This window comes from Mesorhizobium sp. NFR06 (assembly GCF_900115245.1).
Lineage (GTDB): Bacteria > Pseudomonadota > Alphaproteobacteria > Rhizobiales > Rhizobiaceae > Mesorhizobium.
In genome coordinates this window covers 54131-165000 of record NZ_FOVT01000015.1, presented here as the reverse complement: position 1 = coordinate 165000, position 110870 = coordinate 54131, and the positions used below count along the sequence as shown (strand labels likewise).

102 protein-coding genes, 1 tRNA gene, 2 rRNA genes and 2 pseudogenes (1 of these 107 cut by a window edge) are annotated in these 110870 nt (G+C 63.8%); 59 read left to right on the top strand and 48 right to left on the bottom strand.

The features are described 5' to 3' along the window. From F3H96_RS23885 to F3H96_RS23870, 4 genes are all read left to right on the top strand, one after another. Window positions 1-2298, top strand: a 23S ribosomal RNA gene (locus F3H96_RS23885) (it extends 561 nt beyond the left edge of the window). Window positions 2299-2533: 235 nt separating this feature from the next. After that, window positions 2534-2648 (top strand): 5S ribosomal RNA (gene rrf, locus F3H96_RS23880). Between the two features lie 165 nt (window positions 2649-2813). Continuing rightward, window positions 2814-2890, top strand: a tRNA-Met gene (locus F3H96_RS23875). Window positions 2891-3141: 251 nt separating this feature from the next. Beyond that, entirely contained in the window at window positions 3142-3783 is a 642-nt protein-coding gene (locus F3H96_RS23870) for a ThuA domain-containing protein (protein ID WP_149804142.1), read from the top strand. Window positions 3784-3895: 112 nt separating this feature from the next. Here the strand turns inward: F3H96_RS23870 and F3H96_RS31290 are convergent, their stop codons facing one another. The 4 genes from F3H96_RS31290 to F3H96_RS23850 form a co-directional block, all read right to left on the bottom strand. Next, the gene (locus tag F3H96_RS31290) at window positions 3896-4354 is read right to left on the bottom strand and encodes a mannonate dehydratase (protein ID WP_244620130.1); all 459 of its coding nucleotides are present in this window, start codon (window positions 4352-4354) and stop codon (window positions 3896-3898) included. Next, window positions 4300-4731, bottom strand: coding sequence for a hypothetical protein (locus F3H96_RS31285; protein WP_244620129.1), 432 nt, complete (start codon window positions 4729-4731; stop codon window positions 4300-4302). Before F3H96_RS31285 ends, F3H96_RS31290 begins: the two co-directional genes overlap by 55 nt. Window positions 4732-5008: 277 nt before the next feature. Continuing rightward, window positions 5009-5794, bottom strand: a complete 786-nt coding sequence (locus F3H96_RS23855) for an SDR family oxidoreductase (protein ID WP_149804140.1) — start codon at window positions 5792-5794, stop codon at window positions 5009-5011. Beyond that, on the bottom strand, window positions 5787-6560 hold the full coding sequence (locus tag F3H96_RS23850; RefSeq protein ID WP_149804139.1) for a FadR/GntR family transcriptional regulator: 774 nt from the start codon (window positions 6558-6560) through the stop codon (window positions 5787-5789). Before F3H96_RS23850 ends, F3H96_RS23855 begins: the two co-directional genes overlap by 8 nt. A 167-nt stretch (window positions 6561-6727) precedes the next feature. On the opposite strand from F3H96_RS23850, the gene uxuA reads away from it, so the two are divergent. Continuing rightward, window positions 6728-7912: a mannonate dehydratase gene (gene uxuA / locus F3H96_RS23845; protein WP_149804138.1), complete on the top strand. Its 1185-nt coding sequence runs from the start codon at window positions 6728-6730 to the stop codon at window positions 7910-7912. 47 nt (window positions 7913-7959) lie between these two features. On the opposite strand, the gene F3H96_RS23840 is transcribed toward uxuA, so the two are convergent. From F3H96_RS23840 to F3H96_RS23830, 3 genes are all read right to left on the bottom strand, one after another. Further along, window positions 7960-9315 (bottom strand): glutamine synthetase family protein, encoded by a 1356-nt coding sequence (locus F3H96_RS23840; protein WP_149804151.1) that lies wholly within the window; start codon window positions 9313-9315, stop codon window positions 7960-7962. 359 nt (window positions 9316-9674) lie between these two features. Beyond that, entirely contained in the window at window positions 9675-10373 is a 699-nt protein-coding gene (locus F3H96_RS23835) for a GntR family transcriptional regulator (protein WP_149804137.1), read from the bottom strand. 177 nt (window positions 10374-10550) lie between these two features. Then, the gene (locus F3H96_RS23830; protein ID WP_244620127.1) at window positions 10551-11363 is read right to left on the bottom strand and encodes a LuxR C-terminal-related transcriptional regulator; all 813 of its coding nucleotides are present in this window, start codon (window positions 11361-11363) and stop codon (window positions 10551-10553) included. A gap of 118 nt (window positions 11364-11481) precedes the next feature. On the opposite strand from F3H96_RS23830, the gene F3H96_RS23825 reads away from it, so the two are divergent. From F3H96_RS23825 to F3H96_RS23790, 8 genes are all read left to right on the top strand, one after another. Further along, window positions 11482-12618, top strand: a complete 1137-nt coding sequence (locus tag F3H96_RS23825) for an ABC transporter ATP-binding protein (protein ID WP_149804135.1) — start codon at window positions 11482-11484, stop codon at window positions 12616-12618. Further along, window positions 12599-13762, top strand: coding sequence for a spermidine/putrescine ABC transporter substrate-binding protein (locus F3H96_RS23820; RefSeq protein ID WP_149804134.1), 1164 nt, complete (start codon window positions 12599-12601; stop codon window positions 13760-13762). The genes F3H96_RS23825 and F3H96_RS23820 overlap by 20 nt, the downstream gene beginning before the upstream one ends. A gap of 77 nt (window positions 13763-13839) precedes the next feature. Further along, window positions 13840-14703 carry an ABC transporter permease gene (locus F3H96_RS23815; RefSeq protein ID WP_149804133.1) on the top strand — a complete coding sequence of 288 codons (864 nt, stop codon included), beginning with the start codon at window positions 13840-13842 and terminating at the stop codon, window positions 14701-14703. Beyond that, window positions 14703-15515, top strand: a complete 813-nt coding sequence (locus F3H96_RS23810; protein ID WP_149804132.1) for an ABC transporter permease — start codon at window positions 14703-14705, stop codon at window positions 15513-15515. The genes F3H96_RS23815 and F3H96_RS23810 overlap by 1 nt, the downstream gene beginning before the upstream one ends. Window positions 15516-15526: 11 nt before the next feature. Further along, the gene (locus F3H96_RS23805; RefSeq protein WP_149804131.1) at window positions 15527-16288 is read left to right on the top strand and encodes a glucose 1-dehydrogenase; all 762 of its coding nucleotides are present in this window, start codon (window positions 15527-15529) and stop codon (window positions 16286-16288) included. Between the two features lie 387 nt (window positions 16289-16675). Then, entirely contained in the window at window positions 16676-18046 is a 1371-nt protein-coding gene (locus tag F3H96_RS23800; protein WP_149804130.1) for a glutamine synthetase family protein, read from the top strand. 2 nt (window positions 18047-18048) lie between these two features. After that, window positions 18049-19344, top strand: a complete 1296-nt coding sequence (locus F3H96_RS23795) for an FAD-binding oxidoreductase (protein ID WP_149804129.1) — start codon at window positions 18049-18051, stop codon at window positions 19342-19344. 109 nt (window positions 19345-19453) lie between these two features. Continuing rightward, window positions 19454-20242: a DeoR/GlpR family DNA-binding transcription regulator gene (locus F3H96_RS23790; protein WP_244620126.1), complete on the top strand. Its 789-nt coding sequence runs from the start codon at window positions 19454-19456 to the stop codon at window positions 20240-20242. 12 nt (window positions 20243-20254) lie between these two features. Here the strand turns inward: F3H96_RS23790 and F3H96_RS23785 are convergent, their stop codons facing one another. The 6 genes from F3H96_RS23785 to F3H96_RS23760 form a co-directional block, all read right to left on the bottom strand. Further along, window positions 20255-20791 carry an L-2-amino-thiazoline-4-carboxylic acid hydrolase gene (locus F3H96_RS23785; RefSeq protein WP_244620125.1) on the bottom strand — a complete coding sequence of 179 codons (537 nt, stop codon included), beginning with the start codon at window positions 20789-20791 and terminating at the stop codon, window positions 20255-20257. 35 nt (window positions 20792-20826) lie between these two features. Continuing rightward, window positions 20827-21603 (bottom strand): ATP-binding cassette domain-containing protein, encoded by a 777-nt coding sequence (locus F3H96_RS23780; protein ID WP_149804128.1) that lies wholly within the window; start codon window positions 21601-21603, stop codon window positions 20827-20829. Continuing rightward, window positions 21600-22442 (bottom strand): ABC transporter ATP-binding protein, encoded by an 843-nt coding sequence (locus F3H96_RS23775; protein ID WP_149804127.1) that lies wholly within the window; start codon window positions 22440-22442, stop codon window positions 21600-21602. The genes F3H96_RS23780 and F3H96_RS23775 overlap by 4 nt, the downstream gene beginning before the upstream one ends. Further along, the gene (locus F3H96_RS23770) at window positions 22439-23269 is read right to left on the bottom strand and encodes an ABC transporter permease (RefSeq protein ID WP_149804126.1); all 831 of its coding nucleotides are present in this window, start codon (window positions 23267-23269) and stop codon (window positions 22439-22441) included. Before F3H96_RS23770 ends, F3H96_RS23775 begins: the two co-directional genes overlap by 4 nt. Beyond that, window positions 23266-24252, bottom strand: coding sequence for an ABC transporter permease (locus tag F3H96_RS23765; protein WP_149804125.1), 987 nt, complete (start codon window positions 24250-24252; stop codon window positions 23266-23268). The genes F3H96_RS23770 and F3H96_RS23765 overlap by 4 nt, the downstream gene beginning before the upstream one ends. Before the next feature lie 261 nt (window positions 24253-24513). Continuing rightward, window positions 24514-26124: an ABC transporter substrate-binding protein gene (locus tag F3H96_RS23760; RefSeq protein ID WP_149804124.1), complete on the bottom strand. Its 1611-nt coding sequence runs from the start codon at window positions 26122-26124 to the stop codon at window positions 24514-24516. Between the two features lie 323 nt (window positions 26125-26447). Between F3H96_RS23760 and F3H96_RS23755 the strand changes: the two genes are divergently transcribed. Further along, window positions 26448-27632 carry a Xaa-Pro peptidase family protein gene (locus tag F3H96_RS23755; protein WP_149804123.1) on the top strand — a complete coding sequence of 395 codons (1185 nt, stop codon included), beginning with the start codon at window positions 26448-26450 and terminating at the stop codon, window positions 27630-27632. Between the two features lie 51 nt (window positions 27633-27683). Here the strand turns inward: F3H96_RS23755 and F3H96_RS23750 are convergent, their stop codons facing one another. Genes F3H96_RS23750 through F3H96_RS23740 form a run of 3 tightly spaced genes read right to left on the bottom strand, consistent with a single transcriptional unit; the run spans window position 27684 to window position 30159 of the window. Then, window positions 27684-28100, bottom strand: a complete 417-nt coding sequence (locus F3H96_RS23750) for a cupin domain-containing protein (protein WP_149804122.1) — start codon at window positions 28098-28100, stop codon at window positions 27684-27686. 4 nt (window positions 28101-28104) lie between these two features. Beyond that, a complete protein-coding gene (locus F3H96_RS23745) occupies window positions 28105-28950 on the bottom strand; it encodes a phosphoenolpyruvate hydrolase family protein (protein ID WP_149804121.1) in 846 nt (281 codons plus the stop codon). A gap of 12 nt (window positions 28951-28962) precedes the next feature. Further along, entirely contained in the window at window positions 28963-30159 is a 1197-nt protein-coding gene (locus F3H96_RS23740; protein ID WP_149804120.1) for a Tm-1-like ATP-binding domain-containing protein, read from the bottom strand. A gap of 100 nt (window positions 30160-30259) precedes the next feature. Between F3H96_RS23740 and F3H96_RS23735 the strand changes: the two genes are divergently transcribed. The 7 genes from F3H96_RS23735 (at window position 30260) to F3H96_RS23705 (ending at window position 36961) form a co-directional block, all read left to right on the top strand. Further along, entirely contained in the window at window positions 30260-30907 is a 648-nt protein-coding gene (locus F3H96_RS23735) for a TetR/AcrR family transcriptional regulator (RefSeq protein WP_149804119.1), read from the top strand. A gap of 399 nt (window positions 30908-31306) precedes the next feature. After that, a complete protein-coding gene (locus F3H96_RS23730; protein ID WP_149804118.1) occupies window positions 31307-32623 on the top strand; it encodes an extracellular solute-binding protein in 1317 nt (438 codons plus the stop codon). Window positions 32624-32689: 66 nt separating this feature from the next. Then, on the top strand, window positions 32690-33595 hold the full coding sequence (locus F3H96_RS23725; protein ID WP_149804117.1) for a sugar ABC transporter permease: 906 nt from the start codon (window positions 32690-32692) through the stop codon (window positions 33593-33595). Window positions 33596-33598: 3 nt separating this feature from the next. Beyond that, window positions 33599-34555, top strand: coding sequence for a carbohydrate ABC transporter permease (locus F3H96_RS23720; RefSeq protein ID WP_149804116.1), 957 nt, complete (start codon window positions 33599-33601; stop codon window positions 34553-34555). Further along, a complete protein-coding gene (locus F3H96_RS23715) occupies window positions 34552-34773 on the top strand; it encodes a hypothetical protein (protein ID WP_149804115.1) in 222 nt (73 codons plus the stop codon). The genes F3H96_RS23720 and F3H96_RS23715 overlap by 4 nt, the downstream gene beginning before the upstream one ends. After that, complete coding sequence (locus F3H96_RS23710) at window positions 34770-35876, top strand: ABC transporter ATP-binding protein (RefSeq protein WP_149804114.1); 1107 nt, start codon at window positions 34770-34772, stop codon at window positions 35874-35876. The genes F3H96_RS23715 and F3H96_RS23710 overlap by 4 nt, the downstream gene beginning before the upstream one ends. Further along, window positions 35876-36961, top strand: coding sequence for an ABC transporter ATP-binding protein (locus F3H96_RS23705; RefSeq protein WP_149804113.1), 1086 nt, complete (start codon window positions 35876-35878; stop codon window positions 36959-36961). Before F3H96_RS23710 ends, F3H96_RS23705 begins: the two co-directional genes overlap by 1 nt. A gap of 39 nt (window positions 36962-37000) precedes the next feature. On the opposite strand, the gene F3H96_RS23700 is transcribed toward F3H96_RS23705, so the two are convergent. After that, the gene (locus F3H96_RS23700; protein ID WP_149804112.1) at window positions 37001-37432 is read right to left on the bottom strand and encodes a DUF4437 domain-containing protein; all 432 of its coding nucleotides are present in this window, start codon (window positions 37430-37432) and stop codon (window positions 37001-37003) included. A 100-nt stretch (window positions 37433-37532) separates the two neighbouring features. After that, window positions 37533-38513, bottom strand: coding sequence for an AraC family transcriptional regulator (locus F3H96_RS23695; RefSeq protein ID WP_149804111.1), 981 nt, complete (start codon window positions 38511-38513; stop codon window positions 37533-37535). 157 nt (window positions 38514-38670) lie between these two features. Here F3H96_RS23695 and F3H96_RS23690 point away from each other — a divergent pair. Continuing rightward, window positions 38671-39887: pseudogene (locus F3H96_RS23690) on the top strand (MFS transporter). 91 nt (window positions 39888-39978) lie between these two features. Here F3H96_RS23690 and F3H96_RS23685 read toward each other — a convergent pair. Then, window positions 39979-40326 carry a GFA family protein gene (locus tag F3H96_RS23685; RefSeq protein ID WP_149804110.1) on the bottom strand — a complete coding sequence of 116 codons (348 nt, stop codon included), beginning with the start codon at window positions 40324-40326 and terminating at the stop codon, window positions 39979-39981. Between the two features lie 116 nt (window positions 40327-40442). Between F3H96_RS23685 and F3H96_RS23680 the strand changes: the two genes are divergently transcribed. Continuing rightward, on the top strand, window positions 40443-41738 hold the full coding sequence (locus F3H96_RS23680; RefSeq protein WP_149804109.1) for an amidase: 1296 nt from the start codon (window positions 40443-40445) through the stop codon (window positions 41736-41738). A 270-nt stretch (window positions 41739-42008) separates the two neighbouring features. Here the strand turns inward: F3H96_RS23680 and F3H96_RS23670 are convergent, their stop codons facing one another. From F3H96_RS23670 to F3H96_RS23655, 4 genes are all read right to left on the bottom strand, one after another. Then, window positions 42009-42989, bottom strand: coding sequence for a hydroxyacid dehydrogenase (locus F3H96_RS23670; protein ID WP_149804108.1), 981 nt, complete (start codon window positions 42987-42989; stop codon window positions 42009-42011). Between the two features lie 181 nt (window positions 42990-43170). Continuing rightward, on the bottom strand, window positions 43171-43887 hold the full coding sequence (locus F3H96_RS23665) for a FadR/GntR family transcriptional regulator (RefSeq protein WP_149804107.1): 717 nt from the start codon (window positions 43885-43887) through the stop codon (window positions 43171-43173). Window positions 43888-43889: 2 nt separating this feature from the next. Further along, window positions 43890-45059, bottom strand: coding sequence for a mandelate racemase/muconate lactonizing enzyme family protein (locus tag F3H96_RS23660; RefSeq protein ID WP_149804106.1), 1170 nt, complete (start codon window positions 45057-45059; stop codon window positions 43890-43892). 57 nt (window positions 45060-45116) lie between these two features. After that, entirely contained in the window at window positions 45117-46004 is an 888-nt protein-coding gene (locus tag F3H96_RS23655) for a sugar phosphate isomerase/epimerase (protein ID WP_149804105.1), read from the bottom strand. A 402-nt stretch (window positions 46005-46406) separates the two neighbouring features. On the opposite strand from F3H96_RS23655, the gene F3H96_RS23650 reads away from it, so the two are divergent. The 3 genes from F3H96_RS23650 to F3H96_RS23640 all read left to right on the top strand — a co-directional run bounded on the left by F3H96_RS23650 (window position 46407) and on the right by F3H96_RS23640 (window position 49860). Continuing rightward, window positions 46407-47462, top strand: coding sequence for a sugar phosphate isomerase/epimerase (locus tag F3H96_RS23650; protein ID WP_149804104.1), 1056 nt, complete (start codon window positions 46407-46409; stop codon window positions 47460-47462). A 153-nt stretch (window positions 47463-47615) separates the two neighbouring features. Further along, window positions 47616-48803 carry a Gfo/Idh/MocA family oxidoreductase gene (locus F3H96_RS23645; protein WP_149804103.1) on the top strand — a complete coding sequence of 396 codons (1188 nt, stop codon included), beginning with the start codon at window positions 47616-47618 and terminating at the stop codon, window positions 48801-48803. A 205-nt stretch (window positions 48804-49008) separates the two neighbouring features. After that, the gene (locus F3H96_RS23640) at window positions 49009-49860 is read left to right on the top strand and encodes a sugar phosphate isomerase/epimerase (RefSeq protein WP_149804102.1); all 852 of its coding nucleotides are present in this window, start codon (window positions 49009-49011) and stop codon (window positions 49858-49860) included. 228 nt (window positions 49861-50088) lie between these two features. Here F3H96_RS23640 and phnE (F3H96_RS23630) read toward each other — a convergent pair whose 3' ends face one another. From phnE (F3H96_RS23630) to F3H96_RS23585, 10 genes are all read right to left on the bottom strand, one after another. Next, window positions 50089-51453, bottom strand: a complete 1365-nt coding sequence (gene phnE / locus F3H96_RS23630; protein ID WP_149804101.1) for a phosphonate ABC transporter, permease protein PhnE — start codon at window positions 51451-51453, stop codon at window positions 50089-50091. A 1-nt stretch (window position 51454) separates the two neighbouring features. After that, complete coding sequence (gene phnE, locus F3H96_RS23625) at window positions 51455-52408, bottom strand: phosphonate ABC transporter, permease protein PhnE (protein WP_149804100.1); 954 nt, start codon at window positions 52406-52408, stop codon at window positions 51455-51457. Window positions 52409-52464: 56 nt separating this feature from the next. Then, a complete protein-coding gene (gene phnD / locus F3H96_RS23620; protein ID WP_149804099.1) occupies window positions 52465-53373 on the bottom strand; it encodes a phosphonate ABC transporter substrate-binding protein in 909 nt (302 codons plus the stop codon). Between the two features lie 143 nt (window positions 53374-53516). Beyond that, window positions 53517-54374: a phosphonate ABC transporter ATP-binding protein gene (gene phnC / locus F3H96_RS23615; protein WP_149804098.1), complete on the bottom strand. Its 858-nt coding sequence runs from the start codon at window positions 54372-54374 to the stop codon at window positions 53517-53519. 144 nt (window positions 54375-54518) lie between these two features. Then, window positions 54519-55229, bottom strand: a complete 711-nt coding sequence (locus tag F3H96_RS23610) for a DUF1868 domain-containing protein (protein ID WP_149804097.1) — start codon at window positions 55227-55229, stop codon at window positions 54519-54521. Between the two features lie 68 nt (window positions 55230-55297). Then, the gene (locus F3H96_RS23605; RefSeq protein ID WP_210248167.1) at window positions 55298-55789 is read right to left on the bottom strand and encodes an N-acetyltransferase; all 492 of its coding nucleotides are present in this window, start codon (window positions 55787-55789) and stop codon (window positions 55298-55300) included. A gap of 209 nt (window positions 55790-55998) precedes the next feature. Beyond that, the gene (locus tag F3H96_RS23600) at window positions 55999-56613 is read right to left on the bottom strand and encodes a DapH/DapD/GlmU-related protein (protein WP_149804096.1); all 615 of its coding nucleotides are present in this window, start codon (window positions 56611-56613) and stop codon (window positions 55999-56001) included. After that, window positions 56610-57317 (bottom strand): phosphonate C-P lyase system protein PhnL, encoded by a 708-nt coding sequence (gene phnL, locus F3H96_RS23595; RefSeq protein ID WP_149804095.1) that lies wholly within the window; start codon window positions 57315-57317, stop codon window positions 56610-56612. The genes F3H96_RS23600 and phnL overlap by 4 nt, the downstream gene beginning before the upstream one ends. Before the next feature lie 2 nt (window positions 57318-57319). Further along, window positions 57320-58096, bottom strand: coding sequence for a phosphonate C-P lyase system protein PhnK (gene phnK / locus F3H96_RS23590; RefSeq protein WP_149804094.1), 777 nt, complete (start codon window positions 58094-58096; stop codon window positions 57320-57322). Then, window positions 58093-59061 (bottom strand): alpha-D-ribose 1-methylphosphonate 5-phosphate C-P-lyase PhnJ, encoded by a 969-nt coding sequence (locus tag F3H96_RS23585; protein ID WP_244620124.1) that lies wholly within the window; start codon window positions 59059-59061, stop codon window positions 58093-58095. The genes phnK and F3H96_RS23585 overlap by 4 nt, the downstream gene beginning before the upstream one ends. Before the next feature lie 59 nt (window positions 59062-59120). Between F3H96_RS23585 and F3H96_RS30660 the strand changes: the two genes are divergently transcribed. Next, window positions 59121-59294, top strand: a complete 174-nt coding sequence (locus F3H96_RS30660) for a hypothetical protein (protein WP_188131508.1) — start codon at window positions 59121-59123, stop codon at window positions 59292-59294. Between the two features lie 2 nt (window positions 59295-59296). On the opposite strand, the gene F3H96_RS23580 is transcribed toward F3H96_RS30660, so the two are convergent. Genes F3H96_RS23580 through phnG form a run of 3 tightly spaced genes read right to left on the bottom strand, consistent with a single transcriptional unit; the run spans window position 59297 to window position 61486 of the window. Beyond that, window positions 59297-60412, bottom strand: coding sequence for a carbon-phosphorus lyase complex subunit PhnI (locus tag F3H96_RS23580; RefSeq protein WP_149804093.1), 1116 nt, complete (start codon window positions 60410-60412; stop codon window positions 59297-59299). A gap of 1 nt (window position 60413) precedes the next feature. Continuing rightward, window positions 60414-61025, bottom strand: a complete 612-nt coding sequence (gene phnH / locus F3H96_RS23575; protein WP_149804092.1) for a phosphonate C-P lyase system protein PhnH — start codon at window positions 61023-61025, stop codon at window positions 60414-60416. Further along, window positions 61025-61486, bottom strand: coding sequence for a phosphonate C-P lyase system protein PhnG (gene phnG, locus F3H96_RS23570; RefSeq protein ID WP_149804091.1), 462 nt, complete (start codon window positions 61484-61486; stop codon window positions 61025-61027). The genes phnH and phnG overlap by 1 nt, the downstream gene beginning before the upstream one ends. A 125-nt stretch (window positions 61487-61611) precedes the next feature. Between phnG and phnF the strand changes: the two genes are divergently transcribed. Then, entirely contained in the window at window positions 61612-62358 is a 747-nt protein-coding gene (gene phnF, locus F3H96_RS23565) for a phosphonate metabolism transcriptional regulator PhnF (RefSeq protein WP_149804090.1), read from the top strand. A gap of 285 nt (window positions 62359-62643) precedes the next feature. Here the strand turns inward: phnF and F3H96_RS23560 are convergent, their stop codons facing one another. From F3H96_RS23560 to F3H96_RS23540, 5 genes are all read right to left on the bottom strand, one after another. Then, a complete protein-coding gene (locus F3H96_RS23560) occupies window positions 62644-63660 on the bottom strand; it encodes a zinc-binding alcohol dehydrogenase family protein (protein ID WP_149804089.1) in 1017 nt (338 codons plus the stop codon). A gap of 64 nt (window positions 63661-63724) precedes the next feature. Then, window positions 63725-64690, bottom strand: coding sequence for an ABC transporter permease (locus F3H96_RS23555; RefSeq protein ID WP_149804088.1), 966 nt, complete (start codon window positions 64688-64690; stop codon window positions 63725-63727). Then, window positions 64687-66240 (bottom strand): sugar ABC transporter ATP-binding protein, encoded by a 1554-nt coding sequence (locus tag F3H96_RS23550; RefSeq protein ID WP_149804087.1) that lies wholly within the window; start codon window positions 66238-66240, stop codon window positions 64687-64689. Before F3H96_RS23550 ends, F3H96_RS23555 begins: the two co-directional genes overlap by 4 nt. 157 nt (window positions 66241-66397) lie before the next feature. Continuing rightward, window positions 66398-67393, bottom strand: a complete 996-nt coding sequence (locus F3H96_RS23545; protein WP_149804086.1) for an ABC transporter substrate-binding protein — start codon at window positions 67391-67393, stop codon at window positions 66398-66400. Between the two features lie 345 nt (window positions 67394-67738). Further along, entirely contained in the window at window positions 67739-69244 is a 1506-nt protein-coding gene (locus F3H96_RS23540; RefSeq protein ID WP_149804085.1) for an altronate dehydratase family protein, read from the bottom strand. Window positions 69245-69498: 254 nt separating this feature from the next. On the opposite strand from F3H96_RS23540, the gene F3H96_RS23535 reads away from it, so the two are divergent. The 6 genes from F3H96_RS23535 (at window position 69499) to gndA (ending at window position 75335) form a co-directional block, all read left to right on the top strand. After that, the gene (locus F3H96_RS23535; RefSeq protein ID WP_149804084.1) at window positions 69499-70401 is read left to right on the top strand and encodes a GntR family transcriptional regulator; all 903 of its coding nucleotides are present in this window, start codon (window positions 69499-69501) and stop codon (window positions 70399-70401) included. 176 nt (window positions 70402-70577) lie between these two features. After that, window positions 70578-70925, top strand: coding sequence for a hypothetical protein (locus tag F3H96_RS23530; protein ID WP_149804083.1), 348 nt, complete (start codon window positions 70578-70580; stop codon window positions 70923-70925). 90 nt (window positions 70926-71015) lie between these two features. Beyond that, window positions 71016-71561 carry a copper chaperone PCu(A)C gene (locus F3H96_RS23525; RefSeq protein ID WP_149804082.1) on the top strand — a complete coding sequence of 182 codons (546 nt, stop codon included), beginning with the start codon at window positions 71016-71018 and terminating at the stop codon, window positions 71559-71561. 30 nt (window positions 71562-71591) lie between these two features. Beyond that, on the top strand, window positions 71592-72110 hold the full coding sequence (locus tag F3H96_RS23520; protein ID WP_149804081.1) for a YcnI family protein: 519 nt from the start codon (window positions 71592-71594) through the stop codon (window positions 72108-72110). A 137-nt stretch (window positions 72111-72247) separates the two neighbouring features. Then, entirely contained in the window at window positions 72248-73804 is a 1557-nt protein-coding gene (locus tag F3H96_RS23515; RefSeq protein ID WP_244620131.1) for a copper resistance CopC/CopD family protein, read from the top strand. 7 nt (window positions 73805-73811) lie between these two features. Further along, on the top strand, window positions 73812-75335 hold the full coding sequence (gene gndA, locus F3H96_RS23510) for an NADP-dependent phosphogluconate dehydrogenase (protein WP_280177789.1): 1524 nt from the start codon (window positions 73812-73814) through the stop codon (window positions 75333-75335). Window positions 75336-75491: 156 nt separating this feature from the next. Here gndA and F3H96_RS23505 read toward each other — a convergent pair whose 3' ends face one another. Next, window positions 75492-76535, bottom strand: a complete 1044-nt coding sequence (locus tag F3H96_RS23505) for a LacI family transcriptional regulator (RefSeq protein WP_149804078.1) — start codon at window positions 76533-76535, stop codon at window positions 75492-75494. Between the two features lie 382 nt (window positions 76536-76917). Here F3H96_RS23505 and F3H96_RS23500 point away from each other — a divergent pair, with 382 nt between their 5' ends. From F3H96_RS23500 to F3H96_RS23465, 8 genes are all read left to right on the top strand, one after another. After that, the gene (locus F3H96_RS23500) at window positions 76918-78156 is read left to right on the top strand and encodes an ABC transporter substrate-binding protein (protein WP_149804077.1); all 1239 of its coding nucleotides are present in this window, start codon (window positions 76918-76920) and stop codon (window positions 78154-78156) included. 80 nt (window positions 78157-78236) lie between these two features. Beyond that, on the top strand, window positions 78237-79130 hold the full coding sequence (locus tag F3H96_RS23495; protein WP_149804076.1) for a sugar ABC transporter permease: 894 nt from the start codon (window positions 78237-78239) through the stop codon (window positions 79128-79130). Beyond that, complete coding sequence (locus F3H96_RS23490) at window positions 79123-80055, top strand: carbohydrate ABC transporter permease (RefSeq protein ID WP_149804075.1); 933 nt, start codon at window positions 79123-79125, stop codon at window positions 80053-80055. Before F3H96_RS23495 ends, F3H96_RS23490 begins: the two co-directional genes overlap by 8 nt. 2 nt (window positions 80056-80057) lie before the next feature. Further along, on the top strand, window positions 80058-81164 hold the full coding sequence (gene ugpC, locus F3H96_RS23485; protein WP_149804074.1) for a sn-glycerol-3-phosphate ABC transporter ATP-binding protein UgpC: 1107 nt from the start codon (window positions 80058-80060) through the stop codon (window positions 81162-81164). A 30-nt stretch (window positions 81165-81194) separates the two neighbouring features. Next, entirely contained in the window at window positions 81195-81947 is a 753-nt protein-coding gene (locus F3H96_RS23480; RefSeq protein ID WP_149804073.1) for a sugar phosphate isomerase/epimerase, read from the top strand. 6 nt (window positions 81948-81953) lie between these two features. Further along, window positions 81954-83096 (top strand): Gfo/Idh/MocA family oxidoreductase, encoded by a 1143-nt coding sequence (locus F3H96_RS23475; RefSeq protein ID WP_149804072.1) that lies wholly within the window; start codon window positions 81954-81956, stop codon window positions 83094-83096. 170 nt (window positions 83097-83266) lie between these two features. Then, complete coding sequence (gene mgrA / locus F3H96_RS23470; RefSeq protein ID WP_149804071.1) at window positions 83267-84313, top strand: L-glyceraldehyde 3-phosphate reductase; 1047 nt, start codon at window positions 83267-83269, stop codon at window positions 84311-84313. Between the two features lie 147 nt (window positions 84314-84460). Beyond that, on the top strand, window positions 84461-84865 hold the full coding sequence (locus F3H96_RS23465; protein ID WP_149804070.1) for a Fur family transcriptional regulator: 405 nt from the start codon (window positions 84461-84463) through the stop codon (window positions 84863-84865). 81 nt (window positions 84866-84946) lie between these two features. Here the strand turns inward: F3H96_RS23465 and polA are convergent, their stop codons facing one another. Beyond that, window positions 84947-87910, bottom strand: coding sequence for a DNA polymerase I (gene polA, locus F3H96_RS23460; protein WP_188131507.1), 2964 nt, complete (start codon window positions 87908-87910; stop codon window positions 84947-84949). A gap of 483 nt (window positions 87911-88393) precedes the next feature. Between polA and F3H96_RS23455 the strand changes: the two genes are divergently transcribed. The 7 genes from F3H96_RS23455 to F3H96_RS23425 all read left to right on the top strand — a co-directional run bounded on the left by F3H96_RS23455 (window position 88394) and on the right by F3H96_RS23425 (window position 96704). Then, window positions 88394-89779, top strand: a complete 1386-nt coding sequence (locus F3H96_RS23455) for a M20/M25/M40 family metallo-hydrolase (RefSeq protein WP_149804068.1) — start codon at window positions 88394-88396, stop codon at window positions 89777-89779. A 133-nt stretch (window positions 89780-89912) separates the two neighbouring features. Then, window positions 89913-90533 (top strand): ribonuclease D, encoded by a 621-nt coding sequence (locus F3H96_RS23450; protein ID WP_149804067.1) that lies wholly within the window; start codon window positions 89913-89915, stop codon window positions 90531-90533. A gap of 83 nt (window positions 90534-90616) precedes the next feature. Beyond that, window positions 90617-90820: a hypothetical protein gene (locus F3H96_RS23445; RefSeq protein WP_149804066.1), complete on the top strand. Its 204-nt coding sequence runs from the start codon at window positions 90617-90619 to the stop codon at window positions 90818-90820. Window positions 90821-90848: 28 nt separating this feature from the next. Beyond that, window positions 90849-90995, top strand: coding sequence for a hypothetical protein (locus tag F3H96_RS23440; protein WP_149804065.1), 147 nt, complete (start codon window positions 90849-90851; stop codon window positions 90993-90995). A gap of 329 nt (window positions 90996-91324) precedes the next feature. Further along, the gene (locus F3H96_RS23435) at window positions 91325-93385 is read left to right on the top strand and encodes a bifunctional diguanylate cyclase/phosphodiesterase (protein WP_149804064.1); all 2061 of its coding nucleotides are present in this window, start codon (window positions 91325-91327) and stop codon (window positions 93383-93385) included. A 142-nt stretch (window positions 93386-93527) separates the two neighbouring features. Further along, the gene (locus F3H96_RS23430; protein WP_149804063.1) at window positions 93528-95795 is read left to right on the top strand and encodes a transglycosylase domain-containing protein; all 2268 of its coding nucleotides are present in this window, start codon (window positions 93528-93530) and stop codon (window positions 95793-95795) included. 159 nt (window positions 95796-95954) lie between these two features. Continuing rightward, entirely contained in the window at window positions 95955-96704 is a 750-nt protein-coding gene (locus F3H96_RS23425; protein WP_067004093.1) for an SDR family oxidoreductase, read from the top strand. A gap of 114 nt (window positions 96705-96818) precedes the next feature. Here the strand turns inward: F3H96_RS23425 and F3H96_RS23420 are convergent, their stop codons facing one another. Next, window positions 96819-97736 carry a zinc-binding dehydrogenase gene (locus F3H96_RS23420; RefSeq protein ID WP_149804062.1) on the bottom strand — a complete coding sequence of 306 codons (918 nt, stop codon included), beginning with the start codon at window positions 97734-97736 and terminating at the stop codon, window positions 96819-96821. A gap of 137 nt (window positions 97737-97873) precedes the next feature. Here F3H96_RS23420 and F3H96_RS23415 point away from each other — a divergent pair, with 137 nt between their 5' ends. Continuing rightward, the gene (locus tag F3H96_RS23415) at window positions 97874-98680 is read left to right on the top strand and encodes a helix-turn-helix transcriptional regulator (protein WP_149804147.1); all 807 of its coding nucleotides are present in this window, start codon (window positions 97874-97876) and stop codon (window positions 98678-98680) included. Window positions 98681-98686: 6 nt separating this feature from the next. Here the strand turns inward: F3H96_RS23415 and ybaL are convergent, their stop codons facing one another. Further along, window positions 98687-100486 carry a YbaL family putative K(+) efflux transporter gene (ybaL, locus tag F3H96_RS23410; RefSeq protein ID WP_149804061.1) on the bottom strand — a complete coding sequence of 600 codons (1800 nt, stop codon included), beginning with the start codon at window positions 100484-100486 and terminating at the stop codon, window positions 98687-98689. Window positions 100487-100700: 214 nt separating this feature from the next. After that, window positions 100701-101147: a host attachment family protein gene (locus F3H96_RS23405; RefSeq protein ID WP_149804060.1), complete on the bottom strand. Its 447-nt coding sequence runs from the start codon at window positions 101145-101147 to the stop codon at window positions 100701-100703. Window positions 101148-101560: 413 nt separating this feature from the next. On the opposite strand from F3H96_RS23405, the gene cysG reads away from it, so the two are divergent. The 7 genes and pseudogenes from cysG (at window position 101561) to F3H96_RS23370 (ending at window position 107877) form a co-directional block, all read left to right on the top strand. Further along, complete coding sequence (gene cysG / locus F3H96_RS23400; RefSeq protein WP_149804059.1) at window positions 101561-103009, top strand: siroheme synthase CysG; 1449 nt, start codon at window positions 101561-101563, stop codon at window positions 103007-103009. Continuing rightward, window positions 103006-103311 (top strand): DUF2849 domain-containing protein, encoded by a 306-nt coding sequence (locus F3H96_RS23395; RefSeq protein WP_149804058.1) that lies wholly within the window; start codon window positions 103006-103008, stop codon window positions 103309-103311. The genes cysG and F3H96_RS23395 overlap by 4 nt, the downstream gene beginning before the upstream one ends. Window positions 103312-103412: 101 nt before the next feature. Continuing rightward, complete coding sequence (locus F3H96_RS23390) at window positions 103413-105083, top strand: nitrite/sulfite reductase (RefSeq protein ID WP_149804057.1); 1671 nt, start codon at window positions 103413-103415, stop codon at window positions 105081-105083. Continuing rightward, on the top strand, window positions 105058-105819 hold the full coding sequence (locus F3H96_RS23385; protein ID WP_149804056.1) for a phosphoadenylyl-sulfate reductase: 762 nt from the start codon (window positions 105058-105060) through the stop codon (window positions 105817-105819). The genes F3H96_RS23390 and F3H96_RS23385 overlap by 26 nt, the downstream gene beginning before the upstream one ends. A 233-nt stretch (window positions 105820-106052) precedes the next feature. After that, a complete protein-coding gene (locus F3H96_RS23380; protein WP_149804055.1) occupies window positions 106053-106586 on the top strand; it encodes a DUF934 domain-containing protein in 534 nt (177 codons plus the stop codon). 34 nt (window positions 106587-106620) lie between these two features. Next, window positions 106621-107064, top strand: a pseudogene (locus F3H96_RS23375) (GMC oxidoreductase); the annotation flags it as partial. A 192-nt stretch (window positions 107065-107256) separates the two neighbouring features. Beyond that, window positions 107257-107877, top strand: coding sequence for a DJ-1/PfpI family protein (locus F3H96_RS23370; protein ID WP_149804054.1), 621 nt, complete (start codon window positions 107257-107259; stop codon window positions 107875-107877). A 108-nt stretch (window positions 107878-107985) separates the two neighbouring features. Here the strand turns inward: F3H96_RS23370 and F3H96_RS23365 are convergent, their stop codons facing one another. After that, the gene (locus F3H96_RS23365; RefSeq protein WP_149804053.1) at window positions 107986-108225 is read right to left on the bottom strand and encodes a hypothetical protein; all 240 of its coding nucleotides are present in this window, start codon (window positions 108223-108225) and stop codon (window positions 107986-107988) included. Window positions 108226-108443: 218 nt separating this feature from the next. Between F3H96_RS23365 and grpE the strand changes: the two genes are divergently transcribed. Continuing rightward, the gene (gene grpE, locus F3H96_RS23360; RefSeq protein ID WP_149804052.1) at window positions 108444-109076 is read left to right on the top strand and encodes a nucleotide exchange factor GrpE; all 633 of its coding nucleotides are present in this window, start codon (window positions 108444-108446) and stop codon (window positions 109074-109076) included. A gap of 110 nt (window positions 109077-109186) precedes the next feature. Further along, window positions 109187-109819 carry a trimeric intracellular cation channel family protein gene (locus F3H96_RS23355; RefSeq protein ID WP_149804051.1) on the top strand — a complete coding sequence of 211 codons (633 nt, stop codon included), beginning with the start codon at window positions 109187-109189 and terminating at the stop codon, window positions 109817-109819. 90 nt (window positions 109820-109909) lie between these two features. On the opposite strand, the gene F3H96_RS23350 is transcribed toward F3H96_RS23355, so the two are convergent. Further along, window positions 109910-110797 (bottom strand): GNAT family N-acetyltransferase, encoded by an 888-nt coding sequence (locus tag F3H96_RS23350; RefSeq protein ID WP_149804050.1) that lies wholly within the window; start codon window positions 110795-110797, stop codon window positions 109910-109912. Between the last annotated feature and the right edge of the window lie 73 nt (window positions 110798-110870).

The window sequence follows — 110870 nt, the reverse complement described above, 5'->3', positions numbered from 1 at the left end:
ACCGTGAGGGAAAGGTGAAAAGCACCCCGACAAGGGGAGTGAAAGAGTACCTGAAACCGATTGCCTACAAACAGTGGGAGCCCGCAAGGGTGACCACGTACCTTTTGTATAATGGGTCAGCGACTTAGTGTGACGAGCAAGCTTAAACCGATAGGTGTAGGCGCAGCGAAAGCGAGTCTGAACAGGGCGTTCAGTTCGTCGCATTAGACCCGAAACCGAGTGATCTAGCCATGAGCAGGTTGAAGGTAAGGTAACACTTACTGGAGGACCGAACCCATAACTGTTGCAATAGTTCGGGATGACTTGTGGCTAGGGGTGAAAGGCCAATCAAACTCGGAAATAGCTGGTTCTCCGCGAAATCTATTTAGGTAGAGCGTCGACCGAATACCCCAGGGGGTAGAGCACTGGATGGGCTAGGGGTCCTCACCGGATTACCAAACCTAACCAAACTCCGAATACCTGGGAGTACTAGTCGGCAGACACACGGCGGGTGCTAACGTCCGTCGTGAAAAGGGAAACAACCCTGACCTACAGCTAAGGTCCCCAAGTTATGGCTAAGTGGGAAAGGATGTGAGGATCCCAAAACAACCAGGATGTTGGCTTAGAAGCAGCCATCATTTAAAGAAAGCGTAACAGCTCACTGGTCTAAATAAGGGTCTTTGCGCCGAAAATGTAACGGGGCTAAAGCCATACACCGAAGCTTAGGGTTCGTGAGCAATCACGAGCGGTAGCGGAGCGTTCTGTAAGCTGATGAAGCCGTACCCGTGAGGGGCGGTGGAGGTATCAGAAGTGCGAATGCTGACATGAGTAACGTAAGGGGAGTGAGAGACTCCCCCGCCGAAAGACCAAGGGTTCCTGCTTAAAGTTAATCTGAGCAGGGTTAGCCGGCCCCTAAGACGAGGCGGAAACGCGTAGTCGATGGGAACCACGTTAATATTCGTGGGCCTGGAGGTAGTGACGGATCACACAAGTTGTCCAATCTTATCGGATTGAAAGGGCAGCGGAGTGGTTCCAGGAAATAGCTCCTCCTTATAGACCGTACCCGAAACCGACACTGGTGGTCAGGTAGAGTATACCAAGGCGCTTGAGAGAACTATGCTGAAGGAACTCGGCAAATTGCACGCGTAACTTCGGAAGAAGCGTGACCCTTTTCTGCGCAAGCAGAGGAGGGTGGCACAGACCAGGGGGTAGCGACTGTTTATCAAAAACACAGGGCTCTGCGAAGCCGCAAGGCGACGTATAGGGTCTGACGCCTGCCCGGTGCTGGAAGGTTAAGAGGAGGGGTGCAAGCTCTGAATCGAAGCCCCAGTAAACGGCGGCCGTAACTATAACGGTCCTAAGGTAGCGAAATTCCTTGTCGGGTAAGTTCCGACCTGCACGAATGGCGTAACGACTTCCCCGCTGTCTCCAGCATAGACTCAGTGAAATTGAATTCCCCGTGAAGATGCGGGGTTCCTGCGGTTAGACGGAAAGACCCCGTGCACCTTTACTATAGCTTTACATTGGCATTCGTAGTGGCATGTGTAGGATAGGTGGTAGGCTTTGAAACCTGGGCGCCAGCTCAGGTGGAGCCACCCTTGAAATACCACCCTTATTACTATGGATGTCTAACCGCGGCCCGTTATCCGGGTCCGGGACAATGTATGGTGGGTAGTTTGACTGGGGCGGTCGCCTCCTAAAGAGTAACGGAGGCGCGCGATGGTGGGCTCAGAACGGTCGGAAATCGTTCGCTGAGTGCAATGGCATAAGCCTGCCTGACTGCGAGACTGACAAGTCGAGCAGAGACGAAAGTCGGTCATAGTGATCCGGTGGTCCCGCGTGGAAGGGCCATCGCTCAACGGATAAAAGGTACGCCGGGGATAACAGGCTGATGACCCCCAAGAGTCCATATCGACGGGGTTGTTTGGCACCTCGATGTCGACTCATCGCATCCTGGGGCTGGAGCAGGTCCCAAGGGTATGGCTGTTCGCCATTTAAAGCGGTACGTGAGTTGGGTTCAGAACGTCGTGAGACAGTTCGGTCCCTATCTGCCGTGGGTGTAGGAATATTGAAAGGATCTGTCCCTAGTACGAGAGGACCGGGATGGACGGATCTCTGGTGGACCTGTTGTGGCGCCAGCCGCATTGCAGGGTAGCTATATCCGGACGGGATAACCGCTGAAGGCATCTAAGCGGGAAACCCACCTTGAAACGAGTATTCCCTGAGAACCGTGGAAGACGACCACGTTGATAGGCCGGGTGTGGAAGAGCGGCAACGCTTGAAGCTTACCGGTACTAATAGTTCGATCGGCTTGATCGTTCTCATTCCTAATATCCATCTTGTTCTCGCTCACGCTTGTTCCGCCCCGCGGGCGGCGCTACGTGGGTGCGGCGCATCAGCGCCGACGGTCGGTCGACCTTGCGAAGCTTCGCTTCGAAGGGCGCCAGGCTGAAAGAACGTCAAAGGCACAAAGGCGACGATCCTTGGATCGCGCTGCGACGATCCTTTGGATCGCGCTTGAACAGCTTCTCGATTTGAACGTGCGTTTTGCCGACCTGGTGGTTATGGCGGAGCGGCTGCACCCGATCCCATTCCGAACTCGGCCGTGAAACGCTCCAGCGCTGATGGTACTTCGTCTCAAGACGCGGGAGAGTAGGTCGCTGCCAGGTCTGCCAAGCGCATGTTCATCTCACATCCGGATCAAAGGGGCCGGATGGAGACAAATCTTCTCCTTACGATAAAGGCCCGCCAAACGGGATCCTGGGCCGCGCAAGCGGCCCTTTCGTTTGCCGGACACTTGATTTTGGTAAGCTGGAGCTTACCTCTATCGTTGACGCGGGGTGGAGCAGCCCGGTAGCTCGTCAGGCTCATAACCTGAAGGTCACAGGTTCAAATCCTGTCCCCGCAACCAAAAAAACGGCCCGCCTCCCGCGGGCCGTTTTGTTTTGAGCCCTAGGTTTCTTTCAAACTCGACTCGGCGGGGCTTTGCAGCGATGGTCGCTCTGCGCTCTGCCGCCACGTTCGGCCGGGGCGCTGGTCTGGAGCGTCTCACCGTTTCACGGAAACGGCGACACGCTCTATCTCTTTGTTTTGACGCAATTCCTGACGGAAAACCGTGTCACACTTTTCCGGGAATTGCTCTAACGGCATGAGGAGCAGAAGATGCGGCAGGCGCTGATCGTGTGGGGCGGTTGGGAAGGGCACGAACCCGAAGCAGGAGCGCATGCCGTCAAGGCCATGCTCGAGGAAGAAGGCTTTACCGTGCGTGTCGAAAACACGACCGAAGCTTTCGCGGATCCGGCGATCGCCGAACTCAGCCTGATCGTGCCGATCTACACAATGTCCAAACTGAGCAAGTCGGAAGAAGCCAACCTGACCAGGGCGGTCGAGAACGGCGTCGGCCTCGGCGGCTATCATGGCGGCATGGGCGACGCATTTCGCGAATCGACGGGCTACCAGTTCATGTGCGGCGGCCAGTGGGTCGCGCATCCCGGCGACATCATCGATTACCGGGTGAACATCGTGCGGCGCGACGATCCGATCATGGATGGGATCGAGGACTTCCCTTACCGTTCAGAGCAGTATTACATGCATGTCGATCCCTCGAACGAAGTGCTGGCGACGACCACCTTCTCGGGCGAGCACGCGCCATGGATCGACGGCGTGGTCATGCCGGTGGTGTGGAAGCGCCGGCACGGCGGGGGACGGGTGTTTTATTCGTCGCTCGGCCATGTCGCCAAGGAATTCGAGGTGCCTGAAATGCGCACCATTCTGCGCCGCGGGCTTGTGTGGGCGGCACGCTGAACGACGTCCAGCCAGAGCGAGTCCATCACGTCGCCGACGTCAGCGACGAAGAGCTCCTTCTCGAACAGCCGATACATTTCGGCGTCGTCGGCGTAGAGGCGCGTTGATTTCGTCATAAGACTTGCATCCGAATGCGGGCTGGTTGGGTGGTGCGAGCCGGCCCCAGCGCCGCCGCGTTCTGCACCAGGGCGCGCATATAACCCAACGCAAAGTCCTTGCAGACGTGCCAGGGCGCGTCGCAGGACATTTCAGGCGTATGGTCGGGGATCATTACGCCGTCATAGTTCTCGTCGCGCAGGATGCGCACGATCTCGGCCATGTCGATGTCGCCGTCGTCGACGAAGGTCTCGTGATAGGTCGGAACCTTGCCGCGCACGTTGCGGAAGTGGATGTAGCCGATGCGGCGGCGTTGGGCGAAGCGCCTGACATGTCCGTAGATGCCGTCGCTGTCCGGCATCTCCTGGAGGGAACCGAGGCACAGCTCCAGCCCGTTGACCGGCGAGTCGACGATGTCTATCAGCCGGTCGTATTTTTCCGGCCGGTTGACGAGCCGCGCGGCACCACGCGGCACCTCGGCGGGCGGATCGTCGGGATGCGTCGCCAGCAGACGCCGGCCTCTTCGGCCACCGGCACGGTCTCGCGCAGGAATATTTCGAAACGCTGCCAAAGTTCCTCACTGCTGACCTGAACCGGTTCGGCGTCCGGCCGTCCGGCGCGGTAGCGCATGTTCCAGACAACGCCGTCGGGAAGAGGCAGATCGGGGTTAATGGCGGAGAGATCGAGCCCCACCGATATGGCCTCGCCGCGCGCGAAGGGCCCGCGCGACCAGCCCCAGACGCCGGCGATGGAGAAATTGTAGCCGATGCAGGGAATACCGGCGCGTTCGGCATCGCGGACCAGCCGCTTCGTCGATCTGCTTCGCCCTTTCGAGGCCGTCGAGCAAAACATCGGACCAGAAGCGGGGTGAGAAATTCTCGATAGCGGCGATCTCCAGACTTGTCGCGCACGGTCTTCACCAGGCCGGCGAAATCCTCATAGCCCCAGAGCTCGTCGCCGGAGCGGTCGCCCCAGCCCTCGGTCTCGCCGCCGGCCGACAGCGAAGGGTCGCGGCCGCGAAAATAGCTGGTGAGGTGGGCAACGATGTGGGTGGCGCCTGCCTGCCGGGCGAAGCGGAAATTGTCTTGAGTCAGCGATTACCGGTAAAGGCCAAGACCGATCTTCATGGTCATTTCACGCCGATGCCGGCGGTCAGGCCGCCATCTATTCTGTAGTCCGCGCCGGTGCAGAAACCGGCCTTGGACGAGCACAGGAAGGCGATGAGTTCCGCCACCTCCTCCGGCTCGCCGATGCGGCCAAGCGGATGGGCCGCGCCAAAGCGCCTGTAGGCCTCCTCGACATCGGCATCGCTGCCATTGTCGCCACGCGCGGCCTTCTCGAGAATAGGAGTGCGGATCGAGCCCGGGCTGACCGAATTCACCCGGATGCCGGCCGCCGCATAGTCGAGCGCCAGCGAGCGCGTCAGCGTGTGAATGGCGCCCTTGGTCGTGGCGTAGGCGGCCACATTCTGCTGGCAGGCGAAGCCCTGCACCGAAGCGACGTTGACGATGGCGCCGCCGCCGCGCTTGATCATTTCCGGTATGCCGAAATGAGCCGTCAGGTAGATCGAGCCGACATTGACCGTCATCGCCTTGTTCCAGGTTTCCCAGTCGGTCGTCGTCGCCGTTCCATAGGGATGGATCGCTGCGGAATTGACGATGATGTCGATACCGCCGAAACGTTTGACACCGGCTGCCACTACGTCGCGAACCTCATCGGCGACGGAGACGTCAACCGTTTGCACGAGCGCATTCGCCCTGGCCTTGACGAAGCTTTCCTGCATCGCGGCGTTTGCCGCCCGGTCGATGCCGCAGGCGACGATCGCGGCACCCCCTTGCGCCAGCCGTCTCGCGGTGGCGAGCGCGATGCCGGTCGTGCCAGTGATCAGCGCAACCTTGTTCTCAAATTCAGACATGATGCAAATCCTTGGAAGATGTCGGGTCCGGCTCTGCCTGCATTGCCGGCGAGGTGCGTGCGTTTTCGAGGTCGTCGGGAACGAAGCGCAGGCCGAAATCGAGATGCCGGCTCATCAGGTAGCTGTAGGCGATACGGTCGCGTGCGCGCAAAGCGGCGATGATCTCGCCATGGGCGCAGCGTGTTTCGCTCAGCACCGGCCGGATGGATTTGCCGACGGTCATGATGTGCAGAATAACCGGCGACAGGAACTGGTAAGTCTGCACGAGCATGCGGTTGCCGGCGAGCTTCATCAGCGCCAGGTGGAAATCGAAATCGCGCTGCGCTGCTTCCTGGACGTCCTTGCTGGCTTCGATCAGGCCGTTGACTTTGTCCAGGGCGTCGAGTTCGGCGGCGCCGGCATTGAGGATGATGTGCTCGCCGATGCTTACCTCGATGATGCGGCGAAACCCCTGTATGTCGTGAAAGGAGGTCCTCGAAATATCCATCTGGGCGGCAAAGAAATTCTGGATCGCGACATTCTGGCGGTCGGCCAGCACCGCCCCGACCCGCGGCTTGGGATCGATCAGGCCATAGGTGCGGATGGTGCGCAGCGCCTCGCGTATCGTGTTGCGGCTGGCGCCGAACAGTTCGCCAAGTTCCCGTTCGGTGGGCAGGACGTCGCCCACGGACATGGCGCGATTGCGAATGAGGTCGAGGATCTGCCGCACCGTATGGTCGACGGCGGAACTGCTGATCCCGGCGTCTTCCGCCGCTTCTTGATCCAAGACGTTGCCTCCTCTATTTGTTGGACCAAACCTAGAGCCAATCGAATAGGAAATCAATCATCAGCGGACAAAAGCGGGTCATCGCAACTGATGCGAAGAGCGTTCTCGCTTATTGACAGGCTTGTGGTCCAACAATATTGTCGCCTACCTGACATCGAGGAGGCTTCATGGAACAGTGCTGGCGCTGGTATGGTCCGGATGATCCGGTGACGCTTGAGCATGTCAAACAGGCCGGCGCCACAGGCGTGGTTTCGGCGCTTCACCACATCTACGACGGCAGGGCATGGCCCGAAGCCGACGTGCTCGAGCGCAAGCGGATCATCGAGGCCGCCGGCCTGACATGGTCGGTCGTCGAGAGCATCCCGGTCCACAATTCCTTCAAGATCGGCGCCCCGGAACGCGAGCGCTATGCCGGTTATTACCGCGACAGCATCCGCACGCTCGCCAGGGCCGGCATCAAGACGATCTGCTACAATTTCATGCCGGTGGTCGACTGGACGCGCACCGACCTCATGTATCGCCTGCCGACGACCGGCTATGCGCTGCGCTTCGATGCCATCGACTTTGCCGCCTATGATCTTTTCGTGCTGCAACGCAAGAATGGCGCCGCCAGCTATACGCCGGCGCGCATTGCCGAAGCCGGGACGCGACTGAAGTCGCTGACGTCGGATCAGATAGAGCGGATCGAGCGCAACCTGATCGCCGGCCTGCCGGCAACCGAGCGCAGCTACGACAGGGACAGTTTTCGCGAGGCGCTGGCCGAATACGACGCGATCGGACCGAAAGAACTGCGCGACAACCTCGCCTGGTTCCTGCGCGAGATCGTTCCGGTGGCCGAAGAGGAAGGTGCGCGCATGTGCATCCATCCGGACGATCCGCCCTTCTCGCTCTACGGCCTGCCGCGCATCGTTTCGACCGCCGACGACGCGCGTTTCATCCTCAATGCCGTCGACAGCCCGGCCAATGGGTTGACCTTCTGCACCGGCTCCTACGGCACGCGCGCCGACAACGACATTGTCGCGATGGTCAGGGAATTCGCCGACCGCATCCACTTCGTCCATCTGCGCAACATCACCATCGAAGAGGACGGCTCGTTCCATGAAGCCGAGCATCTCGAGGGCGGCACCGACATGGCGCATGTCATCCTCGCTTTGATGCAGGAGGAGGCGCGCCGTCGCAAGGAAGGTCGCGCCGACTGGCGCATTCCGATGCGGCCGGACCACGGCCATCTCCTCGCCGACGACATCGGCAAGAAAAAGATCAATCCCGGCTACTCGCTGATCGGCCGGCTGAAGGGCCTCGCCGAGCTGCGCGGCATCATGCGCGCCGTGGAGCGGTTCGGGCTGGCTTGACGCCATCAGGACGCGAACAGAGCGGCAGCCTGCAACGGCGGCCGTTCTCAAACACTCTCGAGATAGGTCTCGATCTCGAAGTCGCTGACGTTGAGCGCGAACGTGTTCAACTCCTGGCGCTTGCAGGCGATGAAGGCGTCACGCAACACGGTCGGGAAGATTTCCGCAACACGCGGCCCGGCCTCGAAAGCGGCGATCGCCGAAGCCCAATCCGGCGGCAGCTTGGCGAGCGGCAGTCCCTGGCCCTCACCGCCGGTCGGCTCGCCGGGCGAGAGCTGGCGCTCGATGCCGATCAACGCCGCGCCCAGGATCGCCGCCAGCACCAGATAGGGATTGGCATCGGCGCCGGAGACGCGGTGCTCGATGCGGCGCGCGGCCGACGGGCCGCCCGGAATGCGAATCGCCACCATACGGTTTTCGTAGCCCCAGGCGACCGCGGTCGGGGCATAGGATCGTGGCCGCAGCCGGCGGTAGGAATTGAAATGCGGCGCGAACACCAGCGTGCTTTGCGCCATCGCGGCGAGCAAGCCGCCAACCGCGTGGCGCATGGTGTCGGAGCCCTGATCGGAGCCGTCGTCGAAGACGTTGCGGCCATCCTTGTCGAGGACGCTGAAATGAACGTGGAAGCCGTTGCCGGCGCGCTCGCCATAGGGCTTGGCCATGAAGCAGGCGGCGAAACCGTGCTTGCGCGCGATCCCCTTGACAGTGCGCTTGAACAGCACCGCGTCGTCCGCCGCGCGCAACGCGTCCGGCACATGGTTGAGGTTGATCTCAAACTGGCCGACGCCGTTCTCGGCGATCGCGGTGTCGACCGGAATGTCCTGCATGCGGCAGGCTTCGTAGATGTCGTGGATGAAAGCCTCGAAATCGTCGACCTCATCGATCGAAAGCGCGGCGTCGGAATCCAGGCGCCGCCCGGTGACCGGCGAGACGGGGCCGACCGGACGTTGCGATGTCGGATCGACGAGGTAGAATTCGAGCTCGGTCGCGGTGACGGGCGTCAGGCCAAGCGCGGCATAGCGGTCGAGGATGCGGGCCAGCGCCCGGCGCGGGTCGCCGAGATAGGGCGCGCCGCTGTCGTCCGCCAGCCAGACCGGCAACAGCGCCGTGGGATGCGCCGTCCAGTTGACGGGCAGTATGCCGCGTCCCGTCCAGTGGCAAAGCCCGTCGGCGTCGCCGGTCGAGAACACCTGGGCGTTGCCTTCGATGTCCTCGCCCCAGATGTCGAGGCCGATGGCCGAGTAGGGCATGCGCAGCTTGCCCTCGAGCGCCTTGCGCGCCTGCTCGACCGGAATGCGCTTGCCGCGCATGATGCCGTTCAGGTCGCATACCGCTGCCCGCAGGCTCTGGATGTCCTTCCTACTTTCAAGCCAGTTCAAAACGTCAGCAATTGCGTCGCTCAATTTCCAGCCCTTTTCGAAGGTGCTGTAGCCCCTGTCGGCTACGATATCCATTTTTCAGCTTGTGAGTTCATGAAGACCTATCCGGCTGGAGCCGAATGATTTTTCTTCATTTTTTCAAGTCACTAGCTGGGATATCGGGCGGCATTTCGGGTCCAATCTCTGCGATCTGCGATCGCAACATAGCTGGCGGGTGAGGGAAAGCCAAGGGCATTTGATCGGTTGATTTGAAGCCCGCCGATGGGTCGCATTCCTTAGGGATTGGCCGATTCCGCGCAACTTCTTCATCCTTCGGTCTCAGCCGCGTCGCTTCGCTCTTTGCTCCGCCGAGATGAATAGACGAGCGCTCCGCCCTCAAGTCCCTACTGGCGCAGCTCCGGGAACTTGACCTGGCTAAGTATGTGGGTGGCGCCTTCGTCAATGTCGCGCACGATCGCCGCACGCGCCCTTTCGCCGTCACCGGCCTCGATCGCCGCGACGACTTCCTCGTGGTAGTCGATGCCCAGAATGCCGGCGAGATCGTCCTCGAAGCCGATGCGCAGATTTCGCAGGAAAGGACCGACCTGCATCCACACCGTCTCGATCAGGAAGATCATCTGCTCGTTGCCGCAATGGCGATAGATCGAGAATTTGAAGTCGTGGTTCTTAAGCAGATAGTTTTCGATGTCGCCGCTGCGCGCGGCCTGGGTGAGTTCGGTGCAGTGACGGCGGATGGCGCGCAGATTGTTGCCGTTGATGCGTTTTGTCGCGAACTCGGTTGCCGTGCCCTCGAGGATCGTGCGCACCGCGGTCAGTTGCTGGAAGCGGTCGGCGGAGATCATCGGCACCTCGACGCTGCCGTTCGGCATCGGGCTCAGCGCCTTGAGCGCCTGCAGCCGCGTGAAGGCGCTGCGCACCGGCATATCGCTGGTGCCGAGCTCCTTGGCGAGCTTGCGCGAGGTCAGCTTCTGGCCGGGCTGCAACTGGCCCGACATAAGGGCCCGCACGAGCTCCAGATAGACTTTCTCGTGCAGCGGAACGGTATCGACAGCGATCAGTCCGAATTGCGATTTGTCGGCCATTGGCTAAGCGTTACTTCATTCGTCCTGAAAATTGTTCCGTCGTTTAAGTCGCCGCCGCGATGCCTGCCCGGCTGTTCTTGGCGCTGCACGATAGACGGTTAACGCGCGCCGCTGCAAGCCTCGCGCCGGCGCTTGCCCAAGAGGGGTTGCCTGGGCGCTTGTCGCGGTTCAGCCGCGCTATCCGAGCCGCGCCTCGATGATCTCGACGAAGCGTGCGAAGAGACCGGCCTGCGACTTGATCTTGAGCTTGCGGTAGATGTTGCGGCGGTGGACCTTGACGGTGCCGGGCACGATGCGCAGCGCCCTGGCGATCGATTCCGTGGAGTGGCCCTGAAGCACGAGGTCGACGACCTGTTTTTCGCGCGACGTCAGCGACAGGCTCTTCCAGATATGCGCGCGATCGAGCTCGTTGGCCATTGCGATGGTTTCGCCGGAGGGAGGCAGCACAACCTCGTCGGCGGGCAAGGACGGCCAGCGCTGCTTACAGAAGCCGATCACCGCCGGCGCCATGTCGCGCAACAGCCTGGCGTCGGCGGTTCCGAACGGCCCGGTGGCGCGCAGCCGCATCAGCGACAGCACGAGCGCGTCCTTGCCGGCCAGCGGCACGAAGAAGCCGACTTCCTCGGCGAGCCGGGTCTGGCTGTAATAGGAACGATAGTATTCGCTGGCATAGAAGCGGTCCGGGGCGAGCTCGCGCATGCGCCAGAAGCCTTCCTTGCGCTCGACCGCGGCGTGGTGGAACGGGTCCAGCAGATAGGGTCCCTCCTGGTAGAGGGCGACAAATATATGGCTCTCCGTCGGCGAGAAGGTCTCGAACAAAAGCGGCGGCCGCGCAGCGCCGCGATAGCCGAAGATCACGCAGTGGTCGAAGCGGACATGGCCGCGCAGCCAGCCGACGATCGCCTTGCCGAAATGGTCGCCGCCGGTCTCGCGCGTGGCGGCGATCACGGCGGCTAAAGCGTTATAGTCATCACTGCGGGAGGCGGCCAATTCATACCCCTCAAAACGATAAAATCGGCTAAATATACCACCTACGAGGTATATACTAGGCGCCATTGGCTCTGCTAGCGTCACAACATTGCCTCACGCTATCGCTGGAGCCCGTGGCTTGACTGCAGTGCCCGATATCGAATTTCGCGCTGTCACCAAGCGCTACGGCGCCGTCACCGCGGTCGGCGGCATAGACCTTGCCATCCCGCCTTCGGCCTTCGTGGCGCTGCTCGGCCCCTCCGGTTGCGGCAAGACGACGTGCCTGCGCATGATCGGCGGCTTCGAGCAACCTAGCGAGGGCCAGGTGCTGATCCGCGGCAACAACATGGCCGGAACGCCGCCCTACCGGCGCCCGGTCAACATGGTGTTCCAGCAATATGCGCTGTTCCCGCATCTCGATGTCGAGGAGAACATTTCCTACGGCCTGCGCCAGGCGAGGCCGCGGCTGTCGTCGCGCGAGATCTCCTCAAGGGCCGGCGAGGCGCTTTCCATGGTGCAGCTCGCCGGCTACGGCCGCCGCAAGATCCACGAGCTCTCCGGCGGCCAGCAGCAGCGCGTCGCGCTCGCCCGGGCGCTGGTCAACAAGCCGGCGGTGCTGCTGCTGGACGAGCCGCTGGCGGCGCTCGACAAGAAGCTGCGCACCGACATGCAGATCGAGCTGCAGAATTTGCAGCGCGAGATCGGCATCACCTTCGTGCTGGTCACCCACGACCAGGAGGAGGCGCTGTCGATGAGCGACTTCGTCTGCGTCATGAATGGCGGCCGCGTCGTCCAACTCGGGCAGCCGAGCGAGATCTATGACGAGCCGGCGGACCTGTTCGTGGCTGACTTCGTCGGCAAGACCAATCTCGTCAGCGGCAAGGTGGCCGCACTCTCGGGCGACCTCGTCGAAGTCGCGCTTGCCGACGGCACCGTGATTTCGGCGCGCAAGCGGCTGCCGCTCAGCCGCGGCGAGGCCGTGTCCGTCAGCCTGCGGCCGGAAGCGCTCAGCCTCTCGGCGCCCGGAGGCGGCGCCTTGAAGGGCATCGTCCGCAACCGGATTTTCCTGGGCTCGACAGCCGAGTACGCAATCGAGGTCCAGGGCATCGGATCACTGCTCGCCAAGGCCGATCACGTGATCGGCAAGGGCAATCTCTTCAAGCCGGGCGAACCCGTCGCCATCGGCTTTGCCGCCGGAGCGCCGCTGGCGTTTCCGCACCCCAAGAACAACGGGACCAACCAGAGGGAAGACCAAAATGCCGAAATCCCATCGTGACGGACTGCCGATAAGCCCCGATAAATTCGTCGACCAGTTGATGCGCCTGAAGCGCGGCTCGATCAGCCGGCGCGACTTCCTCGGCCTCACCGGCCTTGGCGTCGCGACCGCGGTCATGGCGCGCGAGCTCGGCATCATGCCGACGCCGGCCTTCGCCGCCGAAAGCCTCGGCGACCGCATGTCGATCGCCACCTGGCCGAACTATCATGACCCGCAGACCTTCGAGAACTTCAAGGCCGAGACGGGCGTGGCCGTCGAGGTCAACGTCTTCGGATCGAACGAGGAGATGCTGGCCAAGCTGCAGGCCGGCGGCTCGGGCTGGAGCCTGTTCGTGCCGACCAACTACACCATCTCGACTTACAAGAAGCTCGGCATCATCGAGCCGCTGGACATGGCAAAGCTCGGCAATTTCGACGGCAAGTCGGAGGATGCGCGCTTCACGGCGGAAGGCACGATCGACGCCACGACCTACGCGGTGCCGAAGAACTGGGGCACGACCGGCTTTGCCGTCAACACCAAGAAGCTGACCAAGCCGATGTCGAGCTGGAAGGAGTTCTGGGACACGGCCATGGCTGAAGGCGACGGCCGCACCATGGTGCATGACTATCAGCTGACCACGATCGGCAATGCGTTGAAGTATTACGGCTACTCATTCAACTCGCTGAAGCAGGACGAGCTCGCCAAGGCCGAGGAACTGCTGCTCAAGGTCAAGCCGCATCTCTTCGCGGTGTCGAGCGACTATCAGCCCGGAATGCGCGCCGGCGACGCCTGGATGACCATGTGCTGGACCAATGACGGCGCGCAGCTCCATCGCGACATTCCCGAGATCGCCTATGTGCTCGGCAAGGAAGGCGGCGAAATCTGGACCGATTTCTACGCCATCCCGAAGGATGCGCCGAACAAGCCCGCCGGCTATGCGCTGCTCAACTATCTGATGAACCCGAAGGTGGCGGTGAAAGAGCATCTGGCCAACGGCGCACCCTCGATCGATGCGCGCGTCAACGCGCTGCTGCCGAAGGAGGTGCTCGACAACCCGATCCTCTATCCGGCAGCAGATCTCCTGAAGCCGCTCGAGTTCGGCGCCGCCGCGACGCTGACCGATCCGGGCCGCGCCGAGCTGATGGCGCGCTTCAAGTCGGCTTGAGCGCGCCCGGCAACAAACCCGAACCATAAAATGCGACCGGCGGACGAAGGTCCGCCGGTGCCCAAACGGTTTTCTCGATGCGCGGCAGTCTCTTTCGCAAGAATCTCGTGACGGCGCTGCTGCTTGCTCCGGCGGCGGCGTGGCTGGTCGTGTTCCTGGTACTGCCCTTCGTCGCCATCGCCATTTTCAGCGTCGGCGAGCGGGCGCCGGAGGGCGGCTACCAGGCTGCCTTGACGTTGGCGCAATACGCCAACCTGCCGGCGCGTGCGACCGCCTTCTGGAACACAATGGTGCTGGCGCCGGTCGGCGCGCTCGGCTGCCTGCTGGTTGCCTATCCGGTCGCCTATTACCTCGCGCTGCGCGCACCGCAACGCTGGCGGCTGATCCTGCTCGCGCTGATCGTCATTCCGTTCTGGACCAGCCTGCTGATGCGCACCTATGCCTGGATGTACATTCTTGGCGGGCGGGGCATCCCGGCCTTGCTTGCCTATGTCGGCATCGAGGATTTGCGACTGATCAATACGCCGGGCGCCGTGCTGCTCGGCATCGTCTACGGCTACCTACCGCTGATGATCCTGCCGATCTATGTCAGCCTGGAGCGGCTCGACCGCCGGCTGCTGGAAGCCTCTGCCGATCTGGGCGCCACGCCGCTGTCGACTTTCCTCGGCGTGACGCTCAGGCTGTCGCTGCCCGGCGTCATGACCGGCTTCTCTTTGGTGATGATCCTGCTGCTCGGCGAATATCTGATCCCGACGCTGCTCGGCGGCGGCAAGGTGTTCTTCATCGGCAACGCGCTGGTCGACCTGTTCCTGCAGTCGCGCAACTGGCCGTTCGGTTCAGCCATCGCCATCACGCTGGTGCTGGTCTCGGTGGTGGTGCTGATCGTCGCCAACCGCATCTCGACCCGGCTTTCGGGCGCACGCCGGGTGGACCTGATCTGATGCGTGCCTTCGTCGTCGCCGTCTTCGCTTTCCTCTATCTGCCGATCGCGCTGGTCGTGCTGTTCTCCTTCAACGCCGGCCATCATGCCAGCGAGTTCACCGGCTTCTCCGCCCAGTGGTACGGCAAGGCGCTGTCCAACCCGTTCCTGGTCGAGGCGCTGAAGAACAGCCTGTTCATCGCCACCACCAGCGCGGTGCTTGCCGCGTTCTGCGGCACCGCCGCAGCGCTCGGGCTGCAGCGCGTCGGCGCCCGGACAAGGGCGGCGTTCGACGCCTTGCTGGGCGCGGCGATCGTCGTTCCGGGCGTCGTCATCGGCATCTCGACGCTGGTCGCGCTGGTGCAGTTGTTCGCCGTCGTCAATCCGTTCCTCGCGTCTTTGTGGCCGACCGGTCAGCCGCCGCGTCTTGCGCTCGGCTACGGCTCGATCATCGCCGCGCACGGCCTGTTTTCGATGGCGCTGGTGACGATGATCGTCGGCACGCGGCTCGCCAGCCTCGACCGCAACCTGGTCGAGGCATCGAGCGATCTCTACGCCACGCCGCTGACGACGTTCCGCTCGATCGTGCTGCCGCAGATCATGCCGGCGGTGATCGCCGGCTTTCTGCTCGCTTTCACCTTTTCCTTCGACGATTTCATCATCGCCTTCTTCGTCGCCGGCGCGCAGACGACACTGCCGATCTATGTCTTCGCCTCGATCCGGCGCGGCGTGACGCCGGAAATCAATGCCATCGCGACGATCGTGCTCGCCGCCTCGGTCCTGCTCGTGCTGCTTGCCCAATGGCAGCTCGGCCGACGAAAACCATCGCCTTGAAAGACAAACCCATGATTTTGAAAGACCGCATCGCCGTGGTGACGGGCGCTGGATCGGGCATCGGGCGTGCCGGCGCGCTTATCATGGCCAGGGAAGGTGCGGTCGTGGTGATCGCCGACCGTGATCCGGCGGCGGGCGAAGCCACGGCCTCCGACATCCGCGAAGCCGGGGGTCGCGCCGAGGCGGTCGCCACCGATGTCGGCAATGACACGGCCGTCGAGGGCCTCATCGAGGGAACGCTCGGCAAGCATGGCCGGATCGATATCCTGCACAGCCACGCCGGCATCCAGGTCGGCGGCACGCTGACCGAAGTTGGCACGGACGGGATGGATGCCTCGTGGCGCATCAACGTGCGGGCCCAGTTCCTGGCGGCAAAAACGGTCATGCCTTCGATGATCGCGCAGGGCGGCGGCGTCATCCTCAACACGGCGTCCAATTCCGGCGTCTTCTACGATCGCGAGATGATCGCCTATGCCACCTCCAAGCACGCCGTGGTGGCGATGACCAGGCAGATGTCGCTCGACTACGCCAAACACAATGTGCGCATCAACGCGCTCTGCCCGGGTTGGGTCGACACGCCGTTCAACGAACCGTTCATCGCCCAGATGGGCGGGCGCGACGCGATCGAAAACTACGTCCGCACCAAGATCCCGATGGGGCGGTGGGCGAGCGCGGAGGAGATCGCCGAAGCCATCCTGTTCCTTGTCTCCGACCGTTCGTCCTTCATGACCGGACAAGCCCTGGTCGTGGATGGCGGCGAGAGCATCGGCTGAGGCGTCTTTGGCAAACGGCCTTGCGCCGGAACCGATGATCGGTCAAACCTCCAAGTCCCGTTCCTCGATGAGACCCGTCATGCAAGCTGCAGAACAGCGATACCGCGCCAGGCATTCCGTCTTTGCCTGCGGTATTTCTTTTGCGCGCGCGGGGTATCGCTGATCATGCGCTGCTGCCGCCACGAGAACCTGCAGCGCGCGGAGGAGACCAAGGTCGGTTCGCATGTCGTCCGCGACGGTTGGACCGAAGGGGTGCAAGGCGCGCTGGACCCGGCCTTCGGCCGGTCAACAGGCGGGCGTCCGTTCTCGGATAACGCAGCTTAGATAACGCCCTACCAGAACGGACATGCCCGCCGAAGCGATTTCTCCTTCGTACGGACATGACCAATGCCTGACAATCATGACTCTTCACTCGCCGGCGCGGACACGCAGAGCTGGCTGAAAACGCATGCGATCAACGAGGTCGAGTGCCTCGTGCCCGACGTCAATGGCGTGCTGCGCGGCAAAGCCTTGCCGGCGGCCAAATTCCTCAAATCGCTCGGGGACCGGGCGCTCTATCTGCCGAGCAGCGCCTTCCTGGTCGCCATCGACGGCCGCTATTCCGGCTCCATCGACGAGGGTTTTGCCTACCAGGATCCCGACACGCGCATGGTGCCCGACCTTTCGACGCTGTGCGTTGCGCCAGGCAGCGCCGGCAGGGCCTATGTCATTGCCGACACCTTCCATATGGACGACCGGCCCTGGATGGCGTCGCCGCGCCATGTCCTGAGAGCGGTGCTCGACCTCTACCGCCAACGCGGCTGGCGCGCGGTGATGGCGCCGGAACTGGAATTCTATCTGACCGCGCCCAACCCCGATCCGGACCGGCCGCTGACCGCGCCGGTCGGGCGCAACGGCCGGCCGGAAAGCGTGCAGCATCCTTACGACATGCAGGCGTTGGAGGAATTCGAGGCGGTGACGCGGCGTCTTTACGAACATGCCGCGACCGCCGGTCTGCCGCTCGACACGCTGATCCATGAATCCGGCACGGCACAGCTTGAAATCAACTTCCTGCACGGCGATCCGCTGGCGCTCGCCGACAAGGTGCTCTTGTTCAAGCGCCTGGCACGCCAGGCAGCTCAGGCGAGCGGCATGCACGCCACCTTCATGGCCAAGCCGATCGCTGCGCAGGCCGGCAGCTCGATGCATCTGCACATGTCGATCGTCGACGAGAGGGGCGAGCCCTTGTTTGCAAGCAAGGACGGCGAGGACACGGGGATGTTCGCGCATTTCATCGGCGGTCTGCAGAAGTATGTCCCCGAAATCATGCCGCTGTTTGCGCCCAACGTTAACTCCTACCGGCGCATCCGGCCAAACCACAGCGCGCCGGCCAACGTCGAATGGTCGCATGACAATCGCTCCTGCGGCCTGCGCGTGCCGATGGGTGGGCGCGCCGCACGGCGGATCGAGAACCGGCTGCCCGGCGCCGATGCCAATCCCTATCTCGCCATGGCCGGCTCGCTGATCGCCGGCTATCTCGGCATCGTGGAGAGGCTTGCGCGCTCGCCGGAAGCCTTCGGCAATGCCTATCGCAGCCGGAGCACGCTGCCGAAAACCATGGAGGAAGCGCTGGAGCGTTTCTCGGCCTGCGGCCCGGTGCGGGCACTGCTCGGCGAGGATTTCTTCCAGACCTATCTGCGCGTGAAGAGCGTCGAGCTCGACCTGTTCCAGAGCGTCGTGACGTCGTGGGAGCGCGACCATCTGTTGCTCAAGGTGTGACCATGGCCCGTTCAACAGGTTTCAATTCCGGTCTCGATATCGGCAAATCCTACTATGTCGCCACCGCCAATCCAGCGCCCGACCATCCGGCTTTAGCCGGCGATGTCGAGGCAGATCTGGTGGTGGTCGGCGGTGGCTGCACCGGGCTGTCGGCGGCGCTGCATGCGGCCGAGCGCGGCCTGAAGGTGGTGCTGCTCGAAGGCGGCAGGATCGGCTGGGGCGCTTCGGGCCGCAATGGCGGCCAGATGATCCCAGGCCTGCGCAAGGGCGCCAGGGGCCTGGTCAAAGCCTTCGGGGCGGAACGGGCAAAGGCGCTGTTCGATCTGGCTTTCGAGGCTCACGGACTGGTGCTCGACATCATCGAGCGCCACGGCATCGCGTGCGACCTGCGCCAGACCGGCCATCTCGTCGGCGCCGTCAACGGGTCCGACATGCGTGACTTCGAGGCAGAAGCCGAGTGCCTCGCCAAGGTGATGAAGTTTACGGATGTCGAGATCCTGTCGGCGGCGCAGGCGCGGCAGATGGTGGACACGCCTTATCAAGGCGCGGTCTTCGAGAGGCTCGGCGGCCACATGCATCCGCTCAACTACACGCTGGGGCTCGCCCGCGCGGCGGTCAGCGCCGGCGTCATCATCCACGAGAACTCGGTAGCGGTTCGCTTGGAGCGCGAGCCTTCCATCCGGGTGTTCACCGACAAGGGCTCGGTCCGCGCCAGGCATGTCGTGCTGGCCGGCGACGCGCTGCTCAAGGGGCTCGAACCACGCGTCAACAGCCGCATCATGCCGGTCGGCAACTATATCGTCGCCACCGAGCCTTTGGGCGAACGCAATGTCATCCCGGCGAATGTCGCGGTCTCAGACACGCTCTTCGTCGTCAACTACTACCGCATGTCGGCGGATGGCCGCCTGCTGTTCGGCGGCGGCGAGCGCTACACGCCGTCGCCGCCGGCCGACATCGCCGGCTTCGTGCGGCCGCATATGGAAAGGACTTTTCCGCAATTGCGCGGCTGCCGCATCGACCACGCCTGGGGCGGACTGGTGTCCGTCACCACGTCGCGCCTGCCGCATGTCGGGCATTACGGCGAGGTCTATTTCGCGCATGGCTATTCCGGCAAGGGCGTCATCCTGTCGACGCTGTCGGGCAAGCTGCTGGCGGAAGCGATTACCGGCGACGCCTCGCGGCTCGACCTGTTCTCGACGCTGACGCCGCTGCCGTTCCCCGGAGGCACGGCGCTGCGCGGCCCGCTCTATGTGCTTGGCATGCTGTGGTACGCCATGCGCGATCGGCTGAGGCATTGAAGCGCCGGCTTTCCCGGCGTTGTCGGCATGGCTAAGGTCTTGACGCCGGGGACGTATCTCCGGCGCCGGCTTTAGTCATTTGGCAATCGCCGCAGCGAAGGAAAGAGCGATGAACATCGAACCGGGCCGACTGACGAAGAAAGAGCGACATGAGCTGATCCTGTCGGAGGTCCGGCGCTCGGCGTCGATCCGCATCTCGAAGCTCGCCCGGCGTATCGGCGTCGCCGGCGAGACCATCCGCCGCGACCTCATCGAGCTTGGCGAGGCGGGGCTGATCAACCGCACCTATGGCGGCGCGACCATTTCGCTGGTGACGTCGGAACCCGTGATCGCCGAACGTGGCCTCACCATGGTCGAGGAACGGGCCCGCGTCGGGCGTGGTGCCGCCGGCTTGATCGAGAAGGGCCGCATCGTGATGATCGATGGCGGGTCGACCACCTACGAGGTCGCGCGCAGCCTCTCGCAGTTCGGCCGGGATCTGACGATCATCACCAACTCCGTCGGCGTCGCCTCAGTGGCCGGCGCCAATCCCAGTTTCCGCGTCATCCTTTGCCCCGGCACCTATGACAGCCGCGAGGCCGCCGTGCTCGGCGAGGACACGGTCGAATTCGTGCGCCGCTACAATGCCGACGTCGCCATCATCGGGGCCTCGGCGCTGAACGCCGAGGGACCGAGCGACATGGTCTCCGGTGCCGCGGCGGTGAAACGCGCGATGATGGCGCGGTCGCTGTCGACGATGCTGGTCGTCACCAACGACAAGTTCGGCCGCGGCAGCCTCGAACGCGTTTGCGCGTTGAGCGATATTTCCGACGTCGTTACCGACAGCGAGCCGGCGGGGGAGCTGCGCGCTGCGATCGAGGAAGCAGGCGGCGAGCTGCACGTCTTTGCCGAAGGCTGAACAGTTCTCCGGCTAAGCGTCGCGGTTGGTCAGCGCGATATGGCAGCAGCCGGGGCCATGGCCCGGCGTCCAGGTGACATTGGCGAAGCGCACGCCCGTGGCCTCGAACAGGCCGCGGTCGAAGGCGCCGGCGATACGGCACAGTGTGGCCAGTTTTTCCTCGCCGACGCCGGCCTCGATCCAGGCGTCCTTCAGCGGGCAGCGCCTCACCCTGAAAGCGATATGGTCGGGGCCACGCTCGACATCGGTGGGATACATGCGGCCACCGTCCGGACTGACGGCCAGAAACGCCTCGCCGATCGCCGGCGCGTCGTTGGGGCCGAAGCCGGCGAAGGCGGCAGCCGCGACTTCCCGGCCCCGTTTCTCGATGGTTCGGATCATCACCGCTTCGGCCTGCTCGGGGCCGATCTCGGCCGTCAGCTCGTCGAGCAACAGGCGGTAGAGGTCGGCGCGGTTGCGGAAGGCGGAGTCGAGTTCGCGTGACAGTTTTTCGGCTCTGGCGGCTTCGGAATCGTTCATAGGCACGTCCTGATGATGGTGTTTGGCCATGATCTTGTCCGCGAACCGGTTCCCACTTTGCGGGATCATGGTCGGTTCCTGTTCAGTCTGGGTGTCGCCGCCACCAGCGCCTTGCCGATCGCCGATTGCGGATCGGCGATGACGGCGCGGGCATCGCCGCTCTCGACGATCCGGCCGGCATCGAGGATGACGACGCGATGCGCGACAGCTCGGATGACGCCGAGGTCATGGGAAATGAACAGATAGGCGATCCGTTCCTGGCTTTGCAGGTCGAGGAGCAATTCCAGGATCCGTCCGCGCACCGATACGTCGAGCGCCGACACGGCTTCGTCGAGCACGATCAGCGACGGCCGCGTGGCGATGGCGCGGGCGATCGCCACCCGCTGGCGCTGACCGCCGGAAATCTCGTGGATGGCGCGCTGGGCAAGGCCGGCGTCGAGGCCGACGCGCTCCAGCAGTGCCGCGATACGGTGCGGGCGCTCGGTGTGCGAGGCGATGCCGTGGATGCGCAAGGGATCGTCCAGCACGCGCGCCACGGTGGCGCGCGGATTGAACGCGGCGAGAGGGTCCTGGAAGACCATCTGGAGCTTAGCCCGTCTGGCGCGCAGAGCTGCTCCTGACAATGCAAGAAAGTCCGCACCCTCGAACTCGATGCGGCCGGCATCAGGTTCCAAAAGCCGCAGCACCAGCCTTGCGATCGTCGATTTGCCGCTTCCGGACGGGCCGGCGAGCGCCAGCGTCTGCGCCTGCCCGATCTCGAAGGAAACGGCCTCGACCGCGGCGAAAGGCTTGCCACCGCGACGATAGCGCTTGGTGAGATCGGAGACGGCAAGCACGGTCATGACTGAGCGCCTCGCCGATCAAGCAAAGGCGCTGCGTCAAGGCCGAGATGGGCGTCGAGCAGGGCCCGGGTGTAGACGTGGCGTGGTGCGTCCAGGATCTGATTGGTCTCGCCGAGGTCAATCAGTTCGCCATGGCGCAGCACCGCGATGCGATCGGCAAGTGTGGCTGCGAGCGCGATGTCGTGGCTGATGAAAAGCAGCGTCATGCCGTCCTCGGCTACCAGCCTGCGGATCAGGGCGACAATCTCGGCCTGCACGATGGTGTCGAGCGCGCTGGTCGCCTCGTCGGCGATCAAGAGCTTTGGTCCGGCGGCGATGGCCGCGGCGATCGCCACGCGCTGCCTCTGGCCGCCGGAGAGTTGGTGCGGATAGGCGCGGAGGATGGCATCAGGATCGGGGAGGCGCACGCGCTCAAGGAGGGATTTGGCTATCGCAAAGGCGTCTTGCCAGCCGATGCCGAGATGAGCGCGGGCGACTTCGGCGATTTGCCTGCCGACCGGCATGACCGGGTCGAGGCTGGAGGAGGGGTCTTGGAAGATGAAACCGATGTCGCGGCCGAGGCGGGGCGTGCTCGAGTTAATCGCGCTTGCTTGGCGATCCTTCGATCCCCTGGCGTCAGCGTCTGTCGGCAAGAACCAGTCGATGCACCCATCGATCTTGGCACCCCACGCCAACAACCCAGCAATCACCAGAGCCAGCGTGCTTTTGCCCGAGCCACTTTCGCCGATGATCGCCAGGCGCTCACCGGCCTCGACGTCCAGGCTGATGCCCTTGAGCGCCGCCAAGCCATCGCCACGGTAGCGCACGGCAAGGTCGCGGATCGAGAGCAGCGTGGTCACGACAGGCTCCTGCGCACCGCGCTGCTTTCCACCACGCCTTCGCCGGCGAGGTAGACGCCGAGCACCGTCAGCACGAGCGCGATACCCGGAACGATCGACAGAAAAGGCGCGGTGCGCAAAACGGCGCGGCCCTCGGCGATCATGCCGCCCCATGTGACGCGGTTGGGATCGCCGAGTCCGAGGAACGAAAGCGCCGCCTCGGTCAGGATCGCCGCCGCCACGATCACCGAAGACAGCGCCAGCACCGGAGGCAGGGCGTTGGGCAGCACCTCGCGGAAGGCGATCTCCATCGGCTGCATGCCGATGACGCGAGCGCCGGCGACGTAGTCGCGTTCGCGGATCGACAGCACCTCCGCGCGGGCGACGCGCGCCGGCCCGGTCCAGGCGCCGAGCGCGATCGCCGCCACGACGACGCCCAGCGATGGCCCGACGATACTAACGAAGGCAAGCGCGAGCAGGAAGCTCGGAACGGTCTGAAAGGCATCCGTGATGCGCATCAACGCTTCGTCGATCAGGCCGCCTGCGAAGCCGGCTAAAGTGCCGACCACCGCGCCGATCAGCAGCGCCGCGGCGGCCGCCGCCAGCCCGACTGCCAGCGAGGTGCGGGCGCCGTGGAAAAGCTCGGCGAGCACGTCGCGACCGAGCCGGTCGGTGCCGAGGGGCAGCGACCAGTCCTGGAACGGCGGCAACAGAGCCGGGCCGGCGATTGCCTGCGGGTCGCCGGGAAACAGCAGCGGAGCCGCCAATGCCATCACAATGAGCAAGGCTAGGGTGTTTGCGCCGGCGATTGCTTCCGGCGTGCGAAAGAAGCGACGCAGCCGGTTCATGCGCCGGCCTCGCCGGCGCCGACGCGCGGATCGAGGAAGGCATAGGCGAGATCGACCAGAAGGTTGATGACGATGACCAGGACGGCGCTGACCAGGATGATGCCGAGCAGCAGCGGCGTGTCGCGTCCGGCGACGGCCTCCTGCGCCAGCCGGCCAAGCCCCGGTACGGCAAAGACGCTTTCGATGACGACGCTGCCGCCCAGCATCTGCGCTGATTGCAGGCCAAGCATGGTGACCAGCGGCGAGAGCGCGTTGCGGGCGACATGGGCAAGCACGATGCGCCGGCGCGGCAGGCCCCTGGCGCGGGCGGCGAGCACGAAATCCTGCCGCCAGGCCTCGGCCATGCCGGCGCGCATCATGCGCAGATAGAGCGCCAGATAGATGAAGCCGAGCGCCGATACCGGCAGCACGAGATGGGTGGCGATGTCGGCAGCGCGCGCCAACCCGGTCTTGCCGGAAGCGATGGTCTCGATGCCGCCGATCGGCAGCCAGCGCAGGTCGACGGCGAAGACGACGATGAGCACCAGGCCTAGCCAGAAGCCCGGTACGGCGTAAAGCGCCAGCGAGCTGATCGAGAGGAAGCGATCGCGAAAGCTGCCGGGCCGTGCGCCGGCATAGATGCCGAGCGCCGAACCGAGGCCGAAGGAGAGCGCGGTGGCACTGCCCATCAGCATCAGCGTGGTCGGCAGGCGTTCGAGAATGACTTCGCGGATCGGTCGCGAGAAGGTGACGGACTGGCCGAGGTCGAGGCGCAACAGCGCCCAGAGATAGTTGGCAAGGCGGGTGAGTTCAGACTGGTCGAGGCCCCAGCGGTGGCGCAGCAACTCGATCATACCGGCATCGCCGCCGGTCGAGACGATGTAGGCGTCGACGGCATCGCCGGGGGCAGCTTCGAGAAGCAGGAAGCTGCCGATGACGACGATCAGGAGCACGAAAAAACTGCCGACGAGGCGGCGGCGCAGGAGGGTTATGGCGCGGGTCATGCGCGCCTCGGAGACTTGGCGATTTGCTGGCTATTATTGCGCCAAGCCACCCCCCTCTGTCCTGCCGGACATCTCCCCCTCAAGGGGGGAGATTGACCTTCACCACTGGCTTCGCCAATCCCGAACGTTGCAGGACCGGCGGGACAGACAAGCCGCTGATCTCCCCCCTTGAGGGGGAGATGTCCGGCAGGACAGAGGGGGGTATCGTAGAGCTCGAAGTCTACGATGAGTTCGCCGCGAACGCTCATCCGCGCAAGTGTGTCACGATTCCAAATAGGTGTCCGCCCAGTTCGACACCGCCCAGCGCGGGTTGTTGGCGATGTTGCCGACGGTGTCGCGGGCGACGGAAATGAAGCTCCATTCGGCGACGTTGATCAGCGGCAGGTCGGCGGCCACCTTCTTCTGGAATTGCTTATAGAGTTCGGTGCGGGCGGTGGTGTCGAGCGTCTCGGATGCCTTGGCGATCAGCGCGTCGAGGTCGGGGTTCTTGTAGCCGCCCTGGTTGGAAAAAGGCACGCCGTCCGGGATGCCGCTCTGCACAAGGATAGTGGTCGAGATGGCCGGGTCGCCGCGGAACACCGGGGGGCCGACGGCGAGGTCGAAGGCGTGGTCGGTGTAGACCGCCTTGATATGCGCGGCGGAATCGTTGTTGACGATCTCGGCGTCGATGCCGATGGCGGCGAGCGCCTGGCGCAGATAGTCGCCGAACTGCTTCGTTTCGTTGAAGTAGGGCGCGGGCAGCAGTTTCAGCGCAAACCGCTTGCCGTCGTCGGCGCGCTTATAGCCGGCTTCGTCTAGCAGCGCGTTGGCCTTGGCGACGTCGAAGGGATAGGTCGGCACGTCGGCGGTGTAGAATTGCGGATCGTTCTTCGGCACCGGCCCCGTGGCGGTCGCCGCGTAGCCGAGGAAGATCGTCTTGACGACGAAATCCTTGTCGATGGCATGCGCGATCGCCTGCCGCACCTTGAGGTCGGCCAGTTCCTTGCGGCGGTGGTTGATCTCGACGACGAGCTGGTAGGTCAGACCCTCATAGCCTTTGGTGATGACCTTCAGGCCGGGCACTTTGGCAATGCGGCCGAGGTCGGCGAGCGGCACGGCGGAAAAGGCGGCGAGCTGGATCTCTTCGGCTTCAAGCCCGGCGGCGGCCGAGGTGCGGTCCGGTAGCACCTGGTAGACGATCTCGTCGAGATAGGGCTCGTCCTTGCCCCAATAGGCATCGTTCTTCGACAGGCGGTAATATTGGCCGGCCTTGTATTCGGCGAATTTGAACGGGCCGGTGCCGACCGGCGCGTTGTTGGCCGGGTTCTCCTCGATCTTGCCCACCTCGTAGACATGCTTCGGCACGACGCTCGACAGCGCTGGCAGCGCGTTGCGGATTAGCTGGAACGGCGTCGGCTTGGCGAATTTGAAGACCGCCGTCAATTCGTCCGGCGTGTCGACGGCCTCGAGGTCCTTGAACACGGTGCGGCCGAGATTCTGCAGCGGCTTCCAGATACTCAACGCGGAAAAGGCGACGTCAGCGGACGTGAAAGGCTTGCCGTCATGCCACTTCACGCCGTCACGCAATTTGAAGGTCACCGACAGGCCGTCGGTGGCGCCTTGCCAGGAAAGCGCCAGGCGCGGCTCAAGCCCGTCCTTGCCGTCGAAGGAGGCCTCGGCCAGCGTCTCGACGATCTTGCTGGAGATGAAGAAGACACCGTTGGAGGCGACGATCGCCGGGTTGAGGTTGCGCGGCTCGGAGTCGGCGGCGACGATCAGCCTTCCGCCCCTCTTCGGCGCCTGGGTCCGGCCGATGGTCGGGAGCGCGGTCGAAGCTAGAAGCAGCGCCGAGCCGGCCAGCAGGCCGCGGCGTGAAATCGTCAATTCGGACATCGATCAGACTCCCCTCTTCGCGCGTCGGCAGGCGCGGCAATGCGGTGATTATCGCCCTTGCCAAAGGTTTCGCCAGAGACGGATTTGGCGCATCATGGCTTGGCTTTGAAATTTTCGTCCGCTGGACCAGTTATGTCCGGGAAACGCAAATCACCAATCTGGTAGGACCAGATAAACCAAACTGACGTAGATGGAGACGCCGCGACGTAGCCATTGTCGAGTTTGTATCAATTCTGGCTGGACCAGAGAGGCCAAAATGATGCAGATTTGGCTAACATCGAGACTGGCCGCTTGAGAAGGCCGACAGTTCCAGGGAGAGGCAGATGAACATCGCTCCGGGCAAAACCGAGGTCAGCATTCCGTTCGATCAGGCGCGGATCGACCGGCTGATGGACGAGGCCGGCATTGACGTGCTGTTCGCCACTTCCAAGCACAACACGCAATATCTGCTCGGCGGCTACAAGTTCATCTTCTTCGCGGCCATGGATGCGATCGGCCACAGCCGCTACCTGCCGATCGTCCTTTATGAGAAGGGCGGGCCGGAACATGCCGCCTATATCGGCAACAAGATGGAAGGCGGCGAACACCAGAACCATCCGTTCTGGACGCCGACCTTGCATGCGGCCTCCTGGGGCACGCTCGATGCCGCCAATCTCGCGGTGGAGCATCTGCGCAAGATCGGCAAGAGCGCGGCTCGCATCGGCATCGAGCCGGGCTTCCTGCCGTCCGATGCCTATACGCTGATCCGCAAGGCTTTGCCGGATGCGAAGCTGATCGACGCGACCGACATGCTGGAGCGCATGCGCGCCATCAAGACCGAGAGCGAGCTGGAACAGCTGCGCATCGCCTCCGAACTGATCACCGATTCCATGTTGGCGACCATCGCCTGGGCGAGGGAAGGCACGAGCAAGACCGACATCATCGAGCGGCTCAGGCGCGAGGAGACCAATCGCGGCGCGCATTTCGAGTACTGCCTGCTGACGCTGGGCTCCAGCCACAATCGTGCCGCCTCGAGCCAGACCTGGAAGAAAGGCGAGGTGATGTCGATCGATTCCGGCGGCAATTATCACGGCTATATCGGCGACCTTTGCCGCATGGGCGTGCTCGGCGAGCCGGATGCCGAACTGGAGGACCTGCTGGCCGAGGTCGAGGCCGTGCAGCAGGCGGCCTTTTCCAAGGTCAAGGCCGGCACGCTGGGCGGCGACATGATCGCCCATGCGGAGAGCGTGCTGAAGGCTTCGAAGGTCGCCGCATACACGGATTTCTTCGCCCACGGCATGGGGTTGATCACCCATGAGGCGCCGTTCCTGATGACCAATCATCCGGTCGCCTATGAAGGGACCTACGCGGCAAAGCCGCTGGAAAAGAACATGGTGCTTTCGGTCGAGACGACCATGCTCCACCCGACACGCGGCTTCATCAAGCTGGAAGATACGGTCGCGGTGACCGATGCGGGCTATGTGATGTTTGGCGATCGGGGGCGTGGGTGGAACCGGGGTGGGCTCTGAGTTCGAGCCCGATGTCCCGGCGTATGACGCCGGGACGGAATGGCGACAGTCTTACTTGCCTACAGGCAGCAGCCTGAAATCCGGCAGGTCGCGCAACGCGAGTTCCGGGCCGGCTGGCGAATAGACGACGAAAAGCTGCATCGGCTGGTCGCCGGTGTTGAGCGTCGAGTGGAACCGGCTTTCCGGCACATAGATGGTGCAGCCGGGCCCGACCTTCGCCACCACGGGATTGCCTATCTCGTCCTCGACCATCTGCTCGCCATGGCCGGAGATGACGAAGATGATCTCTTCGGCGCCGGGGTGGTTGTGGCGGGTGTGGCCCTTGCCGGGCGGCAGGTCGACGACACCGCCGGAGAAGCGTTCCGCGCCATTCACTTCCGGCGCGACTGTCAGCGCCAGCTTGCCCCAGTCGAAGCCGAAGGCGCTGACGTCCTTCGGGTAGACGAACACCTTGCTGCTGTCGGCCATTGTCTCATCCCTTCCTTTTCGTGACCGCGACCGCCTTGAAATCCGCCGTCTGCCTGGCGATCGCCGCTTCGGCCGGCAGCCGCTCCATCGAGCTTGCGCCATAGAAGCCGTGCAGGCCCTCACAGCGCTCCAGGATGTAGCGCGCATCGTCGGGCATCGAGATCGGCCCGCCGTGGCAAAGCAGGATAATGTCCTTGCTAACCGAACGCGCCGCGTCGGCAATGGCGTCGATCTCCTTGACGCAGGCATCGAGCGACTTCGCCGACGTGGCGCCGATCGAGCCGCCGGTCGTGACGCCCATGTGGGCGACGACGATGTCGGCGCCGGCTCGTGCCATGGCGCGCGCCTCGTCCGGGTTGAAAACGTAGGGCGTGCTCAAGAGGTCGAGCTTGTGTGCCTCGGCGATCATGTCGACCTCGAGGCCGAAGCCCATGCCTGTCTCCTCGAAACTCTGCCGCATGGTGCCGTCGAACAGGCCGACGGTCGGAAAGTTCTGCACGCCGGAAAAGCCCATCGTCTTCAGCTCGGCGAGCAGCAGCGGCATGATGACGAAGGGATCAGTGCCGTTGACGCCGGCAAGCACCGGCGTCTTCTTCACCACCGGCAGCACCTCATAGGCCATTTCCTTGACGATCTCGTTGGCGTTGCCATAGGCGAGCAGGCCCGCGGCCGAGCCGCGCCCAGCCATGCGGTAGCGGCCGGAATTATAGATGATGATCAAGTCGATGCCGCCGGCTTCCTCGGCTTTGGCCGACAGGCCGGTGCCGGCGCCGCCGCCGACGATCGGCACGCCATCGGCGATCATCTTGCGGAATTTTCCCAGGATTTCCTTGCGCGGGATGGCGGCCATGCTTGTCGTGTCTCACTTCCTGGCGATGTCGAGGAAAGCCTCGGCCGCGGCCTTGGCGAATGCAGGGTCGTTGATGTGCAGCGGCAGGCGCGTCACGGTGCGGTTCCCGGCCGGCTTGATCGTGCGTTCGATGGCTTCGAACAGCACTGCGTCGGCTTCCAGGTCGAAGAAGGCGCCGCCTTCGACATCCAGCGCTGAGACGCCCCTTTCCGGGATCAGGAAGCGGACCGGGCCATCGCATCGGGCGAGCCGCCCGCCGATCCATTCGCCGATCTGGCGGCATTCGTCGGCGGTGGTGCGCATCAGCGTGACATTGGGATTGTGCTCGTAGAAGAGACGGCCGCGATAGCGTTCGGGGATCGTGGGCGGCGCCCAGAAGTTGACCATGTCGAGCGCGCCGACCGAGCCGACGTAAGGCACCCTGGTACGGGCAATCGCGCCGAACCGGTCCTCCGTCGCCGGCAGCACGCCGCCGAACAGGAAGTCGCAGACCTCGGTCGTGGTGATGTCGAGGACGCCGGCAAGCAGGCCGGAATCGGCGAGCTTCTCCATCGAGCGGCCACCGGTGCCGGTGGCGTGGAAGACCATGCAGTCATAGTCGGCGCGCAACTGCTCGGCGATCGCCGTCACGCAAGGCGTGGTCACGCCGAACATGGTCAATCCGAGCGCCGGCTTGCCGGCGACGGCCGGGGCCGGCTTCGCCGCCATGCCGGCAATCGCCTGCGCGGCATTGTGCAACACGACGCGCGACAGCCGGTTGAGCCCAGCCATGTCGGTCACCGAGGGCATCATGACGATGTCGGAGACGTCGACATAAGGCGCGGTGTCACCGGAGGCCAGCGTCGAGACCATGATCTTCGGCAGGCCGAGCGGCAGCGCGCGCATGCCGGCGGTGACGATCGAGGTGCCGCCACCGCCGCCGATGCCGATCACGCCAGCGATGTCGTTGTGCGAGCGGATGAAATTGGCGAAGGCGGCGCCCATGCCGGCAACGGCGGCCCCGCGGTCATCGATGCCGAGCACGGCGCCGGCTCCCTTCGGATGATGCGCTGCCACCTCGCTTGCCGAGATATCGACCGGGACAGTCGCGCCGCGCGTGCCGATATCGACGCGAGCGACGGCGCCGCCGGCCTTGACGACGGCATCGGCCAGGAAGGCGAGTTCCTCACCTTTGGTGTCGGCGGTGCCGACCACATAGATGCGCTTCATCCGCGTTTCCCCGTCACCGACATGCCCGGCAATGCCGCCCGCCGTTTATTGCCTTGCATCGCACCATTGCAATTTTTTGAGACGCGCGTATCGTATTGATATGAATGTCTCACGTCAACCAGCCGCGACCGGTGAAGATGCCGAGCAGATGCCCGCCGCCGAGAGGGGGCCGCGTGCCCGCACCAAGCGGCTGATGCTGGACACGGCGACCAGGCTGATGCAGTCAGGCGTGACGCCTTCGGTCAGCGAGGTTGCCGAGGCCGCGGAGGTTTCGCGCGCCACTGCTTATCGCTATTTTCCGAGCCAGGCGGTGCTGGTGCAGGCGGTGGTCGATGAAGGGCTTGGTCCCATCCTGACCTGGAAATCGGCATCCGACGATCCGGAGCGGCGCGTGGCCGAGCTGTTCGCCACGGCGATGCCGCGCATCGAGGCGTTCGAGGCGACGTTCAAGGCGGCGCTCAAGCTTTCGCTTGAGCAGTGGGCGCGCCAGCAGGCAGGCACGCTTGGATCGGAACCGGCCTTCAAGCGCGGCCATCGTGTCGATCTGTTGAAGGATGCGATCGCGCCGCTCAAGGGGCAGCTCAAGCCGCGCCAGTTCAAGCGTCTTGCCCAGGCATTGTCGATGATGTTCGGCGTCGAGGTGTTGATCGTGCTGAAGGACATATGGGGACTGGACAGCCGTGAGATGATGTCCGTCGCGGAATGGGCGGCGGGCGCGCTGGTGCGCGCGGCGGTGGCGGAATCATGAACGAAAGCGAGCGGGCTTGAGCAGCAGCCGGGACGGCAATGATCCAATCTGGTTGGACCAGACTGAGGAGCCAGCTACCAATAGAGATTGTAGTGTATCAGGAGAAACAAGGGCCTTTCGTATCAAGGAGTAGGAAAAATAAGAGAAAACAGGTAGATACCGTTTCGAATGACTTGTTGAGCCATTCTTCGGCGTTCAAGAAAGAGCTTGACGGCCCTCTTGAATTGGTAATACCAGATCAGTACGCATAAAGCGGATCGGAAGTGAGGACAGCGATCCGTTTTTTCGGCCAGGGCGAGACCGCCCAAGGCCGGAAAGTGCCATTGCGGAGGAACTACCAGGGCCGACCATGCTGCCGGCTCGCATGACAAGGTAGAATGCGCACAAGGGAGGAAAACTATGCGCAAGATAGTGACCAGCGTGATCGCTGGTATCGGGCTGGCGCTTGCCTGCGGGACATCCGTCCGCGCGCAGGACAAGGAACTTACCATCTTCTGGGCGGAATGGGATCCGGCGAACTATCTGCAGGAACTCGTCAACGATTACACCGCCGAAACCGGTGTGAAGGTTACGGTGCAGACCACGCCGTGGCCGGACTTCCAGACCAAGGCTTTTACCGAATTCAACGCGCATGGTGATGCCTACGACATGGTGGTCGGTGACTCGCAGTGGCTGGGCGCCGGTTCGACGCAGGGCCACTATGTCGACCTGACCGACTTCTTCAACCAGCACAAGCTTGGCGATGTGATGGCGCCCGCGACCATCAAATATTATGCCGAGTATCCCGGCGGCTCCGGCAAATACTGGGCGATCCCCCTGGAAGGCGATGCGATCGGTTGGTCCTATCGCAAGGACTGGTTCGAGGACCCGAAGGAGAAGGAAGCCTTCAAGGCGAAGTACGGCTACGACCTCGACATCCCGAAGACCTATGCGCAGCTGCGCGACATCGCCGAGTTCTTCCATCGCCCGGACCAGAAGCGGTATGGCGTCGCCATCTATACCGACAATTCCTATGACGCGATGGCGATGGGTGTCGAAAGCGCCATCTTCAGCTATGGCGGCGATCTCGGCGACTACGCGACCTACAAGGTCGACGGCGTCATAAATTCGAAAGAGGCCGTTGCCGGCCTCGACATGTACAAGGAACTCTACAAGTTCACGCCTCCGGGCTGGGGCAAGACCTTCTTCGTGGAAGACAACCAGGCGATCACCGGCGGCCTCGCGGCGATGAGCATGAACTTCTTCGCCTTCTTCCCGCCGCTGGTGAACAAGGCCACCAACCCCTACGCCGACGTCACCGGCTTCTTCGCCAACCCGGCCGGCCCGGACGGCAAGCGCTTCGCCGCTCTCGGCGGACAGGGCATCTCCGTCGTCTCGTACTCGAAGAACAAGGACGAGGCGATGAAGTTCCTCGAATGGTTCATCAAGGACGAGACCCAGAAGAAGTGGGCCGATCTCGGCGGCTATACCTGCAGCCAGGCCGTCCTGAAGTCAGAGGCCTTCCAGAACGCCACGCCTTACAACAAGGCGTTCTACGACACGATGTTCATGGTCAAGGACTTCTGGGCAACGCCCGAATACGCCGAAGTTCTCGATCAGCTGAACCAGAACATCTATCCGTTCGTGGTCGGCGGAAAGGGCTCCGCCCAGGAAGCGCTCGACAAGACCGCCGCCGACTGGAAGGCGACGTTCACCAAGTACAACCGCTACAAGTAAGCATCGCAGCCAGAATGCCGGAGGAGGGTTTCCCCTCCGGCATTCCTGTTTTCAGGGAGACGTTCGTTGGCTTCGGTAGCCCTCACCAATCTTGACCCGGCCTCCAGGGCCGCCGCGCGCGGCTGGTCGGATCTGACCATCCGCAACATGTTCATCATCCCGACGCTGGTTTTCCTGATCGTTTTCAACATTTTCCCGCTGATCTATTCGCTCGGCTATTCCTTCACCAATTTCGCCGCGAACCGCACAGAGCCCTGGCAGTTCGTCGGCTTGCAGAACTATCGCGAGCTGCTCACCGACGACCACATCTGGTCCAACTTCGTCATCACGGCGAAATACGTCATCGTTTCGGTGGCCGGCCAAATGATCGTCGGCTTCGGTCTCGCGCTTCTGCTGAACCGCAGCTTTCCGATGAAGGGCCTGATCACCACGCTGTTGCTGCTGCCGATGATGATGTCGGCGGCGGTCGTCGGCCTGTTCTGGCAGTTGCTCTACAGCCCGTCCTGGGGACCGATCAACTATGTCTTCGGCCTGGGCGACTTCGCCTGGCTTTCCAATCCGGACAGCGCGCTCTACGCGGTCGCGATCACCGACATCTGGATGTGGTCGCCCTTCGTCATGCTGCTGTCGCTCGCGGGTCTCTCGGCCGTGCCGCAGCATCTTTACGAGGCGGCGGCCATCGACCGCGCCGGCTGGTGGTACACCTTCACCCGCATCACCTTGCCGCTGGTCTCGCCGATCCTTTTGATCGCGCTGATCTTTCGCACCATGGAAGCCTTCAAGACCTTCGACATCGCCTACACGATGACCACGCAGCCGACCGCCGAGCTGATCGCGATCCGGCTCTACAAGCAAGCCTTCCAGCAGTGGGACACCGGCAAGTCCTGCGCGCTGGCCTACATCGTGCTGATCATGGTTCTGGCCATCACCAACCTCTACGTGAAGTACCTCAACAAGGTGAAGGAGCGCTGACAGATGGCTGCCGTCCGCACTTCTTCCGAGGTCGCGCTCAACCGCGTCGCCATCGCCGCGGTGCTGGTGGCGACGCTGGTGTTCCTGGCGCCGATCTACTGGATCGCCTCCACGGCCTTCAAGCCGAAGGAACTGGCGGTCAGCGTACCGCCAACCGTGCTGTTCGAGCCGGAGGTAACGCCGTTCGTGCGGCTCTTCACAAAGCGCGTGCAGATGCAGAAGACCGTCGATCCGCAAGTCTACGACGCCGCGCCATGGTGGGAAAAGCGTATCTATGACGGCGGCGAGCGCGTGCTCAAGGTTGGCAAGGACGTGCAGCTTTCGCAATATCCCGACCGTTTCATGAACAGCCTGATCGTGGCGGTGATCAGCACAGTGCTTGCCGTCGGCATGGGCACCTTCACCGCTTACGGCTTCTCGCGGTTCAAGATCGCGGGGGAGGCGGACCTGCTCTTCTTCATCCTGTCGACGCGCATGCTGCCGCCGGTGGTGGTCGCGATCCCGATGTTCCTGATGTACCGGGCCGTCGGCCTCAACGACTCGCATATCGGCCTGATCATCCTCTATGTCGCCTTCAACCTGTCCTTCTCGGTCTGGCTGATGAAAGGCTTCATGGACGAGATCCCGAAGGAGTATGAGGAGGCGGCGCTCGTCGACGGCTACACCCGCATGCAGGCCTTCTTCAAGATCGTGCTGCCCGAGGCTGCGACCGGCATCGCCGCCACAGCCGTGTTCTGCTTCATCACGGCCTGGAACGAATATGCTTTCGCGCTGATCATGACCAACCGGCGCGCCCAGACGGCGCCGCCTTTCATCCCCAGCCAGATTGGGTCGGGCCTGCCGGACTGGACGACGATCGCCGCCGGCACCTTCCTGTTCCTTCTGCCGGTCGCGATCTTCACCTTCCTGCTGCGCAACCACCTGCTTCGCGGCGTGACGTTCGGAGCGATCCGCAAATGAGTTTTCGCACGGTCAACGAGAGGTACCTTTTGCCGGCATCGCAGATCCTCATGGTGCTGGGCATCGTCGCGCTCTGCCAGCCATGGAGCCTCAGCCTGCACTCCTATGGCGTGACGATCATCCTGGCCGGGCTGATCGGCTTCAACATCACGTCCAAGATTGCGCCGGAGCGCAGCGAGGAAACCGGCGCAGCGATGCATGAGGGAGCCCGGCAGTGACGCAGATCGAACTTCGCGGCATCGAGAAATTCTTCGGTGCCGTCCAGGTCATCCACAATTTGAACCTCGCCATCGCCGACAACGAGTTCATCGTGCTGCTTGGCCAATCCGGCTGCGGCAAGACGACGACGCTGCGCGCGATCGCGGGGCTGGAGACGATCGACAAGGGCGACATCCTGATCGACGGCAAGGCCGTGCAGCACCTCAAGGCCGCCGACCGCGACATCGCCATGGTGTTCCAGTCGTTCTCGCTCTATCCGCACATGACGGTGTTCGAAAACATCGCCTTTCCGTTGCGCGCCACGCGCATGAGCAGTGGCGAAGTCGACAAATCGGTGCGCGAGGTCGCACGGGTGCTGCGCATCACCGACCTGCTCGACAAGAGGCCGTCGGCGCTCTCGGGCGGTGACATGCAGCGTGTGGCGATCGGCCGTGCGCTGGTGCGGCGCCCGAAGGCGATGCTGATGGACGAGCCGATCGGCGCGCTCGACGCCAAGCTGCGCGAGGAAATGCGTGCCGAGATCAAGCGCCTGCATGTCAAGCAGGGCTCGACCACGATCTACGTCACGCACGACCAGATCGAGGCGATGAGCCTGGCCGACCGCATCGTCATCATGCATGAGGGATTCATCCAGCAGGTCGGCACGCCGGACGACGTCTATTCGCATCCGGCAAACCTGTTCGTGGCGCAGTTCGTCGGCAGTCCGGTGATGAACATCGCCGAGGCTCGCGTGGCGGACGAAGCCGGTGCCGCGCGTGTCGCCGTTGGCGGTGCCGCGACGGGGTTCGAGTTTCCGCGCGAACTTTTGTCCAAACTCAACGGCCACGCCGCCAATGACGGCCTGACACTCGGCATCCGTCCGGAGGGCGTGCTCGTCCGGCATGATGCCGCGCCCGGCTACATGCCGGTCGAGGCGCAGATCATCGAGCCGCTCGGGTCTTTCGATATTGTCGACCTCAAGGTCGGCTCCAAGATGCTGCGCGCCCGCACCAAGGCCGGTTACGTCTCGGGTCCCGGCGAGAAGGTCCACGCCCGCATCGACCCCGAGCAGGCGCATTTCTTCGACACGGCAAGCGGCAAGTCACTCGGAGTAAGGCTGTAATGGCCCATATCGAACTGAAAAATATCACCAAGAAGTTCGGCGGCCACACCGCGTTGACGGGCCTCAATCTCGACATCGCGGACGGCGAGTTCTTCGTGCTGCTTGGAGAGACCGGCGCCGGCAAGACGACGACGTTGCGGCTGATCGCCGGGCTCGACAAGCCGACCGAGGGCCAGGTCTTCATCGATGGCGTCGACGTCGCCGACTGGGGCGCTGCAGAACGCGACGTGGCATTGGTGCTGCAGCAGTATTCGCTGTACCCGCGCTACACGGTGCGGCAGAACCTCGAATTTCCGCTGAAGCCGAAGATCCGCCGGCTGCCGGATGCCGAGATCAAGGATCGCGTCGCGCGCGCCGCGCGCACGCTCAGGATCGAGCATCTGCTCGACCGCAAGACCGACCGGCTTTCCGGCGGCGAGATGCAGCGGGTCTCGATCGGCCGCGCGATCGTGCGCAAGCCGCGCGTGTTCCTGATGGACGAGCCACTGTCGGCGCTCGACGCCAAGCTGCGCGAGGCGCTGCGCACGGAACTGAAGAACCTGCAGATGCAGCTGGGTGCCACATTCCTGTTCGTCACCCACGACCAGATCGAGGCGATGTCGATGGGCGACAAGGTCGGCGTGCTCAACCATGGCCGCATTATCCAGACCGGCACGCCGCATGAGATCTACAACAATCCGCGCGACACCTATGTCGCCAGCTTCGTCGGCTCGCCGCCGATGAATCTCATCGACGGCAGACTGGTCAATGACCGCGCGGTGATGGCGCCGATCAATTTCGAACTGCCGCTTGCGGGGGGAGCCAGGACGAGTGGTGCGACCGACGGTCGTCCGCTCGTCTTCGGCATCCGTCCCGAGGATGTCTACCTGGAAAGCGGCGCGCCGATCGAGGCACAGGTCCACGACGTAGAGAACCATGGCGTCGAGAAGATCGTGACGCTCAGGGTCGGCGAGACGATGCTGCGGGCCACCGTGCCGGCAAGGACCGATGTGACGATCGAACAGCCGGTGCGCTTTGCCTGGAACCCCGACAAGGTGGTGCTGTTCGACAAGGGCAGCGGGATCAGCCTGCGGCACGCCGGCTGACGCTATCCAACTCCCGCGGCTCAGCCGAGCTTCGCTCGGTCACTTCGGCAGGTAGGTCTGGTAAGGCGTGTCGTTGATCAGAAGGATCACGCATTCGCTGTCCGACAGGCAGGCATCGTCATGCATTTCGTTGGCCTTCTGGGTCCAGTAGGAGCCTGGCGGCAGCTCGACCTTGGTGGCCTCGCCGCCTTGCATCTGCCAGTGCGCCCAGAGCCCCTTGATGACCACGGCGCGGTAGTCGGCGGTGTGCGCGTGGACGGGCGCGCGCCAGTTGCCCGGCACTTTCAGCAACGTGCCGGCCGGACCCTTTGCCCGCTCGCCCCATAGCGGGCCAAGGCGCTGCGGCTGGTCCGGCGCCTCGACGGCATAAGGGATCTTGTCGGCGGGAAGGTAGCTGTCTTCGAGCGCGAAAGCGCGTTGCGGCAGCGCGGCGAGCGCTGCTAGCAGGTACAATGCAAGGCGATTGGCCATTTTCGGATCCTCCACCGGGCCAGATTAAGTCGCCTCCGCGGATAAGGAATGACCTGCCGTCCGGAAAACTTGGCGTTTCCTCCAGACGGGAGCGAACGTCTCAGGCGGCGGCGGCGCCGTCCTCTTTGCCGGCCGTGTTGCGGAAATGGCTCGGCGCCACGCCCATCACCCGCTTGAAGGCACGGCTGAAGGAGGCCTCCGAATCGTAGCCCAGCCTTGATGCCGCCACCGAAACCCTCATGCCGTCGCGCATAAGCCATTGCCGCGCCTGGTGCATGCGCACGCGCAGCACGTACTTAGCCGGCGTCTCGCCGACGACGCTGGCGAAGCGCTGCGCAAAGGCGGAGCGCGAGGCGCCCATCATGCTGGCCAGCGCCTCGACCGTCCAGTCGTGCTCCGGCTGCAGGTGAATGGCGGCGAGCACCTTGCCGACATCGGGATTGCGAACTGCGGCGATCCATCCGGTGGCGTCGCCGCAGCCATTTTCCACCCAGGAGCGGATGATGGTGGCGGCTAGCACGTCGGCCAGGCGCGCGAGAATGCCGCCGGAGCCGACTCGGTCCATCGTCACCTCGCCGGCCATGGCATCGAGCAAATGCTGGATGCCGGGCGCGTTCGCCATCAGCTTATGCGCTTGCATCAGGTCGGGCATCATCTCCAGCAGCGGATGCGAGCCGTCGAGGTTGAAATGCATGCTGCCGCAAAACAGCAAGGTCTTGCACCCGTCGCAGCCATTGGAGACGTCGTAGATGTTTTCGCACACCGGCTCGATGGTGTAGCGGCCGATCGGCACGGCAGGCACGCCGGGTGCGCTCGCCAGCACATGCTCGGCCCCGCGCGGGATCAGCAGCGCATCGCCCACCGAGAGCTCGATCCATTCCTTGGCGGGGGAGAACAGCCAGCAGCCCTGCTGACCGATGAAATGGAACCGCGCCGCCTTCTGGGCGGGAAACGACACCGCCCAGGGGGCGCCCAGCACGCAGCGACCGTAGTCGACACCATCGAGCCGCAGCCCGCGCAACATGTCGGTTAGCGGATCGCCTGACGTCTGAAGAACGGTTTTGGACGAATTGTAATTCATTTCGGCGTTTTTAGCATGGAAACTCCAGCCAGTTACTCCCTATGTTGCGCTGCAGCCAAATGTTGCGCCGCAACCAAATCGGACTGACCAAGCCGGCCGACCTGTAACGGGGGCCCAAACTGGCCAGCGGCGCCGCAGACAGATCGGAGATTTTGCCATGACCGAACCGGCCTCGGGCGTCGTCGATGCCGCCGTTCTCGACAGAACCGAACCTGAGGAACGAACAGAGCCGGCATGGGGCGCGGTGGTCTCTCTGGCGCTTGGCGTTTTCGGCTTGGTGACCGCCGAATTCCTGCCTGCCAGCCTGTTGACGCGACTGGCGCAGGATCTTGGCGTCAGTGAAGGCGCCGCCGGCCAGGCGGTGACGGCGACGGCCGTCGTCGGGGCAATTGCCGCGCCGACCATGGCGATCGTCACCAAGCGGCTCGACCGCCGGCTGGTCATGTGGCTTCTCTCCGTCCTGCTGATCGTCTCCAACCTGCTTGCCGCCTTCGCGTCCTCGCTCGCCATGTTGCTTCTCGCCCGCGTTGTGCTAGGCGTCGCGCTCGGCGGCTTCTGGTCGATGTCGGCCGCCATGGCGATGCGGCTGGTGCCGATGCGGCTGATGCCGCGCGCCATGTCGATCATCCTGACCGGCGTCTCGGTCGCCACCGTGACGGCGGCTCCGGTCGGCGCCTATGTCGGCGACATCTGGGGCTGGCGCACCGCCTTCATGATCGCCGCGATCGTCGGCGGGCTGGCGCTTCTGACCCAGCTCGCCACCCTGCCCAGCCTGCCGCCGACGCCGTGGCGAGCTTCCGTACCCTGGCCGAGGTGCTGAAGCGGCCGATGATCCGCATCGCGCTGCTCGTCGTGCTGCTGGTCGCGTCCGGACAGTTTGCCGGCTTCACCTATGTGCGGCCGTTCCTGGAGACGGTGCCGGTGATGCCGATCGAGACGATCTCGCTGGTGCTGCTCGCCTACGGCATTGGCGGCTTCTTCGGCAATTTCGCCGGCGCCTTCCTGGCCGAGCGCAACCTGAAGATGGCCGTCGGCCTGGCGCCGCTGCTGATCGCCCTGTCGGCGGCGGCGCTGCTGGTGTTCGGCGCCTCACCGATAACGGCGGCGATCGCCGTCACCGCTTGGGGCTTTGCCTTCGGCGCCGTGCCGGTCGGCCTGCAGACCTGGCTGGTGCGCGCCGCGCCAGACCAGGCCGAGAGCGCCGGCGGCCTGATGGTCGCCACCTTCCAGGTGGCGATCGCTCTGGGCGCCATCGTCGGCGGCCTCCTGGTCGATCATGCCGGTGTCGCCACCGCCTTCGCCTATGGCGGCGTGGCGACGTTGCTCGCAGCGCTGGTGGCCTTCCTGAGGGGACCCGAGCAAGCCGCCGAGTAGTCCCCGCTCGCACTCTCAAGCATCGGCCCGGCGGCTCTCAGGAGCGCCGGGCCGATGTCGTGATGGCTCACGCGACCGGCTGCACGCAGCTTCAGGCCGAGCGGCCGTCGAACTCGAACACTTCGACGGCGGTGAGGTCGACGTCGTCGAGGCAGTTGACGTTGATATAGGCCGTCCGCTCACCGCTTTGGCTGACATCCTCGGCGAACGGATGGATGCCGCAGGTGCGGCAGAAGCGGTGCGCGATCACGCCCTTGCCGAAAATGTAGCGGCCGAGATCATCGCCCCAGGCGACCAGCCGCATGCTTGGATGCGGCACGGCCCACAACAGCGCACCCTTGCGCTGGCAGATCGAACAGTTGCAGCGCACGGCGCCGCCCAGTTCGCCTTCGACCTCGAACGCCACCTTGCCGCAATGGCAACTGCCTTTGTACAGCATCAGCATCTTCCTCCCACTGGCAGGTGCAAAGGCGCGCTTGCCGGGTTATCCCTTCCGCCAGCCGATCGGCTACTGCCCTAAAAAGACGTTGCCAACTTGCGGAGTCCGACATCGACATGCAATCCATCCGCGACCGTCTCGAAATCATCCTGTCAAGTCTTGCCAATCGCGCGGCCGGCGAGAAGGTCTACACGAAGCTCTATGCCGAGGCCGCGCGGGCGGCCGCCGACGCGTCTGATGCCCGCCGCAAGGCGGGCGTGAGCTTCGGACCGCTCGATGGGCGCATCGTCTCGATCAAGGACCTGTTCGATGTCCCCGGCGAGCCGACGGCGGCCGGATCGCTGATCCGCGCTGGTGCCGCGCCGGCGACGCGGGATGCGGCGATCGTGCGACGGCTGCGGCAGGCGGGCGCCGTCATCCTCGGCAAGACCAACATGACCGAATTCGCCTTTACCGCCATCGGCGACAATCCGCATTACGGCACGCCGGGCAATGCCGCCGATGCGAGCCTGATCCCGGGCGGCTCGTCGTCCGGCGCCGGCGTCGCGGTCGGCGAGGGCACGAGCGACATCTCGGTCGGCTCAGACACCGGCGGCTCGGTTCGCATTCCGGCCTCGCTCAACGGTGTCGTCGGCTTCAAGCCGACGGCAGGGCGCGTGCCTTTGACCGGCGCGTTTCCACTGTCGATGACACTCGATTCGATCGGCCCGCTTGCCCGCAGCGTCGCCGATTGCGCGATCGCCGATGCGATCATGGCGGGAGAAGAGCCGGTCCCACTTCAGCCGGTCTCGCTTGCCGGCCTGCGCATCGGCATTCCACGTGGCACGCTGTTCGGCGAGACGCAAGCCGAGGTCGCCGGAGCTTTCGAGAGCTGCATCGACAAGATCGGGCAGGCCGGGGCCCACGCCACCGATTTGTCCATCGACGATCTCATTGCCGAGATGCGCCTGGCAACCAGGCACGGGACGATCGCGTCGATGGAAGGCGCCGAGGTGCATGCCGACTGGCTGGAGACCGGCGCGTCCGTGCCGGTCGATCCGCACGTCACCGGACCATTGTCGCGCGCGCTGGCTGTTCCCGCTTCCGCCTATATCCGCACGATCCGCCGTCGCGGCGAGCTCGTGGCGGCTATGGCGGAACGGCTGGAGACGTTCGATCTGCTGGCATTGCCGACAGTCCCTATGGTCGCGCCGTCCATTGCCGCGATGGCCGGCGACGAAGCGCTGCGCGACAAGACGGAAGGGCTGCTGCTGCGCAACACGCAAGTCGCCAACCAGTTCGACCTCTGCGCCATCTCGCTGCCGATGCTCGGCATGAAGCTGCCGGCTGGATTGATGCTGGTGGGCAAGCACGGGGATGATCGTCGCCTTCTCGGCATCGCCGCAGCGGTAGAGGCTTTGCTTGGCCGTTGACGTGGATGCCGCGAAACAACGCAAAATAGACATCAGGGAAATTGGCGTTGCGTTCCTTCGCGCCCCCCTCTGGCCTGCCGGCCATCTCCCCCACTCGGGGGGGAGATTGAACGTCGCGCAGGCCTTCGCCAATCTCCGACGTTGCAGAAACGAACGAAGCGCTGAAGCAGCCAATCTCCCCCCTCGTGGGGGAGATGTCCGGCAGGACAGAGGGGGGCGCTGTCCCGCCGACATCTCATGTCTGCACCGGCGCGGTACTCGTCGGGGAAATTAACCGCCAGCCGGAAAGCGCCGCCGATAGTGCTCGATAACTTCCGGGTTGCGCAGATTGACAGGCAGTTTGCCGGCGAGCACCAGCAGCGCCTCGCCGGCGGCGCCGACGCCCATGCGCATCATCGATTCCTCGGTGATGCCGGCCATATGCGGGGTGACAATGACATTGTCGAAGCCGAAATAGGGATGATTGGGCGGCAACGGCTGCGTGGAAAAGACGTCCAGCGCGGCGCCGCCAATGCGGCCTTTTTGCAGGGCTTCGATCAGCGCCTCGTCGTCGACCACCGGACCGCGCGAGACATTGATCAGCAGCGCACCGGGTTTCATGCACGCGATGCGCTCGCGACCGATCAGGCCGCGCGTTTCCTCCGTCAGCGGGCAGCAGAGCACGATGATATCGCTCTGCTCGACCAGCGCGTCGATCGACAGGAAGCCGACGCGCTCGGGCGCCGGCTTCATACTGCGTGTCGTCGCCACGACATTGAGGCCGAAGCCGTGGGCGCAGATATGGCCGACGGCCTGGCCGACCGCGCCGAAGCCGACGATGCCGATGGTCTTGCCAGCCAGTTCGCTGGTCGAATTGGCGTGCTCGCGCCCGGCAAGCCAGCCCCTGGCGCGCAGGTCGCGGTCCATCACGCGGAAGCGCCGCAGCAGCGCGAGCACGGTCAACATCACATGCTCGGCAACCGAACGGGCATTGACTGCAGGCACGTTCGCGACCAGCACGCCGGCGGCGCTCGCCGCCTCGACCGGGATCATGTCCAGCCCCGCTCCATGGCGGATCGCGGCGCGCAGGTTCGCCGCGCCCGCGAACAGCTCCGGCGGCAGCGGCGCGCGCACGATGACGATGTCGGCGTCCCGGGCTTCCGCGGTCAAGGTTTTGGCATCGAGCGCGGACGCGATTGCAAGCCTGCCGGCGCCGGCCAGCATGGCGGTGGCGCGAGAATGCAGCGGGTGCGTGGACAGGATCTTGCGCATAAAGGTTCCTTTTCGGCCGCATTTCCGAGACGCCAAGCGATAGGGCTTGGCTGCAAAATGCCCTGCAGCGTCTCACCGTTTCACCGAAATGGCGAACCGCTTCATCTCTTTGTTTTGACGCAATTCCGGACGGAGGACCGTTTCACGCTTCTCCTGGACCTGCTCATTTCCTGGACCTGCGCTAGGCCTTTTCGAGCGCCGCGCTTTGCGACTCCGTTCCGCGGCCTTCGATGATGCCCTTCCAGTAGCTCTCGGCGCCCTGCAGATGCGCGCTCATCAGCGCCTGGGCGAGGTTGCCGTCGCGGCGCAGCAGCGCCTCGTAGATCTGGATGTGCTCGGCATGCGAGCGCACGCTGCGCTCGGGATCGTTGAAATAGATCGGCAGGCGCTGCTCGCCCATCAGGTAATAGACGCTGCAGATGTTGTGAAAGACGCTGTTCTTGGTTGCGCGCACGATCTCGAGATGGAACTCGCGGTCCTCCTTGGCGAGGCCTTCGCCGGCGGCAATGCGTTCCTCGGAAGCCTTGAGGATCTCGCGCAGCCGTTCGAAATTCTCTTCCGTGGCGCGCGAGCAGGCCAGCTCGGCCGCCTTGATCTCGTGGATCTTGCGCAACTCGACCGTCTCGTAGATCTGCACCGGATCGAGCGGCAGACCCGCGCGGGCGAAAAGCGCCAACGCTTCCACGCTCGCCTGCTTGGTGTCGATATAGATGCCGGATTTGGCGCGCCGCTCGACGATGCGCATGGCCTCGAGGATGGCGAGAGCCTCGCGAATCTGACCGCGGCTGACGCCGAAATGCTCCGCCAGCTCGCGCTCGGACGGCGTGCGGCCGGACTCCTTGTCGGAGTTGGAGAAAAGATAGGCGGCGAGTTCCGCGAGAAGGTTCTTTTCTTTCATCGTCAGCTGCGTTGCGCGTGCGCCTCCAGGAACCGCTCGGAGATGGTGAATCCCAATCCAGGCTTTTCAGGGATCGCTATCATACCGTCCTTTGCTTCGACAGTCTCCTCGACCAGGTCGTGGATCATCGGATTGGCGCCGAGCGAATATTCGATGATGAAGCTGGCAGGCGAGGCGGCACAGACATGCAGCCCGGCAAAGAAGCAGGGCGCGCCGGCCCATAGATGCGGCGAGAAGCGCAGGTTGAAGGCGCTGGCGATGGTGCCGATCTTCATCGCTTCGCTGATGCCGCCGCAGAAGGCGGGATCCGGCTGGAAGATGTCGGCCGACTTCAGGACCGCCAGATCGCGAAAGGAATATCGCGTCGCCTCGCTTTCGCCGGTGGCGATCGGCGTCGAGCCCGAGGCGCGCACTTCGGCCATGCCCGGCTTGTCGTCGGCGATCACCGGTTCCTCGAACCAGGCGAGGTCGAGATCGGCGGTGAGATTGATGAAGCGCTTGGCCTCGGCGACGGTGTAGGTGCCGTGGGCATCGACCATCAGTTCGACGTCCGGCCCGATCGCCTGCCTCGCGGCACGCACGCGCGCCGCAGAGACATGCGGGGCGCCGTCCATCGCGCCGACGCGCATCTTCAGCGCCTTGAAGCCGCCTCTGGCGACATAGGATTTCAGCTGCTCGCCAATGGCGCCGGCGGCAGCCCAGCCGCCCGAGGCATAGGCCTGCATGCGCTCGACCTTGCGGCCACCGAGCAGTCGCCACACCGGCTGTCCGAGCGATTTGCCGAGAATGTCCCACAGCGCGATGTCGACGGCGCTGATCGCCGCCACGCTCACGCCGCGCCGCGCCAGCTGCGGCATGGCATGGCCGGCATGCGCCGCCGCCTCATGCCTCACGCCATTGTAGAGCATCTCCCAGATGACGCCGATGTCGGCCGGATCGCGGCCGATCAGCTGCGGGCCGATCTCGCGGTTGAGCATATGAACGAGCGCAGCGTAGCTGCCGGCGCTGCCGGCGGCGTTCTTGCCTTCGCCCCAGCCGACCAGGCCGTCATCGGTCTCGATGCGCAGAATGGCGGCATCGAATGTCGTCACCTGGCCGAAGTCGCTGCGATGCTGCTTTGCGACTTCGATCGGGATACGAACCCACCAGGCCTGGACGCTTTTGACGCGCATGTGTTCCCTTCGGCCCCTCCGCGCCGGTGAGCGGAAGGGAAAGCTTCGATCGGAGGTCTACTTGATCAGCGGCAGCAGCGTTTCAGCGGTGATGCGCATCTGGTCGGTGTAGAATTTTTCCGTGAGCACGCTGGAGCCGTGGTCCTGGATGAATTTCAGCTGCTCGGGCGAGATGTCGACCGGGTTGCGCTCGACCATATCCGGATAGGGCGCGGCCGGGGTGCGATCGACAGGTGCCACGAACTCGTTGGTCAGCGCGCCGTCATAGCCGACTTCCTTCAGCGTGCGCACGATCTTCGGCCAGTCGATCTGGCCAAGGCCCGCGGCGAAGCGGTTGTTGTCGGCGACATGGAAGTCGTACAGACGCTTTCCGACCTGACGGATCGCGTCATAGACGTTAAATTCCTCCATGTGGATATGGTAGGCGTCGAGGCAGACGCCGCATTCGGGGCTCACCGCGTCAGCGAGCGCCAGTGCCTGGGCGCCGCGGTTGAAGAGGTAAGTCTCGAAGCGGTTGAGCGGCTCGACCGCGATCCTGACGCCGACCTTCTTGGCATGCGTGAAGCACTCACGCGTGGCGTCGACCACCCAGCCCCATTCCTCCGCCTCGGTGCCGTCCGGCACGACCTTGCCGACGGTCGCGGGCACCAGCGTGATGATCTCGCCGTCGAGCTCGCTTACCATGGTGAGCACGTCCTTGACGTACTTTACCGACCGCTCGCGCTGGCCCTGATCCTTGGCGGCGAGGTTGCGCTCGCCCAGCATCAGCGTCACCGAACCCCAGCAGCGAATGCCGTGCTCCTTCAGGAGCGCAAGCGTCTCCTTGGTCTTGTACTGCTCGGGCTCGCCGGAAATTTCGATCGATTCGTAGCCGAATTTCTTGATGCGCTTGAGCGTCACCTCCAGCGGTTCCGCCCGCATCCAGTTGTGCGTCGAAAGATGCATGGTCTATCCTTCCCAGAATTCGCCAGTCATATTCACCCTGCGGCGCCTCCGGTCGAGCCGGCCGCACGATTTCCTCCCCATGGCGTTGCCAGCATTTTTCTTCCAAACTGGTTCGACCAATTGGGTCCTCCATGACCTCTACAGCAAATTTTCATACACGGCAAGAAGTGGACCGGAGACGCTCTGCCGGCTGAGCAATACTATGATTTTATGAGGTATTTCCGCCAACTTGGCCGGAAGCCGGTGCCCTCTCCGAGGTTTTCCGTCGCTTGACCGAACGTCGGGATTTGGTAATACCAGAATGGCATAACGCATAGATGCCTGTGGGAATGACCAAACAGACTGGCCCTCACATCAATCGGCGCTATGCTTGGTCGCGAAAACGAGAGAGGGAGGATGCCGATGCCGACGACGATGAAGGGTCCCGGCCTGTTTCTGGCGCAGTTCGCGGGCGACGCGGCGCCGTTCAATTCGCTGGCTTCGATCACCAAATGGGCGGCCGGCCTGGGCTACAAGGGCGTGCAGATCCCAACCTGGGACGGGCGCCTGTTCGACCTCAAGAAGGCGGCGTCGTCGAAGGCCTATTGCGACGAGGTGAAAGGCATTTGCGCCGATGCCGGCGTCGAGATCACGGAATTGTCGACGCATCTGCAGGGCCAGCTGGTGGCGGTCCACCCAGCCTATGACGCCCAATTCGACGGCTTTGCCCCCGCCGCGGTGCACAACAATCCGAAGGCCCGGCAGAAGTGGGCGGTCGAGCAGATGGAATTCGGCGCCAAGGCGTCGAAGAATCTCGGCCTCAAGGCCTCGGTGAGCTTCAGCGGGGCGCTCGCCTTCCCTTACCTCTATCCGTGGCCGCAACGGCCGCCGGGCCTGATCGAGGAAGCGTTTGCCGAACTCGGCAAGCGCTGGAAGCCGATCCTCGACGTCTATGACGAAAACGGTGTCGATGTCGGCTACGAGATCCACCCCGGCGAGGACGTGTTCGACGGCGCGACCTTCGAGATGTTCCTCGACGCGGTCGGCGGCCACACGCGCTGCAACATCAACTACGACCCGTCGCATTTCCTGCTGCAGCAGCTCGACTATCTCGAGTTCATCGACATCTACCACGAGCGGATCAAGGCCTTCCACGTCAAGGATGCGGAGTTCAACCCGACCGGGCGGCAGGGCGTCTATTCCGGCTACCAGGGCTGGGTGAACAGGGCAGGCCGCTTCCGTTCGCTCGGCGACGGGCAGGTTGATTTCAGCGGCATCTTCTCCAAGCTGACCCAGTACAATTACGATTCCTGGGCAGTGCTGGAATGGGAATGCTGCCTCAAGCATCCCGAGGACGGCGCCGCCGAAGGCGCACCGTTCATCCAGCACCACATCATCCGGGTGACGGAGAGGGCCTTCGACGATTTTGCCGGCGGCACCAGCGACAAGAAGCTGTTGCGCGCCATGATGGGAATCTAGCAGACTTGCCCTCCCCTCGGGGGGAGGGGTCGATCCGCAAAGTGGATCGGGGAGGGACGCCGGGCGTGGAACTCGGCGTGAGCCGACCCCAACCGGCGCGTCGGGCCTCCTCCCTGGAGGGCGAGGGATATCTCAGACAGTAGGAGCAGGAAAATGGTCGGCGCATCGAAGTCGGAAACGGGAGGCGGCCCGATCCGCTATGGCATGGTCGGCGGCGGGCAGGGCGCCTTCATCGGCGCGGTGCACCGGATCGCGGCGCGAATGGACAATGACTTCGTGCTGGTGGCCGGCGCGCTGTCGTCGAACCCCGAACGGGCCAAGGCGTCGGCGGCCGAGCTCGGACTCGATCCCGCGCGCAGCTACGGCTCCTATGCCGAGATGGCCAAGGCCGAGGCCAAGCGCCCGGACGGCATCGAGGCAGTGGCGATCGTCACGCCGAACAACGTGCATGTGCCGGCGGCCAAGGCCTTCCTCGAAGCAGGCATCCATGTCATCTGCGACAAGCCGCTGGCGACCTCGCTGGCCGAAGCCAGGAAACTTGCCGCCCTTGTTGAAAAAACCGGCAAGGTGTTCGTGCTCACCCACAATTACACCGCCTACCCGATGATCCGCCAGGCGCGCGAGATGGTGGCCAAGGGCCAGCTAGGCGACATCCGCATCGTGCAGTCGGAATATCCGCAGGACTGGCTGACCGAGGATCTCGCCGCCACCGGACAAAAGCAGGCGGCGTGGCGCTCAGATCCCAAGCAGGCCGGCGCCGGCGGTGCGCTCGGCGATATCGGCACCCATGCCTACAACCTTGCCCGCTTCGTCTCGGGACTTGAGCTCGATACGCTCTCGGCCGATCTCGACGCCTTCGTGGCGGGCCGCCAACTCGACGACAATGTCAACGTGATGCTGCGCTTCAAGCCGGTCGGCAAGGCGCATCCGGCCAAGGGCATGATCTGGGCCAGCCAGGTGGCGCCCGGCCATGAGAACGGGCTCAAGCTGCGCATCTACGGCTCGAAGGGCGGGCTGGAATGGGTCCAGGCCGACCCGAACTATCTCTGGTACACCCCGTTCGGCCAGCCGAAGCAGCTTCTTACCCGTGGCGGGGCTGGCGCCACGCCGGCGGCGGGACGGGTGACGCGCGTTCCGCCGGGTCATCCGGAAGGTTATCTGGAAGGTTTCGCCAACATCTACCAGGAGGCCGCGCGGGCGATTCGGGCAGCGCGCCGAAAGGGTGGCAAGCCGGCTAAGGATGTGGTGTTCCCGACGATCGCGGACGGCGTCGAGGGAATGGCCTTCATCGAGGCTTGCGTGAAGTCGTCGAAGAAAAACGGGGCGTGGACGAAGCTTTAGGGGTGGGCTTGGCGCCGACCGCCCTCAGCAGGATTGCCAGCCGAATTGCAAGCGCGATTCGGGGCAATCCGACCTCTCCCTGAGGGGAGAGGAGGTGGCAGGCGCCGACGCCAACCTCTTCTGCCCACCGGGGAGAAGGTGGCCGCGAAGCGGCCGGATGAGGGGGAGTGTGACCCGCCAGCGCAAGAACGGGGGAGGGGCGTCGATGAAAATCGGCATGTGCATGTTCTTGTGGACGACCAGCGTCTCGAAGAAGCACGAGGCGCTGTTGAAAGATATCAAGGCGACCGGTTTCGATGGCGTCGAGATTCCGGTGTTTGTCGGGGTGCCCGACGACTACAAGAAACTCGGCGAAATGCTCGACCGCATCGGCCTGGAGCGAACCGCGGTTTCAGCCATGGGCGATCCGGCAATGAACCTGATCTCGCCGGATGCCGCGACCCGCAAGGCCGGCGTCGACTATATGAAGTGGGCTATCGACTGCAGCGCCGCCCTCGGTGCGGACAGGCTGAGCGGCCCGCTGCATTCGACGCTCGGAGCCTTTTCCGGTAGCGGACCAACGGCGGCTGAGAAGAAGCGCTCCATCGCCTCGCAGCGCGCCATCGGCGACCATGCCGGCAACAAGGGCGTGACCATCGGGCTGGAAGCGCTCAACCGCTTCGAATGCTATCTGCTCAACACCATGGCCGACCTGTCGGAGCATATCGACGCGATCGACCGCCCGCACATCAAGGCGATGTATGACACTTTTCACGCCAATATCGAGGAGGCCGACCCGATCGGCGCCTATACGCGCAATCGCAGGAACGTCGTCCACATCCATATTTCGGAGAACGACCGCGGCGTGCCGGGGCGGGGCAACATCCCCTGGAAGGAGACTTTCTCCGCCATCCGCAAGAGCGGCTATGACGACTGGCTGACCATCGAGTCCTTCGGCCGTTCGCTGAAGGATCTGGCGGCGGCGACCAAGGTGTGGCGGGATTTCGCGGAGAGCCCGGAGGTGGTTTATCGCGAAGGGTATAAGCATATCAAGAATGGGTGGAGGAAGGCGGCGTAAGCGCGTCGTTCAACAAGCGCCGGCGATTCTCCGCGCCCCCCTCTGTCCTGCCGGACATCTCCCCCACGAGGGGGGAGATTGGCAGCTTCGGCGCTTCGCTCAATTCTGCAGCGTTGAAGACTGGCGAAGGTTGTGGTGACGGATGATCTCCCCCCAAGTGGGGGAGATGTCCGGCAGGACAGAGGGGGCGCTGTCCCGCCTGCCTCTCGCCGGTTCAGCGCAGCAAGGTCAGCCCTGCGCAGCCTGCAATCTGTTGTAGTCATGCAGCGTGCGGCTGAGCCTTCGGCGCAAAAAATTCGAGATGTTGTCGAAGACGAACACCACTGCCAGCGTCAGCAGCACCATGTAGAAGACGTTGGCCCAGTTCGAGTTGGTGCGCATCGCCTCCCACAGCTTCAGGCCGATGCCGCCGGCGCCGACGGCACCGATGATGGTCGCGCCGCGCGTATTCGATTCCCACTGGTAGAGCGTCTGGCTGATGAAGACCGGTACCACTTCCGGCAGGACGCCGTAGCGTTGCACCAGCAAACCGTTGGCGCCGGTCGACAGCACGCCTTCGCGCGGCTTGTCGTCGATATTTTCCAGCGCCTCGGAATAGGTTTTGCCGAGCGTGCCGATCTCGGTGAAGAAGATCGCCGCGCTGCCGGCCAGCGGGCCGGGGCCGAAGGCTCGGGTGAAGAACAGCGCCCAGATCAGCATGTCGACCGAGCGCATGAAGTCGAAGAAGCGCTTGAGCACCTGGCTGAGCAGGCCGCTCGGTGTGATGTTGCGGGCGGCGAAGAAGGCGAGCGGGAAGGCGACGATGCCGCCGAGCAGCGTGCCGAGGAAGGCCATGACGATGGTCTGCAGGAGCTTCGTCCAGACATCGCCATGCTGCCACTGGGCGTTGTTCCAGATGTTGTCGGCGGCGAGGGCGAGGTTCGAGGTGCCGGGTTGAAGCTCAGGCCCGGAGACGATCAGCGAGATCACCTCGCCGGCCGATTTACCGAAGAAGGGCGAGCGCGTGTCGAAGACGATATTCGCCCAGCCGAGGAAGCGCTTGCGCACCTTGACGCGGTCGACGGTGACGCGCACCTCGCCGACGAAGCCCATCTTGGCGACGATCTCGTCGTCATGGACGGTCACCCAGTCGGGTACCGGGCCAGTCACGACCGGCTTGCCGCCGGTCAGCGATATCGGCACGGTCACGCCATTGGCGATGATCGTCGCCCTGGTCTTGTCGAAAGTGACGGATTTTGCGTCGCCGTCGATCCGAACCGTGAAAGTGCCGTCAGGATTCCTGACAACCCAATCGGGGTTGGGGTTTTCACCGAGCGCGGAGAAGCGCGGATATTTCGGCGTGATCTGCGGCTGATCGAGACGGAATTCCGGCTGCAGGTCGTAGCTGATCCATTGCGACAGGAAGAGCGGCAGGCGTTCCCAGTGCGACTCGCGCAGCACCTGCGGCAGGCTGAAGAACCACAAGGCATAGGCAAGATAGAGCACCGTGCCCGCGATCAGCAGCAACGGCCAGAAACGCTTGTAGGCCGGGCGATGGAATACCTGCGGATGGCGTTCCTCGATCGCAGCGATTTCTTCTACGGTCATTGCCATTTCAGGCGCTCATCATGAAGGCCTGCTCGCCGACGAGCTTGCGGCGCAGCCAGGCGGAGAACTGGTCGACGAGGAAGATGGTGATGAAGAGCAGAAGCACCAGCGCCAGCGTCTTGGCGCCGAAGCCGCGCGAGATGGCAAGCTTCAGCTCCTCGCCGATGCCGCCGCCGCCGACCGCGCCCATGATGGTCGAGATGCGCACGTTGATCTCGATCCTGAGCAGCGTATAGGACATGAAATTGGGCAGCACCTGCGGCAGATCGGCGAAGCGCACGCGCTCGAACCAGTTGGCGCCGACCGCGCGCAGGCCCTCTTCCGGGCGCATGTCGATGTTCTCGTTGATCTCGTAGAACAGCTTGCCCAGCGCGCCGATCGAATGCAGGCCGATGGCGATGATGGCGGCGACCGGGCCGATCGAGACGATGGCCGCGAACAGGCCGGCGATGACGATCTCGGGGAAGGCGCGCAGCAATTCCATGAAGCGCTTGACCACCAGCCGCAAGACCGGGCTCGGCGTCAGGTTGCGCGCGGCGATGAAGGAGAAGGGCACGGCGAAGACGAAGCCGATGAAGGTCGAGACCAGCGCCACGTTCACCGTGGTCAGCATCAGCTCGAAATATTCAGGGATATAGAAACCGCTCCAGATGTAGACGCGGCCGAGCGGGAAGTTGAATTCCTGCGTGCCCTTGTCGTTCGGCGAGGCGATATCGAACAGCGCCCGCCAGACATCGCTCCAGTCCTTAGGGACCAGCCAGCTCAGGAAATCGAGGATATGCGGCAGCCGGTCGAAAAAATGCCCGGCATTGGCTTCGTCGGCGAACCACATGGTCGCGCACATGGCGATGAGCAGCAGGCCGACGCCGAGCGCGGTGTAGAAGCGGCGCAGCGCGGTCTGGCGCCGCCAGGCGTCAGCTTGCTGCCGGGTGGCTTCGGAATGGATTGTCGCTGATGTCATGATCGGAACATGCAAAAAGGGCGGCGCTGGATAATGCCGCCCTTCTTTTGATGCCGTCAGCCGCCGATAGCGGCTTTGCGGGCTTCGACGATGACGCTGTAGAAGTCCGGCTTCACCGGAACATAGCCGGTGAAATCGCCACCTTCGACGCCTTCGAAGCAGGCCTTGTCCTTGGTCGGCAGGGCGGTGAAGAAGGCGGTCAACTTGGCGGTCATCTCGTCGCCGAGCGCGGTGCGCACGACCAGCGGACCGTTCGGGATCAGGCCCGAGCGCCAGACCTCGACGAAGTCGTTCGGGTCGACGGCGCCCTTGGCGACTTCCTTGTGGAAGGTGCCGGAGGTGTAGCCGTTCTTGAAGTCGCCGATGCCCGAGGAATCATCCACCGCCACGTCGACCTTGCCGTCGCGCACGGCCAGCACGTTGTTCTCGTGGCCGCCATTGAACTGGGTCGAGGCGAAGTAGGTTTCGTTGGAAGCGCCGGTATCCTTCGGGATCTGGGTCAGCGGGATCAGGTAGCCCGAGGTCGAATCCGGATCGGCGTAGCCGAGCTTCTTGCCCTTGGCCGACTTGATGTCGGTGATGCCGGAAGTCTTGAGCGCCAGGCCGATCGAATAATAGCCGGTGGAGCCGTCGGTCTGCTTGGTGGTGAGGATCGGGGTGACGGCCTTCGGATCCTTGAGATAGACGCTGGCGTAGCCGGACGCGCCGAGTTCGGCAAAATCGAGCGTGCCGCCGAGCAGGCCCTGGATGACGCCGTCATAGTCGGCGGCCGGGAACAACGACACCTTCTCGAAGCCGAATTCCGACTTCAGGTGGTCGGCGAGGCACTGGTAGTTGCGCAGACGATCGGTCTCGTTCTCGCCGCCGAGGATGCCGACGCGGAACTCTTTGATGTCGGCGGCGTGCGCGGCGCTGGCCGCCATGGCGAGCAGCGAAACCGCTCCAAAAACCATCTTCCTGAACATTTTGCTCTCTCTCCTGTTGTTCCGGCTGCGCGCCGGCGGCGTTCTGATTTTTCAAGTCTTGCCTTTGACGCTGGCGGGCGATCCGGGTTGCTCTGCTGAAATCCACGATTTGCCCGGACCGCCAAGGGCCCGGGGCAGTGGGCTCAGTAGCCAGGAAAGGCTGGTTCGAGCGGTCCGGCGGATGCGGTGATCTTCGGCTTGATGGTCACGCTGGTCGACGTGATGGCCTCGGAGATTTCGGCGCCGCTGGCATCGGCGCCGTAGACGGTGCGAACGGCGTCGCGGTCGAGATCGTCCGGTCCACCGTCGAAGACGACCCTGCCGGCGGCCATGCCGATGATGCGGGTGCAATAGGCGCGGGCGGTGTCCAGCGTGTGCAGGTTGGTGACGACGGTGATGCCTTCGCGCGAATTGATTTCGCGCAGCGAGTCCATCACCACCTTGGCGTTGAGCGGGTCGAGGGAGGCGATCGGCTCGTCGGCCAGCAGCACCTTCGGCTGCTGCATCATGGCGCGGGCGATCGCGACGCGCTGCTGCTGGCCGCCGGACAGCGTACCGGCCGGCTGCAGTGCGGTGCGGGCGATGTCGAGGCGCTCGAGCGCGGCGACCGCCTCGGCGCATTCGGTGCGCGTGAACATGCCGAGCAGGTTGGAAACCGTGGAGCGATGGTTCAGGCGGCCGAGCAGCACGTTGGTCAAAACGTCGAGGCGCGGCACCAGGTTGAACTGCTGGAAGATCATGGCGCAGTCACGCTGCCAGCGGCGCAGCGGCGATCCCTGCAGGCGGGAGACCTCGGCGCCGTCAAAAAAAATCGACCCCTGGCTGGGATCGATGAGACGATTGATCATGCGCAACAATGTCGACTTGCCGGCGCCGGAGCGGCCGATGATGCCGACCATCTGGCCGCGCGGGATCGAGATAGTGATGTCGCTGACGGCGGTGTTTTTGCCAAATCGTCGGGTTACGCCGCGGATTTCGAGCGTGGCCGATGATGCTGACATACCAAAACTCCAGTCCGTCGCGCTTGTGCAGGTCTGTTAACCTTCGCTAGCGCAGGCCGATGAAGCTGGGGTGTCGGATTGATGTCAGTTTTGTTACGTCCCACAGGCATGGCGGGGAATGCTGGGCTGTGACGCCAATTGGCGTCAGCCAAGCACCAGCAATTCCTCGAAATGCTTCATGTCGCTGAAGCTGCAGAAGGCCGGCGGGCGCAATTCGATCACCGGAGCCTCGCGTTCGAGGAACGACAGGCAATCATCGAACAGATCCTGCCAGGCGGCTGCGCGTTCGTCGGCGAGGCGGCGGACCTGGTAGGCGAAAGTGATATGAAAGACATACACGTCGTGGTCCGGATGGCGATAGCCGAACGGCACCGACAGCGCATCGCGCCATGCTTTGAGGATAAGCCGGTCCTCGTCCGTGGCGCCGGCAACTGTCAGGCCGTTCGGCGTGACGCCGATGGTCGTTACGCTGAAGGCGCCCTTGCCCTCGAAGCCCTGCAGGCGATCGAGATAGAGACGAGTCATGTCGTCGATGCTGGTGTCGAGCGGTATACCGGCTGGCCAGTAGGGATGGCGGCGGCGGTATTCGATGATGCCCTGGAACAGCGTCATGTGCAGACTGGAGATCGGCGTGAAGGCGAGGCGATCGGCGTCGGGCATGGCGCAGATGCGCTCGCGCACCTCGATGACCGCTGCTTCCGATGGCGAGCCCTGGACGAGGTGGCTGACCACCGTGTTGCCGGGCTCGAGAAGGAAGTTGCCCGATGTGTCGTAGCGGGTGCCGAGATGAACGGGCGTCGTCGGATTGGTGCCTTCGAAGAAGGAGGCGAGCGAGGGTCTGACTGTGGCGGGCATGGGCGATCTCCTTCGTGAGAAGGCGTCCTGTCCGAGTCATGTGTCAAGGGTGTGAAACCTGCCCGCCTCTACAGCATGCGGTGCATCACGAAAGCGTCGACATAGCCCAACCGCGGATGGTCGAACGATTGTGGAATGGTGCCGACAATGTCGAAGCCGAGCCGACGCCACAACTGCACCGCGCGCTCGTTGCTGCTGATAACGAAGTTGAACTGCATGGCGCGGAAGCCGCGCTCGGCAGCCAGCTGCAACGAATGCCGGCACATCGCAGTAGCCACGCCTCGACCGCTCGAAGCCGCCGACGTGACGTAGCCGCAATTGGCGACATGCGCGCCGCCGCCGCGCTGGTTGGCATGAAGATAATAGCAGCCAATCAGATCGCCGGCTTCTTCCGCCACGAACACCTCGTGCCCATCGGAAAACCAGTAGCCCAGCGCTTGGTCTCGATTCCAGTCGCGAGGCAGCGCATAAGTTTCGCCGGCCCGCAGGACTGGTTCGAGAATGGACCAGATCGCATCTGCGTCGGCCGGTGTGGCGGGACGAATGGTCGGCACGGTCAAGAACCCGCTTGGGATGGACTAAAGCCAGATCGCGGCAAAGATGCCGAAAAAGATCAGAACGACAAAGGCTGTCACGATTCCGGGCTTCACGCCAGAGGCCGGAGGTGCGGGAATGTCTCTTCGCAAGGGCTGCATGAAACCCTCAAGCATCTCTTATTTTAGCATCAGCGCATTTTCCTGAACATCGGCAAACCGCGCAACGGTTGGGGCTAGCCGCCATATTTCTCCAGGAAAGCCTCGGCCGACAGCTCACGAAAATCGTCGAGCGCCGAGCGCAGCCGGGCATGGTCCCAATCCCACCAGGCGAGCGCCTGGTAGCGCTCGGCGGTGCGGCGGTCGAAGCGCTCGCGGATCGGCTTTGCCGGCACGCCGCCGACGATGGTGTAGGGCGCGACATCCTTCGACACCACCGCGCCGGCGCCGACCGCGGCGCCGTCGCCGACGGTTACGCCGGGCAGGATGGTCGAGCCATGCCCGAGCCAGGTGTCGTGACCGATGGTGACGCGCCTGGCGCGGCGCTCTGCGAAAAATTCGCTCTCATGCTCGGCATCGTCCCAATAGTCGGAGGCGCGGTAGGTGAAGTGGTGCAGCGTCGGCCGCCAGGTCGGATGATTGGTGGCGTTGATGCGCACGCTTGCCGCGATGTTGGAGAACTTGCCGATGGTGGCGCACCAGACGGCGCAATCCTGCATCATGTAGGAATAGTCGCCGAGCTCGCATTCGGCGACGCGGCTGCGCTCGGCGATCTCGGTCCAGCGGCCGAGTGTCGAGTTTTCGACCTGCGCCGTCGGATGAATCAGCGGTGCCTCCGAAAGCTTCTTCATGCGGCGACCTTGCCTGTTGCGAAAGCGGTGACGTCGATGACGCGATCGGCCACGGCGTCACGGACATCGAGATCGTGGAAGATGCCGAGAAGGGCAACGCCCGCCGCCTTCTTGGCGGCGATCAGCTCGACCACGACATCGCGGTTCTTCGCGTCGAGCGACGCGGTCGGTTCGTCGAGCAGAAGGATCGGATGCTCGGTGATGAAGCCGCGTGCGATGTTGACGCGCTGCTGCTCGCCGCCCGAGAAGGTCGCGGGCGGCAAGGCCCAGAGTTTTTCCGGCAGGTTGAGCTGCGCCAACAGCGAACGCGCCTTCGCCCGCGCGGCCTCCCTGTCCTCACCGCGCTCGACCAGCGGTTCGGCGACGACATCGAGCGCCGAAACGCGCGGCACGGTGCGCAGGAACTGACTGACATAGCCGATCGTTTGCCGGCGAATGGCAAGCACGGTGCGTGGCGTGGCGCTGGCGAGATCGATCAACCCGTTCCCGTGCTGAACAATGATCTGGCCTTCGTCGACGGCATAGTTGCCGTAGAGCATCTTCAGGATCGAGCTCTTTCCCGCGCCGGACGGGCCGCCGAGCACGGCGCATTCGCCGGTGCGGATCGAGAAGGAGACGCCCGCCACCACCGGCAGCGTGACGCCGTCGCGCAGATGCATGGTGAAGCTCTTTGCGACATCGGAAACGACAAGCGGGGTGGCCATGATCACACCTGCAGGATGGAAGAAACGAGCAATTGCGTGTAAGGCGCGCGCGGGTCGTCGAGCACCCGATCGGTGAGGCCGCTTTCGACGACGCGGCCGTCCTTCATCACCATCATGCGCTGCGACAGAAGCCGCGCCACGGCGAGGTCGTGGGTGACGACGATCGCGGCGAGGCCGAGGTCGGTGACCAGCCGGCGCAACAGGTCGAGCAGGCGCGCCTGCACCGAAACGTCGAGGCCGCCGGTCGGCTCGTCCATGAACACCAGACGCGGGCCTGTCACCAAATTGCGGGCGATCTGCAGGCGCTGACGCATGCCGCCGGAGAAAGCGCGGGGCTCGTCGTCGATGCGGTCCTCGTCGATCTCGACGCGCGACAGCCAGTCGACCGCGGTGGCGCGGATCCTGCCGTAGTGGCGGTCGCCCACAGCCATCAGCCTTTCGCCTACATTGGCGCCGGCAGACACCGTCATGCGCAAGCCGTCCGCCGGGTTCTGGTGGACAAAGCCCCAGTCGGTGCGCATCAGGAAGCGGCGCTCGGCCTCGCTCATCCGATAGAGCTCGCGCCACTGGCCGTCGCGCATGCGGTAGCTGGCGGTGCCGGATGATGGCAGCAGCCTGGTCGACAGGCAGTTGAGCAGCGTCGTCTTGCCGGAGCCGGATTCGCCGACGACGGCCAGAACCTCACCCGGCCAGAGATCGAAAGTGACGTTCTCGCAGCCGACCCGCGAGCCGTAGAATTTGGACAGCGCCGAGACGCGCAGCAGCGGTTCGTCGGTCATTCGGCCTCCTTACCCTCCCCATTGTGGGGAGGGTCGGCGCGCAGCGCCGGGATGGGGGTTGAAGAAGGAGAAGATTGACCGTCTGCCCCACCCGCGCCTTCGGCGCGATCTCCCCACGAGGAGGAGGTAGGGTCGCCGCGCCGCTTCTCGCAGTGGTCGGTGTCGGAGCAGACGAACATGTGGCCGCCATGATCGTCGAGGATGACCTCGTCAAGATAGACATTCTCGGCGCCGCAGAGCGCGCAGGGCTGGTCGAAGGTCTGCACCTCGAAGGGATGATCCTCGAAATCGAGGCTGACGACGCCGGTGAAGGGCGGCACCGCGTAGATGCGCTTCTCGCGGCCGGCGCCGAACAGCTGCAGCGCCGGCGAGCGGTGCATCTTCGGATTGTCGAATTTCGGCGTCGGCGAGGGGTCCATCACATAGCGGCCCTCGACCTTGACCGGATAGGCATAGGTGGTGGCGATGCGGCCGTGCCTGGCGATATCCTCATAGAGCTTCACATGCATCAGGCCGTATTCCTCGAGAGCATGCATCTTGCGCGTCTCGGTCTCGCGCGGCTCGAGGAAGCGCAGCGGCTCGGGGATCGGCACCTGGAAGACCAGCACCTGGCCGGCTGTCAGGGGCTGCTCCGGGATGCGGTGGCGGGTCTGGATGATCGTGGCCTTCGCCGTCTCAGTGGTTACCGCGACCTTCGCGACCTTCTTGAAAAAGGCGCGGATCGAAACAGCGTTGGTGGTGTCGTCGGCGCCCTGGTCGATGACTTTCAGCACGTCATCCGGGCCGATGATCGAGGCGGTGACCTGGACGCCGCCGGTGCCCCAGCCGTAAGGCATCGGCATTTCGCGCGAGGCGAAAGGCACCTGGTAGCCGGGAATGGCGATACCCTTCAGGATGGCGCGTCGGATCATCCTTTTGGTCTGCTCGTCGAGATAGGCGAAGTTGTAGGTGGCGATGTCGGTCATGGCGATCACGTCCGCTCTGTGCTAAGAATTTGGTGCTCAAGACGCGGGAGCATGCCCACATGGACTCCACCGGTTGGTTGCATCTTGGCGTGCTGCTGCTGGTGTTTGCCGGCATCGTGGCCTTTGTGCTGTGGAAGATGGTCCTGCCCGCGCCAAAGGCGCCTCCACGTGGCGAGACCGTTGCCGGCGCGCGTGGCTTTATCGGCCTGTGGTTCGGTGGCGGCGGGCGTTAGGATCATTCCGCCGCCTCCCGCTTTTCCTCGGCGGCCTTGTCCTCGTTTTCCCGCGCCTCGTATTCGGCACGCATACGGCGAACCAGGCCGAGCTCGGCCTGGAAGTCGACATAGTGCGGCAGCTTCAGATGCTCGACGAAGCCGGTCGCCTGGACATTGTCGGAATGCGAGATGACGAACTCCTCGTCCTGCGCGGCGGCGACGACGTCTTCGCCAAGTTCGCCCGCGCGCAGCGCCCGGTCGCAGAGCGCCATGGCCATCACCTTGCGCTCGCTCTGGCCGAAGACCAGGCCGTAGCCGCGCGTGAATTGCGGCGGCGCCTTGGCCGAGCCCTTGAACTGATTGACCATCTGGCATTCGGTGACGCGGATGGAGCCCAGCGGCACCGCGAAGGGCAGTTCCGGCACGTCGAGCTCGAGCTCGACCTCGCCGATGCGGATCTCGCCGACGAAAGGATGATTGCGGGCATAGCCGCGCTGCGTCGAATAGCCGAGCGCCAGCAGAAAACCTTCGTCGCCGCGCGACAGCGCCTGCAGGCGGATGTCGCGCGCCATCGGGAATTGCAGCGGCTCGCGGGTGATGTCGCCGGGCACATGGTCCAACGGCATGTCGCCATCGGCTTCGATCAGGCCTTCACGGGCGAGGATCGCGGAGACGCGCGGCATCGCTTCGGCCTCGACCGGGCGTTGCGCCGGCGTTTCGACCCCGGCGCCGGCGGCAAGCTCGGGATCGAGCAGCCGGTGGGTGTAGTCGAAGGTCGGGCCGAGCACCTGGCCACCAGGCAGATCCTTGTAGGTGGCCGACACGCGCCGCTCGACCTGCATGGCGCCGGTATCGACCGGGTTGGTGTAGCCGAAGCGCGGCAGCGTGGTGCGGTAAGCGCGCACCAGGAAGATCGCCTCGATCATGTCGCCGCGCGCCTGGACGACGGCCAAAGCCGCGAGCTCGCGATCATAGAGCGAGCCTTCGCTCATCACCCGGTCGACACCGAGCGCCAGCTGCTCGACGATCTGGTCGAGGCGCAGCGCCGGCACCGAGCGGTCGCCGCGGCGGCGATCGGCAAGCAGGCGGTGCGCATTGGCAATAGCGGCCTCGCCGCCTTTCACCGCGACATACATGTCATGCCTCCATCGTCTTGATGCGGGTGGTGCGCGGCAGGCAGGCGAGGCTGCCGGGCGCCGCCAGGATGATGTCGACGCCGCGGGGAAAGCGCTGGTTGTTCTGCTTCCACTGTTCGACGAAATGGCGCGGCATGCCGGGCGGCGCGATCATCGAGGTCTTTTCGATGCCGGGTCCCTCGAGCAGCAGCGAGGGGCCAGAAGCGAGATCGTCGACCAAAAGAATCAGCGTCGTCGAGCGGTCTGGATATTCCTGTGTGCCTTGCGAAAAACCGTCGATCGCCGCCATTTCCTTCGGATTGGCGATCAGCGCGAAATGCGCGTCGGCCGGCGTGTTGGCCAAGGGCGCGCCGGTGTGAAAGCCGAGCCAGGCCTTGACCGCAGCTTCGGCCTGCAGCGGCAAGTCGAGCCAGACCGGCGTGTCGTTGTCGCAGAGGGCGAGAGCTACCGCGCCGGCCGTCGCCGAGAGCGGCGCCGGCGGATGGGCGAGCGAAGGCAGGATCTGGACCGTGCCGGGCCGCGCCATCGCGTCCATGATGGAACGGAATACCGCCTGGGCGTTGAAAACCGGATCGGCGAAGCCGCCGTCGATCGATTGCGTGGCGATATCCATCAGTCCTCTCCGCGCACCATGGTGAAAAAATCGACTTTCGTCGCCGCCGTCTCGACGCGCCGCGTCTCGCGCGCCGCATCGAGCGCCGCGCGCAGGGGCGCGATAAGCTTCGACTCGACCGTCTCGCGGTGCGCCGGGTCCTGCCAGAGCGCGTCGGCAATGGCTGCCAGCTTGGCCTTGTCCTTGTCACGGCCGAGCGCATAGGAATGGCCGACCCGCCCCGAAGGCAGCCGCACCGTGGCGCGGGTGACCGTCGCTTCGCCGACATTGAACGGCGCGCCGCCGCCCCCGATCCGTCCGCGCACCGTCACCAGTCCCGTTTCGGGACCGCGTAAAATCTCCGCCTCGGAAGGCAGGCCCGACTCGTTCCACAGACTGGCGATCTCATCGGCCGCGGCATGCGCCAGCGTCGCCATCAAGGCCTTCCGCCCGGCCTGCTCGCGCGCTTCCTGTCCTCGCATGGCCTCGCTCCTCGTTCAGGGGAATTTGTCTATTGATATAGACAACTATACAAATTATACTTATCTCGTAACGAGAGTCCATGACGGGTGGATGACAGGCGCCAGAAATTGCTTGGGGGTGGTGAGTGATCGGACTGGCGGGCAGTATCGAAAGACGCAACGGCGTCTCGCTGTGGCGGCAGATCGCCGACAGGATATTGCAGGCGATCGCCAGCGGGGATTTCCTGGAGAACGCTGCGCTGCCGCCCGAAGTCGTGCTGGCCGAGCGTTACGGCGTCAACCGCCACACGGTGCGCAGCGCCATTGCCGCGCTGGTACAGGAAGGCGTGCTGAAGGCCGAGCAGGGGCGCGGCACGTTCGTCTTGTCGCGCAAGCGGCTGTCCTATCCGATCGGCGCGCGCACGAGGTTCTCGACCGGGTTGCAGGGGCAGACGACCGAACGGCATATCGCGCTGCTGTCGTCATCGACGGAGCCGGCCATCCGGCGCGTCGCCGAGGCGCTGGCTATAGCGAAGGGCGCAGCCGTCATCCGCTTGGAGACGCGCGGCGAGGCCGACGGGCACCCCGTGTCGCGCGCTACGACCTGGTTCGATGCCAGGCGCTTCGCGGGCATCGAAGACGCGATGGCCGAAACGGGATCGATCACGGCTTCACTCGAGCGCTTCGGCATCAACGATTATCTCAGGCAGTCGACGGTGCTGTCGGCGCGTCACGCCGATGCCGACGATCTCGCCGCGCTCGATTTGCAGCCCGGCGCCATCGTGCTTGTCACCGTTGCCGTCAACGTCACGCTCGACGGCCAGCCGATCCAGTTCGCGGAGGCGCGCTTTCCGGCGGAGCGGGTGGAACTGAGGCTTTCGGCGAACGAGTAACCTTCGACGTCGTGACATCCGGACGATAACCCCCGAGGTCGTCATCCACGGGCGAAGCGAAGCGTAGACCCGAGGATCCATGCCGTAACCTTGATCGTAAAGCGCCGCGGAGCAGAATTCTGGATCGTTGCAACGCGTCGACGTCACGGAATGGATCCTCGGGTCTGCGCTGCGTCGCTACGCTCCTTGCTCCGCCCGTGAATGACGAGGCGACAAAATCGCAAAGCATGCGCTCTGCCAAATCCCGCACTGTCACCCACCGAATGCTCGTGTCGGACCGGCCTCTCACCCGACCTCGATAACCGCCTTGATCAGCCCCGACTTCTCATGCGCCCAGCGCGCAAGATCGCGCGGCGTTCCGGCGAGCGTCGTGCGATGGGTGACGAGCTTGTTCAACGGCACGGCGCCGTTGCGGATGGAGGCCGCGACATGGTCGAAATCGGCGCGGAGCGCATTGCGGCTGCCGACCAGCGTCATCTCGCGCTTGTGGAATTCGGGGTCTGAGAAAGAGATGTCGTCCTTGACGACGCTGACCAGCACCAGAGTGCCGCCATGCGCGACATGGGCGAAAGCCGATTGCACCGACCGCGTGTTGCCGGTGGCGTCGAACACGAGGTCGAAGCCTTCGCCGGCGGTTGCCTGCCGGACAAGGTCGGAGGCTGATGCCTTCGAGCCGTCGAGCGAAGCAAAGCCGAGTTCCGTTTCGGCGAAGCCAAGCCGCTCGGCGCTCATGTCGAGCAGGCTGACGTCGAGCCCGGCGATGCGCGCGAAGATCGCCGTGCCGAGCCCGATCGGTCCGGCGCCGATGACCAGCGTGCGCTGGCCCGGCGCGCCAAGCGAGCGTCGCACGGCGTGCGCGCCGATGGCCAGGAATTCGACCGCCGCGGCGTCGGCCAGCGACAGGCCATTTGCCGGATAAAGGTTCTGAGCCGGCACCAGGATCTCGTCGCACATGGCGCCGTCGCGATGCACGCCCAGCACTTCGATCTTCACGCAGCAATTCGGTTTGCCGTGCCGGCAGGCAATGCATTTGCCGCAGGCGAGATAGGGGTTGATGATCACCGCCTCGCCAACGGAAAGATCGATGCCTTCACCTCTCTCGACGATCGTGCCGGAAACTTCGTGGCCCATGACACGCGGATAGGCCAGGAACGGGTGCTTGCCTTCGAAGATATGGTAATCGGTGCCGCAGATGCCGACATGGCTGACCGCGACGCGTGCCCAGCCGGGCGGTGGCATTCCGGGTGTGGCGCGGTCCTCGATGACAAGATCGCCGGGCGAGCGGCAGACGACGGCTTTCATGGGCAATCCAAAAAAGAGCGCCGGCCTCGGTCGAACCGGGCCGGCGCGGAGTTTCAGGGAGGATTCATTTGCCGCGACGGCGCAGACCGTCGAAGTAAACAATGACGATGATCAGCACGCCGGTGATGATGCGCTGCCAGAAGGCGTTGACGTTGAGCAGGTTGGCGCCGTTGTTGATGGTGGCGAGGATGAAGGCGCCGAGCAGCGGCCCGTGCACCGACCCGATCGCGCCGAAGAGCGAGGTGCCGCCGATCACCGACGAGGCGATCGCCTGCAACTCCCAACCTTCGGCCTGGGTCGGATTGCCGATGCCGATGCGGGACGCCAACAGCACGCCGACGAAAGCCGCGCACAGGCCGGACAGCGTATAGGCCATGTAGATGGTGCGCTGCACGTTGACGCCGGACAGGCGCGACGCCTCGGCATTGGAGCCGACCGAAAACAGATAACGGCCCCAGCGGCTGTGATGCAGAAAGACATAGGCCGGGATGCCGACCAGGATCACCATCCAGAACAGATTGGGGACGCCGACGAAGGAATTGCGCGAGAACTCCTGGAAGGCGTCGTTGTTGATCGAGATGGAATTGCCGTTGGTCATCAACAGGCCGATGCCGCGCAGCGATGTCAGCGTCGCCAGCGTTATGATGAAGGGCGGAAGGCCCATCTTGACGATGCCGAAACCGTGGAACAGGCCGATGGCGACGCCGACCAGAAGCGTGATCAGGATGGCGGCGAACACCGGCACGCCGGCATTGATCAGCATTGCGGCGATGACGGTAGAGAAGCCGACCACCGCGCCGACGGAAAGATCGATGCCGCCGGTGATGATGACGAAGGTCTGGCCGACCGCGAGAATGGCGATCATCGAACCCTGGCGCAACAGGTTCGAGATGTTGTTGGCCGAGGCGAAGCTGGTCGTCGCCACCGAAAGGATGACCCACAGCAGGACCAGCAGCGCCAGCAGCGTCAGCCCGAACAGGGCGTTGTAGTTGCGCTTGGGTTTTTCGGCGGCGATGACCTCGGTGCTCATGTCTGACCTCCCTGTTTTTCTTGTTTCTCGGCGAGCGCCTGCGTGAGAATTTCCTCGTGATCGGCAGTGCGGAAGCCATGCGTGGCGACCAGCTTGCCGCGCCGGAATACGTGCAGCGTGTCGGCGAGCTCATAGACTTCCGGCAGATAGGACGAGATCAGGATGATGCCGGCGCCTTTCGACAAAAGCACGCTGAACAGCCGGTAGATCTCGGCTTTGGTGCCGACGTCGACGCCCACTGTCGGTTCGTCGAAGATGAACAGCTTGGCGCCATGCGCCAGCCATTTGCCGATGACGATCTTCTGCTGGTTGCCACCCGACAGGCTTGAGGCCAGCGCATGGCGCGTCGGTGTCTTGATGCGCAGGTCGGCGATCTGGCGGTCGGCCTCGGCCTTCTCCTTGGCGCCGGAGATCAGAAGGTTGCTCGAAATGCGCTTGTAGATCGGCAGGTTGAGATTCATGCCGACCGGCAGGTTGAGGCACAGGCCCTGATCGCGGCGGCTTTCGGGCGCCAACGCCATGCCGAGGCGAATGGCGTCGTGCTCGGAGTTGACCTGGACCTCTTTGCCTTGCCAAAGGATCTGGCCGGCCGATTTCCTGTGGCGACCATAAAGCGTCGTGACGAACTCGCTGCGGCCGGCGCCGATCAGGCCGTAGAGGCCGACGATCTCGCCCGCACGGACGGTCACCGAGACGTTCTCGAAGCCTTTGCCCGAGAGGTTCTTGGTTTCGACGATCGCGGCACCAGGCGTGAAATGCTCCTTGTGGTAGATCTGCTCGATCGAACGGTTGATCATCAGCTTGACCAACTCGGGCTCGTTGGTCTCGGCGATGTTGCGGGTGCCGACCAGCGTGCCGTCACGCAGAACGGAGACGCGGTCGGCAAGCTCGAACACTTCCTCCATGCGGTGGCTGATATAGATGATGGTGACGCCTTCGCCCTTCAGCCGGCGGATCAGCGTGAACAGCTGGTCGGCCTCCTTGCGGGTGAGGTAGGCGGTGGGTTCGTCGAAGATCAGGAATTTGGTGCCGCGCACGGTGGCGCGGGCGGCGGCGATCAACTGCTGCTGGCCGATGGTGAGGTCGCCGAGCACGACATGCGCCGGCAGGTCGAAGCCGAGATCGTCGATGATCTTCTGCGCGTCCTTGACCATGGCGCGCTGCTGCAGGATGCCGAAGCGGGATTCCTCCTCGCCGAGGAACATATTGGCGGCGACGGTGAGGTGGCGGCACAGCACGACCTCCTGGTGCACGGCATTGATGCCGAGCGCCATCGCCTCATGCGGGGTGGCCAGTGCCGCCGGCTTGCCTTCCCAGATGACTTCGCCCGAGGTGCGAGGCATGACGCCGGTCAGGAGCTTGATCAGCGTCGATTTGCCGGCGCCGTTCTCGCCGACGATGGCGTGGATCTCGGCTGCCTTGAAGGCGAGGTGCACAGGCTTCAGCGCATGCGTGCCGGGGTAGCGCTTTTCCAGCCCGTTTAGTTCGAGGATCGTCCTGCCAGGCTCCAGCGTGGGGTGCGGATGCAGTTCCTGCGCCGTCGACGTCATGACAATCCTCCCAGATTGGTCTCAACCGTTGGGTCCGCGCCGATGCGTCTTGATCGCGCACCTTGAAGACAAGCTAACGCAAGGCGTCGAATTTCCAAACCGCCGCGGCGGATGTTTCCGGGGCGCCAGGGCCCCGGAAACGACTGTGGTGAAGATCTCAGTTGAGCTTCGGGTTGAGCAGCGCGTCGATCTTCGGATCCTTCATGTTGTCCTTGGTGACCAGGTTGGCACCGGTGTCGACATTGGCCTCGACCTTTTCGCCCTTCGAGGCGGCGAGCGCGGTCTTGATGCCGTCATAGCCCATGCGGTACGGGTCCTGGACGACGAGGCCGGAGATGACGCCGTCATTGAGGAACTTGATCAGCTTCTCGTCGCTGTCGAAGCCGATCAGGCCGACCTTGCCGGCAAGATTATTCTCGGCGATCGCCTGGCCGACGCCTTGCGCCATGATCAGGTTGGAGGCGAAGATGCCCTTGAGGTCCGGATTGGCGGTGATCAGGTCGGTCGCGATGTTGAGACCGGTGGTGGCCTGACCGTCGGCGTATTTGTCGGCAACGAGCTGGAGACCCGGATACTTGGCCTTGAGCTGTTCCTTGAAGCCCTGGGCGCGCTGCTCGAGCGAGCCGGCGCCCGGGAGCGCGGTGATCAGGGCAACCTTGCCCTCGACCTTGCCGCCATTGGCGGCGCCGATCGCGGCGGCCAGACCGTCAGCCGCGACACGACCGCCCTGGACGTTGTCGGTGGTGAGGAAGGAGGTGAAGGCCTTCGAGTCGGCGCCGGAGTCGATGCCGATGACCTTGACCTTGGATGCGGCCTCGTCGATCGGCTTGCCGAGCGCCTTGGCCTCGGTCGGCGCGATGACGACGGCGGCCGGATTGCCGGCGACGGCGTTTTCGAGGATCGAGATCTGGCCGTTGACGTCGGTCTCGGCCTGCGCGCCCAGTTCCGGCACGTTGACGCCGAGATCCTTGCCCGCCTTGCGGGCGCCGGCCAGAACGATCTGCCAGTAGAAGGAGGTGGTGTCCTTGACGATGATCGGAATGGTCACGTCGGCCGCCGAGGCGGGTGCGGAATGCAGCGCGCCGGCGAGCATCGATGCGGCGGCCAAGGCCACGAAGGCGCGGCGGTTGAGAAGGCTGGTCACGAATTTCATTAGGTTCCTCCCTAAGATCGCCTGGTGAAGGTTACGGAAGCTCCATCTGGACAGGCGTGGGCCAAACAGAACTTTATCAATAAAAAACAGATGCCGTTTTTTGATAGTGCATCAGCGTGGTCGATGCAAGCGGTGTCTGGTGCCGTTTACGTGATGCCGTACGAGGTTTGCTCGGCTCCTCCCTCCCTGGCAGCACATGGGCTGCTTCCGTTCCTCCTTATCGACATGGAACAATAATTCCACTGTTCTGTCAATATGGAATATTCATTCCCTCGTGAAGCGGGATGGCTGCGAAAGGTCGGTTCCTTGCCGTCGGCAGCGCTTCGGCTGCATCGTGGCCTGGGACTAAAGCGTCGCGCCGAGATGCCAGGGCACGAATTCGTTGTCGCCGTAGCCGAACGCCTCGCTCTTGGTCTTGCGGCCGGACGCCGTCTCGATGATCAACTCGAAGATCTCGCGGCCCATGCCGGCAATGGTCTTCTCGCCCGAGGCGATGACGCCGCAATTGACGTCCATGTCCTCTTCCATCTGGTGATACATGGTCGAATTGGTGGCTACCTTGATCGAAGGCGTCGGCCGGCAGCCAAAGCACGAACCGCGGCCGGTGGTGAAGACGATGACGTTGGCGCCGCCGGCGACCTGGCCGGTGGCCGAGACCGGGTCGTAGCCGGGCGTGTCCATGAATACCAGGCCGCTGCCTGAGACCTTCTCGGCATAGCCGAAGACGCCGTTGAGCGGCGTCTGGCCGCCCTTGGCGACGGCGCCGAGCGATTTCTCGAGGATCGTGGTCAGGCCGCCGCGCTTGTTGCCGGGCGAGGGGTTGTTGTCGATCGAGGCGCCGTGCTTGGCGGTATGATCCTCCCACCACTTCACATAGCCGTCGAGCTTGGCGGCGATCTCGGGCGAGGCCGCGCGATAGGCAAGCAGATGCTCGGCGCCGTAGATCTCGGTGGTCTCCGACAGGATGCCGATGCCGCCGCAGCCGGCCAGGATGTCGACGGCCGCGCCCAACGCCGGATTGGCGGTGATGCCGGACATGCCGTCCGAGCCGCCGCATTGCAGGCCGACGACGATCTCGCTGACCGGGATCGGCTCACGCTGCAATTGGCCGACCTCCTCGGCGATCTCGGCCAGCACGCCCATCGCTCGCTCGACGGATTTGCGCGAGCCGCCGGCTTCCTGGATGTTGAAATGCCGTTTTCCCGCGGCGACGCCCTTCTGGCCGTAAAGCGTGAGCTGGTTGACCTCGCAGCCCAGGCCGACCATCAGCACGCCACCGAAATTCGGATGGCGCGCGTAGCCGGCGAGCGTGCGGTGCAGAACCATCATGCCGTCGCCGGTGGCGCTCATGCCGCAGCCCTGGCCGTGCACGATCGGCACGAAACCGTCGATGCCTGGATATTTCGGCAGGAGCGTGCGGTTGGCCTCGCCGGCAATGGCATGGCACACGGTCGACGAGCAATTGACGCTGGCGATGATGCCGATGAAGTTGCGGGTGCCGGCGCGGCCGTCGGCGCGGCGATAGCCCATGAAGGTGCGCTTGCGGTCGGCTTCGCTGGCGTGCACGGCCTCGCTCGGCGGCACCACCGGCAGGCGGCCGCTCTCGAAGACCAGATTGTGCGAGTGGACGTGCTCGCCGGGCGCGATGGCTTGAGTGGCGCGGCCGATCGCCTGCGCGTATTTCACCACCGCTTCGCCCGCCGCGATCGGCCTGATCGCCACTTTGTGTCCAGGTTCGATCACCGCCACCGCGACAGCGCCGGCCGGCAAGGCTGCGCCGATCTCGATACGGCCATTGGCGACGGCGACATTGTCGGCGGGGGAAAGGAGGATGGTGTTTGCAGCGTTCACGGGCGGCTGTCCTGGGTGATCCTGGGAGGGCGAGCGGATTGACTTGCGCCCGTTTAAAGGTAATGTCTTTTATCGTGAAAAAACATTTTTGCGTCAATTGTTTTTTCGCGTGGGCAATGTTCGTCGGTCGACGCGCGCGATTGCCCTTTTGGCAAGCCGGCGAAAGGCGTTCTGCTTTTCGGAGGCTTGCGCTACGGAACACCGATCATATCGCGCTTCCGGCGGGCCGCCGCAAGCGTTGGGGGATACGGGGCATGTCGAAGAGCAACAATGTCTACAAGGACGCCTTCAACCGCTGCCTCAGGCTGCTCGACGAATCCCGAAGCCTGCCATCGGAGCCTGAGCTCGGGATGCTGCTCGGCGTCAGCCGCACCACGGTGCGCAGCATCCTTTCGCGCATGGAAGAGACCGGGCTGATCGCCTGGAACAAGCGCAACAAGACGGTACTGCGGGCGCCGCGGTCGGAGGATTTCTTCCCCGAGGAGGAAACCGACTCGCTGGCCGAGATTATCGAGCGTTCCTTCATGCGCCGGTTGCTTGCCGAGGGCGCCGAGGCCGGCATGCAGATCAACGAGCTGGAGCTGGCGCGGGAAATCGGCGTCGGCACCACCAGCGTACGCGAGTTCCTGATCCGTTTCTCGCGCTTCGGTCTGATCGAGAAGCGGCGCAACAGCCACTGGGTGCTGAAGGGTTTTACCCGCGCCTTCGCGCTGGAACTGACCGAGATCCGCGAAATGTTCGAGCTGCGTTCGGCCGCAGCCTTCGCCGCGCTGCCGCAGGATAGCGCGGTGTGGGTCGACCTCGACCGGCTGGAGGTCGAGCACCGCCGGCTCGCCAACGAAATCGCCACGCGCTTCAATGAATTCTCCGAACTCGACGAGCGCTTCCACCGGCTGATCCACCGCGCCTCGCACAACCGTTTCATCGTCGATTTCTATGATGTGATCGCGATGATCTTCCACTACCACTATCAATGGAACAAGGCGCAGGAGCGCCAGCGCAACGAGGTCGCGGTCCAGGAGCATCTCGCCTATATCGCGGCGCTGAAATCGCGCGATCCCGCCAAGGTCGACATCGCCTGCCGCAAGCACCTGAAGTCGGCGCGCCAAACGCTGTTGAGCTCCATTCCCGAAGGACGGCAGGCGCAGCTCGCCTGACAAGCGCATTTGCAGGGCCCATTTGCAGGGGACATTTGGTAGGCGCATCTGACGGACGTATCGCGCCGCGTTGCCGCAGCGCGGTTTTGCCGATTTTCCGGCCGCATCGTCCGTGTTACGGTCGCGGCGTTTCTGGGAGAAGCTTTGGGTTGGATATCCGGCTGAGACGATGGAGCATGCCGGCCGCGTTCGTCGCGGCGCTGCTTCTATTGCTTCCGTCCTCTCTCGGTGCGTTCGCCTTCGGCTCGCCTTCGCAACTCGACGCCTTCGGCAACGTCATCTGCACGCATGAAGGGGTTGTGAAGCTCCCCGGCGGCGATCCACACCAGCAGCATTTGCCGGCTTGCTGCTCGCTCGGCTGCAACATGGTTTCGCCGGCGCATCTGCCGCCGCCGGCTGCCGGCGCGCTCACTAGAAGCCAGGCCCTTGAGGCCGTCGCCTTCCAGTTCCCGGCCTTCCGGCATCAAGACTTCGCCCGCGACCGTTCTCCCGCGAATCCGCGCGCGCCGCCGGCAATGGCCTGACCCGCGGAAACTTTTCGCGGCCGCATTCATCCAAAGATCAGACCGATCGCGGCCGCAGAGCGGCGCGGTCCTCATATTCATGGAGCAATCATGTCCAATCTTCCTCCAAGAGCGCGGGCCCATGCCCTTCGCGGCGCGCCGCCGCTCGGCCTGCAACGTCTTGGCTCCCCCCTGTTCGTTCTTCTTCTCCTGCTTGCCTGCATTCCTGCCGCCCTCGCGCATGAATTCAAGGTCGGCGATATCGAGATCGAACATCCCTGGTCACGGGCGACGCCGCCCGGCGCCAAGGTGGCCGGCGGCTACTTCACCGTGATCAACAAGGGCGGCACGCCGGACCGGCTGCTGTCGATCTCGTCGGATATCTCGGACAAGGCCGAACTGCATGAGATGGGCGTCAAGGACGGCGTCATGACCATGCGGCCGGTCAGCGGCGGGCTGGAGATCCCGGCCGGCGGCAAGGTCGCGCTGAAGCCGGGCGCGTATCACCTGATGTTCACCGGCCTGAAGCGGCAGCCGAAGCAGGGCGAGAAATTCCCCGCGACGCTGACCTTCGAGAAGGCGGGCAGCGTCAAAGTCGAGTTCCTCGTCGAAGGCATGGGCGAGACCGGCGACATGGACATGGATCACGCCGAATAATCCGCCAATTCGAAATCAGAGGGACAATCCATGAAGACGTATCTTTTGGCGGCCGGCGCGCTTTGCGCGCTCGGGACCAGCGCTGCGCTCGCCCACATCACGCTCGAGACGCAGGAAGCGGCTGTCGGCTCCACCTACAAGGCGGTACTTCGCGTGCCGCATGGTTGCGAAGGCAAGGCAACCACCGCCTTGCGCGTGCAGATCCCCGAAGGCGTCATTGCGGTGAAGCCGATGCCGAAGCCCGGCTGGACGCTGCAGACCAAGAAGGGCAAGTACGAGAAATCCTACCAGCTCTATGGCGAGACGCTGACCACTGGCGTGAAGGAAGTGGATTGGAGCGGCGGCAGCCTGCCCGACGAATTCTACGACGAGTTCGTGTTCCGCGCTTCGCTGGCGGCCGACCTGCCAGCCGGCCAGACCCTGTATTTCCCGGTGGTGCAGGAATGCGGCGACGCCGCCGATCGCTGGATCGAGATCCCGGCGGCGGGCCAGGACGAAGACGCCTTGGAAACTCCAGCGCCAGGCATCAAATTGCTGCCGAAGAAATGATCCTTTGGTGGCGCGCTCGCCGAGGGCGCGCCACCTCCTCGCACAAGAACGGAATGAACGCAGTATCCTTCCCAGCGACGGTTCGCCTGCGCGGCGCTCGCATCCGGCCTCTCATGAGGAGCCTGGTCGCCGCGTTCATGGTGCTTGCGGTACTGGCCGTGCCCTGCCGCGCTTTCGCGCATGCGGCGCTGGTCGCGACCGACCCCGCCGACGGCGCGGTGCTGTCGCAAAGTCCGGCGCGATTTTCGCTCACCTTCAGCGAGCCTGTCTCACCACTGGTCCTGACGCTCGTGCGGCCCGACGGCTCGCAGCTTGCGCTGACATCCTTCCGCCTCGAGGACCAGACGCTCGAGATCGACAATCCCGAAACGCTCAAATCCGGCACGCATGTGCTGAGCTGGCGGGTCGTGTCGGTCGACGGTCATCCGGTCGGCGGTTCGGCGCTGTTTTCCATAGGCGCGCCAAGTGCCGCGCCGATCGCCGGCGAAGCTGTCGACTGGACGCTGCGTACGGCCATCTGGGCAGCCAGGCTGTTTCTCTATGTCGGCTTCTTTCTCGGCGTTGGCGGTGCCTTCGCGCTCGCCTGGCTGGCCGAGAACCGGCGCTGCGGCCAACGCTTTGTTGCCGCGGCGCTGCTTTTCGGCCTCGTCGGGGCGCCGCTGTCGCTCGGCCTGCAGGGGTTGGACGGGCTTGGCGCGCCGCTCGCCCGGTTTGCGTCGCCGACGGTGTGGAAGACCGCGCTGGAGACGAGCTTCGTCTGGACGGTGCTGGTCGGGTTGATCGCGCTTGGTCTTGCCCTGTTGTCGCTTGCCGGGCCATCGGGTCTTCGCAAGCCGGCGGCAAGCGCTGCACTACTCGGTGTCGGCGCCGCCCTTGCCGCGAGTGGTCATGCCAGCGCCGCCGAACCGCAATGGCTGACGCGGCCGCTGGTATTTCTGCACGGCACGGCAATCGCCTTCTGGGGCGGCGCGCTGGCGCCGCTCGGCCTTGCGTTGCGGTGGTGGCCGGCCGAAGCTCGCGCGTTCCTCAGCCGGTTTTCGCGCGCGATCCTGCCCGTCGTCGCCGTGCTTGCCGCGAGCGGCATCGTGCTGGCAATCATCCAGGTGCAGGCACCGGCAGCGCTGGTCCACACGGCCTATGGCCGCCTGCTGCTGCTCAAGCTGGCTCTGCTGCTCTTCCTGTTCACCCTTGCCGCGGTCAACCGCTCGACGCTGACGGCGCCCGCCGAAGCCGGCGACACCGAGGTGCAGCGTCGGCTGGCGCGCTCCATTCGCATCGAGACCGTGATCGTGCTCGCCATCTTCAGCGTCGCCGCCGGCTGGCGCTTCACCCCGCCACCGCGTGCGCTGGCAATCGCCGCCGCGCAGCCGGTATCGATCCACATCCACACGGTGAAGGCGATGGCCGATCTCAGCATCACGCCTGGGCATGCCGGCGAGGTTGCCGCTTCAATGGTGATCATGAGCGGCGACTTTGGACCGCTCGACGCCAAGGGGGTGACGCTGGTGCTGTCCAAGCCGGATTCCGGCATCGAGCCGATCAAGCGGCCGGCGACGAAACCCGGCGACGGCACCTGGCGTGTCGACAATCTCGTCATTCCGCTGCCCGGCCGCTGGAACGCCCGGCTCGACATCCTCGTTTCGGACTTCGAGATGGTAAAGATCGAGGCGCCGATCGACATTCGCGGCGAGTGATATTCAGGTGAGGCCGGCCTGCGAGGCGGTTGACGTCGCCGCCAAGGCCCGTCATTCATCTTGCAAACAGCGGCCACAACAAGCATCCAAAAGCAGGGAAGAAACGATGGAAAAAGCCGAAATCGGCCTGATCGGCCTTGGCACGATGGGCTCCAACCTGGCGCTCAACATCGCCGAGCACGGGCACCGCATCGCCGTCTTCAACCGCACGCCGGCGCGCACCGACGCCTTTGTCGAGAGCGCGGGTCCGCTGAAGGACATGGTCGTTCCCTGCTACAGCCTGGAGGAACTCGCCGCGGCGATCCGGCCGCCACGGCCGATCATCATCATGGTGCTTGCAGGCAAGCCGGTCGACGAGCAGATCGCGGCATTGCGGGGTGTGCTCTCAGACAACGACATCGTCATCGATGCCGGCAACGCCAATTTCCGCGACACGATGCGGCGCTTCTCCGAGCTCTCGGGCTCGGGGCTGACCTTCATCGGCATGGGAGTGTCCGGCGGCGAGGAGGGTGCGCGCCACGGGCCTTCGATCATGGTCGGCGGCACCGAAGAGTCATGGAAACGCGTCGAAAGCGTGCTGACCGCGATCTCCGCCAAGTTCAAGGACGAACCGTGTGCGGCCTGGCTCGGCACCGACGGCGCCGGGCATTTCGTGAAAACCATCCACAACGGCATTGAATATGCCGACATGCAGATGATCGCCGAGATCTACGGCATCCTGCGCGACGGTCTCGGCATGGCGCCGAAGGAGATCGGCGCCGTATTCGAAAACTGGAACAAGGGGCGGCTCAACTCCTACCTGATCGAGATCACCGCCAAGGTTCTGGCCGCCGACGATGCCAAGACCGGCAAGCCGGTGGTCGACATCATCCTCGATCGCGCCGGACAGAAGGGCACCGGCAAATGGTCGGTCATCGAAGCGCAACAGCTCGGCATTCCGGCGACGGCCATCGAGGCGGCGGTCGCGGCGCGCGTTCTGTCCTCGATCAAGGACGAGCGGCAGGCGGCGGAAAAGGCCTATGGCAATATCGGTGTCACTAAGATCACCGGCGACAAGGGCACGCTGCTGAAGGATCTCGAACTGGCGCTGTTTGCAGGCAAGATCGCCGCCTATGCTCAGGGGTTCGCGGTGATGAGCGGTGCCTCCAAGGAATTCAGCTGGAACCTGCCGATGCCGACCATCGCCAAGATCTGGCGCGCCGGCTGCATCATCCGCTCGCAGATGCTGGACACGATGGCCGAGGCTTTCGGCTCAGGCAGCGCTTCCACCAACCTTTTGATGGCGCCAGCCTTCATCGCCATGATGAAGGAGGCGCATCAGTCGCTCAGGCGCATCGTGGCGCGGGCCTCCGAAGCCGGCTCGCCGGTGCCGGCGCTAGCCTCGGCGCTCGCCTATTTCGACAGCTACAGGCAGGGCCGCGGCACGTCGAACCTGATCCAGGCGCAGCGCGACTTCTTCGGCGCGCATGGTTTCGAGCGCATCGGCGAGCAGGGCGCGTTCCATGGGCCGTGGGGCAGCGGGGCTGCCTAGGCTTGGCAGCCGCTGGGTACGCGGCGCTTCTCCCGTCGTCGTCCACGGGCGGAGCAAGGAGCGAAGCGACGCGGCGTAGACCCGAGGATGACGAAGCTGAGGGGCTTCGGCCAATCTCCGGGATCGACAACAATCTTTTTCTCGGGAAACCAGAGGCTAACCCCGATAGGGCAGAACCTCGCTCGGGGTGCTGAGCGACTGCAACGATCCTGGATCGGCGCCGCCGATCCAGCCGAGCACCGCGCGGGCAAGCTCGGAACCGGCGAGCCTAAAATTCTCGTTGACGACCAGCAGTTCCCGCCGGAACAGATGCAGCAGTTCCGAGGACTGCTTCGAGACCACGTCGACGTCGCGGCCGAGCTTCAGCCCGGCGTCCTCGATGCCGGCGACGACGGCGAGCGTCGCGGCGGCGGCGCTGCTGACGAAGCCGTCGGGCCGGTCCTTGCGCCGCATCAGCTGTGCGGTCCGCATCCTGATCTGGTCGATCGACTGATCGATGGAGACGGTGTTGAACGGCACCTCGCTGGCGCCCACCTCGCTCAGCGCATCGGCAAAGCCGTTCACCGTATGGCCGTAATAGGTGAGGCCAACCGGCGGGGTGACAAGCGCCAGCCGGCTGCGGCTCCTGCCGGCGAGATAGCGGACGGCTTCGCCGGCAAAGGCGTAATTGTCGAAGTCGTGATAGGGATGCACCAGTCCCATATCGGTGCGGCCGTGCGTGGCAAAGGGGATGCCGCGCTCCAGCATGTAACGCGCCCGCGGATCGTTGGGCTGGGTGCGCGAGATGATGACCCCATCCGCCGAGCCCGTCTCCACCAGGTAGCGCACCGGATCGAGCGGATCTTGCGAGCGCGAATAGGGCGTGACGATCAGGTGGTAGGGCGTGTCGGCGATCACTTCGGTGACGCCGTAGATGATGTCCGAAACGAAGCTCATGATCTCGTGCTCGGTGTTGAGCACCAGGCTGATGACATTGGTCTTGCCCGTCCTCAGCCTGACGCCGGCGCGGTTCGGACGGTAGCCGATCTGCTTGGCCACAAGCTGGACGCGGCGCCTGGTCTCGGCGCCGATTTCGGGCGCATCCTTGAGCGCGCGCGAGACGGTCGTGACGCCGAGCCCGGTCATGAAGGCGAGCGTCTTCAGCGTCGGCCTTTCCTTGGCCGACGTCTCGTCGTCCTTCTTCGTTACCCGTCTATCCATTCGTCCCGCCCCTCAGGCGCATAGCAGCCGCGCGGCTGGCCCGCAATTGCGATGTCGACATTTGCGCGGCCCAAAGCATGCGGCACGGTGCAATATACTGAAACGTTACAGATTGCCAATCTTCGTGATTGGGCGGTGAGGTCGCGACGGTCGCATTCCGGGATGGCGATGGGCCGAAAGTCGCTGGAATCACAAAGAAATATCGGCTCACGCCCGATCTCGCCACCAATCGACGGTTCCACTGGCAGTATTGCCGCTTCGAAACAAGGATTTTGTTCGTGCCCCGAAAAAATATCAATCGGCGTTGCGGCCAGGGGTTGCCTATGCCGGTCATTTGCCGTATCGAAAATCTGTAACGTTTCAGATTCTGGGAGGAACCGAAATGCGATACAAATACCTGACTGCCGCGTTTGCCGCGACGGTCGCGCTGAATTTCGCCGGACCGGCGGCTGCGACCGACCTGGAAGTCACACACTGGTGGACTTCCGGCGGCGAGGCGGCGGCGGTGGCCGAGCTTGCCAAAGCCTTCGACGCGACAGGCAATCACTGGGTCGACGGCGCCATCGCCGGTTCCGGCGGCACGGCGCGGCCGATCATGATCAGCCGCATCACCGGCGGCGATCCGATGGGCGCCACCCAGTTCAACCACGGCCGTCAGGCGGAGGAACTGGTGCAGGCCGGGCTGATGCGCGACCTCACCGATATCGCCACCAAGGACAAGTGGACGGAGGTGGTGCGGCCGAAGAGCCTGCTCGACTCGTGCACTATCGACGGCAAGATTTATTGCGTGCCGGTCAATATCCATTCCTGGCAGTGGCTGTGGCTGTCCAACGAGGCCTTCCAGAAGGCCGGCCTGCCGGTGCCGAAGGACTGGAATGAATTCGTGGCGGACGCGCCGGCGCTGGAAAAGGCCGGCATCATCCCGCTCGCGGTCGGCGGACAGCCTTGGCAGGCTTCCGGCGCCTTCGACGTGCTGATGGCCGCGATCGGCGGCACCGACACCTTCCTCAAGGTTTACAAGGACAAGGACGCCACCTTCGCGGCCGGTCCGGAGATCGCCAAGGTATTCAAGGCAGCGGACGATGCCCGCAAGATGGCCAAGAACACCAATGTGCAGGACTGGAACCAGGCGACCAATCTGGTCATCACCGGCAAGGCCGCCGGGCAGATCATGGGCGACTGGGCGCAAGGCGAGTTCCAGGTCGCCGGCAAGACTGCCGGCAAGGACTATACCTGCCTGCCTGGCCTTGGCCTGAACGAGGTCATCGCCACGGGCGGCGATGCCTTCTATTTCCCGCTGCTCAAGGACGAGGAAAAGGCCAAGGCGCAGGTGGTGCTCGCCGAGACCTTGCTTGATCCCAAAACCCAGGTCGCCTTCAATCTCAAGAAGGGTTCCCTGCCGGTGCGCGGCGACGTCGACCTCAACACGGCGAACGACTGCATGAAGAAGGGTCTCGCCATCCTCGCCAAGGGCGCGGTCATGCCGTGGACGGACCAACTGCTTTCGCAGGACACCCAGAAGCAGAAGGAAGACCTGTTCTCCGAATTCTTCGCCAAGCCCGACATGAGCCTCGAAGAGGCGCAAAAGCGCTTCGCCGGGATCATCGGCTCGGCGGACTGACAACCGGCGCCCCCGCCGGCTCCCGGCCCCAGCACATCGGGGGTCGGGGGCTCGATGTCCTCATTGCCCGGCCGGTCTAGATGAGCAGCAGCCAACGCCCGAACCAGCTATTCCGCAACCTCAACGCCAAAGTCGCATCGATCCCGATGATCCTGACCGCGCTGGTGGTTTTCGTCGGCGGCACGGCGTGGACGGTGCTCTATTCCTTCACCAATTCGAAGCTGTTGCCGCGGCTGACCTTCGTCGGGCTCGACCAGTATCACCGGCTGTGGGCGACGCCGCGCTGGCTGGTCTCGATCGAGAACCTTTTGATCTACGGCGTGATCTCGCTGGTGTTCTCGCTGGTCATCGGCTTCATCCTAGCGGCACTACTCGACCAGAAGATCCGTTTCGAGGACACGTTCCGCACCATCTTCCTCTATCCGTTCGCGCTCTCTTTCATCGTCACCGGGCTGGTCTGGCAATGGCTGCTCAATCCGGATTTCGGCATTCAGCGCGTGGTGCGCGACCTCGGCTGGACGAGCTTCAGCTTCGATCCTCTCTACAATTCGAGCATCGTCATCTACGGCATTTCGATCGCAGCGCTGTGGCAAGGCACGGGGCTGGTCATGTGCCTGATGCTCGCCGGGCTGCGCGGCATCGACGAAGACATCTGGAAGGCGGCGCGGGTCGACGGCATCCCTATGTGGAAGACCTACCTGTTCATCGTCATCCCGATGATGCGGCCGGTTTTCATCACCACGCTGGTGATCATCGCCGCCGGCATCGTCAAGGTCTATGACCTGGTCGTGGCGCAGACCAGCGGCGGTCCCGGCATCGCCTCCGAAGTGCCGGCGAAATATGTCTACGACTACATGTTTTTCGCCCAGAATCTGGGCCAGGGTTTCGCCGCTTCGACCATGATGCTGCTGTCGGTGGTGATCGTCATCGTGCCGTGGGCCTATCTCGAATTCGGAGGCCGCAAGCGTGGTTGACATCGCCTCCCTGTCCACCAGCCCGGAAGCGCTGCGGCGCGACGGAGCCGGCCCGAGCGGCCCGAAGCCGCGGCATGTGCTGTCGCGCCGCAACATCTTTCTCTACGGCACGCTTGTCGTGGTGGCGCTGTATTATCTGTTGCCGCTCTACGTGATGATCGTCACGTCGTTGAAGGGCATGCCGGAAATCCGCCTCGGCAACATCTTCTCGCCGCCGATGGAGATAACTTTCGAGCCGTGGGTGAAAGCCTGGGCGACCGCTTGCACCGGGCTCAATTGCGACGGGCTCTCGCGCGGCTTCTGGAATTCGGTGCGCATCACCGTGCCGTCGGTGATCCTGTCGATCGCCATCGCCTCGGTGAACGGCTATGCCCTGGCCAACTGGCGCTTCAAGGGCGCCGACAGCTTCTTCATCATACTGATTGTCGGCGCCTTCATCCCTTATCAGGTGATGATCTATCCGATCGTCATCATCCTGCGCGAAATCGGCATCTACGGCACGCTGACGGGACTGGTGATCGTTCACTCGATCTTCGGCATGCCGATCCTGACGCTGCTCTTCCGCAATTATTTCACCTCGATGCCGGAGGAGCTGTTCCGCGCCGCGCGCGTCGACGGCGCCGGCTTCTGGGGCATCTATCTGCGCATCATGCTGCCGATGTCGCTGCCGATCTTCGTCGTCGCCATCATCCTGCAGGTGACCGGCATCTGGAACGATTTCCTGTTCGGCGTCGTCTACACGCGCCCCGACACCTATCCGATGACGGTGCAGCTCAACAACATCGTCAACTCCGTCCAGGGCGTGAAGGAATACAACGTCAACATGGCTGCAACCATTCTCACCGGCCTCGTTCCGCTCATCGTCTACTTCATTTCCGGCAAGCTCTTCGTGCGCGGCATCGCCGCCGGCGCGGTGAAAGGATGACGATGGCAGCTGAAATCGCCAATCCCAGCGTTTCAATCCAGGATCTGTCGCTGAATTTCGGCGCCGTCTCGGTGTTGCAGACGCTCAATCTCGACGTCGCCGAAGGCGAGTTCATTGTCCTGCTCGGACCATCCGGCTGCGGCAAGTCGACCTTGCTGAATTGCATCGCCGGCCTGCTCGACATTTCGGAGGGCCGCATCTTCATCAAGGGCAAGAACGTCACCTGGGAAGAGCCGAAGGATCGCGGCATCGGCATGGTGTTCCAGTCCTATGCGCTCTATCCGCAGATGACGGTGGAGAGGAACCTTTCCTTCGGCCTGCGCGTCGCCGGCCTGCCCAAAGGCGAGATCGCCAAACGCATCGCGCGCGCGGCCGAGATCCTGCAGATCGAGCCTCTGTTGCAGAGGAAGCCGTCGGCGCTGTCCGGCGGTCAGCGCCAGCGCGTGGCGATCGGACGCGCGCTGGTGCGCGACGTCGACGTCTTCCTGTTCGACGAGCCGCTTTCCAACCTCGACGCCAAGCTGCGAGCGGAGCTGCGCGTCGAGATCAAGCTGCTGCACCGCAAGCTGCAGAACACGATGATCTACGTCACCCACGACCAGATCGAGGCGATGACGCTGGCCGATCGCATCGCGGTGATGAAGGGCGGCGTGATCCAGCAGCTCGATGCGCCGCAGACGATCTACAACCGCCCCGTCAACCGCTTCGTCGCCGGCTTCCTCGGCTCGCCGGCAATGAATTTCCTCAAGGGGCAGTTGGAAGCGGGCGATGCTCCCATGTTCAAGGCCGACGGTGTGTCGGTGCCGCTTGGCCGCTATCAGTTCGAAGGCGACAACGGGCATACAGCCAAGCCCTGCGTGTTCGGCATCAGGCCCGAGCACATCGCTTTCGGCGAAGCCGCCAGTTCCATGCCCTTCACCGCTGAGTCGACGGTCGAGATCGTCGATCCGATGGGTTCCGACACGCTGGTGTGGACGAAGCTCGGCGGCCAGATCCTCTCCTTCCGCGTCGAAGCGGACAAGACGCTGCGCAACGGCGATGCGATTCGTATCGGCTTGGATCCGGCGCGCGCCTCGCTGTTCGATGATCAAACCGGAAACCGCCTTTAACTCCCAGGACCAACCGAACGGACAGGACAGATGAACTGGTCATTCCAACTCTACAGCGCCCGCAATTTCCAGCCATGGGACGGCGTGGTGAAAATGCTCGGCGAACTCGGCTACACCCAGGTCGAAGGCTTTGGCGGCGTCTATGACGACCCGAAAGCGTTCCGCGCCGAGCTCGACAAGAACGGGCTTGCCATGCCGACCGGGCATTTCTCGATCGATGCGCTTGAAAACGATTTCGATGGCGTGCGCAAAATCGCCGACGCGCTCGGCATCAAGCTCTTGATCTGCCCTTATCTTGTCGCGGAAGCGCGGCCGTCCAACGCCGCCGGCTGGCGCGGCTTTGGCGAGCGCCTGGCCAAGGTCGGCGAGACCGCGGGGAAGGCCGGCTATGGCTTTGCCTGGCATAACCATGACTTCGAATTCAAGGCGCTTGCCGACGGCTCGCTGCCGCAGGACCACATCCTGACTGCCGCACCTGATATCGGCTGGGAAATGGACGTCGCCTGGGTGGTGCGCGGCGGTGCCGATCCGTTGCCCTGGATCGAAAAGCACGGCAAGCGCATCAGCGCCGTCCACGTCAAGGACATGGCGAAGCCGGGCGAGGGGCTGGATGAGGACGGCTGGTCCGATGTCGGCCACGGCACGATCGACTGGGTGGGTCTGTTCAAGACTTTGCGCGCCAAGAGCGCGGCGCAGTATTTCATCATGGAGCAGGACAACCCCAACGACATCGAGCGCTACGCCCGACGCTCGATCGCGGCGGCCAAGAGCTGGCAGGAGTAATAGAAAATGGCAAACAAGCTTGGCGTCGGCGTCATCGGCTGCGGCAACATCTCGAAGGCATATTTCTCGTTGGCGCCGCTGTTTCGGGGCATCAAGATGCGCGCCTGCGCGGACATCAACATCGATGCCGCGAAAGCACGGGCAAAGGAGTTCAAACTCCGCGCCGAGACGGTCGAGGAGCTGCTCAAGGACGACGAGATCGATATCGTCGTCAATCTCACGGTTCCGGCGGTGCACTATGAAGTCTCGAAGGCGGTGCTCGAGGCGGGCAAGCATGTCTATTCGGAAAAGCCGTTCGTGCTGTCGATCGAGGAAGGGCTCGACCTGAAGAAGCGGGCCGAGAAGAAAGGGCTGCGCATCGGCTCGGCGCCGGACACCTTCCTCGGCGGGGCGCACCAGCTGGTGCGCGATCTGATCGACAGCGGCAAGCTCGGCAAGATCACCAGCGGCACTTGCCATGTGATGGGCCACGGCATGGAGCACTGGCATCCCAATCCCGATTTCTTCTTCCAGCCGGGCGCCGGTCCGGTGCTCGACATCGGGCCTTACTACGTCACCAACCTGATCCAGCTGATCGGTCCGGTCAGCCGGGTGGCTGCGTTCGCAACGATGCCGGCCAAGGAGCGGACGATCTCGTCCAAACCGCGCGCGGGCGAAAAAATACCGGTCAACACGCCAACCACCATCCATGCGTTGCTGGAATTCGCCAACGGCGCGGTGATCACGCTCAACACGAGTTGGGACGTCTGGAGCCATGGCCACGCGCCGATGGAACTCTACGGCGAATTGGGCACCGTCTTCGTGCCGGATCCGAATTTCTTCGGCGGCGAGGTACGCTTCACCGACAGCGCCAAACCAGTGAAGAAGCTGCCGAAATGGAACCATCCCTTCGGCGTGCCGAACGAGATGCATGGCCAGGGGATGATGGCGAACTACCGTACAGCCGGGCTTGCCGACATGGCGATCGCCATCGCCGAAGGGCGACCGCATCGCTGCTCGATGGAACTGGCGTTGCATGCGGTCGACGTCATGACCGGCATCCTGCGCTCCGGCGAAAGCGGCAAATATGTCGCCATGCAGACGACCTGCGAGCGGCCGGCCGCGCTCGGCGTCAAGGACGCCAAGGCGCTGCTGGCCAAGAAAAACTAGGTGGCAACCCCCTCTCCCCGTTTCGGCGGGGAGAGGGTAAGGATGAGGGGCAAGCATCGATTCAATTTCACACGAGAGCAGAGCATGATGTCGACCGAAAACCGCTCCACACTTTTCGGCATCATGCTCTAGCGGCAATGGCCGCGCCGCTCCGGTCCCAAGGATTTCCCATGCCCTATGTCGCCGCCGAGAACCGCTACGAGAAGATGATCTATAACCGCTGCGGGCGGTCCGGCCTGAAGCTGCCGGCGATCTCGCTTGGGCTGTGGCACAATTTCGGCAACGACACGCCGCACAGGACCAAGCAGGCGATCGTGCGCAAGGCCTTCGACCTCGGCATCACCCATTTCGATCTCGCCAACAATTACGGCCCGCCGCCCGGCTCGGCCGAAACCGCCTTCGGCGAGATCCTGCGCACCGATTTCGCCGCCTATCGGGACGAGCTGATCATCTCGACCAAGGCCGGCTACGAGATGTGGGCCGGCCCTTACGGCGAATGGGGCAGCCGCAAATATGTGCTGGCCAGCCTCGACCAGAGCTTGAAGCGGATGGGTCTCGACTATGTCGACATCTTCTATTCGCATCGCTTCGATCCCGAGACGCCGCTGGAAGAGACGATGGGCGCGCTCGACCACGCCGTGCGCTCCGGCAAGGCGCTCTATGCCGGCATCTCGTCCTACAATTCGCAGCGCACGCGCGAGGCGGCCGACATCCTTAAGCGCCTCGGCACACCCTGCCTTATCCACCAGCCGAGCTATTCGATGCTCAACCGCTGGGTCGAGGAGGACGGGCTGCTCGACACGCTGGAGGGGCTGGGCATTGGCTCGATCGTGTTCTCGCCGCTGGCACAAGGCATGCTGACCGACAAATATCTCGGCGGCATCCCCGAAGGCAGCCGAGCCAGCCAGGGCAAGTCGCTGAGGCCGGCCTTCATCAACGACAAGTCGATCGCCAACATCAAGGCGCTCAACGCCATTGCCGGCCGCCGCGGTCAGACGCTGGCGCAGATGGCGCTGGCCTGGGTGCTGCGCAAGGGCCGGGTGACGACGGCGCTGATCGGCGCCAGCCGGCCGGAACAGATCGAGGATTGCGTCGGTGCGCTCAAGGCGCTCGATTTCAGCGATGCCGAGCTTGCCGAGATCGACAGCTACGCGCGCGAGTCCGACATCAACCTGTGGGCCGCCTCCGCCGAGCGCAAGGGACCGCCGCGCAAGTAGCCAACGATCTGTGGCCTGCCGCGTATCGCCGAGGGGCGATCGCTGTGGAAACAGTGGCAAAAACCTCCGTTCGTCGCTATCTCATGCGATAGATATCGTTCGCGTCAACAATCGCGACGCGAACGGCGCCACACCGGAACGGGATCGATGACGGCAAGGGATGCGCTGACTAAGAACCAGCTCTGCGTGCTCGAGAAGCTCGAGGCGTCCAGCGGGCCGCTCAGCGCCTATACGCTGCTCGACCAGTTGCGCGAGCGTGGCTTCCGCGCGCCGTTGCAAGTCTATCGCGCCCTCGACACGCTGGTGAAGTCCGGCTTCGTGCATCGGCTCGAAAGCCTCAACTCCTTTGTCGCCTGCGCCGAGCCGCACGACCACAGCCATTCCATGACGGCCTTCGCCATTTGCGACAACTGCGGCCAGGTGACCGAGATGTCCGACCACGATGTCGACCATCGGCTGGACGCCTGGGTGCGCTCGACGGGATTCGCCGCAAAGAAGGCGGTGATCGAGTTTCGGGGTGTATGCGCCAAGTGCCGGGCCGAGGCTGCGTAAAAATCTTCCTTCGTCATACTAGGGCGAAGCAGGAGCGAAGCTCCGTCGCGAAGACCCTAGCATGACGAACGAGGTGAGGCGCTAATGCGCCTCGTCCCAGTTGTTCGCCGCCCGCGCGTCGACATGCAGCGGCACCGACATCGAGACCGCCGGCATCGGCGCGTTTTCCATCACGCGGCGCACGACCGGGATCGTCGCCTCGACCTCGGCTTCAACCGTCTCGAAGATCAGTTCGTCATGCACCTGCAACAGCATGCGGGCCGACAGCTTTGCCTTGTCCAGCGCCTCTTCCATATGCACCATGGCGCGGCGGATGATGTCGGCGGCGGTGCCCTGCAGCCTGGCATTGATCGAGGCGCGCTCGTTGAAGGCGCGGACCGACGGGTTGGACGACCTTATCTCCGGATAGTGGATGCGGCGGCCGAAGATCGTCTCGACGAAGCCGTTCTCACGCGCGTAGGCCTTGGTTTCCTCGATATAGTCGCGAATGCCCGGAAAACGCTCGAAATAGCGCTTGATATAGGCGCCCGCCTCGTCGCGCGGGATCGACAGGTGATTGGCGAGGCCGAAGGCCGAGATGCCGTAGATGATGCCGAAATTGATCGCCTTGGCGCGCCGGCGCACCTCCGAAGGCATGCCTTCGACCGGCACGTTGAACATCTCCGACGCGGTGATGGCGTGGATGTCGGCGCCGTCGGCGAAGGCCTGCTTGAGCTGCGGGATCTCGGCGACATGGGCAAGCACGCGCAGCTCGATCTGGCTGTAGTCGGCCGAGACCAGCTTGTGGCCCTTTTCGGCGATGAAGGCGGTCCTGATCTTGCGGCCTTCGGCCGTGCGCACTGGGATGTTCTGCAAGTTGGGATCGGAGGACGACAGCCGTCCGGTCGTCGTCGCGGCCAGCGCGTAGGAGGTGTGCACGCGGTTGGTGCCAGGGTTGATGAAGCCGGGCAGCGCGTCGGTATAGGTCGATTTCAGCTTGGTGAGCTGGCGCCAGTCGACGATCTTGCGCGGCAGCTCATGGCCTTCCGCCGCAAGGTCCTCGAGCAGTTGCGCCGAGGTCGACCACTGCCCGGTCCTGGTCTTCGAACCACCGGGCAGGCCCATCTTGCCGAACAGGATGTCGCCGAGCTGTTTTGGGGAGCCGATGTTGATGCGCTCGCCGACGATCCCGTAAATCTCTTCCTCGACGCGGGCCGCCCCCTGCGCCAGTTCGCCCGACAGCCTCGACAGGATCTGGCGATCGACGGAGATGCCGCGCTGCTCCATGCGCGCAAGCACCGGCACCAGCGGCCGCTCCAGCCGTTCGTAGACGGAAACCAGGCCCTTGGCGGCAAGCCTGGGTTTCAGCAACTGCCATAGCCGCAGTGCCAGATCGGCCTGCTCGCCGGCATAGGCGGTCGCCCGCTCGATATCGACCTGGTCGAAGCCGAGAGCGTTCTTTCCGGAGCCGGCAAGCTCCTTTTTCGATGCTGGCGCGTGGCCGAGCCATTTCTCCGCCAGCGAGGCGAGGTCGTGGCCGCCGGAGGTGCCGGCGTCGAGCACGTAAGAGATCAACATCGTGTCGTCGAAGGGGCCCATCTCGATGCCGTGCCGGCTCATCACGACATTGTCGTATTTCATGTCCTGGACGATCTTCAGAACCGACCTGTCCTCGAGCAGCGGCTTCAGCAGCGCCAGCACCTCGCGGATGGGCACCTGGTGTTCCAGCACGCCGCCACCAAGCAGGTCGCCATTGCCGCTCTTGTGGGCGAGCGGCAGATAGACGGCGCGGCCCGGCGCGATCGCCATCGACAGGCCGATCAGGTCGGCCTGCATCGGATCGGACGAGGTGGTCTCGGCGTCGAAGGCAAGGATGCCGGCTTCGCGAGCCTCAGCGATCCAGGTCTTGAGCGCCGCTGCATCGCGGATCGCGGTATAGGCCGAGGGATCGATCTTGCGCGCCGTCGCCTGCTCGAGCCGCAGCGCCGAGAGCAGGGAAGGGGTGTCGCCCTGCGGCGGCGCGTCCTCGCCCCTGACCGGCGCAGCCGGCTTTGGGGCGCCGTTCAATGTCGCAGTCGTTCTCGGCGCGGGTGGCGCGCCGGCGCCGACGTCGGGGCCATGCGCGGTATCGGCGCGCTCGATGGTGACGGCGGTCGCCTGGACGTCGCCAATGTCGGTTCCGGTCGCTTCGGCGACGCGGCGGGTCAGCGTGGTGAACTCCATCGTTTTGAGGAAGCCGATCAGCTTGGGCCCGTCCGGGGCATGCAGGACAAGGTCGTCCAGCCCGTCTTTCAGCGGCACGTCGTTCTTCAAGGTCACCAGTTCGCGCGAGATACGCGCCTTGTCGGCGTTGGCGATGATGGTCTCGCGGCGCTTGTCCTGCTTGATCTCCGAGGCGCGCGCGAGCAGCCCATCGAGGTCGCCGAACTGCTCCAGAAGCTGGGCCGCGGTCTTCGGACCGATGCCGGGTACGCCCGGAACATTGTCGACCGAGTCGCCGGTGAGCGCCTGCATGTCGATCATCTTTTCCGGCGGCACGCCCCATTTCTCGATGACTTCGGGGATGCCGATCTGGCGGTCCTTCATGGGGTCGTACATGCCGACGGTCGGACCGACCAGCTGCATCAGGTCTTTATCGGAAGAGATGATGGTGGTGTCGGCGCCGGCTTCGCAAGCCAATCTGCAGTAGGTTGCGATGATATCGTCGGCTTCGAAACCCTCCGTCTCAATGCAGGGAACATTGAAAGCCGCGGTCGCCTGGCGGATCAGGCCGAATTGCGGGATGAGGTCCTCCGGAGGCGCGGAGCGGTTGGCCTTGTATTCGGGGTAGAGATCGCTGCGGAAGGTTTTCGAGGAATAGTCGAAGATGACGGCGAAATGCGTCGGCACAATGCCGACATCGGTGTTACGCGCGTCCTGCATCAGCTTCCACACCATGTTGCAGAAGCCGAGCACCGCACTGGTCGGCAGGCCGTCGGATTTGCGGTTGAGCGGCGGCAGCGCGTGATAGGCGCGGAAAATATAGCCGGAGCCGTCGACGAGGAAGAGGTGATCGCCTTTTTTCATGCCGGCAGGGATAGCGCGGCCAGCCTTCGCGGTCCATGCCAAAGGCTGAACAAACCGCCTGTTCCGGCAACACCCTGACAGAAGCCGAGCGGCGGATTCCGGCCGCTCACGGGCATGTTACAAAGTTGTAATTTTCGTGCCCTTGAATCGCCACGTTCGCGGTCCCAAATAGAACCTATCGGCAATTTTCGCCGAAGTCCGGAGTAAGGCCCGTCCCCCGCCTATCCCGGGCAACTGCGGCAGCCTATCCCCCCTCTCCGGGCTGCCGCAACGTTTCGAGTAAAGACCGCCGTGGTTCCCCCTCCACCACGGCGGTTCTTTTTTGCCTGCAGATCTGGCTTTGGGATGTATGTCGTCTTCCCAAAATGGCCAAACACTCCGGGCGGCATGCATCGGGCAGTATCCCGGCTTGGTCCAACGATCGCGGCTTTTCGTTTTCGGCGTTGCCCTTTAGGGTCTGCCCAAAAACCGAAAGGCAAAGGCATGTCCAGAATTTCCCCTGTCCTCGATCGCCTCGATCAGAATCTCGACCAGAGCCTGGAGCGGCTTTTCGGCCTGCTCGCCATCAAGTCGATCTCCACCGATCCCGCCTTCGCGGCCGACTGCCGCAAGGGAGCCGAATGGCTGGTCGCCGAGCTCAAGCTGATCGGCTTCGACGCCAGCATCCGCGACACGCCCGGACACCCGATGGTGGTTGCGCATCACGAGGGACCGGCAGACGCGCCGCATGTGCTGTTCTACGGCCATTACGACGTGCAGCCGGTCGATCCGATCGAGCTGTGGGAAGCCGACCCGTTCGCGCCGTCGATCAAGGAGATCGAGCCTGGCCGCAAGGTGATCGCCGGCCGCGGCTCGGCCGACGACAAGGGACAGTTGATGACCTTCGTCGAGGCATGCCGGGCTTGGAAGCAGGTGCATGGCAATCTGCCGTGCCGCGTCACCATCCTGTTCGAAGGCGAGGAGGAGTCAGGCTCGCCGTCGCTGAAACCTTTCCTGGAGGCGAACGCCGACGAGCTGAAGGCGGATTTCGCGCTGGTCTGCGATACCAGCATGTGGAACCGCGAGACGCCCTCGATCTGCGTGTCGCTGCGCGGCATGGTCGGCGAGGAGGTCACCGTCAAGGCGGCCAACCGCGACCTGCATTCGGGCGCCTATGGCGGTCCTGCCGCCAATCCGATCCGCATCCTGGCCAAGGTTCTCGCCGACATTCACGACAAGGACGGCCATGTCACCATTCCGGGCTTCTATGACGGGGTCGAGGAGACGCCCTCGCAGGTGCTGAAGTCGTGGGAGGGGCTGGGCGAGACCGCCGAGACCTTCCTCGGCCCGGTCGGGCTTTCCATTCCGGCCGGCGAAAAGGGGCGCTCGGTGCTCGAGCTCACCTGGGCGCGGCCAACCGCGGAATTCAACGGCATCATCGGCGGCTATACCGGCAAGGGTTTCAAGACGGTGATCGCGGCGCAAGCCTCGGCGAAAGTGTCGTTCCGGCTCGTCCACAAGCAGGATCCGAAGAAGATCCGCGCCGCCTTCCAGGCCTTCGTGCGCGAACGCATCCCCGGGGACTGCTCGGTCGAATTCCATCCGCATGGCGGCTCGCCAGCGATCCAGCTTTCCTACGATTCGCCATTCCTGGCCAAGGCAAAGGACGCGCTGTCCGACGAATGGGAAAACCAGGCGGTTACCACCGGCGGCGGCGGCTCCATTCCCGTGGTCGGCGATTTCCAGACCTATCTCGGCATGGAATCGCTCTTGGTTGGCTTCGGCCTCGACGACGACCGCATCCATTCGCCCAACGAGAAATACGAGCTTTCCTCCTTCCACAAAGGGCAGCGCTCCTGGGCGCGCATTCTCGATGCGCTGACCCGCTGAGGCAGCGGAAAGACAAGTTTTTGTTGCTTTTTCCGCCGATCGCGGCAAGGACGGAATACCAGCGAAACGCGCCGCGGCAAGCTCGCGCATCCCAGAGGACGCGCGGCGTTGCGGACGCGACCCGGAGAAGAGAATGACCGACATCCGTTTCCACAAGAACGATCTGCCGGACCTGTCCCGCTACAATGTCGAGTCAGTCGCCATCGACACTGAGACGCTGGGCTTGAACCCGCATCGCGACCGGCTCTGCGTGGTGCAGATTTCTCCGGGCGACGGCAGCGCCGACGTCATCCAGATTGCGCCCGGCCAGAAGAAGGCGCCGAACCTCGTCAGCCTGCTGCAGAACCGCGCGATCACCAAGCTGTTCCATTACGGCCGCTTCGACATCGCCGTGCTCTACAACGCCTTCGGGGTGATGGCGGAGCCGGTGTTCTGCACCAAGATCGCCTCGCGGCTCACCCGCACCTACACCGACCGCCACGGGCTGAAGGACCTCTGCAGCGAGCTGCTCGGCATCGGTCTGTCCAAGGCGCAGCAGTCCTCGGACTGGGCGGCGGAAACGCTCTCGCCCGAACAACTCGAATATGCCGCCTCCGACGTGCTTTACCTGCACCGGCTGCGCGAGGTGCTGGCGGCGCGGCTGGCGCGCGAGAACCGCAACAAGGAGGCCGACGCCTGCTTCCGCTTCCTGCCGACGCGCGCCAAGCTCGACCTGATGGGCTGGGCGGAGGAAGACATCTTCGCGCATAGCTGACGGAACCCGGCGCGTCGGAGGACGTTCTTGCCGATTCATGAAAGGGCCGGTTCATGGAAGGATCGGTTCATGGAGGCAGTGAGATGGCAGAGCGCAAACCGATAGCGAGCGCGCCCAAGGACGGCTCGAAGGTCTCGATTATGTGGAAGGATGGCGACGGCGTCGTCAATGAATCCATCGGTCAGTATCGCGACGGCGGCTGGTGGGTCTACACCGACAGCGACACGCAAAAGAAGGTCGATCCGACGAGCTGGCGTCCGGCATCCGATGATGACGACGACCGGTGAGCGATCGCTGAGGCAACGGGGGGACGCAATGAGGCAGAACACGCTCTATCTCATCATCGGAGCGCTGATCGTGGTCGTCGTCGCGCTCGGCATCTATATTTATCGCGAGCAGACCAGGCCGAAAGGCGTCGAGCTCAAGATCGACGACAAGGGCATTTCGATCCAGCAGAATTGAGCACAGTGGCCAGCCCGGACAGGCTGGGCGCCGTGGGGGGTAGACTGACATTGCGAGCCAATATGGCGCCGGGAGGATTCAGGCCGGAGATAACAGGGGTTGCGCGGGCTCGCCGTGGCCTTTGTGGTGATCTTCCATATCTGGCCGGCAGCGTCCTGCAGGGCAGTCGACCTGACTCCGAACGATATCGCGAGAACTTAGCCCAAAGACATGCTTTGCAGGCCGAAAAACGCGTCACCATCGAGCGCGATGGGCGCTCTTAAGACATTACTAATTGCTTGATAGGATTGATTAGCTGGTATGCTAAGCAACCGTCTGGCTGGTTCAGAATGCGCTATCATCGTTGGCGAGAGAATGTCTTTCTTGGCCGATCAGATTTTCTTTTCTCGAAGGTGCCTCATATCGTTGCCGGTCTTTATGCGCTGGTCAGCGCGGTATGGATTGCGTTCAGCGATAGGGCGCTGGTCAGCCTGGTCGGGGGCTACAGCCAGTATCAGCACCTCCAGACGTATAAGGGATGGCTCTTCGTTTCTGTTTCGGCGCTGGTAATGTTTCTGTTCCTCCAAAGCGCGTGGAAGGCCATCCTCGCCGCCTATGAAACCGCGCTTGAAAGCGAGCGCCGTCTTGAACTGGCGCTGGCCAGCGCGGATGGCGGCGTCTGGGAACTAAACCTGGCTGAAGGTCAGGAAACGATTGCTTTTGTCTCACCGCAACTCACCGCTCGACTGGGACTTACGCCCACCCAGCGGCTTACCATGGACGAGTTGCTGCGCAGAAGGCATCCTGATGACGTCGAACGGGTCGACCATACTTTCGAGGATTTCATCAAGTCTGGCGGCACGCGTTCCTACGAGGATCGCTATAGGGTGCGAGCAAATGATGGATCCTATCGCTGGGTGCATTCGCGCGGAAACATCGTCTCCCACAAGGACGAAATAGCCCTACGGATGGTCGGCGTCTCCCTGGACATCACCGAGCAGATGGAAGCCCAAGAGCGGGTCCGACAACTTCTGCGCTATGACCCCCTGACCGGCTTGGCGAAACAGCAGAAATTCCTTTCGGATATTGACGACGCGCTTACCAGGATGAGTTCCGGCGGCATGCTTGGAATTGTGCAGGTGAAGCTGCTCGACCTGGACAGATTCATCAGCGACTCGGAGACCTTGGAGGACGCAATGATCGTTCGGATCGTCGGCGATCGTCTGCAGGCGCTGGCGGAAGCCGGCCTCACGGCCTCTCGAGTTTCAACGGATATTTTCGCGATCGCCACGCCTGCGCTGAAGACGCCTGAAGCGGTCCAGAACTCGATGAGGCAGGTCCTGAGCGTCTTCTCGAAGCCGCTGCAGGTAGATGACAGATGCGTGCGACTTCGATTTCAGATGGGAGGTGCACTCTTTCCGCAGGACGGCGATAATGCGCACATTCTTCTGCGCAATAGCGGCCTTGCCCTCGGCAAGGCCGACCGTACCGCCGACGCCGGCATTCGCTGGTTTACCGAAGGACTGGATACCGAATCGAGGAAGCGAAACGATCGTCTCCGGAATCTCGCGAATGCCGTGGCCAATGGCGAAATCGAGTGTCATTTTCAGCCAATTGTCGATCTCGCGACAGGCCAGACAGCTGGGTTTGAGGCACTGGCGCGCTGGCGTAGAAGAGATGAGGGTCTTGTACCTCCGGATCAGTTCATCGGCGCCGCCGAGGAATTCGGTCTCATATCGGAAATCGGGGAAGATATCCTCAAGCAGGCATGCCATGCCGCTGCACAGTGGCATGCAGGCTCGGAACCGGCGCCGTTCGTAGCCGTCAATGTCTCACCCATTCAGCTCGATGACCCCGTTTTCCCGGCCGTCGTTGCACGTGTTCTTGCGGAAAGCGGATTGTCCCCCAGCCGACTGGAGCTCGAGATCACCGAGAATGCCCTGGCAAACGATCCCGAGGTGGCCGCACAGCGACTTACGACCTTGAGACGGCTGGGGATTTCGATTGCAATCGATGATTTCGGTACTGGATATTCGTCCCTGTCGCTCTTGAGCAGATTTCCCTTCACTCGGCTGAAGATCGACGGGTCTTTTGTCGCCGGCTATGGCCAGCGGCATGAGCCCACAGTCATCGTCGACATGATCATTGACCTTTGCCGACACCTCGACCTGTCGATGACTGCCGAAGGCGTGGAAACGAGCAAGCAAGCCGAACTGTTGTCCGCCAAGGGCGTCACCCTAGCGCAAGGTTATCGATTCAGTCGTGCCGTCCCGGTTGAGAACGCGCCGGCTCTTCTTCGTACAAACTGGCCCGTCGAAATGGAGTTTAAACCGCGCAATCGCCTGCAACCACCAAGCGGCATGAGAAGCTGCGGATCGCTTACGGCGGCAGTCCCCGGTCGCGAAGACTGACGGTGACGGAGTAGAACAAGATTAACAAATTCCTAACGGAATTCAAAGGCTTGGCCGAAGTTCCGCTTAACGCGCCTTTAAACCGCCGCATCTACTCTGCAACTCGAGCGCCATCGGCACCGGGGACAGACAAGCACAGCGCATGGCGAACCGCAGGGACAGTCGCATCGAACCGAGCTTCGAGGGATCGCCGCGCGCGAAGTCCTCCGAAGGCTTTTCGGTGAGCGAGGAGGATCGCGTCGTGCCGCGTGCCCGTAAATCCACTGCAAAAGGCAAATCCGCCAAGGCAAAATCTCGCAACCGTGGCCGGAGCGGAAGCCGGCGCGGGCTGTTCGGCATTGCCACCCGCCTGGTCTATTGGTGCTTCGTGCTTTGCATCTGGGGCGGCATCGCGGTGGCCGGCATCGTCGTCTATTACGGCGCCAAGATGCCGGCTGCGACGACGTGGTCGATCCCGGACCGCGCGCCCAACATCAAGATCGTCTCCGTCGACGGCGGGCTGATCGCCAACCGCGGCATGTCGGGCGGCGAGGCCGTCGGCCTGCATGAAATGTCGCCCTATATCCCCGAGGCGGTCGTCGCTATCGAGGACCGCCGCTTCTATTCGCATTTCGGCATCGACCCGATCGGCCTGTCGCGCGCCATGGTCACCAACCTCATCGGCGGCCATTTCTCGCAGGGCGGCTCGACGCTGACGCAGCAGCTGGCGAAGAACCTGTTCCTGACACCGGACCGCACGCTGGAGCGCAAGGTGCAGGAAGTGCTGCTTGCGCTGTGGCTGGAGCACAAGCACAGCAAGGACCAGATCCTCGAAATGTACCTCAACAGGGTTTATTTCGGCTCGGGCGCCTATGGCGTGGAAGCGGCCTCGCGGCGCTATTTCGGCAAGAGCGCGCGCGATGTGACGCTTTCGGAGGCGGCGCTGCTCGCCGGCCTGCTCAAGGCGCCGTCGCGGCTTTCGCCGGCGCGCGACCCGAAGGCGGCGGAGGAGCGCGCGCAGCTCGTGCTCGCCGCCATGCGCCAGGAAGGCAAGATCAGCGACAAGGAATACAAGGTCGCGCTGAGCGCGCCGGCGACACGCGCGCCGTCCTACTGGACCGGCTCGGAGAACTATGTCGCCGACACGGTCATGGAAGAACTCCCGGACCTGATTGGCGACGTGCGCGGCGACATCGTCATCGACACCACCGTCGACTTGACCCTGCAAAAGCTTGCCGAGCAGTCGATCCGCCGGCTGATCGACGAGAGCGGCAAGAAGCTCAACGTCACGCAAGGGGTGCTGGTCTCGATCGACGATTCCGGCGCCGTGCGCGCCATGGTCGGCGGCTACGATTATTCGACCAGCCAGTTCGATCGCGCCTCCGAAGCGCGGCGCCAGCCGGGCTCGGCCTTCAAGCCTTTCGTCTACATGGCGGCGCTGGAAGCCGGCCGCACGCCGGACAGCGTGCGCAACGACGCCCCGATCAGAATAGGCAAATGGACGCCCGACAATTACGGCGGCAAATACTATGGCAAGGTGACGCTTGCCACTGCGCTCGCCAAGTCGCTGAACTCGGTGGCGGCGCAGCTCACCATGGAAGTCGGGCCCGACGCGGTCGTCGAGGCGGCGCATCGCATGGGCATCCAGTCCGAGCTTCAATCGAACACCTCGATCGCGCTCGGCACCTCGGAAGTGACGCCGCTGGAGTTGACCTCGGCCTATGTGCCGTTCGCCAATGGCGGCTACAAGCCGGACATCCATTTCATCCGCCGCATCACCACCGGCGACGGCAAGGTGCTTTACGAAAACAGCGGCGGCAGCGCGCCGCGCGTCATCAAGTCCGACATCGTCGGTATGATGAATTCGATGATGACCGGCACCGTCGAGATCGGCACCGCCAAGAAGGCGGCCTTCAACTGGCCTTCGGCCGGCAAGACCGGCACCAGCCAGAATTCGCGCGACGCCTGGTTTGTCGGCTACACCGCCAATCTCACCACGGGCGTGTGGTTCGGCAATGACGACGGCAGCCCGATGAAGAAGGTCACCGGCGGTGCCTTGCCGGCGCAGGCCTGGCACGAGTTCATGGTGGCGGCGCATGAAGGCGTGCCTGTGCGGCCGTTGCTCGGCACCTGGAAATCGACCCCGTCCGACACCATCGTGCCGGACGAGATTCCATCCGCGGACGCCTCGCAGCCGACACCCGCGCCGCCGGCCGCGGTCGGCCGGTCACAGCCTGTTGCACAGGCGCCGGCGCCCGCGCGCCAGATGCGGACCACACAACCGGCCGAGACCGTCGATGCCGGCGGCTTCGACATGCCAAGCGACGGCGGCGAGACCGCCTTGATCAAGCATCCGGTGCCGCCTGGCAATGTCGGCGGCCCGACGAAAAAGCGGCAGACCTCGATCCTCGACATCCTCGGCGGCGGCTGAAAGCCCATTCCGCTGGATCGGAACGGGCTTCAGCTTCTTTTTTGACCATGATCTTTTCCGGAATCCGGAACCCACTTTCCGGGATCACGGTTGCGGCGGCAACATCGCCTCTCGCAATGGCTGGCGCCTTCGGCTACATGTCCGGCCGGAGATCAAGCCATGGCCGAAATCGACAGCAGAAAAACCATCGTGCTCACCGGCGCCAGCCGCGGCATCGGCCATGCGACGGTGAAACGTTTTTCACGCGAGGGCTGGCGCGTCATCACCTGCTCGCGCCAGGCCTTCGCCGAGGACTGCCCTTGGCCGGCCGGCCCGGAGGACCACATCAAGGTCGATCTCGCCGACCAGGAGGATGTCGGCATCGCCGTCTCGGAAATCCGGCATCGGCTGGAAGCGCATGGCGGGCAATTGCATGCGCTGGTCAACAATGCCGGCATCTCGCCGAAGCTCAAGGACGGCGGCCGGATGAACTCAATCGAGACGCCGATGCATGTCTGGCGCGACGTGTTCCAGGTCAATTTCTTCGCGCCGATCATGCTGGCGAGGGGCCTGTTCAAGGAACTGGCCGCCGCCAAGGGCTCGATCGTCAACGTCACCTCGATCGCCGGCACGCGCGTGCATCCTTTCGCCGGCACGGCCTATGCAACCTCGAAGGCTGCGCTCGGCTCGCTGACGCGCGAGATGGCGCATGATTTCGGCCCGCACGGCATCCGCGTCAACGCGATCGCGCCGGGCGAGATCGACACCGCGATCCTTTCGCCCGGCACCGACAAGATCGTCGAGACGATCCCGCTGAGAAGGCTCGGCGCCACCTCGGAAGTCGCCGACATCATCTTCTTCCTGTGTTCCGGCCAGGCGTCCTATGTGACCGGCTCGGAAATCCACATCAATGGCGGCCAGCACGTGTGAGCGGGCTAAAACGCGTTGCGCTGAAGGGGGTTCAGGGCGACGCGCTTTAGCTCTTTGTTTATGCATGTCGTTGTCCCAAAACCGCTGCGCACTTTTGGGCGACATGCATTAGCTTCAGGCCATTGTGAGAACGGCCTTGCCGCTGATGCTGCGCTGCCGCAGGGCGTCCAGGGCTTGGCCGATGTCCGTCCATGGCAGGGTCATGGCCACGCGGGTCTCCAGCCGGCCGGCCGCGACCAGGCCAAGCAACGAGGCGATGTCCGCACCAATGGCTGAGCCGGACGCGTAATAGGCGAACGTCTGAAGCCTCGCCCCCTCGTGGCCCGGCACGAACTGACGAAAGCCGATGGGCGTGAGCTCGCCGCTGCTCGAACCGAACATGACGATGGTCCCGCCAGGGGCGACGCGCTCGATCGCGTGTGCAAGGCTTTTACCGCCGACCGACTCGGTGATCAGCGAAAACGGTCCCTCGGCGAGCTCGATCGACTCGACGACCTGCCCGGCGCCCAAGGTGCGGAGATCGTCGGCATGCCGGACGGCTGCGACCGCAGTGACGAAGCCGCCTTGCTCGCGGGCGATTTGGATCTGGAGACGACCGACCGCGCCGCTTGCGCCAGTGATCAGGACCTGCTGGCCAGCAAGGTCGCCGCCATGGCGCAAGGTCCGCAGCGCCGTCGTGCCTGCCACCGGAAGCGTGGCCGCGGAGGCGCAGCTGACCTCGTCCGGCAGGACGGCGAGACGGTCGGTCGGAACGGCGACACGTTCGGCCCAGCCGGCCTGGTCGACCAAGGCCGCAACGCGGGTGCCCGCGGCCGGGCCGGAACCATCGGTCGCTGCACGGTCGACGATCCCAACGACGTCTTGGCCGGGTATGAAGCCGTCCGGCCTGATGGCAAGCAGGCGCAGCTCGCCGCGGTTCAACGAGGTTGCATGAACCGACACAAGCGCCTCGTTGGCCAAGGGTTGAGGTTCCTCGAACTCGGCGAGCCTCAGGCCGGTGGCGGTGTCGGGAGACGTGACCAGGGCGAACATGGGGTCGTACCTTCTTGCGGGGTTGCGCAGCGTCTAAGCGATCAGCCGTCGCCTGCCATGAGCAAACCGGAGCCTATCGACTTCCTCGCTCGAAGAATTTAGATATCATGGCTTCTTATCGCTAAAAGCCGTCAATGATGAGACAACCGCTACGCTGGCCCTGGCCCGATTTCGACGTCGATGACGTGCTCGCGCCGGCGATCGCCGTTCGCGTCGACGTCACCGAGACCAGGGCTGAGGTGGCCGAGCACTGGCATCGCAAGGGACAACTCGTCTTTGCGCTCGGCGGCGGGGTCACCTGCCGCGTTCCCGGCGGCCTGTGGATGGTGCCGCCGCATTGCGGTGTGTGGATCCCCGGCGGCATGCAACACAGCAACATCGCGACGGCCAATGCCCGGATTTTCTTCGTCTATATCGAACCGGGCGCCGCCGACCTGCCGGATAGGTGCTGCACGCTTTCGATCTCGCCGCTGCTGCGCGAGCTGATCATAGAATTGTCGGACTGCGCGCCGCACGATGCGAGGTGCGGCTTCCTAGGAAGTGTCCTGCTCGCCGAGCTGCCGCTTATGCCCGTTCAGCAATTGCATCTGCCGATCTCGGCCGAGCCGCGGCTAAGGCGGATCGCCGAAAGCTTGGCGGATGATCCCGCGAACCGCAGCACGCTGGCCGAATGGGCAAACCGCGTCGCGCTCAGCGAGAGCAGCCTGGCGCGGCTTGTGGTGAAGGAGACAGGCCTGAGTTTCGGGCGCTGGCGCCAGCAGCTTCATCTGATCGTGGCTCTCAGGGAATTGTCCGCCGGCGCCAGCGTGCAGCAGGTGTCCGGCGATCTCGGCTATGAATCCGTCACCGCCTTCATCACCATGTTCAAGAAGGTGCTGGGCAAGCCGCCGGCAAGATATCTCAGCGATATCGCGCAAAACGGCGGTTCCGCATTCTCGACCTGACATCGATCAAGCAGGTTGCGGTTTGACCTCGATGGCGGGTTCGATCGGAACCGTGGCTTTGCCGGCCACCACCTCGACGATCCCTCGCGCGATCTCTCGCTCGCCCATGATCACGGTGTCGGCGCCGAGGCCTTTCAAATGTTCGACCTCGGCATCGGAATGAGCGCGGGCAATGACATTGATCGCCGGATTGGCGGCGCGCGCGCGAAGCACGATCTGCCCGGCCTCGAAGGCGTTCGGGATGGCGAGGATCAGCCGCTTGGCGCCTTCCGGATTGGCGGCTGAGAAGACGTCCGCATTGGCGGCATTGCCGGCGACGGTTTCCACGCCGTCATCGCGCAGCTTCGCCAGCATCTTGTCGGCATCCTCGATGACCAGGAAAGGCAGGGCGGCTTCCTTCAGCGCGGCGCCCACCAGGCTGCCGACGCGTCCGTAGCCGATCAGAATGGAATGGCCGGCGAGCGCCGTTTTCGGCGGAGGGCCATCTTCCTCTCCCCGAGCTGCCAAGACCGAAGCCACCTGCCCGGGCTCGGTGGCCGGGCCGATCGGTCTTGACTCTTCGACGGGCGCAGCCTTGCCGGCGCGTTTTTCGAGCCACGGCTTCATCCAGTCGACGATCAGGAACATCAGCGGATTGAGCAAAATCGACAGGATCGCGCCGGCGAGGATCAGGTCACGGCCCTGCTCGGGCAACAGTTTCAGGCCGACGCCAAGCTCGGCCAGGATGAAGGAGAACTCGCCGATCTGGGCAAGGCTCGCCGAAATCATCAGCGCCGTCGCGATCGGATAGCGGAAGGCGATGACGATGACGAAGGCGGCGAGCGACTTGCCGACGACGATGATGGCCAAAGTAGCGAGGATCGGCAGGCCGTTGCTGATCAGGCTGAACGGGTCGAAAAGCATGCCGACCGAGACGAAGAACAGCACCGAGAAGGCATCGCGCAGCGGCAGCGATTCTTCCGCCGCGCGATGGCTGAGCTCGGATTCGCTCATGATCATGCCGGCGAAGAAGGCGCCGAGCGCCAGCGAGACGCCGAACAGCTTTGCCGCGCCGAAGGCGACGCCGAGCGCGATGGCAAGCACCGACAGCCGGAACAGTTCCCGCGAGCCGGTATGGGCGACGTAGTGCAGGATCCAGGGGATGACCCTGCGGCCGACCACCAACATGACGACGACGAAGGCGGCGACCTTGGCGAGCGTGACACCGACGACGCCCCATATGCCGTAGCTGGCGGGCAGCGAAAGCAGGCTCGCATGGTCGTCGACCGGCTGCTGGCCGCCAAGCACGCCGGCGAGCGCGGGCAAAAGCACCAGCGCCAGCACCATGGCCAGATCCTCGACGATCAGCCAGCCGACGGCGATGCGGCCGCGTTCGGTCTCGATCAGCCGCCGCTCCTGCAAGGCGCGCAAAAGCACCACGGTCGAGGCGACGGACAGCGCCAGGCCGAAGACCAGGCCGGCGCCCAGCGACCAGCCGAGCAGCCAGGCAAGACCCACGCCGAGCAGGGTGGCAAAGCCGATCTGCACGATGGCGCCCGGCACGGCGATGGCGCGGACGGACAGAAGATCCTTCAGCGAAAAATGCAGGCCCACGCCAAACATCAGCAGGATGACGCCGATCTCGGCGAGCTCATTGGCAAGGCCGGCGTCGGCGACGAAGCCGGGCGTGTTCGGTCCGACAAGGACGCCGGCGACAAGATAGCCGACAAGCGGCGGGATGCGGAAACGGTTGGCTAAGGCCCCGAAGACGAAAGCAAGCCCCAGACCGGCGACGATGGTGGCGATAAGGGGCGTGTCATGCGGCATTGTCTATGGAGCGCCTTTCGAAAATCGCAATGTCGGATGGGCGCCCGCCGAGGCCGTCGCCTTCGGCAATATGGTGGAGGCGGTAACAATGATGCAACCGCCGCCGCGCAGAAATCCGGCCAACCGCGCGCAGATTCGACAAATTCAGCACTTCGCGGAGCCGGATTGTGCTCCGAGTCCCGATCCAGCCGCGAAGTCGCTGGCTTTTCGCCGTTTATGCCGCCTGCAGCAGGGTCTCGATATCGAAGATCGTGTGGTTGGTCAGCGTCTTCGGGATCTCGGCCTGCACCTTGTCGGCGACCTCCTTGTGCAGCTTCTGGCGTATCTCGCCGAGCACCTGCGGCGGGGCTATCAGCACGACCTCGTGGAAGTCACCCCTATGCGCGAGCTTGTAGAGCCGCTCCGCGATAGTGTCGGCAAAGCGCTCCTTGCCGAGGCGGTGCCAATCGGTGTCTTCAACCGCGCTGCGGTGAGCTGTAGGTCCGTCACTGTAGCGGCCCGGCCTGTCGCTGCCCTGCTCGCGGGTGGCGGGGTTCTCCTGCTCCAACTCCTGCACGACCCGGAGGTTCGGATATTTGGTATCGCCTTCGTTGCGAAGGAAAAGCGCCTTTTCGCCGTCGGCCACGATGACCCAAAGTCCGTGCTTCAGCTTGATGCTCATGGCGTTCCTCCTTGCTGGCGTGCTTGCCGATCCGAGCTCAGGGTCGACAGAATGAATCGCTAGGCAAACGAGCCGCGAAGCATGATTGTTCCCGGTCGGGCGGTGACGCCTCGGTCACTTCGGGCGGGCGAAGCGGAGCAGGCACGGAAAGGTCGGCTTTAATCTACCAACTTAGTAGAATTTAGAAAAAACTGTTTTGCCGCTTTCCAGTTGCAGCGCTAAAAATACGACGGATCATTGCGGTTTGTCATGCCGCCCTGATCGCTCTATCCTGAAAGTAGAATTTTTTTCTCCTGCCTTTCGCGGTTGCGAAAAAGCGATTGCCTGCCGTTCGGCGGCGCGCGAGTGATTGCCTTCTGATTTTTGGCGCACCCGCGTAAAACTGCCAAACTGTTCCAGTATTGCTCATTGCCATGCAGCCAGCCAATGCCAAGCTCAATGCCTTTCCCGTCTTCATGCGGGTCGACGGCGAAGCCGTAGCCATCGTCGGCAATGGCGAGGAAGCGCTTGCCAAGGCGCGGCTGCTTTCGCAATCGAGCGCGGTGCTGCGCATCGTTGCCGACAACGCCAATGCGGAGCTGCTTGCCTTCATAGCCGCATCCGGTTCCGTTCATCTCAATGCAGCCTACGAAGTTGCTCATCTTCGTGGCGCAGCCTTGGTGTTTGCAGCCAGTGGCGACGAGGCGCTCGATCGCCGCGTGGTCGACGACGCGCGCCGGCTGGGCATCGCGGTCAACGCGGTGGACCGGCCCGAGCTCTGCGATTTCTTTACGCCTGCGCTGGTCAACCGCGCACCGGTCGCCATCGCTATCGGCACCGAAGGCGCCGGACCGGTTCTGGCGCAGATGCTGCGCGGGCGCATCGACCGGATGCTGTCGCCGTCGTTCGGCCGGCTGGCAGCGCTTGCCGCCTCATTCCGCGCCGCAGCTGAGACGCTGCCGAAGGGCAATCGCCGCCGGCGGTTCTGGAGCGATTTCTTCGCCGGCGCGCCGGCCAAGGCAATCGAAGCCGGGGAACTCGCCGAGGCGCATAGTGCGGCGCTTGACCTCTTGGCTCAGAATACGCCGGCCGAGGGGTACATCGCGCTGGTCGGCGCCGGTCCGGGCGCCGAGGATTTGCTGACGCTGCGCGCGCACCGCCTGCTGATGGAAGCCGACGCGATCGTCTACGACGCGCTGGTGCCGGAGGCGATCGTCGCCATGGGCCGGCGCGATGCCGAGCGCCTGCCGGTCGGCAAGCGCAAGGGCTGCCATACCAAGAGCCAGGAAGAGATCAATGCGCTGCTCATCGAACTCGGCCGCGCCGGGAAGCGCGTGGTGCGGCTGAAGTCCGGCGATCCGCTGGTGTTCGGCCGTGCCGGCGAGGAAATGGCGGCACTGCGCGAGGCCGGCGTTGGCTATGAGGTGGTTCCTGGCGTCACCGCCGCTTTCGCCGCCGCCGCCGATTTCGAACTGCCGCTGACGCTGCGCGGCGTTTCGTCATCGATGGTCTTCACCACCGGCCACGACCTCAAGGGCAACTCGCTGCCCGACTGGGCCAAGCTCGCCATCTCCGGCGCCACCGTCGCCGTCTATATGGGCCGCTCGGTAGCGGCCGAGGTCGCCGGCCGCTTGATAGAGGCCGGTCTGTCGCCCGACACGGCGGTCGCCGTCGTCGAGAATGCCAGCCTCGGCAACCGCCGCCGCTTCCACGGCACGCTGGCCGACCTGCCGTCGCTGGAAACGCGCGCGGATCTTACCGGCCCGGTCATGACGATCATCGGCGACGCGGTTGCCGGCGCCAATTTCGAACATTCCGAGCCGCTTGCGACACGTAAGCATGAACAAGCGGCCAGCGTGGCGGCCGAAGGAGTTGAGAAATGAAAGTTCTGACCGCGAACAGGCTCTCCGACGGTATCGCCGTCTGGTATGCCGATGGCGGCTGGGCGGAGACTGTCGGCCATGCCGATATCGCGCACGACAAGGCAGCGGAGGATCGGCTGGAAGCGATCGGCGCCGCGGCCGCCGCCAACAATGAGGTGGTCGACGTCAACATCATCGACGTCATCATGGTCGACGGTTTGGTCGAACCGGTGCGGCTGCGCGAAAAAATCCGCGCTGCCGGTCCGACCATCCGCACCGATCTCGGCAAGCAGGCGAGCCCGGAAACCGTCCGGGCGGCATAGGTTTTGAGCATGATCCCGAAAAGTGGGAACCGGTTTTCGGAGAAGATCATGTTCCAACAAAGAAATGGAAGAGCGGGCGGACGAGCCCGGAAAGACGAAGCATGTACCGTTACGACGAGTTCGACCACGATTTCGTTCAGGCCCGTGTCGCCGAGTTCAGCGATCAGGTGCAGCGCCGGCTTGCCGGCGAGATCACCGAGGACCAGTTCCGCCCGCTGAGGCTGATGAACGGCGTCTATCTGCAGCTGCATGCCTATATGCTGCGCATCGCGGTGCCCTACGGCACGCTGAACAGCAGGCAGTTGCGCATGCTGGGGCATATCGCCCGCAAATACGACAAGGGCTACGGCCATTTCACCACGCGCCAGAACATCCAGTTCAACTGGCCGGCGCTGTCGGACATTCCGGCTATCCTCGCCGACCTCGCCAGTGTCGAGATGCATGCCATCCAGACCAGCGGCAACTGCATCCGCAACGTCACCGCCGATCATTTCGCCGGCGCCGCCGCCGACGAGGTCGCCGATCCGCGTCCCTATGCGGAGATCCTGCGCCAATGGTCGTCGGTGCATCCGGAATTCTCGTTCCTGCCGCGCAAGTTCAAGATCGCAGTGACCGGCGCCGAGCGCGACCGCGCCGCCATCCAGACGCACGACATCGGCCTGCATCTGAAGAAGAACGCTGCGGGCGAGCTTGGCTTTGCCGTCTATGTCGGCGGCGGCCAGGGCCGCACGCCGATGGTGGCGAAGAAGATCCGGGACTTCCTGCCGGAAGCCGATCTCTTGTCATACTGCACGGCGATCCTGCGCGTTTACAACCTGTATGGGCGCCGCGACAACAAGTACAAGGCGCGTATCAAGATCCTGGTCCACGAGACTGGCGTGGAGGAGATCACGCGCCAGATCGAGGCCGAATGGCAGGAGCTGAGGGACGCGGACCTCAAGTTGCCTGAAGCCGACATCCAGGCGATCAACGCTTATTTCGCGCCGCCGGCGCTGGTCGACCGGCCGGAAGGCGACGACGCGGTGAAGCAGGCGCGGCTCGATTCCAAGAGTTTCTCGCAATGGCTCGACCAAAATGTCGTGACCCATCGCTACCCCGACTACGCTGCGGTGACGATCTCGCTCAAGGGCATCGGCGAGGTGCCCGGCGACGCCACCGACAGCCAGATGGAAGCGGTCGCCGACATCGCCGAGAAATACGCCTTCGACGAATTGCGCGTCAGCCACGAGCAGAACCTGATCCTGCCGCATGTGGCGCGCGCCGACCTCAAGGCGGTGTATGACGCGCTGGTCGAGATTGGTCTCGCGACGGCGAATTCCAATCTGATCAGCGACATCATCTCCTGCCCCGGCCTCGATTATTGCGCGCTGGCCACGGCACGCTCCATTCCCGTGGCGCAGGAGATATCGCGCCGTTTCGCCTCGCTGGAGCGGCAACGAGAGATCGGCGAGTTGAAGCTGAAGATCTCCGGCTGCATCAATGCCTGCGGCCACCACCATGTCGGCCATATCGGCATTCTCGGCGTCGAGAAGAAGGGCTCCGAGCTCTACCAGGTCACCCTCGGCGGCTCTGCCGACGAGAACACCTCGGTCGGTGAGATCATCGGTCGAGGCTTCTCCTCGGAAGAGATCACCGATGCCATCGAGCAGATCGTCGACACCTATCTCGGCCTTCGGCTCAATCCCGATGAACGTTTTATCGACGCCTACCGCCGTGTCGGTCCCGCGCCGTTCAAGGAGGCGCTCTATGCTGGCGAAACCAAGGCCGCTTGACCGTATCGGCGGCGTCGAGGCCGGCATCGCCGCCGAAGCGGCGGGGCTCGACGCGCTGCATGGCCATCTGAAGCCGATCGAGATTATCGAGCGTTCGGCGCGCGAATTCCGTGGCGCAATCGCCGCCGTGTCGTCTTTCGGCGCGGATTCGGCCGTGCTTTTGCACATGATCGCCGAAGTCGACAGATCGCTGCCGGTCATTTTCCTCGACACCGGCAAGCATTTCGAGGAGACGCTGGGTTATCGCGACGCGCTGGTCGCCGATTTCGGCCTGACCGATATCAGGGTGATCCAGCCGGACGAGGCGGCGCTCGAACACGTCGATCCGACCGGCAGGCTCCACGAGACCGACACCGATGCCTGCTGCAATGTGCGCAAGGTCGAGCCACTGGCGCGCGGCGTCGAGCCATTTCGGGCCTGGTTCACCGGGCGCAAGCGCTTCCAGGCTTCGACGCGGGCGGCACTTCCGGTGTTCGAGGCGGTCGGCTCGCGCATCCGCATCAATCCGCTGGCACATTGGACGACATCGGACCAGGCCGACTATATGCGCGCGCATGCGCTGCGCGAAAATCCGCTGGTCGCCTACGGTTATCTCTCGATCGGCTGCTTCCCTTGCACGCAGCCGGTGCAGCCGGGCGAGGATGCACGCAGCGGCCGCTGGGCAGGTCACGCCAAGACCGAGTGCGGCATTCACCTGTCGGGCCTGGAGAAGTCGCTGACCGACGCTTCACTTTAGCGTATGCCGATAGTCAGGCGGGGCCCGCCCGCGAATGGCGGCTTCCTGTGCTTCCGGCCTTCGCCGGCCGAAGCATTCATGATAGTGACGAAGGAGTTTAGGCTACGGCTGGCGCGGGCCGGTGCTCACGTACTTCAAGTACGCTCCGCTCCGGTTCTCGGAAGGCTACCCATCGCAGGCCGGCCCGACCTGACCCTCGACATAGCTCGGATTTTTGGACTTTGGGATTTTTGATGACTGGATCGACGACAGCGAGGACCCGCCTTTGGACCCCGGACGGTTTTCGCGAGGACGAGTGGACCCATGTCGAAAGCGCCGAGGCGCTCGCCGGCAATGGCCGTTTCATCCTGCCGCTGCAGGTCTTTCTCGGCCTTGACGACGAGACCCGTAAGTCGGCAAGCGAGCGCATCGGTGTGCTGCTGCAGCCCGGCGACGAACTCGACAAGATAACCGGCCTGTTGGACCAGCTGTCGCTGGTGGCGCTGGCGTTCCCGGCTTTCAATGATGGCCGCTCCTTTTCCAAGGGCGAATTGCTGCGCGGCCGGCATCATTTCAAGGGCGCGGTGCGCGCCACCGGCCAGGTGCTGGTCGACCAGCTGCCGCATATGCTGCGGCTCGGCTTCGATGAGTTCGAGGTCTCCAATCCGGTGTTGTTGAAGCGGCTCGAGGAAGGTCGCACCGGCGGCCTGCCGGTCTATTACCAGCCCGCCATCGAGCCCGAGCCCAAGGGCCCGAAATATTCCTGGCGGCGCAAGCGCGCCGAGTAACGCAGCGTCATCTTTACAACGCTCGCGGGCAGGTCTTCTCTCAACGAACGGGCGTGGCGAGGTCGGGTTGTCCGGCAGGGATCCGCAGGCGCCGCCACGTATCGATCCGCGTTTCCTCCAGGACGAACGCGACGCCGACCTTCTGCTCAAGGGCGTGCGAATGATGCGCGCCATACTGGAGGCGCCGGCGCTGGCGAAGTATCGCGCCAAGGAAATCTACACCGCCGGCGCTTCAAGCGATGCCGAGCTGATGGCGCATATCAGGGCGCGGGCCGACACGATCTACCACCCCGCCGGCACCTGCAAGATGGGCATCGACGACATGGCCGTGGTCGATCCGAGACTCAAGGTTCGCGGGTTGGAGGGGTTGCGCGTGATCGATGCCTCGGTGATGCCGACCTTGATCGGCGGCAACACCAACGCGCCCACCATCATGATCGCCGAGAAGGCCGCGGACATGATCCGTGCTGTCGCCTGATCCTGCTTCTTGGTCGGACCAGCTTGTTCGATTTTTCTGCGCCGGCGCCGCCGCTGAGCATCGGTCGAGGCGTGCCAATCCATCTGGTCAGACCACTTGTGCGATTTGCACTTCCCCTTCCGCCGACTTGCCCTTAGGATAGGGCTATTATTTCGCGCCACGAAATAAATAGCCAGCAAAGGGAGGTGCAGCATGGCAGGCAAGAAGATATTGATGCTCGTTGGCGAGTTCAGCGAGGAATACGAGATTTTCGTCTTTGAACAGGCCATGCACGCGGTTGGTCACACCGTCCATGTCGTCTGCCCCGACAAGAGGGCAGGGGATGTGCTGAAGACCTCGTTGCATGACTTCGAGGGCCATCAGACCTACACGGAAAAGCTCGGTCACGACTACATCCTCAACAAGACCTTCGCCGAGGTGAACCCGGCCGAATACGATGCCGTCTACGCGGCGGGCGGGCGCGGGCCGGAATACATCCGCATCGACAAGCGCGTGCAGGCGCTGGTCAGGCATTTCCACGAGACCGGCAAGCCGATCTTCACCATCTGCCACGGCGTCCAGATCCTGATCGCGGTCGATGGCGTGGTGCGGGGCAGGGAAGTCGCGGCATTGCATTATTGCGAGCCGGAAGTGACGCTTGCCGGCGGAACCTATATCGATGTCGCCCCGACCGGCGCCCATGTCCACGGCAATCTGGTTTCAGCCAAGGGCTGGCCGGGCCTTGCCGCTTTCATGCGGGAATGCCTGAAGGTGCTTGGCACTGAGATCCGCCATGGCGAAGCGCTGATGCGCGACGACAGGAAGGCGGCGTAGGCGCTGGAGCGGTCCATCGTTCGCGAATGCGACGATCCGCTCTATCTGCTTGCCCGCTCTATCTGCTTGTTTGACTTGTTCGACGCAATTTCCGGACGGAAACGCGTTTTACGCTTTTCCGGGAATGGCCCTGATCGGGACGTGCGGCTGTTGATGCCGCGCGTTACCGGCCTTCTTCGCCTCGGCACCCTCAAGCCGGTCGAGCAGGTCGCTCAGCCGCTGGGGCACCTCCTTTTCCAGGCGAAAGGACGGCAATGTGCGCAGAAAGCGCTTCGTCGCTTCGCTGCCCGCCTGCCGCCTGATATCGCGGGCCAGTTCGGCTCGCCTGTTGCCGTTGTTGCCTTTCATCGTCCCAAAATCCTGTGTCGGGTTCGAAACTCCTGCAACCCGCCTATGGTTCCCGCAGCCGCGCTCATGAGCAAGCAAAGCCGCTGGATAGGGTAAAATTTGAATTAATTCGTATCGATACCCCTGGCATCCGCCGTCAGCGGTTACCCCTTGATTTTTGGCCTCCAAACCTCGATATCGGGCGCAAATCCAGACCAATCCGAATGACGGGAAACGCGATGAGCGACCAGGCAAAAGACGAACGCACGCCCGAAGACATGGAAGCCACCCAGGCTTCCGGCGAGCGTGCGGAAGGTGGCGTCGACGGCGACTACGAAGCCCTCGTGCGGCTGCTGAAGGAAAACGAGGAACTGAAGGACCGCGCGTTGCGCGCCGCGGCCGAGATGGAGAATTTGCGGCGGCGCACCGCTCGCGACGTACATGATGCGCGCACTTACGCGGTGGCCAATTTCGCGCGCGACATGCTGTCTGTGTCCGACAATCTGCGCCGCGCGCTTGACGCGATCCCCGCCGAGGCGAAGGCTGGCGGCGACGCAGGCTTCAAGGCGCTGATCGAAGGTGTCGACCTTACCGAGCGCGCCATGCTTGCGGCGCTGGAACGCCACGGCGTGAAGAAACTCGTGCCCGAAGGCGAGAAATTCGATCCGAACTTCCACCAGGCGATGTTCGAGGTGCCCAACCCGGAGGTTCCGGCCGGCACCGTCGTCCAGGTGGTGCAGCCGGGCTATTCGATCGGCGAGCGCGTGCTGCGGCCGGCGATGGTCGGCGTCGCCAAGGGTGGTCCGAAGGCGGCTGCCGAGGCGAAGGTCGAACCAGGCCCGGTGAACGAGCAGGCCGAGAAGGATGCGTAGGAAGAGTGAGTAGCGAGTAGGGAATAGCGAGTAGGGAAGTCGGTACCAACCGGACCGCTTCGTGGTATTCACTACCACTCACTATTCGCTACTCACTACTCGCTGAACTCATGAATCCCATCGCGCTGCTCGACTATGCCGGCGTCGCCGTCTTCGCGGCGACGGGCGCGCTTGCCGCATCGCGCAAGCAACTCGACATCATCGGTTTTCTGTTCCTGGCCAGCGTCACCGGTATCGGCGGCGGAACGCTGCGCGACGTCATCCTCAATCTGCCGGTGTTCTGGGTCGCTAACGGCGGTTACGTGCTGATCTGCGCCGTGGTCGCGGTGCTGGTCTTCTTCAGTGCCCACCGCGTCGAATCCCGCTACAAATTATTGCTGTGGCTCGACGCCATAGGGCTTGCCGCCTTCGCGGTGATGGGCGCGGCCAAGGGGCTGACAATCACCGGCTCGCCCGTCGTGTCGGTCATCATGGGTGTGCTGACGGCGACCTTCGGCGGCATTTTGCGCGATCTGCTTGCCGGCGAACCCTCGGTGCTTTTGCGGCCAGAAATCTACGTCACGGCCGCCCTTGCCGGCGCCACCATCTTCACCCTCGGCGACCTTGCCGGCCTGCCGGCGTTGGCGTCGAGCCTGCTCGGCTTCGCGGCCGCATTCCTCGTGCGGGGCGGGGCGCTGAAATTCGGCTGGTCGTTTCCAGCCTATAAGAGCCGGCCGGGACGGCGGCCGGAGGATATTCCGTGAGCAGTGGTAAATGGTGAAGAAAGTGAATGATCAGCAGCGGCGTGGCGGCACTGGTCGCATGCTATATTCACTATTTACCATTCACCAGCATTACGCCGCGAAGCGCTGACCTTCGCCGCCATAGTAATTGACGTAGCGGGCGCCGATCTCCTTGACCGGCATGACGACGAAGACGTCGACCGTCGAGAATTCGTGGTCGATGACGCAGCCGTCGCCGATGCGGGCGCCGACTCGCAGATAACCCTTGACCAGGGGCGGCATGGCGGCGATCGCCGCCTTGGTGTTCACCGCCTCGATCGGCATCAGGTCCATGGAGCAATAGCGCCCCGGGACGGCGCGAACGTCCCAGGCGGAGTTGGTGCGGCAATGATAGGCGAGATAGGTCAGCGCCTCGGCATGTGCGGCCGGCACGATGCCGTGGAAAGAGGCGCAGCCCGTCATCACGCCGATGCCGTAGTGGTTGATATAGGCCCAGATGCCCTGCCAGAGCGCTTCGATGGTCCGCTTGGAGCGGTATTCCGGCAAAACGCAGGAGCGGCCGAGTTCCAGGAAGCGCTGGCCGGGATGCCGCGCGATCAGCTTGGTGAGCTCGAACTCGCCTTCGGAATAGAAGCCGCCGGCAGCCGTGGCGATCTCCTGCCGCAGCAAGCGGTAGGTGCCGACGATGCGGCGATGCTCGGGACCGGGAAGGGAAGTGTCGAACACAAGAAGGTGATCGCAGAGCGGATCGAAACGATCGGCGTCACGCCGGTCCTGCGCCTGGAACAGGTCCTTTCGCGCGCCAAGCTCGTCATAGAATACCCGATAGCGGACTTCCTGGGCGGCGGCGATCTCGGCCTCGTTGCGAGCCAGCCGCACCTCAAGGTTGCCGATACGGCCCAGCGGAGCACCGCTTGCGACGGCGTCGGCGGTACGGGCAGCGAGCAGGGCGCCGCCGGCATTCGGCCGAGTGTCACATTCAGGCATGACTGTATGCACGAGTGATTCTCCTTCGAGCCATCCCTCTTGGCACGGGGATACGGTGTAGGTGCAACAGGATTGTGACAGTACC

Coding starts and splice junctions, on each gene's coding strand:
- F3H96_RS23610 (WP_149804097.1), bottom strand. CDS start 55,229: ATGCCCGCCACAGTCAGACCCTCGCTCGCCTCCTTCTTCGAAGGCACC.
- F3H96_RS23695 (WP_149804111.1), bottom strand. CDS start 38,513: ATGAATTACAATTCGTCCAAAACCGTTCTTCAGACGTCAGGCGATCCG.
- F3H96_RS23425 (WP_067004093.1), top strand. CDS start 95,955: ATGGCCGAAATCGACAGCAGAAAAACCATCGTGCTCACCGGCGCCAGC.
- F3H96_RS23365 (WP_149804053.1), bottom strand. CDS start 108,225: ATGAAAGGCAACAACGGCAACAGGCGAGCCGAACTGGCCCGCGATATC.
- F3H96_RS23720 (WP_149804116.1), top strand. CDS start 33,599: ATGGCTGCCGTCCGCACTTCTTCCGAGGTCGCGCTCAACCGCGTCGCC.
- F3H96_RS23505 (WP_149804078.1), bottom strand. CDS start 76,535: ATGGATAGACGGGTAACGAAGAAGGACGACGAGACGTCGGCCAAGGAA.
- F3H96_RS23765 (WP_149804125.1), bottom strand. CDS start 24,252: ATGACCCGCGCCATAACCCTCCTGCGCCGCCGCCTCGTCGGCAGTTTT.
- F3H96_RS23755 (WP_149804123.1), top strand. CDS start 26,448: ATGAACATCGCTCCGGGCAAAACCGAGGTCAGCATTCCGTTCGATCAG.
- F3H96_RS23480 (WP_149804073.1), top strand. CDS start 81,195: ATGAACTGGTCATTCCAACTCTACAGCGCCCGCAATTTCCAGCCATGG.
- ybaL (WP_149804061.1), bottom strand. CDS start 100,486: ATGCCGCATGACACGCCCCTTATCGCCACCATCGTCGCCGGTCTGGGG.
- F3H96_RS23810 (WP_149804132.1), top strand. CDS start 14,703: ATGCGTGCCTTCGTCGTCGCCGTCTTCGCTTTCCTCTATCTGCCGATC.
- F3H96_RS23770 (WP_149804126.1), bottom strand. CDS start 23,269: ATGAACCGGCTGCGTCGCTTCTTTCGCACGCCGGAAGCAATCGCCGGC.
- ugpC (WP_149804074.1), top strand. CDS start 80,058: ATGGCAGCTGAAATCGCCAATCCCAGCGTTTCAATCCAGGATCTGTCG.
- F3H96_RS23820 (WP_149804134.1), top strand. CDS start 12,599: ATGCCGAAATCCCATCGTGACGGACTGCCGATAAGCCCCGATAAATTC.
- F3H96_RS23550 (WP_149804087.1), bottom strand. CDS start 66,240: ATGACGTCGACGGCGCAGGAACTGCATCCGCACCCCACGCTGGAGCCT.
- F3H96_RS23655 (WP_149804105.1), bottom strand. CDS start 46,004: ATGCATCTTTCGACGCACAACTGGATGCGGGCGGAACCGCTGGAGGTG.
- F3H96_RS23420 (WP_149804062.1), bottom strand. CDS start 97,736: ATGTTCGCCCTGGTCACGTCTCCCGACACCGCCACCGGCCTGAGGCTC.
- F3H96_RS23515 (WP_244620131.1), top strand. CDS start 72,248: ATGGTGCTTGCGGTACTGGCCGTGCCCTGCCGCGCTTTCGCGCATGCG.
- F3H96_RS23585 (WP_244620124.1), bottom strand. CDS start 59,061: ATGACCGACATCGCCACCTACAACTTCGCCTATCTCGACGAGCAGACC.
- F3H96_RS23855 (WP_149804140.1), bottom strand. CDS start 5,794: ATGTCTGAATTTGAGAACAAGGTTGCGCTGATCACTGGCACGACCGGC.
- phnC (WP_149804098.1), bottom strand. CDS start 54,374: ATGTCAGCATCATCGGCCACGCTCGAAATCCGCGGCGTAACCCGACGA.
- phnE (WP_149804100.1), bottom strand. CDS start 52,408: ATGACATCAGCGACAATCCATTCCGAAGCCACCCGGCAGCAAGCTGAC.
- F3H96_RS23680 (WP_149804109.1), top strand. CDS start 40,443: ATGCAATCCATCCGCGACCGTCTCGAAATCATCCTGTCAAGTCTTGCC.
- F3H96_RS23580 (WP_149804093.1), bottom strand. CDS start 60,412: ATGTATGTCGCGGTGAAAGGCGGCGAGGCCGCTATTGCCAATGCGCAC.
- F3H96_RS23385 (WP_149804056.1), top strand. CDS start 105,058: ATGCTGGCGAAACCAAGGCCGCTTGACCGTATCGGCGGCGTCGAGGCC.
- F3H96_RS23475 (WP_149804072.1), top strand. CDS start 81,954: ATGGCAAACAAGCTTGGCGTCGGCGTCATCGGCTGCGGCAACATCTCG.
- F3H96_RS23445 (WP_149804066.1), top strand. CDS start 90,617: ATGGCAGAGCGCAAACCGATAGCGAGCGCGCCCAAGGACGGCTCGAAG.
- F3H96_RS23785 (WP_244620125.1), bottom strand. CDS start 20,791: ATGGCCAAACACCATCATCAGGACGTGCCTATGAACGATTCCGAAGCC.
- F3H96_RS23430 (WP_149804063.1), top strand. CDS start 93,528: ATGGCGAACCGCAGGGACAGTCGCATCGAACCGAGCTTCGAGGGATCG.
- F3H96_RS23500 (WP_149804077.1), top strand. CDS start 76,918: ATGCGATACAAATACCTGACTGCCGCGTTTGCCGCGACGGTCGCGCTG.
- F3H96_RS23870 (WP_149804142.1), top strand. CDS start 3,142: ATGCGGCAGGCGCTGATCGTGTGGGGCGGTTGGGAAGGGCACGAACCC.
- F3H96_RS23740 (WP_149804120.1), bottom strand. CDS start 30,159: ATGAAGCGCATCTATGTGGTCGGCACCGCCGACACCAAAGGTGAGGAA.
- F3H96_RS23665 (WP_149804107.1), bottom strand. CDS start 43,887: ATGAAAGAAAAGAACCTTCTCGCGGAACTCGCCGCCTATCTTTTCTCC.
- F3H96_RS31285 (WP_244620129.1), bottom strand. CDS start 4,731: ATGTTTTGCTCGACGGCCTCGAAAGGGCGAAGCAGATCGACGAAGCGG.
- F3H96_RS23435 (WP_149804064.1), top strand. CDS start 91,325: ATGCGCTATCATCGTTGGCGAGAGAATGTCTTTCTTGGCCGATCAGAT.
- F3H96_RS23495 (WP_149804076.1), top strand. CDS start 78,237: ATGAGCAGCAGCCAACGCCCGAACCAGCTATTCCGCAACCTCAACGCC.
- F3H96_RS23415 (WP_149804147.1), top strand. CDS start 97,874: ATGAGACAACCGCTACGCTGGCCCTGGCCCGATTTCGACGTCGATGAC.
- F3H96_RS23835 (WP_149804137.1), bottom strand. CDS start 10,373: ATGGCCGACAAATCGCAATTCGGACTGATCGCTGTCGATACCGTTCCG.
- F3H96_RS23355 (WP_149804051.1), top strand. CDS start 109,187: ATGAATCCCATCGCGCTGCTCGACTATGCCGGCGTCGCCGTCTTCGCG.
- F3H96_RS23645 (WP_149804103.1), top strand. CDS start 47,616: ATGGTCGGCGCATCGAAGTCGGAAACGGGAGGCGGCCCGATCCGCTAT.
- F3H96_RS23520 (WP_149804081.1), top strand. CDS start 71,592: ATGAAGACGTATCTTTTGGCGGCCGGCGCGCTTTGCGCGCTCGGGACC.
- phnD (WP_149804099.1), bottom strand. CDS start 53,373: ATGTTCAGGAAGATGGTTTTTGGAGCGGTTTCGCTGCTCGCCATGGCG.
- F3H96_RS23395 (WP_149804058.1), top strand. CDS start 103,006: ATGAAAGTTCTGACCGCGAACAGGCTCTCCGACGGTATCGCCGTCTGG.
- F3H96_RS23815 (WP_149804133.1), top strand. CDS start 13,840: ATGCGCGGCAGTCTCTTTCGCAAGAATCTCGTGACGGCGCTGCTGCTT.
- uxuA (WP_149804138.1), top strand. CDS start 6,728: ATGGAACAGTGCTGGCGCTGGTATGGTCCGGATGATCCGGTGACGCTT.
- F3H96_RS23790 (WP_244620126.1), top strand. CDS start 19,454: ATGAACATCGAACCGGGCCGACTGACGAAGAAAGAGCGACATGAGCTG.
- F3H96_RS23560 (WP_149804089.1), bottom strand. CDS start 63,660: ATGAAAGCCGTCGTCTGCCGCTCGCCCGGCGATCTTGTCATCGAGGAC.
- polA (WP_188131507.1), bottom strand. CDS start 87,910: ATGAAAAAAGGCGATCACCTCTTCCTCGTCGACGGCTCCGGCTATATT.
- F3H96_RS30660 (WP_188131508.1), top strand. CDS start 59,121: ATGGACTCCACCGGTTGGTTGCATCTTGGCGTGCTGCTGCTGGTGTTT.
- F3H96_RS23530 (WP_149804083.1), top strand. CDS start 70,578: ATGCCGGCCGCGTTCGTCGCGGCGCTGCTTCTATTGCTTCCGTCCTCT.
- F3H96_RS23780 (WP_149804128.1), bottom strand. CDS start 21,603: ATGACCGTGCTTGCCGTCTCCGATCTCACCAAGCGCTATCGTCGCGGT.
- F3H96_RS23370 (WP_149804054.1), top strand. CDS start 107,257: ATGGCAGGCAAGAAGATATTGATGCTCGTTGGCGAGTTCAGCGAGGAA.
- F3H96_RS23555 (WP_149804088.1), bottom strand. CDS start 64,690: ATGAGCACCGAGGTCATCGCCGCCGAAAAACCCAAGCGCAACTACAAC.
- cysG (WP_149804059.1), top strand. CDS start 101,561: ATGCAGCCAGCCAATGCCAAGCTCAATGCCTTTCCCGTCTTCATGCGG.
- F3H96_RS23535 (WP_149804084.1), top strand. CDS start 69,499: ATGTCGAAGAGCAACAATGTCTACAAGGACGCCTTCAACCGCTGCCTC.
- F3H96_RS23715 (WP_149804115.1), top strand. CDS start 34,552: ATGAGTTTTCGCACGGTCAACGAGAGGTACCTTTTGCCGGCATCGCAG.
- F3H96_RS23390 (WP_149804057.1), top strand. CDS start 103,413: ATGTACCGTTACGACGAGTTCGACCACGATTTCGTTCAGGCCCGTGTC.
- F3H96_RS23660 (WP_149804106.1), bottom strand. CDS start 45,059: ATGCGCGTCAAAAGCGTCCAGGCCTGGTGGGTTCGTATCCCGATCGAA.
- phnL (WP_149804095.1), bottom strand. CDS start 57,317: ATGGCCACCCCGCTTGTCGTTTCCGATGTCGCAAAGAGCTTCACCATG.
- F3H96_RS23800 (WP_149804130.1), top strand. CDS start 16,676: ATGCCTGACAATCATGACTCTTCACTCGCCGGCGCGGACACGCAGAGC.
- F3H96_RS23640 (WP_149804102.1), top strand. CDS start 49,009: ATGAAAATCGGCATGTGCATGTTCTTGTGGACGACCAGCGTCTCGAAG.
- F3H96_RS23405 (WP_149804060.1), bottom strand. CDS start 101,147: ATGAGCATCAAGCTGAAGCACGGACTTTGGGTCATCGTGGCCGACGGC.
- F3H96_RS23600 (WP_149804096.1), bottom strand. CDS start 56,613: ATGAAGAAGCTTTCGGAGGCACCGCTGATTCATCCGACGGCGCAGGTC.
- phnH (WP_149804092.1), bottom strand. CDS start 61,025: ATGGATATCGCCACGCAATCGATCGACGGCGGCTTCGCCGATCCGGTT.
- F3H96_RS23700 (WP_149804112.1), bottom strand. CDS start 37,432: ATGGCCAATCGCCTTGCATTGTACCTGCTAGCAGCGCTCGCCGCGCTG.
- F3H96_RS23750 (WP_149804122.1), bottom strand. CDS start 28,100: ATGGCCGACAGCAGCAAGGTGTTCGTCTACCCGAAGGACGTCAGCGCC.
- F3H96_RS23705 (WP_149804113.1), top strand. CDS start 35,876: ATGGCCCATATCGAACTGAAAAATATCACCAAGAAGTTCGGCGGCCAC.
- phnK (WP_149804094.1), bottom strand. CDS start 58,096: ATGACCGACGAACCGCTGCTGCGCGTCTCGGCGCTGTCCAAATTCTAC.
- phnG (WP_149804091.1), bottom strand. CDS start 61,486: ATGCGAGGACAGGAAGCGCGCGAGCAGGCCGGGCGGAAGGCCTTGATG.
- F3H96_RS23545 (WP_149804086.1), bottom strand. CDS start 67,393: ATGAAATTCGTGACCAGCCTTCTCAACCGCCGCGCCTTCGTGGCCTTG.
- F3H96_RS23805 (WP_149804131.1), top strand. CDS start 15,527: ATGATTTTGAAAGACCGCATCGCCGTGGTGACGGGCGCTGGATCGGGC.
- F3H96_RS23730 (WP_149804118.1), top strand. CDS start 31,307: ATGCGCAAGATAGTGACCAGCGTGATCGCTGGTATCGGGCTGGCGCTT.
- mgrA (WP_149804071.1), top strand. CDS start 83,267: ATGCCCTATGTCGCCGCCGAGAACCGCTACGAGAAGATGATCTATAAC.
- F3H96_RS23685 (WP_149804110.1), bottom strand. CDS start 40,326: ATGCTGTACAAAGGCAGTTGCCATTGCGGCAAGGTGGCGTTCGAGGTC.
- F3H96_RS23795 (WP_149804129.1), top strand. CDS start 18,049: ATGGCCCGTTCAACAGGTTTCAATTCCGGTCTCGATATCGGCAAATCC.
- F3H96_RS23455 (WP_149804068.1), top strand. CDS start 88,394: ATGTCCAGAATTTCCCCTGTCCTCGATCGCCTCGATCAGAATCTCGAC.
- F3H96_RS23745 (WP_149804121.1), bottom strand. CDS start 28,950: ATGGCCGCCATCCCGCGCAAGGAAATCCTGGGAAAATTCCGCAAGATG.
- F3H96_RS23525 (WP_149804082.1), top strand. CDS start 71,016: ATGTCCAATCTTCCTCCAAGAGCGCGGGCCCATGCCCTTCGCGGCGCG.
- F3H96_RS23465 (WP_149804070.1), top strand. CDS start 84,461: ATGACGGCAAGGGATGCGCTGACTAAGAACCAGCTCTGCGTGCTCGAG.
- F3H96_RS23735 (WP_149804119.1), top strand. CDS start 30,260: ATGAATGTCTCACGTCAACCAGCCGCGACCGGTGAAGATGCCGAGCAG.
- phnE (WP_149804101.1), bottom strand. CDS start 51,453: ATGGCAATGACCGTAGAAGAAATCGCTGCGATCGAGGAACGCCATCCG.
- F3H96_RS23450 (WP_149804067.1), top strand. CDS start 89,913: ATGACCGACATCCGTTTCCACAAGAACGATCTGCCGGACCTGTCCCGC.
- grpE (WP_149804052.1), top strand. CDS start 108,444: ATGAGCGACCAGGCAAAAGACGAACGCACGCCCGAAGACATGGAAGCC.
- F3H96_RS23380 (WP_149804055.1), top strand. CDS start 106,053: ATGACTGGATCGACGACAGCGAGGACCCGCCTTTGGACCCCGGACGGT.
- F3H96_RS23760 (WP_149804124.1), bottom strand. CDS start 26,124: ATGTCCGAATTGACGATTTCACGCCGCGGCCTGCTGGCCGGCTCGGCG.
- F3H96_RS23440 (WP_149804065.1), top strand. CDS start 90,849: ATGAGGCAGAACACGCTCTATCTCATCATCGGAGCGCTGATCGTGGTC.
- F3H96_RS23670 (WP_149804108.1), bottom strand. CDS start 42,989: ATGCGCAAGATCCTGTCCACGCACCCGCTGCATTCTCGCGCCACCGCC.
- F3H96_RS23650 (WP_149804104.1), top strand. CDS start 46,407: ATGCCGACGACGATGAAGGGTCCCGGCCTGTTTCTGGCGCAGTTCGCG.